101 protein-coding genes (1 of these 101 cut by a window edge) are annotated in these 113019 nt (G+C 62.2%); 49 read left to right on the plus strand and 52 right to left on the minus strand.

Annotation, left to right across the window (positions count from 1 at the left end):
• The first annotated feature begins 300 nt into the window (after positions 1–300).
• The 10 genes from ILFOPFJJ_RS18665 to ILFOPFJJ_RS18710 all read left to right on the plus strand — a co-directional run bounded on the left by ILFOPFJJ_RS18665 (position 301) and on the right by ILFOPFJJ_RS18710 (position 11721).
• Entirely contained in the window at positions 301–1347 is a 1047-nt protein-coding gene (locus ILFOPFJJ_RS18665) for an aldo/keto reductase (protein WP_173512044.1), read from the plus strand.
• A 517-nt stretch (positions 1348–1864) separates the two neighbouring features.
• Positions 1865–2101 (plus strand): DUF1127 domain-containing protein, encoded by a 237-nt coding sequence (locus tag ILFOPFJJ_RS18670; protein ID WP_173512499.1) that lies wholly within the window; start codon positions 1865–1867, stop codon positions 2099–2101.
• Between the two features lie 296 nt (positions 2102–2397).
• Positions 2398–3786 carry a c-type cytochrome gene (locus tag ILFOPFJJ_RS18675; RefSeq protein WP_173512045.1) on the plus strand — a complete coding sequence of 463 codons (1389 nt, stop codon included), beginning with the start codon at positions 2398–2400 and terminating at the stop codon, positions 3784–3786.
• Entirely contained in the window at positions 3786–4286 is a 501-nt protein-coding gene (locus ILFOPFJJ_RS18680; RefSeq protein ID WP_173512046.1) for a (2Fe-2S)-binding protein, read from the plus strand. The genes ILFOPFJJ_RS18675 and ILFOPFJJ_RS18680 overlap by 1 nt, the downstream gene beginning before the upstream one ends.
• Positions 4286–6538: a xanthine dehydrogenase family protein molybdopterin-binding subunit gene (locus ILFOPFJJ_RS18685; RefSeq protein ID WP_173512047.1), complete on the plus strand. Its 2253-nt coding sequence runs from the start codon at positions 4286–4288 to the stop codon at positions 6536–6538. The genes ILFOPFJJ_RS18680 and ILFOPFJJ_RS18685 overlap by 1 nt, the downstream gene beginning before the upstream one ends.
• 445 nt (positions 6539–6983) lie before the next feature.
• Positions 6984–7541, plus strand: a complete 558-nt coding sequence (gene msuE, locus ILFOPFJJ_RS18690) for an FMN reductase (protein WP_173512048.1) — start codon at positions 6984–6986, stop codon at positions 7539–7541.
• Between the two features lie 67 nt (positions 7542–7608).
• Positions 7609–8958 (plus strand): LLM class flavin-dependent oxidoreductase, encoded by a 1350-nt coding sequence (locus ILFOPFJJ_RS18695; protein WP_173512049.1) that lies wholly within the window; start codon positions 7609–7611, stop codon positions 8956–8958.
• Between the two features lie 24 nt (positions 8959–8982).
• The gene (locus ILFOPFJJ_RS18700; RefSeq protein ID WP_173512050.1) at positions 8983–9822 is read left to right on the plus strand and encodes an ABC transporter permease; all 840 of its coding nucleotides are present in this window, start codon (positions 8983–8985) and stop codon (positions 9820–9822) included.
• A 129-nt stretch (positions 9823–9951) separates the two neighbouring features.
• Entirely contained in the window at positions 9952–10941 is a 990-nt protein-coding gene (locus tag ILFOPFJJ_RS18705) for an ABC transporter substrate-binding protein (protein ID WP_173512051.1), read from the plus strand.
• 9 nt (positions 10942–10950) lie between these two features.
• Positions 10951–11721 carry an ABC transporter ATP-binding protein gene (locus tag ILFOPFJJ_RS18710; RefSeq protein ID WP_173512052.1) on the plus strand — a complete coding sequence of 257 codons (771 nt, stop codon included), beginning with the start codon at positions 10951–10953 and terminating at the stop codon, positions 11719–11721.
• A gap of 88 nt (positions 11722–11809) precedes the next feature.
• On the opposite strand, the gene ILFOPFJJ_RS18715 is transcribed toward ILFOPFJJ_RS18710, so the two are convergent.
• From ILFOPFJJ_RS18715 to ILFOPFJJ_RS18750, 8 genes are all read right to left on the minus strand, one after another.
• The gene (locus ILFOPFJJ_RS18715) at positions 11810–12721 is read right to left on the minus strand and encodes an SMP-30/gluconolactonase/LRE family protein (protein ID WP_173512053.1); all 912 of its coding nucleotides are present in this window, start codon (positions 12719–12721) and stop codon (positions 11810–11812) included.
• Between the two features lie 121 nt (positions 12722–12842).
• Positions 12843–13307, minus strand: coding sequence for an Rrf2 family transcriptional regulator (locus ILFOPFJJ_RS18720; protein WP_173512054.1), 465 nt, complete (start codon positions 13305–13307; stop codon positions 12843–12845).
• 224 nt (positions 13308–13531) lie between these two features.
• The gene (gene hmpA / locus ILFOPFJJ_RS18725; protein ID WP_173512055.1) at positions 13532–14740 is read right to left on the minus strand and encodes an NO-inducible flavohemoprotein; all 1209 of its coding nucleotides are present in this window, start codon (positions 14738–14740) and stop codon (positions 13532–13534) included.
• Between the two features lie 165 nt (positions 14741–14905).
• Complete coding sequence (locus ILFOPFJJ_RS18730) at positions 14906–15754, minus strand: phytanoyl-CoA dioxygenase family protein (RefSeq protein WP_173512056.1); 849 nt, start codon at positions 15752–15754, stop codon at positions 14906–14908.
• A 64-nt stretch (positions 15755–15818) separates the two neighbouring features.
• Positions 15819–16811, minus strand: coding sequence for an ABC transporter permease (locus tag ILFOPFJJ_RS18735; RefSeq protein WP_173512057.1), 993 nt, complete (start codon positions 16809–16811; stop codon positions 15819–15821).
• Between the two features lie 29 nt (positions 16812–16840).
• Positions 16841–17845, minus strand: coding sequence for an ABC transporter permease (locus tag ILFOPFJJ_RS18740; protein WP_173512058.1), 1005 nt, complete (start codon positions 17843–17845; stop codon positions 16841–16843).
• 1 nt (position 17846) lies between these two features.
• Entirely contained in the window at positions 17847–19340 is a 1494-nt protein-coding gene (locus tag ILFOPFJJ_RS18745) for a sugar ABC transporter ATP-binding protein (RefSeq protein ID WP_173512059.1), read from the minus strand.
• 175 nt (positions 19341–19515) lie between these two features.
• Entirely contained in the window at positions 19516–20499 is a 984-nt protein-coding gene (locus tag ILFOPFJJ_RS18750; protein ID WP_173512060.1) for an ABC transporter substrate-binding protein, read from the minus strand.
• 160 nt (positions 20500–20659) lie between these two features.
• On the opposite strand from ILFOPFJJ_RS18750, the gene ILFOPFJJ_RS18755 reads away from it, so the two are divergent.
• A complete protein-coding gene (locus ILFOPFJJ_RS18755) occupies positions 20660–21760 on the plus strand; it encodes a LacI family DNA-binding transcriptional regulator (RefSeq protein WP_173512061.1) in 1101 nt (366 codons plus the stop codon).
• A gap of 75 nt (positions 21761–21835) precedes the next feature.
• Here ILFOPFJJ_RS18755 and ILFOPFJJ_RS18760 read toward each other — a convergent pair whose 3' ends face one another.
• On the minus strand, positions 21836–22912 hold the full coding sequence (locus tag ILFOPFJJ_RS18760) for a DUF445 domain-containing protein (protein ID WP_173512062.1): 1077 nt from the start codon (positions 22910–22912) through the stop codon (positions 21836–21838).
• A gap of 538 nt (positions 22913–23450) precedes the next feature.
• Between ILFOPFJJ_RS18760 and ILFOPFJJ_RS18765 the strand changes: the two genes are divergently transcribed.
• From ILFOPFJJ_RS18765 to nuoG, 15 genes are all read left to right on the plus strand, one after another.
• Positions 23451–23654 carry a hypothetical protein gene (locus ILFOPFJJ_RS18765; RefSeq protein WP_173512063.1) on the plus strand — a complete coding sequence of 68 codons (204 nt, stop codon included), beginning with the start codon at positions 23451–23453 and terminating at the stop codon, positions 23652–23654.
• 104 nt (positions 23655–23758) lie between these two features.
• On the plus strand, positions 23759–24259 hold the full coding sequence (locus tag ILFOPFJJ_RS18770; protein ID WP_173512064.1) for an NADH-quinone oxidoreductase subunit J family protein: 501 nt from the start codon (positions 23759–23761) through the stop codon (positions 24257–24259).
• Positions 24259–24561 carry an NADH-quinone oxidoreductase subunit NuoK gene (nuoK, locus tag ILFOPFJJ_RS18775; RefSeq protein WP_173512065.1) on the plus strand — a complete coding sequence of 101 codons (303 nt, stop codon included), beginning with the start codon at positions 24259–24261 and terminating at the stop codon, positions 24559–24561. The genes ILFOPFJJ_RS18770 and nuoK overlap by 1 nt, the downstream gene beginning before the upstream one ends.
• 4 nt (positions 24562–24565) lie before the next feature.
• Positions 24566–26029 carry a monovalent cation/H+ antiporter subunit D family protein gene (locus ILFOPFJJ_RS18780; RefSeq protein WP_173512066.1) on the plus strand — a complete coding sequence of 488 codons (1464 nt, stop codon included), beginning with the start codon at positions 24566–24568 and terminating at the stop codon, positions 26027–26029.
• Positions 26026–26280, plus strand: a complete 255-nt coding sequence (locus tag ILFOPFJJ_RS18785) for a hypothetical protein (RefSeq protein ID WP_173512067.1) — start codon at positions 26026–26028, stop codon at positions 26278–26280. The genes ILFOPFJJ_RS18780 and ILFOPFJJ_RS18785 overlap by 4 nt, the downstream gene beginning before the upstream one ends.
• A complete protein-coding gene (locus ILFOPFJJ_RS18790) occupies positions 26273–28048 on the plus strand; it encodes a Na(+)/H(+) antiporter subunit D (protein WP_173512068.1) in 1776 nt (591 codons plus the stop codon). The genes ILFOPFJJ_RS18785 and ILFOPFJJ_RS18790 overlap by 8 nt, the downstream gene beginning before the upstream one ends.
• Positions 28049–28056: 8 nt before the next feature.
• Positions 28057–29532, plus strand: a complete 1476-nt coding sequence (locus ILFOPFJJ_RS18795; protein ID WP_173512069.1) for an NADH-quinone oxidoreductase subunit M — start codon at positions 28057–28059, stop codon at positions 29530–29532.
• The gene (locus ILFOPFJJ_RS18800) at positions 29529–30968 is read left to right on the plus strand and encodes an NADH-quinone oxidoreductase subunit N (RefSeq protein ID WP_173512070.1); all 1440 of its coding nucleotides are present in this window, start codon (positions 29529–29531) and stop codon (positions 30966–30968) included. Before ILFOPFJJ_RS18795 ends, ILFOPFJJ_RS18800 begins: the two co-directional genes overlap by 4 nt.
• A gap of 255 nt (positions 30969–31223) precedes the next feature.
• On the plus strand, positions 31224–31589 hold the full coding sequence (locus tag ILFOPFJJ_RS18805) for an NADH-quinone oxidoreductase subunit A (protein ID WP_173512071.1): 366 nt from the start codon (positions 31224–31226) through the stop codon (positions 31587–31589).
• The gene (gene nuoB / locus ILFOPFJJ_RS18810; protein WP_173512072.1) at positions 31577–32080 is read left to right on the plus strand and encodes an NADH-quinone oxidoreductase subunit NuoB; all 504 of its coding nucleotides are present in this window, start codon (positions 31577–31579) and stop codon (positions 32078–32080) included. The genes ILFOPFJJ_RS18805 and nuoB overlap by 13 nt, the downstream gene beginning before the upstream one ends.
• Positions 32077–32613 (plus strand): NADH-quinone oxidoreductase subunit C, encoded by a 537-nt coding sequence (locus tag ILFOPFJJ_RS18815; protein WP_173512073.1) that lies wholly within the window; start codon positions 32077–32079, stop codon positions 32611–32613. Before nuoB ends, ILFOPFJJ_RS18815 begins: the two co-directional genes overlap by 4 nt.
• A gap of 89 nt (positions 32614–32702) precedes the next feature.
• Positions 32703–33917: an NADH dehydrogenase (quinone) subunit D gene (nuoD, locus tag ILFOPFJJ_RS18820; RefSeq protein WP_173512074.1), complete on the plus strand. Its 1215-nt coding sequence runs from the start codon at positions 32703–32705 to the stop codon at positions 33915–33917.
• A gap of 17 nt (positions 33918–33934) precedes the next feature.
• Positions 33935–34447: an NADH-quinone oxidoreductase subunit NuoE gene (gene nuoE, locus ILFOPFJJ_RS18825; RefSeq protein WP_173512075.1), complete on the plus strand. Its 513-nt coding sequence runs from the start codon at positions 33935–33937 to the stop codon at positions 34445–34447.
• Between the two features lie 4 nt (positions 34448–34451).
• Complete coding sequence (nuoF, locus tag ILFOPFJJ_RS18830; protein WP_173512076.1) at positions 34452–35717, plus strand: NADH-quinone oxidoreductase subunit NuoF; 1266 nt, start codon at positions 34452–34454, stop codon at positions 35715–35717.
• Positions 35718–35738: 21 nt separating this feature from the next.
• Positions 35739–38351, plus strand: a complete 2613-nt coding sequence (nuoG, locus tag ILFOPFJJ_RS18835; RefSeq protein WP_173512077.1) for an NADH-quinone oxidoreductase subunit NuoG — start codon at positions 35739–35741, stop codon at positions 38349–38351.
• 87 nt (positions 38352–38438) lie between these two features.
• Here nuoG and ILFOPFJJ_RS18840 read toward each other — a convergent pair whose 3' ends face one another.
• From ILFOPFJJ_RS18840 to ILFOPFJJ_RS18895, 13 genes are all read right to left on the minus strand, one after another.
• Complete coding sequence (locus ILFOPFJJ_RS18840) at positions 38439–38879, minus strand: CBS domain-containing protein (protein ID WP_173512078.1); 441 nt, start codon at positions 38877–38879, stop codon at positions 38439–38441.
• 44 nt (positions 38880–38923) lie between these two features.
• The gene (locus ILFOPFJJ_RS18845; RefSeq protein WP_173512079.1) at positions 38924–39490 is read right to left on the minus strand and encodes an NADH-quinone oxidoreductase subunit I; all 567 of its coding nucleotides are present in this window, start codon (positions 39488–39490) and stop codon (positions 38924–38926) included.
• A gap of 83 nt (positions 39491–39573) precedes the next feature.
• Positions 39574–40560, minus strand: coding sequence for an NADH-quinone oxidoreductase subunit NuoH (nuoH, locus tag ILFOPFJJ_RS18850; RefSeq protein WP_173512080.1), 987 nt, complete (start codon positions 40558–40560; stop codon positions 39574–39576).
• 358 nt (positions 40561–40918) lie between these two features.
• Positions 40919–41107: a hypothetical protein gene (locus ILFOPFJJ_RS35130; RefSeq protein WP_246299684.1), complete on the minus strand. Its 189-nt coding sequence runs from the start codon at positions 41105–41107 to the stop codon at positions 40919–40921.
• Positions 41108–41229: 122 nt separating this feature from the next.
• Positions 41230–41997 (minus strand): SDR family NAD(P)-dependent oxidoreductase, encoded by a 768-nt coding sequence (locus ILFOPFJJ_RS18855; RefSeq protein ID WP_173512081.1) that lies wholly within the window; start codon positions 41995–41997, stop codon positions 41230–41232.
• Positions 41998–42006: 9 nt separating this feature from the next.
• A complete protein-coding gene (locus ILFOPFJJ_RS18860; protein WP_173512082.1) occupies positions 42007–43716 on the minus strand; it encodes an SMP-30/gluconolactonase/LRE family protein in 1710 nt (569 codons plus the stop codon).
• Entirely contained in the window at positions 43695–44675 is a 981-nt protein-coding gene (locus ILFOPFJJ_RS18865; RefSeq protein WP_173512083.1) for an NAD-dependent epimerase/dehydratase family protein, read from the minus strand. Before ILFOPFJJ_RS18865 ends, ILFOPFJJ_RS18860 begins: the two co-directional genes overlap by 22 nt.
• A gap of 1 nt (position 44676) precedes the next feature.
• Positions 44677–45762 (minus strand): ABC transporter ATP-binding protein, encoded by a 1086-nt coding sequence (locus ILFOPFJJ_RS18870; protein WP_173512084.1) that lies wholly within the window; start codon positions 45760–45762, stop codon positions 44677–44679.
• A 1-nt stretch (position 45763) separates the two neighbouring features.
• On the minus strand, positions 45764–46594 hold the full coding sequence (locus ILFOPFJJ_RS18875) for a carbohydrate ABC transporter permease (protein ID WP_173512085.1): 831 nt from the start codon (positions 46592–46594) through the stop codon (positions 45764–45766).
• Positions 46595–46607: 13 nt separating this feature from the next.
• Entirely contained in the window at positions 46608–47513 is a 906-nt protein-coding gene (locus tag ILFOPFJJ_RS18880; protein ID WP_173512086.1) for a carbohydrate ABC transporter permease, read from the minus strand.
• 76 nt (positions 47514–47589) lie between these two features.
• On the minus strand, positions 47590–48855 hold the full coding sequence (locus ILFOPFJJ_RS18885; protein ID WP_173512087.1) for an ABC transporter substrate-binding protein: 1266 nt from the start codon (positions 48853–48855) through the stop codon (positions 47590–47592).
• A 33-nt stretch (positions 48856–48888) separates the two neighbouring features.
• Positions 48889–50058 (minus strand): mandelate racemase/muconate lactonizing enzyme family protein, encoded by a 1170-nt coding sequence (locus ILFOPFJJ_RS18890; protein WP_173512088.1) that lies wholly within the window; start codon positions 50056–50058, stop codon positions 48889–48891.
• Positions 50055–50978: a dihydrodipicolinate synthase family protein gene (locus ILFOPFJJ_RS18895; RefSeq protein WP_173512500.1), complete on the minus strand. Its 924-nt coding sequence runs from the start codon at positions 50976–50978 to the stop codon at positions 50055–50057. The genes ILFOPFJJ_RS18890 and ILFOPFJJ_RS18895 overlap by 4 nt, the downstream gene beginning before the upstream one ends.
• Positions 50979–51082: 104 nt before the next feature.
• On the opposite strand from ILFOPFJJ_RS18895, the gene ILFOPFJJ_RS18900 reads away from it, so the two are divergent.
• Together ILFOPFJJ_RS18900 and ILFOPFJJ_RS18905 are read left to right on the plus strand one after the other, a co-directional pair.
• Positions 51083–52057, plus strand: coding sequence for a 2-dehydro-3-deoxygalactonokinase (locus ILFOPFJJ_RS18900; protein ID WP_173512089.1), 975 nt, complete (start codon positions 51083–51085; stop codon positions 52055–52057).
• Positions 52058–52159: 102 nt separating this feature from the next.
• Positions 52160–52534: a DUF427 domain-containing protein gene (locus ILFOPFJJ_RS18905; RefSeq protein ID WP_173512090.1), complete on the plus strand. Its 375-nt coding sequence runs from the start codon at positions 52160–52162 to the stop codon at positions 52532–52534.
• A 123-nt stretch (positions 52535–52657) separates the two neighbouring features.
• Here the strand turns inward: ILFOPFJJ_RS18905 and ILFOPFJJ_RS18910 are convergent, their stop codons facing one another.
• Positions 52658–53329 (minus strand): FMN-dependent NADH-azoreductase, encoded by a 672-nt coding sequence (locus ILFOPFJJ_RS18910; protein WP_173512501.1) that lies wholly within the window; start codon positions 53327–53329, stop codon positions 52658–52660.
• 101 nt (positions 53330–53430) lie between these two features.
• Between ILFOPFJJ_RS18910 and ILFOPFJJ_RS18915 the strand changes: the two genes are divergently transcribed.
• Positions 53431–54300, plus strand: a complete 870-nt coding sequence (locus ILFOPFJJ_RS18915; RefSeq protein ID WP_173512091.1) for a LysR family transcriptional regulator — start codon at positions 53431–53433, stop codon at positions 54298–54300.
• A 60-nt stretch (positions 54301–54360) separates the two neighbouring features.
• Here the strand turns inward: ILFOPFJJ_RS18915 and ILFOPFJJ_RS18920 are convergent, their stop codons facing one another.
• A complete protein-coding gene (locus ILFOPFJJ_RS18920) occupies positions 54361–55140 on the minus strand; it encodes a helix-turn-helix transcriptional regulator (protein ID WP_173512092.1) in 780 nt (259 codons plus the stop codon).
• A 112-nt stretch (positions 55141–55252) separates the two neighbouring features.
• Here ILFOPFJJ_RS18920 and ILFOPFJJ_RS18925 point away from each other — a divergent pair, with 112 nt between their 5' ends.
• The 5 genes from ILFOPFJJ_RS18925 to ILFOPFJJ_RS18945 all read left to right on the plus strand — a co-directional run bounded on the left by ILFOPFJJ_RS18925 (position 55253) and on the right by ILFOPFJJ_RS18945 (position 61925).
• On the plus strand, positions 55253–57382 hold the full coding sequence (locus ILFOPFJJ_RS18925; RefSeq protein ID WP_173512093.1) for a hydantoinase/oxoprolinase family protein: 2130 nt from the start codon (positions 55253–55255) through the stop codon (positions 57380–57382).
• Between the two features lie 16 nt (positions 57383–57398).
• Positions 57399–59591: a hydantoinase B/oxoprolinase family protein gene (locus ILFOPFJJ_RS18930; RefSeq protein ID WP_173512094.1), complete on the plus strand. Its 2193-nt coding sequence runs from the start codon at positions 57399–57401 to the stop codon at positions 59589–59591.
• A 3-nt stretch (positions 59592–59594) separates the two neighbouring features.
• Positions 59595–60092: an acetone carboxylase subunit gamma gene (locus ILFOPFJJ_RS18935; RefSeq protein WP_173512095.1), complete on the plus strand. Its 498-nt coding sequence runs from the start codon at positions 59595–59597 to the stop codon at positions 60090–60092.
• Entirely contained in the window at positions 60089–60919 is an 831-nt protein-coding gene (locus tag ILFOPFJJ_RS18940; protein WP_173512096.1) for an SDR family NAD(P)-dependent oxidoreductase, read from the plus strand. The genes ILFOPFJJ_RS18935 and ILFOPFJJ_RS18940 overlap by 4 nt, the downstream gene beginning before the upstream one ends.
• A 67-nt stretch (positions 60920–60986) precedes the next feature.
• Entirely contained in the window at positions 60987–61925 is a 939-nt protein-coding gene (locus ILFOPFJJ_RS18945) for a choline ABC transporter substrate-binding protein (RefSeq protein WP_173512097.1), read from the plus strand.
• 159 nt (positions 61926–62084) lie between these two features.
• On the opposite strand, the gene ILFOPFJJ_RS18950 is transcribed toward ILFOPFJJ_RS18945, so the two are convergent.
• From ILFOPFJJ_RS18950 to ILFOPFJJ_RS19030, 17 genes are all read right to left on the minus strand, one after another.
• A complete protein-coding gene (locus tag ILFOPFJJ_RS18950) occupies positions 62085–62546 on the minus strand; it encodes a nuclear transport factor 2 family protein (protein ID WP_173512098.1) in 462 nt (153 codons plus the stop codon).
• Between the two features lie 134 nt (positions 62547–62680).
• Positions 62681–63820, minus strand: a complete 1140-nt coding sequence (locus ILFOPFJJ_RS18955; protein WP_173512099.1) for an FAD-binding protein — start codon at positions 63818–63820, stop codon at positions 62681–62683.
• Positions 63784–64329 carry an FAD-dependent oxidoreductase gene (locus ILFOPFJJ_RS18960; RefSeq protein WP_173512100.1) on the minus strand — a complete coding sequence of 182 codons (546 nt, stop codon included), beginning with the start codon at positions 64327–64329 and terminating at the stop codon, positions 63784–63786. Before ILFOPFJJ_RS18960 ends, ILFOPFJJ_RS18955 begins: the two co-directional genes overlap by 37 nt.
• Positions 64330–64510: 181 nt before the next feature.
• Positions 64511–65374, minus strand: coding sequence for a helix-turn-helix domain-containing protein (locus tag ILFOPFJJ_RS36235; protein ID WP_173512101.1), 864 nt, complete (start codon positions 65372–65374; stop codon positions 64511–64513).
• Positions 65375–65851: 477 nt separating this feature from the next.
• Entirely contained in the window at positions 65852–67150 is a 1299-nt protein-coding gene (locus ILFOPFJJ_RS18970; protein WP_173512102.1) for an amidohydrolase family protein, read from the minus strand.
• Positions 67151–67173: 23 nt separating this feature from the next.
• The gene (locus ILFOPFJJ_RS18975; RefSeq protein WP_173512103.1) at positions 67174–68118 is read right to left on the minus strand and encodes an ABC transporter permease; all 945 of its coding nucleotides are present in this window, start codon (positions 68116–68118) and stop codon (positions 67174–67176) included.
• Positions 68115–69164 (minus strand): ABC transporter permease, encoded by a 1050-nt coding sequence (locus tag ILFOPFJJ_RS18980; RefSeq protein WP_173512104.1) that lies wholly within the window; start codon positions 69162–69164, stop codon positions 68115–68117. Before ILFOPFJJ_RS18980 ends, ILFOPFJJ_RS18975 begins: the two co-directional genes overlap by 4 nt.
• The gene (locus ILFOPFJJ_RS18985; RefSeq protein ID WP_173512105.1) at positions 69154–70680 is read right to left on the minus strand and encodes an ABC transporter ATP-binding protein; all 1527 of its coding nucleotides are present in this window, start codon (positions 70678–70680) and stop codon (positions 69154–69156) included. Before ILFOPFJJ_RS18985 ends, ILFOPFJJ_RS18980 begins: the two co-directional genes overlap by 11 nt.
• Positions 70680–72092: an amidase gene (locus ILFOPFJJ_RS18990; protein ID WP_173512106.1), complete on the minus strand. Its 1413-nt coding sequence runs from the start codon at positions 72090–72092 to the stop codon at positions 70680–70682. The genes ILFOPFJJ_RS18985 and ILFOPFJJ_RS18990 overlap by 1 nt, the downstream gene beginning before the upstream one ends.
• Positions 72093–72103: 11 nt before the next feature.
• Positions 72104–73090, minus strand: coding sequence for a BMP family protein (locus ILFOPFJJ_RS18995; RefSeq protein ID WP_173512107.1), 987 nt, complete (start codon positions 73088–73090; stop codon positions 72104–72106).
• A gap of 159 nt (positions 73091–73249) precedes the next feature.
• Entirely contained in the window at positions 73250–73597 is a 348-nt protein-coding gene (locus ILFOPFJJ_RS19000) for a cupin domain-containing protein (protein WP_173512108.1), read from the minus strand.
• A gap of 7 nt (positions 73598–73604) precedes the next feature.
• Positions 73605–74369: a 2-dehydro-3-deoxy-D-gluconate 5-dehydrogenase KduD gene (kduD, locus tag ILFOPFJJ_RS19005; protein ID WP_173512109.1), complete on the minus strand. Its 765-nt coding sequence runs from the start codon at positions 74367–74369 to the stop codon at positions 73605–73607.
• Entirely contained in the window at positions 74366–75214 is an 849-nt protein-coding gene (gene kduI, locus ILFOPFJJ_RS19010; protein ID WP_173512110.1) for a 5-dehydro-4-deoxy-D-glucuronate isomerase, read from the minus strand. The genes kduD and kduI overlap by 4 nt, the downstream gene beginning before the upstream one ends.
• 28 nt (positions 75215–75242) lie before the next feature.
• The gene (locus ILFOPFJJ_RS19015) at positions 75243–76004 is read right to left on the minus strand and encodes a FadR/GntR family transcriptional regulator (RefSeq protein WP_173512111.1); all 762 of its coding nucleotides are present in this window, start codon (positions 76002–76004) and stop codon (positions 75243–75245) included.
• Between the two features lie 7 nt (positions 76005–76011).
• The gene (locus ILFOPFJJ_RS19020) at positions 76012–77295 is read right to left on the minus strand and encodes a TRAP transporter large permease (protein WP_173512112.1); all 1284 of its coding nucleotides are present in this window, start codon (positions 77293–77295) and stop codon (positions 76012–76014) included.
• 4 nt (positions 77296–77299) lie between these two features.
• Positions 77300–77860: a TRAP transporter small permease gene (locus tag ILFOPFJJ_RS19025; RefSeq protein ID WP_173512113.1), complete on the minus strand. Its 561-nt coding sequence runs from the start codon at positions 77858–77860 to the stop codon at positions 77300–77302.
• Positions 77861–77960: 100 nt separating this feature from the next.
• On the minus strand, positions 77961–78938 hold the full coding sequence (locus ILFOPFJJ_RS19030; protein WP_173512114.1) for a TRAP transporter substrate-binding protein: 978 nt from the start codon (positions 78936–78938) through the stop codon (positions 77961–77963).
• A gap of 501 nt (positions 78939–79439) precedes the next feature.
• Between ILFOPFJJ_RS19030 and ILFOPFJJ_RS19035 the strand changes: the two genes are divergently transcribed.
• Entirely contained in the window at positions 79440–80459 is a 1020-nt protein-coding gene (locus tag ILFOPFJJ_RS19035) for a Gfo/Idh/MocA family protein (RefSeq protein ID WP_173512115.1), read from the plus strand.
• Positions 80460–80634: 175 nt separating this feature from the next.
• Here the strand turns inward: ILFOPFJJ_RS19035 and ILFOPFJJ_RS19040 are convergent, their stop codons facing one another.
• Genes ILFOPFJJ_RS19040 through ILFOPFJJ_RS19055 form a run of 4 tightly spaced genes read right to left on the minus strand, consistent with a single transcriptional unit; the run spans position 80635 to position 86116 of the window.
• Positions 80635–82191, minus strand: a complete 1557-nt coding sequence (locus tag ILFOPFJJ_RS19040) for an adenylate/guanylate cyclase domain-containing protein (RefSeq protein ID WP_173512116.1) — start codon at positions 82189–82191, stop codon at positions 80635–80637.
• A 12-nt stretch (positions 82192–82203) separates the two neighbouring features.
• Positions 82204–82575 carry a response regulator gene (locus tag ILFOPFJJ_RS19045; RefSeq protein WP_173512117.1) on the minus strand — a complete coding sequence of 124 codons (372 nt, stop codon included), beginning with the start codon at positions 82573–82575 and terminating at the stop codon, positions 82204–82206.
• Positions 82576–82601: 26 nt separating this feature from the next.
• Positions 82602–85361: an ATP-binding response regulator gene (locus ILFOPFJJ_RS19050; RefSeq protein ID WP_173512118.1), complete on the minus strand. Its 2760-nt coding sequence runs from the start codon at positions 85359–85361 to the stop codon at positions 82602–82604.
• The gene (locus tag ILFOPFJJ_RS19055; RefSeq protein WP_173512119.1) at positions 85358–86116 is read right to left on the minus strand and encodes a Tll0287-like domain-containing protein; all 759 of its coding nucleotides are present in this window, start codon (positions 86114–86116) and stop codon (positions 85358–85360) included. The genes ILFOPFJJ_RS19050 and ILFOPFJJ_RS19055 overlap by 4 nt, the downstream gene beginning before the upstream one ends.
• Positions 86117–86519: 403 nt before the next feature.
• Here ILFOPFJJ_RS19055 and ILFOPFJJ_RS19060 point away from each other — a divergent pair, with 403 nt between their 5' ends.
• The 11 genes from ILFOPFJJ_RS19060 (at position 86520) to ILFOPFJJ_RS19110 (ending at position 98770) form a co-directional block, all read left to right on the plus strand.
• Positions 86520–87263, plus strand: coding sequence for a FadR/GntR family transcriptional regulator (locus ILFOPFJJ_RS19060; protein WP_173512120.1), 744 nt, complete (start codon positions 86520–86522; stop codon positions 87261–87263).
• A gap of 39 nt (positions 87264–87302) precedes the next feature.
• A complete protein-coding gene (locus tag ILFOPFJJ_RS19065; RefSeq protein WP_173512121.1) occupies positions 87303–88277 on the plus strand; it encodes a sialic acid TRAP transporter substrate-binding protein SiaP in 975 nt (324 codons plus the stop codon).
• Between the two features lie 218 nt (positions 88278–88495).
• Entirely contained in the window at positions 88496–89068 is a 573-nt protein-coding gene (locus ILFOPFJJ_RS19070) for a TRAP transporter small permease (RefSeq protein WP_173512122.1), read from the plus strand.
• A gap of 3 nt (positions 89069–89071) precedes the next feature.
• Complete coding sequence (locus ILFOPFJJ_RS19075; protein ID WP_173512123.1) at positions 89072–90478, plus strand: TRAP transporter large permease; 1407 nt, start codon at positions 89072–89074, stop codon at positions 90476–90478.
• A 14-nt stretch (positions 90479–90492) separates the two neighbouring features.
• The gene (locus ILFOPFJJ_RS19080; RefSeq protein ID WP_246299685.1) at positions 90493–91536 is read left to right on the plus strand and encodes an L-idonate 5-dehydrogenase; all 1044 of its coding nucleotides are present in this window, start codon (positions 90493–90495) and stop codon (positions 91534–91536) included.
• 11 nt (positions 91537–91547) lie between these two features.
• A complete protein-coding gene (uxuA, locus tag ILFOPFJJ_RS19085; protein WP_173512125.1) occupies positions 91548–92759 on the plus strand; it encodes a mannonate dehydratase in 1212 nt (403 codons plus the stop codon).
• Positions 92760–93349: 590 nt separating this feature from the next.
• The gene (locus ILFOPFJJ_RS19090) at positions 93350–94927 is read left to right on the plus strand and encodes a nickel ABC transporter substrate-binding protein (RefSeq protein ID WP_173512126.1); all 1578 of its coding nucleotides are present in this window, start codon (positions 93350–93352) and stop codon (positions 94925–94927) included.
• A gap of 13 nt (positions 94928–94940) precedes the next feature.
• The gene (locus ILFOPFJJ_RS19095) at positions 94941–95876 is read left to right on the plus strand and encodes an ABC transporter permease (protein WP_173512127.1); all 936 of its coding nucleotides are present in this window, start codon (positions 94941–94943) and stop codon (positions 95874–95876) included.
• A complete protein-coding gene (locus ILFOPFJJ_RS19100; RefSeq protein ID WP_173512128.1) occupies positions 95867–96775 on the plus strand; it encodes an ABC transporter permease in 909 nt (302 codons plus the stop codon). The genes ILFOPFJJ_RS19095 and ILFOPFJJ_RS19100 overlap by 10 nt, the downstream gene beginning before the upstream one ends.
• Positions 96768–97763: an ABC transporter ATP-binding protein gene (locus tag ILFOPFJJ_RS19105; protein ID WP_173512129.1), complete on the plus strand. Its 996-nt coding sequence runs from the start codon at positions 96768–96770 to the stop codon at positions 97761–97763. Before ILFOPFJJ_RS19100 ends, ILFOPFJJ_RS19105 begins: the two co-directional genes overlap by 8 nt.
• Positions 97760–98770: an ABC transporter ATP-binding protein gene (locus ILFOPFJJ_RS19110; RefSeq protein WP_173512130.1), complete on the plus strand. Its 1011-nt coding sequence runs from the start codon at positions 97760–97762 to the stop codon at positions 98768–98770. The genes ILFOPFJJ_RS19105 and ILFOPFJJ_RS19110 overlap by 4 nt, the downstream gene beginning before the upstream one ends.
• Before the next feature lie 73 nt (positions 98771–98843).
• Here the strand turns inward: ILFOPFJJ_RS19110 and ILFOPFJJ_RS19115 are convergent, their stop codons facing one another.
• From ILFOPFJJ_RS19115 to ILFOPFJJ_RS19125, 3 genes are read right to left on the minus strand one after another with little or no spacing between them, the layout of a single operon-like run.
• Positions 98844–100091, minus strand: coding sequence for an adenylate/guanylate cyclase domain-containing protein (locus ILFOPFJJ_RS19115; protein WP_173512131.1), 1248 nt, complete (start codon positions 100089–100091; stop codon positions 98844–98846).
• Positions 100088–100477, minus strand: coding sequence for a response regulator (locus ILFOPFJJ_RS19120; protein ID WP_173512132.1), 390 nt, complete (start codon positions 100475–100477; stop codon positions 100088–100090). The genes ILFOPFJJ_RS19115 and ILFOPFJJ_RS19120 overlap by 4 nt, the downstream gene beginning before the upstream one ends.
• The gene (locus tag ILFOPFJJ_RS19125; RefSeq protein WP_173512133.1) at positions 100474–103524 is read right to left on the minus strand and encodes a GAF domain-containing protein; all 3051 of its coding nucleotides are present in this window, start codon (positions 103522–103524) and stop codon (positions 100474–100476) included. Before ILFOPFJJ_RS19125 ends, ILFOPFJJ_RS19120 begins: the two co-directional genes overlap by 4 nt.
• A gap of 341 nt (positions 103525–103865) precedes the next feature.
• On the opposite strand from ILFOPFJJ_RS19125, the gene ILFOPFJJ_RS19130 reads away from it, so the two are divergent.
• Positions 103866–104639 (plus strand): DUF1236 domain-containing protein, encoded by a 774-nt coding sequence (locus tag ILFOPFJJ_RS19130; protein WP_173512134.1) that lies wholly within the window; start codon positions 103866–103868, stop codon positions 104637–104639.
• A 103-nt stretch (positions 104640–104742) separates the two neighbouring features.
• Here the strand turns inward: ILFOPFJJ_RS19130 and ILFOPFJJ_RS19135 are convergent, their stop codons facing one another.
• From ILFOPFJJ_RS19135 to ILFOPFJJ_RS19145, 3 genes are all read right to left on the minus strand, one after another.
• The gene (locus tag ILFOPFJJ_RS19135; RefSeq protein WP_173512135.1) at positions 104743–106959 is read right to left on the minus strand and encodes a xanthine dehydrogenase family protein molybdopterin-binding subunit; all 2217 of its coding nucleotides are present in this window, start codon (positions 106957–106959) and stop codon (positions 104743–104745) included.
• A 3-nt stretch (positions 106960–106962) separates the two neighbouring features.
• On the minus strand, positions 106963–107421 hold the full coding sequence (locus tag ILFOPFJJ_RS19140; protein WP_173512136.1) for a (2Fe-2S)-binding protein: 459 nt from the start codon (positions 107419–107421) through the stop codon (positions 106963–106965).
• Between the two features lie 229 nt (positions 107422–107650).
• Positions 107651–108607 carry an AraC family transcriptional regulator gene (locus ILFOPFJJ_RS19145; protein WP_173512137.1) on the minus strand — a complete coding sequence of 319 codons (957 nt, stop codon included), beginning with the start codon at positions 108605–108607 and terminating at the stop codon, positions 107651–107653.
• A gap of 777 nt (positions 108608–109384) precedes the next feature.
• Here ILFOPFJJ_RS19145 and ILFOPFJJ_RS19150 point away from each other — a divergent pair.
• Positions 109385–110851, plus strand: coding sequence for an FAD/NAD(P)-binding protein (locus ILFOPFJJ_RS19150; protein WP_376741428.1), 1467 nt, complete (start codon positions 109385–109387; stop codon positions 110849–110851).
• 85 nt (positions 110852–110936) lie between these two features.
• Here the strand turns inward: ILFOPFJJ_RS19150 and ILFOPFJJ_RS19155 are convergent, their stop codons facing one another.
• Positions 110937–112109: a Gfo/Idh/MocA family protein gene (locus ILFOPFJJ_RS19155; RefSeq protein WP_173512138.1), complete on the minus strand. Its 1173-nt coding sequence runs from the start codon at positions 112107–112109 to the stop codon at positions 110937–110939.
• A 397-nt stretch (positions 112110–112506) separates the two neighbouring features.
• Here ILFOPFJJ_RS19155 and ILFOPFJJ_RS19160 point away from each other — a divergent pair, with 397 nt between their 5' ends.
• Positions 112507–113019: the 5' end (the start) of an NfeD family protein gene (locus tag ILFOPFJJ_RS19160; RefSeq protein ID WP_173512139.1), read on the plus strand. It continues 855 nt past the right edge of the window; only the first 513 of its 1368 coding nucleotides appear in the window; it begins with the start codon at positions 112507–112509; its stop codon lies beyond the right edge, outside the window.

Consider the following 113019-nt stretch of genomic DNA (forward strand, 5'->3'; position numbering starts at 1 on the left):
ACCGGTATAAGCACCTCTCATGCGGCCGGCGCTGAGTCGCCGGCCCTAACACCCGCGCCGGTGGTGAATGGCTCCAAGCGGAACCATATCCCCTCTGACTGGCGGACGGGCGCCCGCTGCCGTCAACGGCGCGGCGGCAAACTTGCGACCCCGCCCCCTCACGCCGAATACCAAGTTTCGCGCCGCGCTATGGAGATCGGTTTTTCATTGTTGAAAAACCCCCTGCGGAATCGAAGCTTCTGATCGCCGCGCACGCGGTGGCATAGTTCGCTGGCATCACCATAAATGGAAAGGAATGCCATGCTTGCCAGCGACATCTCTGCGATCAACCGTAGGCCATTGGGACGCTCTGGCCTCGCGGTCGCACCTATCGGTTTAGGCTGCTGGGCGATTGGAGGTTATTTCACACTCGACGGAAAACCGGACGGCTGGGGAGAGGTCGACGACGAACAGTCGATCCGTGCCATTCATCTCGGGCTTGAGATGGGGGCTTCGCTGATCGACACGGCTGATGCTTATGGAACCGGGCACAGCGAGGAGGTGATTGGCCGGGCACTGGGCGGACGAAGAGCTGATGCAATCATCGCAACCAAGTTCGGATACACCCATGATCGCGCCGCCCGTGCCCTCGTCAGCACCGATGTCAGTCCCGCCTACATCGAACAGGCCTGCGCGGCATCGCGTGAGCGCTTGGGCACCGACTATATCGACCTCTATCAAATCCATGTCGGAGAGCTTTCGGCCGATCTGGCGGACGCGGCCGGCGAGACGCTCGAGAAGCTGGCGGAGAAAGGCGCCATCCGTTTCTGGGGCTGGAGCACGGACAACGCCGCAGCGGCGAGACGAATGGTGAAATTCCCGCATTTCGTCGCGGTGCAGCAGGAATTGAACGTCTTTACGGATGGGCCGGCCATGCTGGCGATGTGTGAGGACAACAATCTCGCCAGTCTCAATCGATCACCCTTGGCGATGGGGTTCCTCAGCGGCAAGTTCAGTCCCGAGACGCGTCTGCCGCCAAGCGACGTGCGCGCAGCCGGTCATAGCTGGGTGCGGTTCTTCGCGGACGGGCGGCCTCGCGCCGATTATCTCCACCGCCTTGCAGAGGTACGAGAGCTCCTCCAGACCGGCGGCAGGACCTTGGCGCAAGGGGCACTCGGGTGGATTCTGGCTCGCTCGCCCAACACCTTTCCCATCCCCGGCTTCAAGACGGAGGCGCAGGTGCGCGAAAATCTGGCCGCGCTGGAGAAAGGTCCGTTACCGTCCGCGACCATGGCGGAGATCGATGCGCTTCTTGGAACGAGGCCGATCAAAGGTGATCAGTCTGCTGGGAACGGCACCCGGCAATGAGAATCCACGGAGCGGCTGATGCCCAGGCCGCTTCCTTCGCCTGACGGCCTCCCGTCGTCTCTTGCTTGTCCCGCGAGCCGCCACGCTTGGAACAAGCAAGTGGCGCTTCAGCTCGCCGTCGCCGGTACAAAGCGTCACTGAAAGTGTTGCATTCCTGCAACGGATTTGGCGTGATTTCTGCAATCCCGAATTGTGCCTTTGCAGATTGGTCGGTCTCGTGTAAAGTCACCACACTCGCAATTCAAATCAGAGGAGGCGTGAAATGATATCTGTTCTCGGGACTATGCGCTTCTCTGGCGGGACGGCTGGCAGCACGACGATGTATCGCACATCTTGCTCGAGCCGATTTTGCTTCCAGGGTCTCTAAGCCCCGGATTTCTGCCGATTGGCGCTTTCCCATTTGACCTGACGTGACCGGCTGACGGAGCGATTGTTCGCATTTCCGCGTCCGCATCCGCGCGTCTTTTTTGATCTTCGAGAGGACCTGGCCGCGTTGTCGCGCCGGGACGGAAAAATCATGCGTGAAGCACAACTTTTAGTTGTTGATACCCTTGCCGCAACGGTCGATGACCTGTGCCGGAAATTCGGCATCTGGAAGACCGCGGGTGCGTTGATCCGGGCCGCCTGGAGACGTCGTCAAACGACGAACCGGACCGCCCATCTGTCAAACCGCATGCGCCGCGATATCGGTCTTCCGGAGAGCGGGGACACGCTCCTGGAAGCCAGATTTCCCCTTTGGGATGTCCGGCTTTAAGGTGCCTCGCTATGCAGGACGGCAAACCGTCGGAAGCAGAGGAAGGACGTCAGTGACGTCCTTCCTCTCGTTTCGTTGCTCGACTCGCGTCTGGGGCGGTCACGAGATCAGGCCGCTCGCGAACCCTTTGCGGCTGCAACGGTCCGGCGTCGTCGATCGTCCCCGATATTCAGCGGGCCGACCAACCTCCTGCCCAAGAACAGGTTCACGGGATTTCCGCACTCACGCACACGTCATTTCGCCGCTCGGAACAGATCGGGAAGTGCGGCGTTTCTTCCGATCGGCGGAGATCTGCGATGTGGGCCTTGAGGGCGGCGATCGTTTTCGTAGCGGCCATAGTTGTGGCTGCAGGTGTGTTCTTCCTGTTGGCGTGGCGTTCCGAGATCCCCGAGGACGCCGCTGCTGCGGAGGCGAGTTTCGCCCCGGATCTCGTCGCGAAGGGCGCGCAATTGGCGGCACTCGGCAATTGCATCGCGTGCCACACCGTTCCCGGCAAACCCGCATTTTCGGGCGGCCTCGCCGTGCCGACCCCTTTTGGCACGATTTACTCCACCAACATCACCCCCGATCGTGAAACGGGCATCGGCGGCTGGAGCGAGGCGGCCTTCCAGCGCGCCATGAACGAGGGCGTCGACCGGAACGGCAGCCACCTCTATCCAGCATTCCCCTACGACCATTTCACGCGCGTCTCGGAAGAGGACAATCGCGCTCTCTATGCCTTCCTGATGACGCGTGCCGCGGTAAAGGCTGAAGCTCCTGAGAACGATCTCCAGTTCCCGCTGACGTTCCGCCCCCTCCTTGCCGGCTGGAAGCTGCTCTTCTTCGACAGGGGCGAACTGGAACCGGACAGCGGTCAGAGCGAGGCGTGGACGCGCGGGCGCTATCTTGCCGAAGGGCTTGGCCACTGTGGCGCTTGCCACACGCCACGCAACGCCTTCGGCGCTGAAGATCGCGACCGGAACTTCGGCGGCGGCGAGGCGGAGGGCTGGCAGGCTTACGCGATCAACAAGGATTCCAAGGCTCCTATCCCGTGGGACGAGCAAAGCCTCGCCTTTTACCTGCGCAACGGCTGGCATGAATTCCACGGCGTTTCACGCGGACCGATGGCCGAGGTAACGGGCAACCTCTCGGCCCTTCCGGATAGCGATATCATGGCGATCGCCACCTATGTCACGTCGATCATGGGCGATCCGACGCCCGAACGCGGGCAAAAGGCTGCGCAATTGCGCGAGCAGTTCGAAGGGGATCGCCTGGAGCAGACCGCCGATAGCCAGAGTTCGCTCGTGAGTGCTTCCGGGACCGGTTCGGGCGAAGCGATCTATATTGCCGCCTGTGCAAGTTGCCATGAAGGCCGCCAGCGCCAGCCCTTCGGCGGCCTGAACTTCGAACTCAGCACCGCCGTCAATGCGCCGAACCCGCAAAACATCGTCAACATCGTCCTGTTCGGCCTTCCGCCGGCGGACGGTGAGGCCAGCGCGGTGATGCCGGCCTTCCGACATCTGCTCAATGACCAACAGGTGGCCGACGTTCTCGCTTACATGCGCGAGCGCTTCTCCGAGGAGCCGGCGTGGGCGGGCCTCGTGGAACTGGTCGCCAATACCCGTTCCGGCGCGCACAAGGTGACCGTCCGGCCGTCGGACGGCATTGAAAGGGCGCCACACAATGTCGGTGCCGAGGAGGGATGATGAGCATATCGCTGACAGTAAACGGCAGCCCGCATCAGGTCGACGCCGATCCGTCGACGCCTCTGCTCTACGTCCTTCGCGACGACCTGGCCTTGAACGGTGCCAAATACGGCTGCGGGCTCGGCCAGTGCGGCTCCTGCACCGTGGTGGTGGATGGCGAGGCGGTGCTTTCCTGCATGGTGCCGATCATGCTGCTGGAGGGACGGGAAATCACGACCATCGAAGGTTTAGGCACGATCGACGAGCCGGGGCCGCTGCAACAGGCGTTCATCGAGCTGCAGGCGGCGCAATGCGGTTACTGCATTCCGGGCATGATGATGAGTGCGCACGCGCTCTTGCGCCGGAATGCGCAGCCAAGCGACGAGGACATCCGCGAGGCGCTGGCGACGAACCTCTGTCGTTGCGGCACGCATATGCGGATTCTCGCCGCGATCAGACGGGCAGGCGAATTGATGAAGGCCGCCTCCTTGCCCGAGTCCGATGAAGGGAGGGCAGGCTGATGAGCATCCTCCAGGGCCAAATCACTCGCCGCAGCGTGATCGTCGGCACCGGCTGTCTCGTTGTCAGCTTTTCGCTTGGCCGCGCGTTTGCCCAAGCGCCTGCGGCGCCGGCACCGCCGACGACGCCACCGGCACCACCCGCGTCCCTGCCGGGCAGCCTTGACGACGACCGCTTCCTCGATTCCTGGATCCGGATTGATCCCGACAATTCGATTACCGTCTTCACCGGCAAGGCAGAGCTCGGCCAAGGCATCCGCACCGCCCTTCTGCAGGTTGCTGCCGAAGAGCTGGAGGTGGACCCCGTGGACATCGAGTTCATCACGGCCGACACCGGCCGCACGCCGAACGAAGGCTTCACGGCCGGCAGCCAGTCGATGCAAAACAGCGGTACCGCAATCAGGAACGCGGCAGCACAGGTGCGCGCGCTGCTTTTGGCGGAAGCCGCCAAGCGCTTCGGCATAGCGCCGACGGAGCTCAAGGCCGAAAACAAATCCGTGCTGGCAAAAGACGGGAGAAGCGTCACCTATGGCGAACTTGTTTCCGGCGAGATGCTGCACGTGGAAGCGCAGCCGCAGTCGGCCTTGAAGCAGCCCGGTACCTTCCGCGTGATGGGCAAACCGCTTCCTCGCGTCGATATCCCGGCGAAGGTGACGGGCCAGCCCGCCTATGTGCACGACCTGCGTCTGGATGGCATGCTGCATGCGCGTGTCGTGCGTCCCCCGAGCTCGGCAGCTACGTTGACGGAAATCGATCAAGGCGCGGCCGAGGCGATGCCGGGCGTCGTCTCCGTCGTGCGCGACGGCAACTTCCTTGCCGTCGTTGCCGAGAAGGAATTTCAGGCGGTAAATGCCATGCGGACGTTGGCAGAGGCCGCGCGGTGGGAGGAAAGGGAGACGCTCCCCGATCAGACCGACCTGCCGGCGGAACTGCAAAGGCTCGAGCGCGAGGTGGGAACCGTTGCCGAGGCGGGCGTGCTCTCATCCGACGGCAAGGTGTTCGAGGCGACCTACACGCGGCCCTATCAGATCCATGGCTCGATCGGCCCCTCCTGCGCCGTCGCGCAGATGAAGGCGGACGGGACATTGGACGTCTGGTCGCACACGCAAGGGGTCTTTCCCGATCGTGCGGCGATCGCCGAGATGCTCGCCATGCCGGAAGAAAAGGTCCATGTCATCCATATGGAAGGGTCGGGATGCTACGGCCACAATGGTGCCGACGACGCAGCTGCCGATGCCGCGCTCATCGCCACCAAGGTTTCCGGAAAACCGGTTCGGGTTCAGTGGATGCGCGAGCAGGAGCACAGCTGGGAGCCTTATGGCCCGGCGATGCTCATGAAAGTCAGCGCGACACTCGACGATCAAGGCAGGATCGCGAGCTGGGCTTATGATCTCTGGAGCAATACCCACTCCACGCGTCCTGGCGGTGCCGGTGCGCTGCTCGCAGCGCGCCACAAGGCTCAAGCCTTCCAGCCGGAGCCGGCCGAGCTCAGAATCAGTCCCTCCGGCAACGGCGACCGAAACGCCAATCCGCTCTACACCATTCCGAACAAGCGTGTGCTTTGGCACTTCCTGCCCGACATGCCGCTGCGCGTCTCGGCGCTCCGGGCGCTGGGCGGCTATGCCAATGTCTTCGCGATCGAAAGCACGATCGACGAACTGGCACTGATGGCCGGATCCGACCCGGTCGAATTCCGGTTGCGGCACATGGAGGATCCGCGTGCGCGTGCCGTCATCGAACTGGCTGCAGAGCGCTTCGGCTGGGACAAGGCCCAGATGCCGAGGAATCGCGGACGCGGCTTCGGCTTCGCGCGCTACAAGAACCTGGCTGCTTACCTGGCGGTGGCGATGGAAGCGGAAGTCGAGCCGGAGACCGGGCGCGTTCGCGTGATACGCGCCGTGTCCGCCATCGACAGCGGCGAGATCGTCAATCCGGACGGCATCCGCAATCAGACAGAAGGCGGGATCCTGCAATCCATCAGCTGGACGCTCTACGAGGCCGTGGCATTCGACAGGACGAGGATTACCAGCACCGACTGGTCGAGCTATCCGATCCTTCGTTTTGCGAGTGTCCCGGACAGCGTCGAGGTGCATATTGTCGAGCGCCCCGGGGAACCGTTCCTCGGTACCGGCGAGGCAGCCCAGGGACCTGCGGCCGCGGCTGTCGCCAATGCGATCAGGAACGCCACCGGCAAGCGTCTCTATGATTTGCCATTTACGAGAGAGCGACTACGAAACGCGGTCGGACGCGCTTGATCTACTGCCGTTTCCTTAAATCGTAGCCGATTGGCGTCCTTTGCGCGTCGAATAAGACGCGGGGCGCTGTAGGGGCCAGACCGAGCGGACTGCCCCAATCGCGTCCGCGTGCCGCCGCTTTGAACAATGATCTCGAACAACTGGTCGTTCAACCCGCCTGTGCGGAAACCTCGCGGCGCGGGTCGTCCAGCGGGCCGATGCCGTCTGTACCGGCCCCGACGGAGATAGGTCCTCTCCGAGCCGGCGCTTCTTGCCTTTCCAGAACACGATGACGGGCAGGCAAATACGGGCGGAAAGACTGGTTGCGCCAAGGTCGCTGCAGTCAGGGCCTGCATCATGGGAAACTCTTCTCCTCTAACGGCGCGGAATAGAACTTCGTTCCTATAAATCACAAAAATTATAGATTTAGATGATGACATCTGAAGCGGCGCCGACGGAGGTCAAGATGCCGGATAAAAGAGTAGCCGGAATCTCGGGAAACATCACACGCCCGTCCAAAACCCGGGGGTTCGTCGATCATATCGTTCATCGGCTCGCGCTGAGCATCGGGGCTTCCGCACAGACATTCGACATCGAGGACTTCGGTCCCTCGCTTCCCAATGCGAGGCGGTTGGACGATCTCGCCCCAGAAGCACGATACCTTGTCAGCCAGGTGATCGAGGCTGATGTGCTGGTCGTCGGCTCACCGACTTTCAAAGGCAGCTACACCGGGCTCTTCAAGCACTGCTTCGACCTCTTCGATCCGACGTCGTTGCGCGGCAAGCCGATCATCATCGCGGCGACGGGCGGTGGCGAACGTCATTCGCTGATCGTGGAGCATCAGCTACGCCCTCTGTTCGGCTTCTTTGAAGCCCTTGCGATGCCGACGGCAATCTATGCGTCGGACAAGGACTTTGCGGACGGCGTCCTGTTCTCCGAAGCGATCCATGCGCGGGTAGGACAGGCGGTCGACGAAGCGACGCGGGCTGTGGCGCGCTCCGATTGGCGGAGCATCGCTGCCTAGAGCCAGAACAGACATCGTGAAGCAACCATCAACTCGTGGCCGATCGGCCAAATTCTCGGAGGGTTCAATGACCAGAAAGATCAAGCTCGGCGCCTTTCTGCCCGGTGGCGGCCAGCATGTCGCCGCCTGGAGACACCCGGAGGCTCCGGCAGACGGCGCCACAAGTTTCGAATTCCACAAGAGGCTTGCACAGACAGCGGAGCGCGGCCTGTTCGACGCCTACTTCCTGGCGGACAATCTCTCCGTAGGACTAGGAGGGCGTGAAGGCGGGAACGCCAAGATCGCGGGGTTCGAACCCGTTACGCTCTTTGCTGCACTCGCGCCGCTCACGACGCATCTCGGCTTCATCGCGACCGCGTCAACCACCTACGAGGAGCCCTATACGCTCGCTCGCAAATTCGCTTCGCTCGACCTTCTTTCCGGCGGCCGGGCAGGGTGGAACGTGGTGACATCGGCGGGAGATGACACGGCTCGCAATTTCAACAGGGAAACGCAGCCAAGCCATGCCGAGCGCTATGAGCGGGCGCACGAGCATGTCGAAACGGTCAAGGCGCTCTGGGACAGCTGGGAGGACGACGCCTTCATCCGCGACAAGGCGACCGGCCGCTTTTTCGACGCCGGACGCGTTCACGACATCAATCATCGGGGCAAGCATTTTTCGGTGAAAGGGCCGCTGAACGTGCCGCGCCCGATACAGGGCCATCCGGTTGTCGTCCAGGCGGGACAATCGGAGGACGGACGCAGGCTTGCCGCCGCGACAGCGGAAGTGATCTTCACCGCGCACCAGAATCTGAGTTCCGCCCAGGAGTTCTACCGGGACATCAAGGCGCGCGTCCAACGGGCGGGACGTAACCCCGAGCACGTGCTCATCATGCCGGGGGTCGCGCCCTTTGTCGGCCGAACCGAAGAAGAAGCGCGCAGCAAGTACGATCGGCTCAATGCGCTGATCGTGCCTGAAGACGGCGTCGCCCTGCTCAACGGATTGACCGGCGGAACGCTCGATCTCACGGGATATCCGCTCGACGGTCCGCTTCCCGTCAGCCAGGAGACGGAAGGCATGAAGAGCCGCCAGGCGTTGATCCGCAAGATCGCCGACGAGCACGGCTTCACGATCCGGCAGCTCTACCAGTGGATCGCGACGGCGAGAGGACATTACACCGTCGTCGGCAGCGTCGAGCAGGTCGCCGACCAGCTCGAGGAGTGGTTCCGCAACGAAGCCGCGGACGGGTTCAACATTCTGCCGCCGTGGCTTCCCGGCGCGCTCGACGATTTTGTCGATCTGGTGATCCCCGAACTGCAGCGTCGCGGGCTGTTCCGAACCGCATACGAAGGCCGCACGCTTCGCGAAAACCTCGGCCTCCCCAGACCGGCAAACCCGTGGACGCAATCGCGCGAGACCGTTCAGGCCGCCGAATGAAACGCCAAAGAGGAGGGCTCGCAGATGAGCTTGCAGGATGTCGATAGATCAATCCTCGGCGCCGCCGATGGCGCGAAGGCCGAAGAGTATTTTCAGCGGGCAGGCATAAAACTTCGCCACTGGCTGTCGCGCTACGGGGTTCTGCTCGCCTTCCTCGTCTTGTGGCAAGCTGCCAGCAGCAACGGTTGGCTCAATCCCGCCGTTTTCCCGCCGATCGACGCGATCCTTTCTGCCATGTGGACAGGTGTCTTCGGCGGAGCCCTGCTCGACGATATCGCCATCAGCCTTCAACGATCCGGTCTGGCGTTCGTCGCGGCCGTGGTTGTGGCGATACCGCTCGGGCTCTTCATGGGACAGGTACGCCCAATCGAGAACGCACTCGACCCGATCCTTCAGCTGTTCAGGCAGACATCGGCGCTCGCGCTCTATCCGGTGTTCATCCTGCTCCTCGGGCTTGGTGAGGCATCCAAGGTTTTCGTCATCTTCTGGGCGACATTGTTTCCGCTGCTTTTGAACACGATCAGCGGGGTCAAGGAAGTGGATTCGAAGCTGATCGAGATGGCGCGTGTCTACGGGGCGTCTCGGTCGACCGTGTTCCGGCGTGTCGTCCTGCCCGGAGCCATTCCCTCCATCTTCGTCGGCCTGCGATTGAGCGCCACGACCGCACTCCTGTTGCTGATCGCCTCCGAGATGATCGGCGCGAACAAGGGGGTCGGCTTCCAGGTCATGAACGCCCAGTACAACTTCCAGATACCCCTCATGTTCGCGGCGATCTTCATCCTCGCGGGGCTTGGGCTCATCGCCAACTACGCTCTTGTGTTCGCGCAGCGCCGCCTGTGCCGCTGGAGTGATGTTTCGATCTAATGCATGTCGCCGGAAAGTGTGCAGCGGTTTCGGGACAACGACATGCACGCAAACAAAGACCTAAAGCGCGTGCGACGCGCTTTAGCACTGCGCTTCGAGTTCACCTCTTCAACAAGGAAAGACGAATATATGGCCATCTCCATACGCTCCCTCGGTCTTGGCACCGTGCTTGCCATCGGCCTCTCCGGATATGCGGCGGCGCAGTCGCCCGATCAGGTGACCCTGCGCTACCTGGCGAGCCATGGCAGCCTATCGGCGCACGAGCTCGCGTCCGAGCTTGGCTATTTCGACGGCACGGGTATCAAGCTCGAGAACGTCGGCTATGCGAGCGGCGGCCCGGAGTCGCTCTTCGGGCTCGCATCCGGTAGCGTCGACATAGGGTCTGCAGCGACGTCGGCTGTCATCAACTCGATCGCCAGCGGCAACGATTTTGTCGCCGCCTATCCGACCAACGGCATCAACGAGCAGGTCAAGAGCATCTTCTACGTGCTCGAGGACAGCCCGATCAAATCCATCGAGGATATTGCCGGCAAGACCATTGCGGTGAATACGCTCGGCGCCCATCTCGACTATGCGATACGGGAAGCGCTGCACAGCAAGGGCTTGCCGCAGAATGCCGCCAACCTCGTCACCGTGCCAGGTCCGCAGCTGGAGCAGACGTTGCGCTCGAAGCAGGTCGACATCGCGGCTGTCGGATATTGGCAGGCAACGTTCAACGGCCAGATCGTAGCCAATGGCGGCGTACGCGCGGTCTTCGATGATACCGACGTGCTTGGTGAGATTGCCGGCGGCTTTGCCGTTCTTCGCCGCGACTTTGTCGAGGAACACCCGGACGCGGCCAGGAATTTCGTCGAACAGTCCGCCCGCGCGGCCGACTGGTCGAGAGAGAACCCGGAAGAAGCACGGGCGCTGCTTGCAAAAATTCTCGAGAAACGCGGCGAGAACGGCGCACTGGCCAAGCACTGGACCGGCTTCGGGTTGCGGCCGGGCGCGCGCGCGACCGAAAGAGATCTCGATTTCTGGATCGGCGTTCTCGAGCGCGAGGGCAGCCTGCCCCAGGGCAAGTACAAGGCATCCGATCTTCTGCTCCAGACCAGCGCCAGCGCCGCGGCAAACTGAGGTCCACTCATGGAATATGTGCAGACTTCGCGAAAGGGAGAGATTGCACTCCGCGATCTCTCGAAATCCTTCCAGATCAGCGGGCGCTCGCTCAGAGTTCTGAGAAACGTCAATCTGGATATCCGTTCCGGCGAATGCCTCGCAATCGTCGGGGCCAGCGGATCGGGCAAGACGACCTTGCTGCGCATTCTCGCGGGTCTCGAAGCCGCAGATGCCGGCAAGGTGCTCATCGACAACGAGCCGATCACGGGCGTTGGGAACGAACGCGCCGTCATCTTCCAGGAGCCACGCCTGCTTCCCTGGCTGACGGTCCTCGAGAACGTCGCGTTCGGGTTGGAGGTCAGAGGGGGCGATGCCCGTCACGCCAAGGAACGAGCGCGCCATTACATCTCCCTGGTCGGATTGACTGAATTCGCCGATGCCTACCCCAAGCAACTCTCCGGCGGCATGGCGCAAAGGGTCGGCATCGCGCGGGCGCTGACGGTCCAGCCGGAAATCCTGCTGCTCGATGAGCCATTCGGCGCGCTCGATGCGATGACCAAGCTGACGATGCAGGAGGAACTGGAGCGAATATGGCGGGATGAGAACGTAACGATGGTTCTCGTCACGCACGACCTCGAAGAGGCGATCTACCTCGCGGATCGTGTCCTGGTTCTTCCCAAAAACAAGGACGGCCACCCGAAGACCATAGAGATCGATCTCGCCCGGCCACGCGATCGAAGCGAGACGCGCTTCGTCCAGTATCGCAAGGATTTGTTTCGTGAATTCGGCCTGCACTGAGTGCGGGCTTCGCGCTGCCTATCGCCGGCTTATTGACGGAGACGAACAAAAGCGGACCTCAACGGCGCCATCGTGAAAGCGATGATGACTACGGATATTGCACGCCGTTCGTCGTCGTGTAGATCGAATAGAGCGACTGGGTTGCGGTGATGAAAAGGCGGTTCTTCTTCGGACCACCGAATGTGAGGTTTGATACCGTCTGCGGCACGAGGATCTTGCCAAGCAACTTGCCATCCGGTGCGAAGCAATGAACCCCGTCGGCCGCGCTGCACCACAGGTTTCCGTCGACGTCGAAGCGAAAGCCATCCGGGTTGCCGTTGTCGATGGAGCAGAAATAACGGCTGTTTATCAGTGTGCCATCATCGGCCACATCGAAAACGCGGATATGGCTTGGGACTTCATGGCTAGCCGATCCCGAGTCGGCGATATAGAGCTGCTTTTGGTCCGGGGAGAAGGCGAGGCCGTTCGGCTGGATGAAATCGGTGACTACGGCTTCGATGGCGCCGGACAGAGGGTCTATGCGATAGACGTTACGCGTCGCCTGTTCCGGCTCTGCCTTGTGGCCCTCATAGTCCGACATGATCCCGTAGGTCGGATCGGTGAACCAGATCGAACCGTCGGACCGCACCACGACATCATTTGGCGAGTTCAGCCGCTTGCCCTGATAGCTGTCGGCGAGCACGGTAATGCGGCCGTCATATTCGGTACGCGTCACGCGCCGGCCGCCGTGTTCGCAGGAGATCAGCCGGCCCTGGCGATCGCGGGTATTGCCGTTGACATAATTCGAGGGCGAGCGGAAGACGGAAGCGCCTCCCTCCGGTGTCCATCGCAGCATGCGTTCGTTCGGAATATCGCTCCAGATCAGGCAGTTGAGATCGGAAAACCAGACCGGTCCTTCCGCCCAGCGGCAACCGCGATAAAGTTCTTCGAGCGCCGCGCTGCCGACGGTCAGGGTGCGGAAACGTTCGTCGCGGATGTCGTAAAGCGGATTGTCTGCCAAGGCCCTGTTCCTCCCGTGTGCTGCCTTCCCACTGCACGGATAAGAACATGCAGCAATTCAAATGGCTACAGCGACCTTTGCGCGTACTGCAAGATGCGCGACCCGCCGTCGGGACGTAGACTCACGCGCCAGCTGGCTCCGGCTTTGGTCCTTCGATCCCGAGCAATTGCCGAAGCGGAACGGAAGGACGAAGCAGATCGGCCAAGGTGTAGCCGTCAAGGACGTCGAGGAACGCCGCGGCGGCCGCGGCAAGGGCGCGCTTCAGCACGCAGGCGGGCTGAACGGCACAAACGATACCGGCACCCGCTTCGAGGCAGGGGACGACCGCAAAGTCGGGTTCGCAGGCCCTGACGATATCGCCGACGCTGATCTCGGAAGAGGCGCGGCCAAGCTGCATGCCGCCGTGGCGTCCACGCACCGTGCGGACGAGGCCCTTCTGGCCGAGCTCGTGTGTAATCTTCATGAGGTGGGCGCGAGAGATGTCGTAGGCTTCCGCGATCTCCGCGATCGTCGAAAGGCGGCCGTCGTTCAGCCCGAGATACATCATCAGGCGAAGCGCATAGTCAGAATAGACTGTTAGCCGCATATTGGGGGTCCAAGTTCGAAGAGCGATTACGGTCTAAAGATATCTCGTTCATCCATTATTTAAATGCAAATCTCGAAGAACGAGGAAGATTCCCCGGTCACCGAGGGAATAGCCGGAGCGCGATCGATGCGCTCCGGAAAACCGCCGGCGACTGAAAACGCTACAGCGGCCTTTGTGCGTCTGAAACGCATCGTTGCAGCAGACGGGTTGGCGGGAGAAAGCGCCTATGCGGCCAGCTCGTCGGCCGGCCCGAAGAACTCGTAATGAATTCTGTCGTTCGGCACGCCGGATTTCGCAAGACCGTTGACGAAGGTTGCCAGAAACGGCTTCGGACCGCAGATGTAGTAGTCCGCTTCTTTGATCGGCGTGTTGGCGGCAAGCCAGTCCAGGGTGATGAAGCCGTCATGATCGTAGTGCACGCCCTTTTGGTCCCCTGTCCGAGGCGACTGATAAAAGACCGCCGACGTGATGTGCGGTTGCTTTGCCGTTAGGGCACGAATGTGCTTGGCCATGGCGTGCACGCGTCCATCCTGCGCGCCGTGGATATAATGGACCGGCCGTCGGTTGCCGTGCGCGGCGATAGCCTCGAGCATGGCCACCATGGGCGTCAACCCGACCCCGCCCGAGAGCAGAACGACCGGTCTTTCCTGTTCCTCGGCAAGGCAGAAATCACCTGTCGGCGGAGCGACGTCCAGGACGGATCCGACCTGCAAGTCGTCGTGCAGGAGGTTGGAGATCAGGCCGTGGGGCTCGCGTTTTACGGAAATACGGTAGCTCTCGCCATTTGGCGCGGATGAGATGCTGTAGTTGCGGCGCTGCAACGGCAGGCCCCCAACGGCGACACGAAAGGTCAGATACTGACCCGGCCGGTGACGGATGACCGGGCCACCGTCTACCGGACGCAGGATGAATGAGGTGATGATATCGCTTTCGGGGACCTTGGCGTCGATACGAAAGCGGCGCCATCCGGTCCAGCCGCCAACCGAAGAATGAAGATCGCCATAGATCTGTTCCTCGCGACCGATGAGAATGTGGGCGAGAAACCAGAAGGCTTCGCCCCAGGCCGTCAGCACGTCATCGGTTGCGGCGTCCGCGAGGACTTCCTTGATCGCACCGAGCAGCGCGGTTGCGACATGCGGATAGTGGTCCGGCCGAATGTTCAACCCGACATGCTTCTGGGCGATGCGCTCGACTGCCCCGGCAAGCACGTCAAGATTGTCGATATTCTGCGCGTAGGCAAGGATCGCATGCGCCAATGCCTTGGTCTGCCGTCCTTCTTCGCCCTGATTGGACTGGTTGAAGAGTTCCCGCACTTCGGGATCCTGAAAGAGGCATTTGTACATTGCCGCCGTTATCGCCGTGCCATGGGCCGCAAGCGCAGGCACTGTCGCGCGGATAATTGCCTTGGTGGTTTCGCTCAAGGGCTTCGACATCATGTCTCCATTCTTTGTGCGATGGTCGATGTCGAAGCGATTAGGCGATTAAAGATTCATACGCAATATATCTTTTAGCATGTGATAAAACCTGCGCGGTTCTGTCACGGGCTGCGGCCATCAGGTGCTGCGGCCCGGCGTCGGGCGCAGCAAGCCGCCGGCATGTCAGGTCGGCGTCGAACCCATCACCAAACCTTCGATGTCGTGTTTCTGGGTGACCGGGATCAGCTCGTCGACGACCCTGCAGACCAGATGTTTCTTCACCATCTCCGGCAGGGCGTCGTAATAATCCCTCGTCACCATCATGTCGTGCAATTCGGCGTGGCCCGCGCCGGGCGCGTCGGCGCCGAGAACCAGGACGGGGCGGGCGATCGGCGAGCCGTGTTCCGTCCCCCGATGGATTGTGAGCGCGGAACGGCATGAAATATCGCCGAGCTTCGGATACTTGCGGGTCGCCAGCTTTTGAAACTCCGGCCATACCTCCTTGGGCGGAAACATTTCATGCTTCCATTCCCGACCGTCGAGCCATTGGGTTCCAGGTGCGATCTCGAACGGCCCCATGTCCTCGGTGACGTCCACGCCCGTCAGGTTGAAGGCAAGCGAGGTGATGCGGCGCCCGACATAGGTCTCCGGCGGGGAGGGGAAGTCGCGATGCCACGGTTGGTATTTGGCGCCCTGAAAAGGCACGTCGAAACCGATTTCGACGATCTGGTAATCGGGTCCGAGGGCCGCCTCGCACATGTCTACGACCCAGGGATGGGTGACGAGATCGACGAAGCCGGAAAGGTCCTGCGGATGGATCTCTACATACCAGCGGCGAGGCCCTCGGCCGACGGCGCCGCCCGGTCGCTGAATGGCTGACCAGAAAGCGGTCATCATATCCTCGCGCATGGCCTCCGCCCATTCGCGCGAGAAGGCGCCCTTCAGTCCGGTAATACCGTCCCGTTGCAAAGCTTCGACGCAAGCGGCGAGATCATAGTCCAGTCGGGCTTCGCGTGTTGCGGTCGTATTCATCCTATCTCCTCTTGGTTTTCGTGCTGCTTGGGACGCGTCACCCAGCTGATGCCGGTGCCGCCGCTCAAACGCTCTCCTCACCCGTGCGACGCGACATCAGCCGCGCCTGAAGGACGACGACGATGAGCAGGAAGCCGCCCCGGATGACTGACTGCCAATAGGCGGAGAGCGAAATCCACCCGAGACCGTTCTCGAAATTCAGGATGTTGAACACCATCGCGAGCAGCAAGGCACCCGCCAACGTCGCCCCGACGGAGCCGGAGCCGCCGGTCAGAAGCGTGCCGCCGACCACCACGGAGGCGATCGCGAAGAGTTCCCAGCCGACGCCTTCGGTGGGTTGCCCGGCGCCGAACTGCGAGGCAAGGATCACGCCTGCGAGCCCCGCGAGCGCGCCGGAGCCGACATAGACGGCGGCAAGCGTTCGCCTGACTTTGAGGCCCATCAGCGCGGCTGTCGCTTCGCCGTCGCCGATCGCAAGCACGTGGCGGCCGATGGGCAGACGCTCCAGCACCAGCCAGCCCGCGATATAAGCGAGAAGGGCGATCCAGGCCGGAATGGGAAAGCCGAGGAAATCGTCCTGGCCGATCGCCGTGAAGCCGCTGTCGTAGGAAACCGAGACCGACTGGTTTCCGGCAAGCAGCAAGCCGGTGCCGTAGGCTCCGAGCATGGTTGCGAGCGTCGCGATAAAGGGCTGGATGCGCATGACCGTAACGATGAAGCCGTTCAACGCGCCGACCGCGAGGCCGGCTGCAATACCGCCGAAGAGACCTGCCACCCAGTGATAGGGCGACAGAAGCGCGGCGATGACGCTCGCCATGGCCGCCGTGCCGCCGACGGAGAGATCGATGCCGCCAGTCATGATGACGAAGGCCATGCCGAGCGCGATTAGGGCAAACATCGAATTGTAACGCAGGAAGCTCAATATGTTGTATTGAGACAGGAAATTGTCGTAGCGCAGCGCTCCGAACAGGATCAGTCCGAACAGCGCCAGGATGACGCCGAGACGGGCCATGTCGCCGGAGGATCTGGGCGCTAGAGCCTTGAGGAATGCGTCCATCGACATTTCTCCTTCAGGACCTGCCTCCTTCATGACTTGCCGGCGCGCTGCTGGATGAACACCGCGAGCACGATCAGGGCCGCTTTGACGATCAGCGCGGCGGCGTCCGGCACGCCGTTGGCAAGCAGGGTGTAGCGCACCAGCTGGATCACCAGGGCGCCGACCACCGTACCGATGACATTCGCTCGGCCGCCGGTCAGCAGAGTGCCACCGACCGCAACCGCGGCGATCGCGTCGAGTTCCATGCCGAGGCCGACGAGGTTCGCGTCACTCGCGGAATTGCGTGCGACGACGATCAGCCCGGCCACCCCGGCAAGCGCGCCGCTGATCATGTAGACGATGAGCTTGACGCGCGGGACGGGCATGCCGGTCAGGCGGGCTGCCTTCTCGTTGCCGCCGACCGCGATGATCTGCCGCCCGAAAACCGTATAGCGGATCGCGGCCCAGGCGATCGCCGCGATCGCCGCCATCAGGATCACTTGCGCAGGAATGCCGGCGACGCGTCCCATCGCGATGAACTGGAAGCCTTCGTTCCTGAAAACCTGCAGGTTGCCGTTGGTCATCACCTGGGCGATGCCGCGGCCGGCGATAAAGAGCACGAGGGTCGCGATGATCGGCTGGATTGCGAAGCGGGTCACCAGGAAACCGTTGAAGAGACCAAGCAGCCCCGCGACGACGACCGGCAGAACCAGCGCGAGCGCCACGGCGACCGGCATGTTCGATATCGGAAAGAGCGTTCCCATGAAAATCATCGGCGCGAGCGCGCCGGCGATTGCCATCAGGGAGCCGACGGAAAGGTCGATGCCGCCGGTGGCGATCACCAATGTCATGCCGGTGGCGACGATCACGATGGTCGCAACCTGGGTGAGATTGACGTTGAGCGTCTGCAGCGACAGGAAGTTCGGAGTGAAAACGACGTTGAAAAGGATTAGCGCCAGGAAGGCGGCGAATGTGCCGTAACGTCCGGCGAGGGTGAAGAAACGTTTGCCGGAAGGAACCGTGTCTGCGGCAGCCTGTGTCTCGATTGTCGTCATGCTATTCCACCTGGTGCGCCATGGCGGCAAAGAGCGCTGCCTCGCTTAGGTCCTTGCGCGGCAGTACGGCGACCGATGTCCCGTCGCTGAGAACGGTGACCTGGTCGGCCGCGGCCAGCAGTTCCTCGAGTTCGGAGGAAATCATCAGCACGCCGAGGCCTTCGTCGGCGAGCCGGCGCAAGAGGCGGAGGATTTCCGATTTCGCGCCGATGTCGATGCCGCGGGTCGGTTCGTCGACGATCAGCAGCTTCGGGTCGGTGCAGAGCCATCGGCCAAGCAGGACCTTCTGCTGGTTGCCTCCAGAGAGCTCCTTGATCGGCTGGTCCGGCGAGGCGCACTTGATCCCGAGCGCAGTGATGTAGCGTTCTACGATTTCATCCTGGCGCGCACGATCGATGATGCCGGCACGGCTCAGCTTCGGCAAAAGCGCGAGCGTCATGTTTTCGCGGATGCTCATGTCGGGGATGATGCCGTCGACCTTCCGATCCTCGGCGACGAACCCGATGCCGTCGGCGATGGCGTCCGCGGGCTGGCGATAGGAGCGCGTTTGGCCGTTGTAGCGGATTTCGCCGCGTTCCAGGCGGTCGGCGCCGAAGATCAGATTGGCGGTTTCGGTGCGGCCGGAGCCGAGCAGGCCGGCAAGCCCCGAGATCTCGCCTTCGCGAACCGAAAGACTGACGTCCCGGACACGGACGCCGGAACCTGCATTCTGCACCGACAGCCGCACCGGCCTCCGGGTGCCTTCGTCTGCATCCTTGGCGATCGCTTCGAAGGCTGCAAGTTCTTTTCCCAGCATATGCCGCACCAGTGCCAGCTTGGGCATGTCCGCCATCGCGCTCGTGGCGACGGTCTTGCCGTCCCGCATGATCGTGACCCGGTCGCAAATCCGGTAGAGCTCGTCGAGGCGATGGCCGATGAAGATGACCGAGACGCCGCCCCGTTTCAGCGTTCGGATCGTATCAAAGAGAATGGCCACTTCGCGTTCATCGAGAGACGAGGTCGGCTCGTCCATGATCACCAGCCGCGCCCTTTGTGTGACGGCGCGCGCGATGGCCACCATTTGCCGGGTGGCTGCGCTGAAGCGCGCGACGGGTGCGTCGACATCGATCTCCAGATTGAAGTTCCGCAGCACCGCAGCGGCACCCTCGCGCATCGCGCGGCGATCGATCAAGCCGAAGCGCCGCGGCTCGCGCGACAGATAGATATTCTCTGCAACGGATCGCTGCGGGGCGAGATTGATCTCCTGGTAAATCGTCGCGATGCCCCGGGCCTGGCTTTCCGCTGGCATGGAGAAGGCGACCTCATCTCCGGCAAAGACGATCGTCCCCTCATCGCGCCGGTAGGCGCCGGTGAGAATCTTGATCAGTGTCGACTTGCCTGCGCCGTTCTGCCCGACAAGCGCCATCACCTCGGCTTCGCCCACCTCAAGAGAGGCCGAGCGCAGCGCGGGAATGCCGTTGAACGACCTGGAAATGCCCTGCATGGACAGAAGCATAAGTCCCTCCGGATGCCGATCTGTCTTCTGCCGCGGACCGCCGATGATTGCGCCTGGGCATCGCTGATTGTACCACGCCTAGAGCGCCGCGCGCCCGAATAGACTCGCAAAGGTCGCTGCAGCAGCTCGCCACCGGCCGGAGCGGCGTTGCCGCGCCGGCCTGGGAAGGCGGATGTCAGTAAGCGTTGGCGAGTTCGGCAGCCGCGTTGGACGAGTCGTAGAACTTGTCCTCGTTTATGACCCAGGGATCGATCTTCTCACCCTTGGCATAGCGCAGCATCGTCTCGAAGGCCTTGGGCCCGAAGCGCGGATTGCACTCGACGACCGCAGCGATCTTCCCATCGATGACAGCCTGAACCGCTTCCTTGCCGCCGTCGATCGACAAGACCAGCACGTCCTTGCCCGGGACCTTGCCCGCCGCTTCGATTGCCGCGATCGCACCTATCGCCATTTCGTCGTTGTGCGCATAGACGATGTCGGCATCCGGATGTGCCTGCAGCAGGGCTTCGGCGACCTGCCTGCCCTTGTCGCGTGCGAAATCGCCCGTCTGCGAGGCAACGATCTCGAAGCCGCCTGCCGCCTTGATCGCTTCATCGAAGCCTTTCTTGCGGTCATTGGCAGGCGACGAGCCGGTCGTGCCTTCAAGCTCGATGATCTTCGACTTGCCGTTGGCATTCTTCACCAGCCACTCGGCGACGCGCTTGCCTTCCTCGATGAAATCCGAGCCGATGAAGGTGACGTAATCCTCGCCGGCCTTGGCAAGCGACGGGTCGACGCTGCGGTCGAGAAGAATGACGGGAATGCCAGCCTTCTTGGCGGCCATGACCGCCGGGATCAACGGCTTTTCTTCGCGCGGCGCCAGGAAGATCAGGTCGACGCCCTGGGCGATCATCGAGTTGACGTCGGCGACCTGCTTGGCGGCGGATCCGGCGGCATCGGTGTAGACGAGCTGATGGCCGAGCTTCTCAGCCTCGGCTTTCATGCTGTTGGTCTGGGCGATGCGCCAGGGATTGTTGGACTCCGTTTGTGCGAAGCCGACCTTGTAGGTTTCCTTCTGTGCGAGTTTGGGCAGCTCAGCGAAGGCGACCGTGCCGGCGACGGCGATTGCGCCAACCGCCGTGGCGGCAAGCATGAAGGCGCGACGTGAGATCCTGTTCATCGTGTTCTCTCCTCCCGGTTTGCCGGTACTCCTCTACCGGATGCGAGCACTTTGTGCTTCACATGGGCAAACCTTGCGCTAATAATATTAGCAGTCAAGGCTAAAGTTATTAGCACTTGCAAAAATCAATGCGGCGCTGCAGCGCCGACAGGGGGCCGAAATGGCGAAGGGCAACGGACGCAACGCGTCGCCGAAAGAAACGAGCGGCGGGCGGCCGACGATGACGGACGTGGCGCGCATCGCTGGCGTGTCGCAATCGAGCGTGTCCCTCGTGCTCAACGAAATGTCCGGTGCCCGCATCTCGGCAGAAACGAGGACCCGCGTGCGCGAAGCCGCGCAGAAGATCGGCTACCGGCTGCCGAACACACGTCAGGACTTCGCTCGGGCACCGGCGATCGAGAAGGACACGATCGCCTTCATTGTCGACGAGATATCGACCAGCCCGCATCCGGTCGTCAGCCTCGACGGCATTCGCGACTACGCCTTCGAGCAGGGGCTGCTCGTCTCCGCCCATGCGACCCGCTCCAATCCCGACCTTGAAAGCGCGGTGCTGCGCGCCGTCTTGCGAGATCCGGCAATCGCCGGCGTCATCTACGCGACCATCTTCACTCGCCGGGTGAGCGTCCCGCGCGAGCTGGCGGATATTCCGACAGTGCTGTTGAATTGTTATGCCGAGCCGCGCCAGCATATGGCGATCGTGCCGGGAGAGGTCGCCGGCGGCTTCGCCGCAACCGCGCATCTGACCTCCCTCGGACATCGACGCATCGGCTTTATCAACGGTGAACCATGGATGGACGCGGCGATCGACCGCCTCAAAGGCTACAAGCAGGCGCTCGCCACCGCCGACATCGCCTTCGACGAGTCATTGGTGCGCGACGGCGACTGGCTGCCATTGCGCGGCTACGAGGCAGGCCTCGACCTGCTTGCGATGGATAATCCGCCAACCGCGATCTTCTGCGGCAACGACCTGATGGCGATCGGGGTGCTCGAAGCAGCCTCGGAGCGCGGGCTGCGCGTGCCGGAGGACCTGTCGGTGATGGGCTATGACGATCAGGAACTCGCGCGCTACACCCATCCGCCGCTTTCGACACTGGTGCTGCCGAACTACGAGATGGGCCAGAAGGCGGCTGAGATCCTGATCGACATGGCGATCCACGGTAAGAGGCCGCGTCCTATGACGATCAAGGTCGACGGGCCGTTGGTCCAGCGGGGAACGACCGCGACGATCTCCGGCGTGGCTGCGCTGCGTCGGTCACGATGATGGCTGTCGGTGGCCGTTCCTCAATTGACTACAGTGAGCGCTGGTGCTTTTCCGCGCGGGCATCCCCGCATGCCGTCAACCGATCAACTGGGAGCCGAGGAAGATGAGGCAGCCAGCCAGGGCGCCCACGATCGTACCGTTCATGCGGATGTACTGGAGATCGCTGCCGACGACGAGTTCCAGGCGCTCGACGAGCGTTGGGCTGTCCCAGCTTCTGACCACCTCTGCCACGAACGTGCCAATCTCGTGACGCCAGGAAACCAGATAGACGGCAAGTTCCTCCAGAAACGCATCGATATGTCTCAGCATCGCCTTGTCGTTCGCAAGGGTCCTGCCGATGAGCATGCAGATTTTCTCAACGGCTGCGCGTGCTTTTGAGTTTGGCTGCGACAGATCCTCAAGCGTCACCCGTGAGGTCTCGCGCCACACCGCCGCAACCCATGCCTGAACATCCGGATGCTCGAGGATACGATTCTTGGAAGCGTTGATTTGCTTGCGCTGCTCCGAGGAGTTGAGGAGCTCATCGATCAACCCGGCGAGTGCCTGGCGAAATTTCAGCCGGACCTCGCTCTCCGGCTCCCGCAAATCGTTGAGGAGATCGGCACAACCGGTGATGATTGCGTCGGCAATTTTTCGGTTTATGGTCCGCGGTATCCACCAGCGACTGCGTTGTTGAACGAGGGAATAGATCTGGTCGCGGTTCTCTTCCAACCATCGGGCGGCAACACCAAGGGTGCGCTCGAACAGGACATCCGCCTCGCCGCTTTCGGTAATCATGTGAATCGCGCGTCCTATCACCGGCGCGATGTCGGCTTGCCGAATTTGCTTGCCCAGGGTTCGGCGGACGAACTCGCGCAGATCGTGGCTGTCCAGTGAGCGAACGAGATAGGGCATCGCGGCGACGACAGCATTGGCGATGACCGGTGCAGTCGCCGGGGCCGAGAGCCAGGTCGCGAAACGCTGCGCGGCGTGAGCGTTGCGCAACTTCTTTATCAGCACCTCCTGGGTAAAGAAGTGACGTTCGATGAAACGGCCCAGGGTCTGTCCGATGCGATCCTTGCTCTTAGGCACAATAGCCGTGTGCGGAATGGGGAGGCCCAGCGGGTGCCGAAAGAGCGCGGTCACTGCGAACCAATCGGCAAGACCGCCCACGATTCCGGCCTCGCTCGTCGCCCGCAGCAGTCCGATCGAGAAGCCGGGATCGGCGATGAAGTGTGTTCCAATGAAGACGGCGCCCATGCCGATGAGAAGGGATGTCGCCAGGGCGCGATTGCGTTTCAGCCGACGTCGCAGGGCATCTTCGGCACGGAGCGGCGGAATAGTGCCGGGAGAGGAGGATGGGGTTGGGGTGTCAAGTGATCGAATACGATCAGGGGCCATGGCTCAACCTCTTTTGCATCGACGCGTCTTTTGGGTCGTCGCGGGGAAAATCTTTCAACGCTCGACAACCGCCCAATCAACAAGCATGGCAAGAGCTGCTATGATGCATGTTGTTCGGGCGGGCGCTGCCGCCCGGCCAAGCGTGAGTATCCGACGATACTCCGATCCGTCCGTCTTGGTCACCCTACAGCGCCGCGCGTCCTTTCAGACGCGCAAAGGTCGCTCCTGCGGAGCCCTATGCTGGCTTCGACTCTGGCCGGGATCGGTGTCCTGCAACTCCTGAGGACGCGTTCTTGGATCCGCCTCGGCTTTGGTCTTCTATGCGTTGGTGATCCAGTATCTGGCCAATGCGGCCGACACCGACCGCCCACACCAACTAATACTGTTCGAGTCGATCAGGCATGACAGGCGAGTTCGGCGCGCTTCATGCCTGATCGTCGCCGAGGAACGCAGCGACGCCGCGGCAACGTCGGTGTCGCTGATCAGGCGGACCGTCGATACCGCCGATGAATAATCTTGTGGAACATCCGATACTAGGGCACAATTTGTGGGTGCGGCGCTATCCAAGATCCGGCCGTCTCGCGCCGGGCGACAGTTCGCGTCGGAGGGTCGGCGTCGATGGACCAGGGGTTCTTTCTTCTGTTCGCTGCGGTGTCCGTGATCACGGCACTGACTGTGGTTCTCGCGCGCAATCCGGTCCACAGCGCGTTGGCACTGATGACCTGTTTCCTGCAAATCTCGGCGCTCTTCGTCCTGCTCGGGGCGCCGTTGCTCGCCGTCATCCAGATTTTCGTCTATGTCGGCGCGATCATGGTCCTGTTCCTGTTCGTGATCATGATGATCGACGTGCGCGAAGCGGTGCTGCAGAGGTTTTTGCCGGGCGGAAACCTGCCGGCTCTAGTGCTGCTCGTCCTGCTCGGGATAGAAATGCTCGTGCTGGTGCTCTGGAGCGACCGCTTTTCGGCCACCGAGCCCGTTGCCGCGCGGGGCGGCGATCAGATCAGAGAACTCAGCACGACACTCTTCGCCGACTATCTCCTGCCGTTTGAAGTCGCCTCCATCATCCTTCTGGCGGCGCTCGTCGGCGCCATCATGCTGGCGCGGAAGGAGTCGGGGTGATGGTTCCGCTCTGGTGGTATGTTTTGCTCGGAGTGGTCCTGTTCGTGATCGGAGCGGCCGGCGTGCTGGTCAGGCGTAATATCCTGATCGTGCTGATGTCGCTGGAGCTGCTGCTCAACTCGGTCAATATCAATTTCATCGCTTTCGGGCGCTACTACGCCGATTTCCGTGGGCAGATATTTGCGATCTTCGTCATCGCAACCACTGCAGCGGAGGTTGCCGTCGCCCTCGGCATCCTGGTCGCCCTCGTGAGGAACAAATCCACCCTCAAGGTCGACGACGTGACCGTGATGAAAGGATAGCGGCTTGGACCCGGTGATATCAATCCGGCCGCTGGCTGCCGTCACCGTCGCAGGTCTGGCGGCCCTTGCAGTTCTCCTTTTGAACAAGCGCGAAAAACTCCGGGATCTGGTCTCGCCACTGGCCGCGATCGTCATGTTCGCAATTGTCGCCTCGATGGCGCCGACGGTGCTCGCAGGCGGAACGGTCGATTTGCGCCTGTTCGAGATTCTGCCGGGGATCGACTTCGCCTTCCGGGTCGATGCGCTCGGCATGGTGTTTGCCACCGTCTCGTCGCTGCTGTGGATCGTGGCGGCGATCTATTCGATCGGCTACATGCGGCACCTGAACGAGCACGCGCAGACCCGATTTTTCGCCTGTTTCGCCACGAGCCTCGCGGCGGCCGTCGGCGGCGCTTTCTCCGCCAATCTGTTCACGCTGGTGATCTTCTACGAGGTCTTAAGCCTCGTGACCTACCCGCTCGTCTACCATCACGAGGACGAAGAGGGGTGGAAGGGCAGCCGCAAATACCTCGTCTACCTGATGGGCGCATCGAAAAGCGCGCTGCTTGCCGCGCTGGCGCTGACTTACCATGTCGCGGGTTCACTCGACTTCGTGGCGGGGGGGCTGCTGGCGGGGGCCGATGCGTCGGGCCCGCTGCTGACGGTCGTCTATTTCTGCTATCTGTTCGGTTTCGCCAAGGCCGCTGTGATGCCGATGCACGCCTGGCTGCCTGCCGCGATGGTGGCGCCGACACCGGTTAGCGCGCTCCTGCATGCGGTCGCCGTGGTCAAGATGGGCGTGTTCTGCGTGCTGCGGGTGGTGTTCCATGTCTTCGGCGTGGGGCTCGTTGGCGGGTTGGGACTGGGCATCGCCACGGCCTATCTGGTCTCGTTCACCATCCTGATGGCGTCCGTCTACGCGCTGACGCGGGACGACCTGAAGGCGCGGCTCGCCTATTCGACGGTGAGCCAGCTCTCCTACGTGGTGCTGGGCGCGGTGCTCCTCTCGCCCGTCGCGATGGTCGGCGGAATCATCCACATCGCGGCGCACGCGTTTTCCAAGATCACTCTCTTTTTTTGCGCCGGGTCGATCTATTGCGCGTCCGGCAAGCGAAACATCAGCGACATGGCCGGTATCGGCCGGAGGCTGCCCTGGACCATGGGGGCGTTCTTCGTCGCCTCGCTCAGCATGATAGGCGTGCCGCCGACCGCAGGCTTCGTCAGTAAGTGGTATCTGACGCTGGGCTCGGTCGAGGCGGGGGAGGTGGCGTTCCTGATCGTGCTGCTGGCGAGTTCGGTCCTGAACGCCGCCTATTTCCTACCGGTCAGCTACGTCGCCTTTTTCGGGGCGGAGGCGCCGGAGAGCCCGGCGACGGTCCGCGAAATTCCGTTGGTGACGGTCCCTCTGGTTGCGACGGCCGTCCTGTCGGTGTTGATGGGCATCTTCCCCGGCTATTTCCTTGCTTTGGCGGAAGGAGTGGTCGGATGATCGAGCGCATCGTCGGTTTCTTTGGCGACGAGACCCATGCGACACGGCGGCGCCGGCTGTTCTATCTGGTGCTCGTCCTGATCGTCGTCGCCGACTTTCTCGTCCCCCGCGAACATGCGGAATACCTGTGGGAGGGCCTGCCTGGCTGGTCGGCCGTCTACGGCTTCGGCTCCTGCGTGCTGCTGATTTTCGTTTCCAAGTTCCTCGGCCATCAGGGCGGCCTCATGCGGCGCGAGGACTATTATGATTGACTTTGTCCATCCCGCCCTGCTGTTCATTCTTGGCGCCGTGCCGATCCCCTTCCTGAAGGGGACGCTCCGCAAGGCCTATCTGGTGCTGATCCCGGTGCTAGCTATCCTTGCAGTGCTCACTGTCCAGCCCGGCAGCTATGGCGCGGCGCAGTTCATCGGGCAGGAAATCCTCGTTGCGAAGATCGACAGGCTGACGATCGTCTTTGCCACCGTTTTCACCATCATGGCGCTGATCGGCATGGTCTATGCGCTGCACCTGACGCGCCCCGGCCAGCACGTGGCGGCGTTCGTCTATGTCGGCAGTGCGCTCGGCGTGGTGTTTGCCGGCGACTACCTGACCCTTTACCTGTTCTGGGAGGGCATGGCGTTTGCCTCTGCCTATCTGGTTTTCGCCCAGGGAGGCGAGCGCGCGACCCGCGCCGCGTTCCGCTACCTCATGGTCCATATCACCGGCGGAGTCGCCCTGCTGGGCGGCATCGTTCTCCACGGGCTCGCCACCGGCTCGCTACTCTTCGGTCCAATAGAAGGAGGCCCAATCGGGGGAGGAATGGGCGCTGGCGCCTATCTGATTCTTGCCGGGTTCCTGCTCAATGCAGCCGTGCCGCCGCTCAACGCCTGGCTCACCGACGCCTATCCGGAGGCGACCGTCACCGGGGCGGTGTTCATGAGCGCCTTCACCACCAAGACCGCCGTCTATGTGCTGGCGCGAGCGTTTCCCGGCACCGAACTGCTGGTCTGGCTCGGCACCGCGATGGCGCTATACGGCGTCGTCTACGCGGTGCTCGAAAACGACAGCCGGCGGCTTCTCGCCTATCACATCGTCAGCCAGGTGGGCTACATGGTGGCGGGCGTCGGCATCGGGACCGAAATGGCGGTGAACGGTGCCACCAGTCATGCTTTCGCGCATATCCTCTACAAGGGGCTCCTGTTCATGGGGGCCGGCGCGGTGATCCACGTCACCGGGCGGCGCAAGCTCACCGAGCTCGGCGGGCTCTACAGAAGCATGCCGCTGACGGTGGCGCTGTACATGGTCGGCGCCTTTGCCATCTCGGCATTTCCGTTCTTCTCGGGCTTCGTCACCAAGTCGATGGTGGTGGCCGCTGCCGGGCAGGATCACCGCGCGCTGGTGTTGCTGGCGTTGACGATGGCGTCGTCCGGGACGTTCCTGCACACGGGGCTCAAGCTCCCATACTACATGTTCTTCGGCACGGACCGGAAGCTGGAGGCGCGGGAGCCGCCCGGCAACATGCTGGTTGCGATGGGCATGGCGGCGGCGCTCTGTATTGCAATCGGGGTTTTCCCTCAGCCGCTTTACGCGCTTCTTCCCTACCCGGTCGACTTCGAACCCTATACCGGCGTTCATATCACCGAGAGCCTCGGCGTGCTGATGTTCACCGCACTGGGTTTCGTGCTGTTCCTCAGGGCGCTCGATCCGGAGAACACGATCAGCATCGATACCGACTGGTTCTACCGCAAGGGCGCGCGAACCTTCATGTGGCTCGCCGAAAAACCGCTGGCCCGCTACGAGAAGGCGGTCAGCAACGTGTCCGAGACCGCGGCGCTGCCCTTCCTGCATGGGACCGCGCGGGCGGGGCTGCGGGTCGATCTCAACGCCGTGGATGCCGTGGTGAATGGCGTCGCCCGCGCGATCCTCAATGGCGGCGGGACGTTGCGGCGCCTCCAGACCGGCGTCGTGACCCATTACGCGCTGGCGATGATCGCCGGTGTGATCGCGGCTACGGCCATATTCGCCGTTGCGTGGCAATAGGGGGTGCGATGACGGTCCCACTGCTCAGCCTCATCGTCTTCATGCCGGCCGCCGGGGCGGCGCTCCTGATGTTTCTGCGCAACGACGATGCGGTCCGGTGGACGGCGCTCGGTTTCACCGTTCTCGATTTCGCTCTCTCGATCGTGATGCTTGCCGGCTTCGACACCACGACGCATGAGATGCAGTTCACCGAGAGGCGCCCGTGGGTGCCCGCCCTCGGCATCACCTATGCGCTCGGCGTCGACGGGATCAGCGCGCTTTTCGTGTTCCTGACCGCGCTGTTGGGCTGGATCTGCGTGCTTGCCTCATGGGTAGCGATCGACCGCAAGGTGAAGGAGTTCATGATCAGTCTGCTCGCCATGCAGGCGCTGGTGCTGGGGGTATTCTGCGCGCTCGATCTTTTCCTGTTCTATGTCTTCTGGGAGGCGATGCTGATCCCGATGTACCTGATCATCGGTGTCTGGGGCGGCGACGGTCGGGTCTATGCGGCGTTCAAGTTCTTCCTTTACACGCTGGCGGGTAGCCTCCTGTTCCTGGTCGGCGTCATTGTTCTCTATTTCCAGGGCGGCGAGACCTTCGACATCCTCGCTCTGACAGCGCAGGATCTGCCGTTCCAGGTTCAGTCCTGGCTGTTCTTCGCCTTCCTCATCGCTTTTGCGGTCAAGGTACCCATGGTTCCGGTCCATACCTGGCTGCCGGACGCCCATGTGCAGGCGCCGACGGCGGGCAGCATCATTCTTGCCGGCGTGCTCCTGAAGATGGGCGCCTACGGGTTCCTGCGGTTCTCGCTGCCGATGCTACCGGAGGCGTCGGTGTATTATTCGACGCTGATGCTGGCGCTTTCGGCGCTGGCGATCGTTTATGGCGGGTTTCTCGCGCTGGCGCAGGACGACCTGAAGAAACTGGTGGCCTATTCGAGCATCAGCCACATGGGCTTCGTCACCATGGGCATCTTTGCGCTGAACCTCCGCGGGCTCGAAGGCGGCATCCTGCAGATGTTCAATCACGGCGTGACGACCGGCGCCCTTTTCCTGTTCGTCGGCCTGATCTACGAACGGACCCATACCCGCAGCATCGCCGACTATGGCGGGCTGATGAAGGTGGCGCCGGTCTATACCGCGTTCCTCGCGCTGTTCACGCTGTCGTCGATGGCGTTACCGGGAACGAATTCGTTCGTGGGCGAGTTGCTCGTGCTGTCGGGCGGGTTTGCGGCAAACTTCGCCGTCGGCGCTGCCGCCGTCCTGGGCGCATTGCTGGGCGCGGCCTACCTGCTTGGCATGTACAGGAAGGTCGCGCTTGGTCCGGTCAGCGCCCGCGCCCAGTTCAAGATACACGACGTAAACGGTCGCGAGATCACTGCGATCCTGCCGCTGGCCGTCTTCGTGCTTTGGGTCGGGCTCTATCCAAAGCCATTTCTCGACGTCATGGACGCCTCGGTGAAACATCTGCTGACGCAGGTGCATGACAGGGAGAGCGGCCAATGACCGCCGCTGAGCTTTTCCAGTCGGTTCTGGCAAGCCTGCCCGAGATCGTCGTGGTCACCGGGGCCTGCATCCTGCTGATCGTGGGACAGCTTGTGCCGAAGGGGCAGGAACATTTCCTTGTCTGGGCTTCCGTGGCGGTGGTGCTGATTGCCGCCTTGCTGACACTCATGCTGGCGGGCGAAGTGCGGCCAGCCTACACGGGCATGTTCATCGCCGACCGCTTCGCGGTCTTCTTCAAGTTCGTGTTCTACCTTGCGACCGTCCTCACATTCCTGCTTTCGCGAAAATATGCCGACATAGAAGGGATCGGGAGCAGCGAATATTATGTCCTGCTGCTCTTCGCACTTTCGGGCATGATGATCCTGGCCTCGGCGACCGATCTCCTGTCGATCTATGTGGGCCTCGAACTGATGGTACTGTGCACCTATGTGCTGACCGGCTTTCTGCGGGGAGAGCGGCGGTCCAACGAAGCGGCGCTGAAATACGTCATCCTTGGCGCGGCCTCGACCGGGATCTTTCTTTACGGCGTTTCGCTGGTCTATGGCCTTACCGGCACCACACAATTGGACGCGATGGCCGCGGCGGTGAGCGGCAATCCCCTCGATCCGGGACTGTTGCTGGCGGTGGTCTTCATCGTTGCCGGGCTGGTCTTCAAGGTCGGCGCGGTGCCGTTCCATATGTGGGTGCCAGACGTCTATGAAGGCGCGCCGACGACGATCACCGCCTTCATGTCGGTCGGCCCCAAGGCGGCGGGCTTTGCGGTGATCCTGCGCGTGTTCCTCAACCCTCTGGTCGCAGCCTCGGACGTTTGGATCATCGTCGCGGTGATTGCGGTGGTGACAATGGCGCTCGGCAGTTTCGTGGCGCTGGTGCAGGATAATTTCAAGCGCGTCCTCGCCTATTCGAGCATCGCCCATGCCGGCTTCGCCATCCTCGGCGTGGTGGCCGGCGGTCAGGACGGCATCGCCAGCGTGATGTTCTATCTTCTGATCTACGCTTTCATGAACCTCGGCATCTTCGGCACCGTCATCATGATGCGGAACGGCGATTTCTCGGGCGAGGTCATCGAAGATTACGCGGGTTTCGCCAAGTCGTATCCCGGTCTGGCATTTCTGATGCTGCTCTTTCTGTTCTCGCTGGCCGGTATTCCGCCGACGGCCGGATTCTTTGCCAAGTTCTACGTGCTGGTAGCACTTGTCGAGCAAGGTTTTGTCATGCTGGCGGTGATTGCCGTGCTGCTGAGTGCCGTCGCCGCCTACTTTTACATCCGCATTGTCATGGTGATCTACATGCGCGAGCCGGAGAGAACGTTCGAACCGGCGTTGACGCCCCTGGTCCGCGCCACGCTCGCCTTCACCGCCGCCGGCACCATCGGCATCGGCCTGTTTCCGGCGTGGTTTCTGGGGCTTGCTCAGCGCTCGGTCTTCGGCGGCTAATCGATTGGATTTGCAATGATCCGCCCGGCGGAATAGACTGACTGGTCAAGAAAGGATTGCCCAAGTCGGCTTTCCGGGCGACCGCATCACCGGTCCCGAACTGGATCGGTCTCGGCGCGAGCAAAGCCCTACTGCATGTATCCTTAAACCCTAGCCGGTTTAAGAGTAAAAACATGCAGCATTCAAAGTGCTACAGCGTCCTTTGCGCGTCCGAGAAGACGCGCGGCGCCGCAGGTGGGTGACGGGGACGGAATTATGACCCCAATGGAATTCCTGCCGGTTCTTTTCATGGTCGCCGGAATTGTTCTGGTGGCGCTGGCGACGCTTTTTGTCTCTTCGCTGCTGCGCCCGTCCAATCCCTATCCCGCGAAGAACATGCCCTATGAATGCGGCATGGACCCGGCTGGCGAGGCCGCCAGCGGCCGCCTGAGGGTGCAGTTCTTCATTCTTGCGATCCTGCTGGTGGTCTTCGATGTCGAGGCGATGTTCCTCTTTCCCTGGGCTGTCGTCCTGAAAGAGATCGGGCTGGTAGGCTATGTCGAGATGTTCGTCTTCATGTTGCTGCTTATCGTGGGCTTCGCCTACGCCTGGCTGAAAGGGGCGCTGGAATGGGAGGCGTAAACAACGCGATCCGCGACAGCGTTCTGTTCACCACGGCCGACAGCATCATCAACTGGGGCCGAAGATCGGCGCTGTGGCCGGAGACCTTCGGAATTGCCTGCTGCGCCATCGAGATGATCTCCGCGGGGTGCGCCCGCTACGATCTCGACCGGTTCGGCGTGGTGTTCCGGCCGTCGCCGCGTCAATCGGATGTGATGATCATCGCCGGCACCATAACGCGGAAGTTCGCGCCAGTGGTGCGCCGGCTCTACGACCAGATGCCGGAGCCGCGCTGGGTCATCGCCATGGGCACCTGCGCCATCTCGGGTGGGGTCTACAACACTTATGCCGTGGTACAGGGCGCGGAAACCTTCGTGCCGGTGGACGTGCATGTGCCCGGCTGTCCGCCGCGGCCCGAGGCGCTTATGCACGGCTTCCTTCTGCTTCAGGAGAAGATCAAGAAGTCCAGGGCGCTCGCCGGGACGCCGCTGGAGAGGATCGCCCTGCCATGAGCGCGGAGACGTCTCTCATCCGCACCTTGATCACGGAACGTTTCGGAGGGGCAATCGAAGAGCTCGGCTTCTCGCACGGGGTTCACGCTTTTGCCTCTCCGCCCGACAAGCTCGTCGAGCTTTGTCGTTTCCTGAAGGAACACCCGGCACTGCGGTTCGATTTCCTGTCCGACATCTGCGGGGTCGATCACCACCCCGAGGCACCGCGATATGAGGCGGTTTACCACCTCTATTCGCTGCCGAACAAATGGCGCGTTCGGATCAAGTGCCGCCTCGGCGATCCGCCGCGGGTACCCTCGGTGACGGGGGTCTGGCGCACCGCCAACTGGCATGAGCGCGAGGCCTGGGACATGTACGGGATCAGGTTCGAAGGCCATCCCGACCTGCGCCGGATCTACATGTGGGAAGGGTTCGAGGGCTTCCCGCAGCGCAAGGATTTTCCGCTCCGGGGCTACAAGGACGAGCTGAACCCGTTCGGCGCCGAAGGCGCACCGCCGACCCAGCCAGACCTTGCCACCAAGGACATCCCTTAGAGCGGGATGAGGAAAAGTGTGTGCGGTTTTCCGCCCGCATCCCGCATCAACTGATTTAACGGAGGCCGCTCGACACCGGGAAATGTGAGATGACCGAAGTCACTGAGCTCATGAGGCCGCAAGGCGAGGCACTCGACACCAAGGAGGTGCTTCTCAATCTCGGCCCGCAACATCCCAGCACGCATGGGGTGCTGCGGCTCGTCCTCGAGCTGGACGGCGAGTATGTCTCCCGCGTCGACCCGCATATCGGTTATCTGCACCGCGGCACCGAGAAACTGGCCGAGAGCTTCACCTACACCCAGATATTCCCGCTCACCGACAGGCTCGACTATGTCTGCCCGCCCTCGAACAACCTGGCCTTCGCGCTGGCAGTCGAGAAGCTCCTGGGCATCGAAGCGCCGATCCGCGCGCAGTATATACGCGTGCTCATGGCGGAACTGGCGCGGATCTCCGGCCATCTGCTGATCACCGGCGCGCTGCCGATGGATCTCGGCGCCATGACCGCGCTGCTTTATGCCATGCGCGAGCGCGAAATGATCATGGACCTGTTGGAGATGGTCAGCGGGGCGCGGATGCATACCTCCTTCTGCCGGGTCGGCGGTGTGCGCGAGGATCTTCCGGACGGCTTCTTCCCGAAGATCAGAGAGTTCTGCGACATCTTCCCGAACCGGATCCGCGACTACGAACGGCTGCTCGAGAACAACCGCGTGTTCCTGAAGCGCACCGAGGGGATCGGGGTGATCTCCGCCGAGGACGGCATTGACCTTGGCCTGAGCGGCCCGAACCTGCGCGCCTCGGGCGTAGACTGGGATATCCGGCGCGACGAGCCCTACGAAATCTACGATCGGCTCGACTTCAAGGTCATTACCCGGAACGAGGGCGATTGTTACGCGCGCTGGCAATGCCGGGTCGAGGAGATGCGCGAAAGCGTCCGGATCATCGAGCAATGTCTCGACCAGATGCCCGAAGGGCCATTCCAAATCGACATGCCGACCATCGCCTTCCCGGTGGACAAGGAGCGGGTGCATTGCTCGATGGAGGCGCTGATCCAGCATTTCGACCTGTCGGCCTATGGCTTCAATGTGCCGAAGGGCGAGGTCTATTCGGCGATCGAGGCGCCAAAGGGCGAACTCGGCTTCTACATCATCAGCGACGGGTCGCCGAAACCGTTCCGCATGAAGGTGCGGGCACCCTCGTTCGTCAACCTTCAGGCACTCTTCGGGGTCACCAACGCCCACTATCTGGCGGACATGATCGCCGTGCTCGGCAGCCTCGATCCTGTCATGGCGGAGGTGGACAAGTAGCAGGAGATTTAAACGCGATGACCATGCGCGAAGAGATCGAACAGGCGGCGGCGCGGTATCCCGACCAGCGCTCGGCGATCATGCCCGCGCTCCTGATCGCGCAGAAGGAACATGGCCATCTGCCCGGCCCGGTGCTGGAAGAGGTCGCCGACATCCTCGGCGTCGAGCGGATCTGGGTCTACGAACTGGCGACCTTCTACACCCTCTTCCATACCGAGCCGGTGGGCATGTTCCATCTGCAGCTCTGCGACAATGTCTCCTGCATGCTGTGCGGCTGCGAGAACCTGCTGAGGCATCTAGAGGATGTCCTCGGGATCAAGAAGGGCGGCACGACCACGGACGGGCTGTTCACGCTTTCGACCGTCGAATGCCTCGGCGCTTGCGAGATGGCCCCGGTGATGCAGGTCGGCGACGACTATCACGGCGACCTCGACATTGCCCGGGTCGACGCGCTTTTGGACAGGCTGCGCGCGACGGTGCGGCAAGCGACTGGCGCCGATCTCGCCGCCGCAGGGTTGCCGGGAGAATAGCGCCATGTTCGAGCCGGTACTTCTCAAGAATATCGACATGCCGGACGGTCATTTGCTGTCGACCTATGAGGCTGGCGGCGGCTACCAGGCGCTGGCGAAGGCGCTCAACGAGTACACGCCCGACGAGGTCGTGGAGCTCGTCAAGCAGTCCAACCTGCGCGGTCGCGGCGGTGCCGGATTTCCGACCGGCATGAAATGGAGTTTCGTGCCGAAAGGGGCCGACAAGCCGAAGTACCTGTGCTGCAACGCGGACGAAGGAGAGCCCGGCACCTTCAAGGACCGGATCATAATGGAGCGCGATCCGCACCAGCTCATCGAGGGGCTGGCGGTCAGCGCCTACGCGATCGGCGCCGAAACCGCCTATGTCTACATCCGCGGGGAATATGTGACCGCGATCCGTCGCCTGGAGCAGGCGATCGCCGAGGCTCATGAAAGGGGCTATCTGGGATCGAGTATTCTGGGATCGGATTTCAATTTCGCCGTGCACATTCACTGCGGCGCCGGCGCATATATCTGCGGCGAGGAGACGGCGATGCTCGAGTCGCTGGAGGGCAAACGGGCGCAGCCGCGATTGAAACCGCCGTTCCCGGCCGTGGCCGGGCTCTACGCCAGCCCCACGGTCATCAACAATGTCGAGACGCTCGCTTGCGTGCCGCATATCGTAATGCACGGGCCGGAATGGTTCCGGGACATCGGTCCGAACAAGAGCCCCGGTCCGAAGCTCTATTGCGTGAGCGGGCAGGTGCGCAAACCCGGTCTCTACGAATTGCCGATGGGCATACCGCTGCGCGAGCTCGTCGAGAACCACGCCGGCGGTCCGCTGCCGGGACGCAGGATCAAGGCGGTGATTCCGGGCGGCGTCTCGGCACCGGTCATCCCGGAGTCCGGGCTGGAAGTGGGGATGGATTTCGACTCGCTGGCCGCCGCCGGATCGATGCTCGGCTCGGCCGGCGTGATCGTGGTCGACGACTCCACCTGCATGGTCAAGGTCGCCACCCGGATCATCGAGTTCTTCCACCACGAGTCCTGCGGCAAGTGCACGCCGTGCCGGGAGGGATTGAACTGGGTCGTGAAAGTCCTGCGCCGGATTGAGGCGGGCGAGGGCGAGCCGGGCGATCTGGAGCAACTGGAGATGCTCTGCAAGGGCATTTTCGGCAACACGTTCTGTGCCTTGGGCGACGGCGCGGCAATGGGCTTGCGGGCCGCCCTTAAGCATTTCCGCGACGAATTCGTCACCCATATCGAGGAGCGGAGGTGCCCGTTCCACTGAAGGATGGGGCTGGGAGGAAATATGGTTAGCATCACGATCGACGGACAAACGCTGGAAGTGGAGGCTGGCTCCACGGTGCTGCAGGCTGCCGAACGCTTGGGCATCGACATCCCGACCTTCTGCTATTGGAAACGGCTGCCGGCGCTGGCCTCGTGCCGGATGTGCCTGGTGGAGATCGAGGGGCTGCGGCGATTGCAACCGTCCTGCGCCACCGTGATCACCGACGGAATGGTGGTGCGGACGAACACGCCTCAGATCGACGAAACGCGTTCTTCCATGCTCGACATGCTGCTCGCCAATCATCCGCTCGACTGCCCGATCTGCGACAAGGGCGGCGAGTGCGAGCTTCAGGACATGGTGATGGCATACGGGCCGCGCAAAAGCGAGTTCCACGATCCCAAGCGTGTGTTCCACTCGAAGGACATCCGTCTGAGCCCGGTCATCATCATGAACGTCAACCGCTGCATCCAGTGCCAGCGCTGTGTGCGGATGTGCGAGGAAGTCGTCGGCGCGGTCGCCCTGGGCACCGTCGAAAAAGGGATGGATACCGCCGTCACCGGCTTCGAGGGCAGCCTCGCGAGCTGCGACCAGTGCGGCAACTGCGTCGAGGTCTGCCCGGTCGGCGCGCTGATGAGCTTCCCCTATCGCTACAAGGCGCGGCCTTGGGATCTGGCCGAGACCGACACGGTCTGCCCGCATTGCGGCACCGGGTGCCAGCTGACCGTCGGCGCGCGCAAGGGCGAGTTCATGCGAGTCCGCTCGGACTGGGAGCACGGGGTCAATCGCGAAACGCTCTGCGCGCGCGGGCGCTTCGGCCTCGACTTCATTGAGAGCCGGGATCGGATCAAGCGGCCGATGATCCGCCGCGATGGCGCCCTCGTTCCGGTTTCCTGGGACGAAGCGGGGGATTATCTGCGCCGGCGACTGTCGGCCGTCGAGGACAAGGCTGCCGGCGGGCTGGCCTCGCCACGCCTTCCGAACGAGGCGCTCTACCAGTTCCAGAAGCTGATGCGGACGGTGTTCCGCACGAACAACATCGACTGTTCGACGCGCTGGTCCACGCCTTTCGATGCGGTCGGGCCATTGGTTGCCGGTTTCCATACCCGCGCACCGCTGGACGAGGTCATCGGCAGCGACTGCGTGCTCGTCGTCGGCGGCAACGTGACCGAGGAGAATCCGGTCACGGAATACCTGCTGCGCGACGCCGCGCGGCGGCGGCAAACCGGCTTGCTCATGCTCTCGGCGCGGCCATCCCGTCTGGATGCCGATGCCCGGGAGGTGGTTCGCGTCTCTCCGGGCGGAGAAGCGGCGAGCCTTGCGGCCGTGGTCGCCGCGCTCGTGTCAACGGCTGGTCAGAGCTTGCCGGCGAACGTTCTTGCGGACATTGGTGCGGCAATCGGCGGTCCGGCGGCGATCACCGGCCATGACGGACCGGATCGTCTGGCGACGGCGCTTAAGGAAGGCCGCAGCGTCACCGTGCTTGTCAGCGTCGATCTCCTGAGATCACCCGAAGCGCGTGCGACACTGCAACAGCTCAACAATCTGCTCCAGGTTCTTCGCCTGCTCGGCAAGGACGTGGCGATGCAGTTCCTCTTCGACCGTGCCAATCAGATGGGTGCCTGGGACATGGGAGTCCTGCCGGCGGCTCTGCCGGGACTGCGGGCGGTCTCCGATGACGCGGCGCGCACAGCGCTCGCCCGGAGTTGGGGCGCCGAAATCCCGTCCGAACCTGGCGCGGATCTCGACGCCATGCTGGAGCTCTGCGTCGGCGGCCGGATGGGCGCGCTCTACATCGCCGGAACCGACCCCCTGATCAGCTATCCCGACAGGGATTTCGTGACACGGGCGCTTGGCGCCGCCGATCTCCTGATCGTGCAGGACAGCTTTCTCACGGAAACGGCGGGTCTGGCCGACGTCGTACTGCCCGCGGCGGGTTACGGCGAGGAATCCGGCACGTTTACCAACAACGAGGGCCGGACGCAGAAGATCAGCAAATTCCGCGAGCCCGCCTTCGACGCGCGGGGCAACCTGGCGGTCTTCGACTTCGTCGCGGCGCTCCGCAATCAAGCGCTGCGACCGTCGACGCAGGGTGAGGTTTTCGACGAGATCGCCCAGCTCGTTCCGGCCTATCAGGGGTTGACGCAGGATGGGCTTGGCGCAGACGGCGCCTTCACAAAAGCGGCCCCGACGCCGCCGGCTCATGAGTTCTTCGCAGCACCGCCCGCCTCGGAAGCAACCAACCAGCTCATGCTGGTCACCGGCAACGGCCTGTTTCACAATGGATATCTTTCCGAACGCTCGGAGATCCTGAATACGATCGCAGACGATCCCTATGTCGAGATGAGCGCTCAGGATGCCGCTGAGCTTGGCCTTTCCGATCAGGATCAGGTGCTCGTGCGGTCCGCTCATGGCGAACTGACGGCGAAGCTCAAGGTCAACCGGCGCTTTCCGAGGGGCCTCGTGTTTGTTCCCGAAAACTACAGGGATTTGCGCCTCAACAGCTTGATGCGGCGGGGAGAATATCCATGTCCGGTGGAGGTTCACGAAGCAAGGGCATCTTCGGGATCATCCCTCCCACCCGACGCGGCGCGCGCTGAAGATGTCGACCAAGGCATGGCCGGTGGCTTGCCCTGACCCTGCATCGCACACCGAGCGCATCCTCTCTTGAATCGGGAGCGCGACCCTTGTGCGTCTCAACAGGCGCGCGGCGCTGCAGTCTTGTCAGTGATAGTTGACCCCGCAAATGTAATCGTGCAGCTCCTGCTCCGTGCGCAATGCTTCATCGAGCCTGTGCTTGACCACGTCGCCGATGCTGACCACGCCGACAACGACGTCGCCATCCGTGACCAGCACATGGCGCGTACGCCGCTGGGTCATGATCGCCATCGCAAAGGGCAGCAGGTCCTGTGTCGAACAGGTCGCCACGCTGCGGTTCATTATGTCGCCGACCCGCATCATCGTTGCCTCGGGCCCGTATTCCGCCACGGCATTGCAGCAATCGCGTTCGGAAAGCGTGCCCATGTATTCCCCGGGTAAGGGACTGACGACCACAAAGCCTATATTGTTGTCGCGAAATAGCCGCAGAACTTCCACCATCGTCTGATCGGGACCGACCGCGATGACTCCGACCCCCTTGTTCTTCACGATTTCGCCGACAAACATCTGAGCCTCCTATCCGAGCGCCCGGTTTGACAGCTGGCAGGCGTTCACGTTCGCCGGATATTCCGCCACCAGTTGTAACCCTGTGGCTCGTTTGCCTCCACCAGCACATCCTTCTTCGTGTTCAGGCGCGCAACGACCACGCCGCCGCCGGTCGCAGCCTTGCCTGGTTTGGTGAGCAGGTCGTCGCGCCCGATCACCAAATCTCTCGAGGAAAAACTTGAGAATTCATATTGTTGGCCAAGCGCGATTGCATCCGCCGGGCAGGCGTCCTCGCATAGCCCGCAGAACAGGCAGCGGGCCGTGTCGATTTCGAACTTGGCCGGGCGCCGGTTGCCCTTCTCGTCCTCGTAGGGGACGACTTCGATGCAGTAGCAGGGGCAGATCCGCGCGCAGAGCTCGCAGGCCACGCACTTGATCTCGCCCTCTTCGTCGCGCTTCAGGAAGTGATGCCCGCGATAACGCGAATAGGGCAGCCATTTCTCCTTGTCCGGATACTGCATGGTCACGGATCTGGAGAACATATAGCCGAAAGTCAGCGCCAGGCCGTTCGCTAGGTCAGCAAAAAACGCCCAACCGATCCATGTTCCAATTGTGTTCCGTGCGCGCGACATCGCCGCCTCGCTCTCAGCATCATGCGCCTATTCGGACGCACAGGCGCCGCTGCAGCCTTTGAATTGCTGAGCCGCTGCGGCCCCTAAGAGAATGCAATACCGGTTATAATTATGTTCGCCATCGACAAAGGAAGCAAGACTTTCCATCCGATCGCCATCAGCTGGTCGTAGCGGTAGCGGGGGAGGGTGAAGCGAAGCCACATGAACAGATAGACGAAGAACGCCACCTTGAGCACGAACCAGACGAGCGGCGGCAATGGCAGCAGCACGCCGTTCCAGCCGCCGAAGAATAGGATCACAACCAGGACCGACACCAAGAGCATGATGGCGTATTCGCTGGCCATGAAGAACGCGAAGCGGATGCCACTGTATTCGGTATGGAATCCGGCCCCGAGATCGCCTTCCGCTTCCGCCAGATCAAAGGGAATGCGCTGGGCTTCGGCCAGCCCGGCGACAAAGAAGACAAAGAAACCGACCGGTTGATAGACGACGTTCCAGACATCGGCCTGGGCCCGCACGATGTCCAGAAGGCTCATGGACTGCGCCATCATTACCACGCCGATGACCGCGAACCCCATCGGGATCTCGTAGCTGATCATCTGCGCGCAGGTCCTGAGACTGCCGAGGACCGCGTATTTGCTGTTCGCGGCCCAGCCGCCGAAGATGATGCCGTAGACCTCCAGGCCGATCACGGCGAAGACGAAAAGGAGCGCCACGTTCAGGTTGGAGACGTAGAGCGTGATCTCGTTGCCGAGGACCGAGACGGTTTCGCCGAAAGGGACCGCGACGAACACCACGAAGGGCGGGGCGAGCGCCAGGATTGGAGCCAGTTTGAACAGGAAGCGGTCGGCATCGGCCGGGATGTGGTCCTCTTTGGTCAAGAGCTTGATGCCATCCGCCACCGGCTGCAGCAGCCCGTGCCATCCGACGCGCATCGGTCCCATCCGCTGCTGGATGTGCCCGGCGATCTTGCGTTCCACCCATGTTAGCGGCAAGGGCAGCAGCAGCAGGATCGCAATCAGCAACGCCACTTTGAAGATGATCAGGCCAAGGGCGACGATTAGTTCCATGATCCGCGGCTACTTGTCCAACGGTTGAAACGCGCCGGACCTGCTCCGGCTATGAGCACTGTGCGCACCTGTCTGGATGCACGGTACAACGGCCACGCACTACATACAATGCCATCACGGTTCCGCCGTCACCGGCGGCGATGTCAGCAAGGACGGGAAGGGTTCTCTCGAAGAGGTTTAGACTTTCATGCGGCCTTAGATCATTCCAGGGGCGCTAGTCGGGATGGGAGGAATGACTGGCGGCTTGGGCGTCACTCACTGACGACGCCAGATGTGACGGGCGGCCGATTGTGCACGACGGCGTTCTCCCAGGGCACAGAGAGACGGGGCACAGGGATGTGCCTGCCCGCGCGGAACGTCACCGTTGATCCGGGCTGTCCAGTCGCAACGAAAGCTGCACCCCGCCGCGTTTCAGCGCAGGCAGCGGACCGCTTAATTGAATTCGCCCGAATATCTGTTTCCGTCGCTCTTGATGGCGTTCTCGCTGACGTCGCGCTGCGGCGACGGCAGCCATAGCTCGCTCGATTACTTCCTCCGCACGGGTCATGGCGGCCTCCGGTTTGTTCACTATATGTTCTCATTCGCTGATGAGAATGTCAACCGATATCGGGGTGTCGCTTCAACACTGTCGGGCTTGAGTCTGCGGCTGCAGACATGGTTGGCTGTTGCCTAGTAGCCACCCGACACGAAGACGGCCTCGCCAGTCATGAAGCTGCAGGCGTCCGAGGCAAGGAAGAGCGCGGCGCCCACCATTTCATCGGGGGTGCCGGCGCGCCCCATCCAGTTGAGTGTGCGGACATAATTCGCCCAGCCCTCAGGGTCGCTGTCGCGACGGGCGGCATTGCGATCGGTGTCGACGAGACCGGGGGCGAGCGTGTTGAGCAATACGCCGCGAGCCGCGTAGTCGCGGGCAAGACTCTGGATCAGATTGTGCTGAGCGGCTTTCGTCGCCGCGTAAATCGAGACGATCGATTTCGGCCGCAGCTGGTTGATGCTGCCGATGTTGACGACGCGACCCCAGCGACGCTCGGCCATGCCCGGCAGGACGGCCTGCAGCATCTCGACCGTCGAGCGCAGATTGACGTCGATCTGTGTTGCGAAATCCTCAATCGTGACGTCTTTGAATGTCCCATTGATTTGCGCAGACGCATTGACGACCAGTATGTCCAAGGGACCGGCGGCTGCGACCGCCGCGGCGACAATTTCCCGGCCGGCGCCCGGCGGCGATAATTCCCCGTGGATCGAAACAGCATTGCCTCCGGCGGAGAGGATCGCCTGCTCGACATCGTCTGTCGCGCCAGGTCTTTGGCCGTGCAGAACCACCCGCGCCCCATAGGCGGCAAACCCATGCGCGATTGACGCGCCGATGCCGCGGCTCGATCCTGTGACGAGAGCGGTCCGGTCCTTCAGCGAGAAGATGTCCAAATATTTCGTCACGAGACCTCCTCATCCGGCGAACAGATTGGTGGGCAGGCCGCGCTCGCCGGGTTCGCAGGCGAAAATTCCACCCGAAAGGGGGGCTTCCGCCAGGGTCGAGGCGGGCAGTCGCGTGCGGGCGCTGGTGATGAACAGTGTCGTGAGATCGGCACCGCCGAAAGCCACGCTGGTCGGTCGCGGGATGGGCAGGTCGATGGCGCGGTCGAGCCGGCCATCCGGCAAGTAGCGGTTCACGCGCCAACCGTCCCAGATGGCACACCAGACGCCGCCGTCCGCATCGACGGCAAGCCCGTCCGGACGACCTTCGGACTCGGGCACGGTCACGAAGACGCGCCGGTTGGAGATAAGCCCTTCTTGCGCGTCGAAGTCATAGGCGTAGACGATGCCCGGGACGGTATCGACAAAATAGAATGTGCCGCCGTCGGGACTCCAGGCGAGCCCGTTGGCGACGGTGAAGCCGCTATCGGCGCGGACAACCTCGCCCGCGCCTGTGAGGCAGTAGAGACTGCCGCTGGGGCGGCTCACGTCTAGACGCATCGAGCCGACCCAGAGCCGGCCGCTCGGATCGACCTTGGCATCGTTCAGGCGGTTTTCCGGCAGACCGGGCTCCGGCTCTGCGAAGGAGGTAAAGAGACCGCGATCGAAATCGAAGCGCTCGATGCCGTCCTGCGATGCCACGAGCAGTCCGCCATCACGCGTCGGAAGGACGGCGCTGACAAGCTTGGAGACGTTACAGCTCTCGTTCTTGCCGGAAATCGGGTCGAAGCGATGGATGGCCGGATGCAGGATATCGACCCAATAGAGCCGCCTTTCGCTCTCGACCCATGCGGGCGCCTCGCCGAGTTGCGCGCCCCAGGGCAGCACGCAATGCACGCCGCTGAAGCCGCCGGACCGCGCGCGGGGCCGCGGACCGGAGCTGATCGCCACAGCGCCGACCGAGCCGGTGATGCGCCGCGCGGCCGCCATCAGCTCGCGGCCGACCGGATGGATGGCGGAATTGTCAAGGCGGGACGCTGGTCCGAGTACCACGAGCACACCGAGCGGGACTCCGTCGCGTCCGGCGATCGGCGCGGCGACCGAATTGACGCCAGCCAGGTGCTCCTCGTAGGAAACGGCATAGCCACGGGCGCGTGTCAGGAGCAGATCGGCCTCCAGCGCATGCGGGTCGGTGATTGTTTGCGGCGTAAAGCGATCGTAGACGATCTGGCCGGTCAATGCGCGGGCGAAGGAAGGTTCCTGAAAGGCGAGCAGAGCCTTGCCGGCGGCGGTGCAATGTATCGGCACGCGGCGGCCGACATCGATCAGCACGCCGAGCCCGTCGCTCGACCGCTCTTCCAGATAGACGACACGTTGACCGTCCAGCCGGCAAAGGGCCACCGTCTCGCCGAGTTCGACCGAGAGGCGCTCGAGTTCCGGAATGGCAGCGCTCACGAGATCGAATTTGTCCCAGACCCGATGTGAAAGCTCGAGAAAGCGATGGCCGAGCAGATAGGCGCCGCTTGTTTCGTCCTGGCGGATCAGGCGGTAGACCATCAGCGTCTTGAGCATGCGCGCCAGCGTCGGCTTCGGTACGCCGCTCAGCTTCTGCAAGTCAGCGAAGCGCAGCGGCTTCGCCGTTTCCGCGATGAGGTCGAGAAGAGCGAGGCCCTTGGCCAGCGCTGCCGCGCCGGCCGGGGCTCCACGATCTTCGAGCCCGCCTACACCTGCCTTCTCTTCCATGCCTCTACTGCCTCGTCTAGCATGCGCGTGATCGGCCATTCCGGCTCGAAGCCAAGCGTTTCGCGCATGCGATGGTTGGACGTGTGATACCACACACCGGCGCCTGGAAGATCAACGGTCACAAGCGGCAGCCCGGTCTTTTCGGCCATTACGGGCAGGACGTCTGCGAAGTCAACAGGATCGGTTGCCCCCAGATTGAAGACGCCCCCGGCCGCTTTCGGATGGGTGAGTGAGATGAGCACTCCCTTGGCCATGTCGCGGGTGTCTGTGATGTGCATGCGGAACGGCCGGCCGTTTTCGTTGCGGGTGAGAACCAGCGCCGCCTGCCCGGGATCGGCCGCTCTGAGGAGATCGGCTGCGGCCCGGTTGCCGAACGCCTCTTGCTGCTTGACTTTCGGACGCAGGAAGAAGCGCGGACCGGAGAAAAAGCTGTCCGGATCGAGCAGTTCGCTGGCGTTCTGCGTGTGCGAGAAGCGCAGGATCACCGTCTCCATCGGCGATACGCGTCCCTGGAACTTCACAAGTCCCTCGCCGATGAGCTTGGTCATGCCATAGGCCGAGAGCGGCTTCGTCGGGTGGTCCTCGGTGATCGGTTGGAACTCCGGCTTGTTCTCGGGGTAGACCTCGCCCGAACTTGCAAAGACGAAGCGCCCGACCTTCGCGTCGGCTGCCGTTTCGAGCACGATCCGCGTGCCCTCGACATTGGCGCGGAAGAGCTTGTCGCGGTCAGCCGGAAGCCACGACATGAAGGCGCCGAGATGGAGAACGGCGTCGACGCCCTCGCAGGCACGGCGTGCCGTCTCGCGGTCGTCAAAGGCGCCGACGACCTGCTCGAAGGCTGCGTCTTCTACACCGGCCGAGCGCAGGTCGAAGCCCCGCACCTGGTGTCCTGAGGCGAGCAGTTGCCGCGCGACAAAGGAGCCGACCCTGCCGGCGGAGCCGGTTACAAGGACTTTCATGTCAGTTCATTGCCTTTTCTGTCTTTGTGTCGAAAAGGTGGATCTCGGAGGCATTGAAGGAGAGCGTGAGCTCTTCGCCCTCACGGATGGGGCCGGCATGAGCGATGCGGGCGATCAAACCTTTGCCGCGCTCTTCGTCGCGCGAAGCCGCATAGGCATGTGCGCCGGGCTCGAAGTAGACATATTTCTCCGAGCCAAGGCTTTCGACCAGCACCGGCTTTACGGTGAATGTGACGTTGCCCTGACCGAGCGCAAGGTGTTCGGGCCGGATGCCGACGATGACCTCGCCGGCACCAACGCCCGCAGGGGCGTCGAAGGTCTGGCCGAAGAGAGTAAGCCTGCCGCCTTCCACCGTGGCACGCAGGAAGTTCATGCCCGGCGAGCCGATGAAACCGGCGACAAAGAGGTTGGCTGGTCTCGCAAACAACGTATCGGGATCGGCGATCTGCTGAATGACGCCGTCGCGCATGATGACGACGCGGTCGGCCATGGTCATCGCCTCGATCTGGTCATGCGTGACGTAGACCGTGGTGACGCCGATGCGCTTGTGCAGCGCGCTGATCTCCGCGCGGGTATGGACACGCAGCTTGGCATCGAGATTGGAAAGCGGCTCATCCATCAGGAAGGCGCGCGGTTCGCGCACGATGGCGCGCCCGAGTGCGACGCGCTGGCGCTGCCCGCCCGACAGCGCCTTCGGGCGGCGCTCAAGCAAATGGTCGACAGCGAGGATTTTTGCCACCTCGCGAACGCGCTTGTCGATCTCCGCCTTCGGAGTACCGCGCATCTTCAGGCCGAAACCGATGTTCTGCCCGACGGTCAGGTGCGGATAAAGCGCGTAGTTCTGGAAGACCATGGCAATGTCGCGGTCACCCGGCGCGAGGTCGGTAACGTCCCTGTCGCCGATCAGGATCTTGCCACCACTTGCCGGTTCAAGCCCGGCGAGGATTTTCAGCATCGTCGACTTGCCGCAGCCCGAGGGACCGACGAGGACCACGAACTCACCGTCTGCGATATCGAGCGAGAATTCCTTGAGGACGTTCAGCGCGCCGTAATTTTTGTAGACGTTTTGAATGCTTATGCCGGCCATTTCACTTCTCCGCGCCGGCTGTGAGGCCGCCGACCAAATAGCGTTCCAGGAACAGGTAGATGACGAGGATCGGCAGCGCGATGAACACGGCAGCAGCGGAGATCTCGTTCCAGTCGGTTACATATTCGCCTTTCATCGTGGTGATGCCGAGATTGGCCGTCCAACTGCCCTGTGCGTTGGTGAGGAAGGTGCGGGCATAGGCATAGTCCGCCCAGGAGAGCACGAAGGCATAGAGAGCCGTCGCTGCGAGCCCCGGGGTGGCGACCGGCAGCACGACCCGGAACATGGCGCCGAGCGGAGAACAGCCATCGACCATCGCGGCCTGCTCGAGTTCGCGCGGGATCGTGTCGAAATAGCCCTTCAGCATCCAGGTGGTGAAGGGGATGATCAGCGTCGCGTGAGCCAGGACGAGCGACCAGAGGCTGCCGATCAGCCCGATCGAGCGGAAGATGCCGAAGAGCGGGATCACCAGCAGCGTTGCCGGCAGCATCTTCGCTGTCAGGATGAACAGGCCGAGCGATCGCCCGCCTCTGAGGCTGAAGCGAGAGAGGCTGTAGCCGGCGAAGACCGAAACGACCATCGACAGGCCGACTGAGCCGATCGCAGCAAGCGTCGAGTTCCACAGCCACAGCAGGATCGGCCGCTCGGAAGCGACCTTGGTAAAGGTGCTCCACTGCGGCTCGGCCGGCCAGAAGGACGGCGGGAGCTGGCGGATCTCGGCGAGCGTCGAGAGTGCGGTGACAAACAGCCAGTAGATTGGGAAGAGCAGGATGCCGCAGACGACCGCGAGGCCCGCATAGAGCGCGAAGGATTGAAAGCCAGTACGTTCCATCGTTTTGAGCCTCCTAGTACATCGCCTGGGACTTGCGGCCGAGCATCAGAAGGCTGGCGATAACGCACAGGACGAGCGTCACGATGCCGATCGCAGAGGCGTAGCCCATGTTGAAGAAGCCGAAGGCCTGATCGTAGGTCATGATGGATAGTGTCTGGGTCGCCTTCAGCGGTCCGCCGTCGGTCAGCACCTTGATGATCGAAAAATCGCGGAACACCCAAAGCATGACGAGCACCAACGTCACCCCGAGCACGGGCATCAGCACGGGGATCGTGATGTACCGGAAGCGCTGCAACGCACTGGCGCCATCGACCTTGGCGGCATTGTAGAAGTCCTCCGGGATAGATTGCAGGCCCGCAAGCGTCATGATCGAAACAAAGGGATAGCCCTTCCAGATCATGGTTATTGCCACCACCCAGAAGGCGGCGGTCGGCTCGGAGAACCAGTTGATCATCTGGCTCGTAACCCCGAGCTTAATGAAGAGCCAGTTCATGAGGCCGAAGGAAGAATCGAATATCCAGGCAAAGATGACGACGGCAATCACTTCCGGAACTGCCCAGGGCAGGGCGACGAAGAGCCGTGCGAGTGTCCGCCCCTTGAAGCGATTGTTAACCAGAAGGGCCGTGCCGAGACCGACCGCAAAGCAGGCGGCGCTGACGACCACCACGAGTTTGATCGTCACCCAGCAGGCGTTCCAGAAATCCGGCGACGTGAAAAGCTTGCTGTAGTTCTCCAGGGTGAAGGGCTTGCGCGGCGCTTTGAGCGTGGCCATGCCGATCTTCTGAAACGACAGGTCAAGCGACACGAAGAGCGGATAGGCGATGATCAGAGCCACCAGTGCGACGGCCGGCAGCAGCAGCAGGTAGCCCAGCCAGTGCTGTCGGCTTGGGCGTGCCAGATCGAGGAAGCGTAGGCTCATGTCTCTGCCTTCAGGATTTAAAGGACGGGCGCTCCCATGTGAGCGCCCGGGACTCTTCATTGGTTGGCAAAGCGTCCTATTGAAGCGCCTCTGCCTTTTCGTGCATCGTCTTGGCGACGGTCGCCGGATCGAGGTCCTCGATGATCATCCGCTGCGCCTCCTCCTGGATCATTTTCGAGAATTCGTTGAACTGAACCTCAAGGCCGATCGGAATACGGTCGATCTTGTTCTCTGCCGCGGCCTGCTGCGATTCCACCATGAGATCGAAATGCGGGATTTTCGCCTTGGCATCGGCCAGATCCGCGCGCGGACTCGGAGGCGTGGACGCGGCGAGCGTCGCAAAGCTGGTCTGGAATTTGTCCGAGGCGGCGATGGCGATGAAGTCCCAGACCAGTTGCTTCTTCTCGTCCGAAATCTCGCTCGGCATCGCGAGCACGTTCGACGAGCCGCCGAGCGGCGGGTCGAAGGGTACGCTTGCGAGCTTCAGTTTGTCCTTGGCCGCCCCCTGCTGCATGATCGAATAGATCCACGGACCGTCGACCTTCAGCGCGATCTTGCCATCGGCGAAGAGTTTGCGCACCTCGCCCGCCGAAAGGTCGCGCGGCGTGAGGTTTTCACTGACGATCGTCTTCCAGCGCGTCAGGCCTTCGACCATCTCGGGTGTGTCGATCGTTACCTCGCCTTCAGCATTGGTGAAGCGTGCACCGGCATCGAACAGATAGCTCGCCATTTCCGCGATATATTGGCCGCCGCCGCCCTTGGTCTCGTGGCCCGTGCCGAATTGGTCGACGATGCCGTCGCCGTTCAGATCCTTAGTCGTCGCCTTGGCGGCTGCGAGGAACTCCGCATAGGTCTTGGGAACGGCGACACCTGCTTGCTTCAGGATCTCTTCGTTGTAGCCGAAGATCGTCCCGTAATAGAGCATCATGATGCAGACGGTCGTCTCCTGGAACCTGCAGATGTCCTGGCCGCTCCAGCCGTTGAGATCGAGTCCTGCCTTTTCGATCCAGGGACCAAGATCTTCCAGCCAGCCATTGTTGGCGAAGGCCTGGAACTCGAACGAGGCCAGGTGGACGATGTCGGGCGGCGTGCCTCCTGCGAACAGCGTCGTCATGGTGTCGGCATAGGCGCTGCGTTCGACCTTGGTCCATTCGATGGTGCTGCCGGGATGCTTTGCTTCCCACTCCTTGATCACCGAGGCCCACCAGTCGCCGACCCCCTTCTCGTCCTTCTGCCAGGAGACGAATTTGAGCACTTCCGCACCGGCCGAGGTGGGCAGGGCGGCGCCGACGAGCATCGCTGCAACCGCAGACGCGGCGATCCGTTTTCCTATGGTTTTCATGTTCTCCTCCACTCCTCCGCAAACTATCCATGTTCAGTGCTTCTTGAGCAGCCCGAGAGCCTCCCTGGACGGCTCGACGCCGAGGCCGGGTCCTGTCGGCAGGACGTACTCGCCCGCGGCGCAATCCATGTCGCCGTCGAGAAGCCGGCGGTTGGGTTCGAAAATCGAATGCTGGAACTCGTGGCAGTCGACATTGGCGAGCGCCGCACTCGCTTGCAGGCTTGCAGCCAGGAAAATGCCGGAGCCGATCGTTGCATGCGGGATGATCTTGATGTGGTGCGCCTGGGCATATTCCCCGATGCGCATGAATTGCGTGATGCCCTTGTGTCCCATTTCCGGCTGCACGATCGCTACCGCACCGCGCGCGAGGCGCGGCACCATGTCGTAGACCGTGCGCCACTCCTCCCCGACTGCAATCGCGGTCGACACGCCGGCCGCCACCCGCGCCAAGCCGTCGAGATCCTCGGTGCGCACAGGCGCCTCGGCGAACCACAGCCCGTGCGGCTCCATCGCCTTGATGAGCGCGATCGCCTCGCTTGCGGTTTGCGCCCAATGCATGTCGCAGGCGATGCGTGCTTCGGGACCCAGCCTTTCGCGCAGCGTTTCGATCTCCCTCGCGACGCCGTCGTCGGCAACAGGAGAGGCGAATTTGAAGGATGAAAAGCCTTTAGCTTGCCAGTGCGCGGCGAGCTCGGCGCGCTTGGCGCGCGTATCTTCCGGCAAGCCGGAGACGTAGGCGGCTATCCGATCGCGGCGCTGCCCGCCAAGCAGCTTGCAGATGGGCAGACCGGCGAGCTTGCCGGCGAGGTCCCACAATGCGATGTCGATCGCAGCCAAGGCGTCGACATAGAAACCGCCGGTGTAGCCGCGCACGCGCATCAGGTCGTAGAGATCGTCGTGTATCGCCGAGGCATCGAACGGGTCGCGGCCGATGGTGAAATCGGCCAGAAGATCGTCGATTATCTCCATGGTGGCCGCGGGAGCAGCCAGTCCGTAGGTCTCGCCCCAGCCAACTGCGCCGTTTGCCGTCTCGATCCGGACGAGCACGCTACGATCGAAGGTCGGATAGACCGTGCGATTGCCCTTGCGCACCAGATAACCGCGCTGGTTGGGATCCTCGCCGGGGCGGGGCTTTCCGAGATAGGGCCTGTCGCGCGGCAGGGTGAGCGTAAACGTCTCGATTTTCCGGACAGGGTCACTCATGCGCCAATTCCCTTCCGCTCGGGTGCCAATACCCCCGATTGTAGCCCACATTCGGCGAAGCAGCTTTCGATGTCCTGCATGGCGAACGGGTCGAGCTCCGGGGTAGGTGCGCGCACGGTGCGATCGTCCAAAACGCCGCGGAGCCTGAGCACATGCTTGGTGAGACGCATACGGTAGACGGCCTGCAATACCAACAAAGGCAACGATTTAACGTAGAGCGCCCTCGCTTCGCTTCTACGTCCGGCGCGGTAATCCCGGTCGAGGGCAACATGCAAATCGGCTATCTCGAGCGCCGGCATCGCAGCACAAGCGCCACGATCGTACTCGTCCAGGATGTAGCGGGCGCCGCCGCCTCCGATGACACCCAACAGATGCTCGGGCGCCTCGGCGAGGATCGCCGTGATTGCCGGACCCGCCGGCAGCGTCTCCTCCTTCACGTAGCGGACGGCGGCGACCCGGCGGACGACCTGCAAGACCGCCTGAGGCGAGAGGTCGGAGCCGCGCGGTGCCGGCGCATTTTGAAGAATGATTTCGGCGCCCGGCAACTGCGCCGCCACGGCCGAGAGAAAGGATGCCACCGCGTCGGCACCGGCACCGATCGATTTCGGCGGTTGAATCATCAGCCGCTTGATCCCCAGTGCAAGCGCCTGGCTGCCGTATTTGGCGACTTCATCGACCGTCGGCGCGCTGGCGCCCGCCACGATCGGCACTCGACCGTCCACTTCGGTGGCGACGAGTTGAAGAAGCGCTGCGCGCTCGTCGACGGTCAGTGTTTCCACTTCGCTGGCAAATCCCGGAAATACGACTCCGTCGACCCCGGCTCGCAGCGCGAAGCGGACGACGCGGCGCATCGCTTCGAAATCGACGCCAGCATCGGCAAAGGGCGTCGGGAGCACCGGAAGTATTCCTGTCAGACGCATAATCACGAGAGGTCCATATAATGAGACTATCTTTTTACATTGTGGACCATAAGTGAAAATGGTAGGGGGTGTCAATCGTGATCCGCGATTGAAGGAGACCTGTCTTGTCCATCGATCCGACTGATTCAGTCACAGTGGTGCTCGACTGGGGAACCACGGGCTTCCGTGCCGCGGCGGTGGATCGGGAAGGCCTGATCGTCGATGTGATGGAAAGCCGGCAAGGCGTTCAGGCCGTTGCGAAGGGCGAGCATGCGGGCGTGCTTTCCGATGCGCTCGCGCCCTGGCGCAGCAAACACGGTTCTCTTCGCGTCGTGGCGGCAGGAATGATCGGCAGCCGCAATGGCTGGCTCGAGATGCCCTATGTGCCGACGCCGGCGACGGCCGCGGATTTCGCTGCGGCCAGCCGCACCATCGAACTTCCCGAAGGAGACCGGCTCATGTTCCTTCCGGGGCTGACCGATCCGTCCGCCTTTCCGTTTCCCGACGTCATGCGTGGCGAGGAGACCCAGCTTGTGGGCTTCGGGCTGGAACAGGACATCGTCGTCGTTCTTCCCGGCACCCATTCCAAATGGGCCGAGATCCGCCACGGCCGCATCGAGCGATTCCGCACTTTCGTTACTGGCGAGATCTTCAACACGCTCGCGAACCATTCCTTTCTGTCGAAGGTCGCGACGGCGGAGGCGGACCACGCCAGCGCGGCTTTTGCCGAAGGCCTTGCGCTTGCCCGCGACGAAAGCGGAAGGGCCGGCGGCCTGTTGACCCGCCTCTTTGCCGTGCGCACCGGCTGGCTCGCTGGCAAGATCACGCCGGAGGAGATGAAAAGCCGGCTGTCCGGTCTGATCGTCGGGTGGGAATTCGCCGAGGCGCGTGCCGGGGGCTGGTTCAAAGAGGGCGACACGATCGCGATTGTTGGCGATGACGACCTGGCCGAGGTTTACGAGGCCGTGTCTAAGGCCTTTGGCGTGAATCTTGCGCCGGCCCCTGCCGACGCAGCGATCCGCGGCGCGCTCGCCATCTCGGAATACGATCTTCGCTCGCGCGGCCAAGAAAGTTCTGGCAGATCGTACCAGCGCGCCTGAGCGTGCCGTTCATAAAACCACATCGACGACTACCGCCGCCCTTGGGAAGCGAGAGCCATGATCCTATCTAAGACTGGTCCCAATCTTCGAAGGCGATCGCTCATGTCAGACAAGTCGATCAGAATTCCCGGGCCCGATCATCCTATCACTATCGATCACAATCCAGCGCGCGTCGTCGTCAAGCTTGACGGTCGCGTCGTCGCCGACACGCGCGATGCGCTGACATTGCGCGAGGCGTCCTACCCGGCGGTGCAGTATATCCCCCGCAAGGACGTCGACATGTCGCTGCTTGCACGTACCGATCATTCGACGCACTGCCCCTACAAGGGCGATGCTTCCTATTACAGCATCACGCCCGGTGGCGAGCGCTCGAAAAACGCCGTCTGGACCTATGAAGATCCCCATGCGGCGGTACGGGAAATCAAGGACCACGTGGCGTTCTATCCGGATCGGGTGGATTCGATCGAGGAACTGTAGGCGCCGCTTGGATCGCATGTTGTCCCGTCCGGACCTCCGGGATCGGGCAGCCGGAGAAGGCTGGCCCGCGACGAGCGTCCCGCCCGAAGCCCAATCGGGAGAGCAACCTCGTTGAGCCCGGTGTCATTCGGCCGCTGCCGCTGGGGCGGTTATGGCCTGCACCACCGCTGCGGCCAAACGCTTGGACGAGGCGATGGCATCACTCATGGATTGCTTGTGCCGGGTATCGCCGAATTCCTGGTACTCGACGCGGACGACATGCATATCCGAAACACCGAGATAGTGTTTCACTGTTCTCAGGTGCGGGATGAGCTGATCCATATCGCCCCGAACGCCTGCCGGGTCGAACCCAAACTCACCTGAAGAACTCAGCACTACCATCTGCTTCCCGGACATGATCGGCCGGAGCGGGAAGTCGCCGCGACCGAGGTCGAAGGAGAAGGTCCGGCCGATGCGGACCACATTGTCGACCCAGGCCTTCAGGGCGGAGGGCATGCCGTAGTTGTACATCGGAACGTTGACGACCAGAACGTCGGCCGCGGCGAGCTCGTCGATAAGGTCATCGGAGGCGGCAAGGATCTGATGCTGCTCCGGCGTGCGCGCCTCGACCGGGGCAAAGGCAGCGGCGATCCACGGCTCCGTGATATGGGCTGGCGGTTGTTCGGCCAGATCGCGAATGATCCACACATCGTCGGGACGATGCATTCTCCATTCCCGTTCGAATGTATCGCCCAGGGTGCGGGTGAGAGACCGAGAGCGACGGGCGCTTGCATCGAGGCGCAGAAGGGTTTTCATCGAGTTATTCCCTTGGTGAATTTTTCTCGTGCAATATGCGGCTTCCAAGGCAATGTTTAAAACGAGAAATCCACCCATTCGAATGAAGGAAACTCATCTCAGTGCGAGCTTCTCTCTCTGCAATTCGGGTCTTCGAGGCCGCAGCCCGGCTTGGCAGTTTCAAGGACGCTGCGGGCGAGCTTGGCTTGACATCCACTGCCGTGTCTCACCGGGTTCGCGGCCTTGAGGGTGATCTGGGCGTCGACCTGTTCCGGCGCTCGCACAGGAAAGTCGAGCTGACGCAGGCAGGCGCGGAACTTCTGGAAGCCGCCCGCGCCGCCGTATCGCTGCTCGAAAACGCGATTGACCGGATCAGCAGCGAAACGCGCAGCGTGACATTGACGACAACGCCAGCCTTTGCAGCTCTGTGGTTAGCGCCCCGGATTTCCGAGTTTCAGGCGCAGTTTCCAAACCTGTCGCTGCGGACCGAGGCCAGCCACACGTCAATCGATCTTGAGCGAACGCGAGGCATAGATGCGGCCGTAAGGTATTCGCTCAGCACTTCTAGTGAAGGCCAACTCCTGGTGCGCGAGGGGTTCAAGGCCTTCGCGTCGCCCGGAACCTTTGCGCGCCAGGCCGAGACCCGGAGCGTGGCAGTCCTCTCGTATCGCTGGCGATCTCGCGGTCTGGAGAACCTTGCGCTCGATCCATGGGAAACGGCTCTGGGGCAACACGGATCCCTCAAGGTCATTTCCTATGACGACGAGCATCATGCAGCCCTCGCCGCTGTCTCGGGCAAGGGGATCGTCGTCCTCAGCGACGTGCTTGCGCAGCACCTGGTCTCTAGTGCGCTCCTTGAAGACGTCCTGCCTGACGTCTCGATTCCCGGCCATTGCTACCGTATCATGGTGCCAAACCGGACACGGGCTGACCGCGACACACGACAAGTTCTCGAGTGGTTGCAGGATGAAATGCGCAGCTTGAGAACATGATGCATGAGCAATCGGCTTTTGGCAGAGGCACGCGAAAATGCGGTGACGTCCGGCCGCTCGTCACGGAATGTGATACTGCTGGAACACCTGGAGGAAAAGCTCGCGTTCGGTTGTGATGTCGAGCTTCTCGTAGATCCTGGCGCGATGGTTCTTCACCGTGCCCGCCGCAATGCCGAGCTTGGTGGCGATAGTCGCGTTCGGGTGGCCTTTGAGGATCAAGTCGACGAGTTCACGCTCGCGTGTGGAAAGCTCCGGCCACAGGGCGGCTGACGCCTGCGAGGCATTGACCGGTGCTGCCCCCGGCACGGCGGGCACATCGGTGCGCCGGAAATCGGGCGCCTGTGCGCGCGTGTCGAGTTCATGCAGCGCGGCGAAGACCGCAAAGCGGTTGCGAAGCGTCTCGATCTCGTCGTCGCGATACATTTTCGTCGAGCGGTCGAGGAAGATGCCAAGGCACCAGTCCTCGCCGTCCTCGAGCAGGACGCCAACCTCGTCGCAGATTTCCGATTGCGCCAGGAACTCCGCGATATAGCGGCCGCGTTTGGCGTCGTCGTCCGCAAGGCTATTCAGCGGGACGATCCCAGGTCGCCGCTCACGCCGCCAATAAGCATAAAACGGGTCAAAGACGTAATAGGTGTCGAGATAGCGGCCGGCCATTTCGTCTGAATAGCGGCGATGTTTGATAAATTCTGGCTTGCGGGTGACGGAGTAGCGCACGACCGTCACCAAATCCTGCGGCACGGACGATCCGATCATGTCGATCAATCGATCGACGTGGCTGTCTGTGCCCGTCGCAGCGATCGCATCGGCCAAGGTTTTCCAGAATCCATTGCTGTTCATGTCGTCGTCTAGCACCCTTCCCCCTGCCGGTCATTGTGCCTTTTGGCCTATTTCCTGCCTCCCAAACCGCCAATAGGCTGCCTCCATCATCAGAGCCATGGAGGGTGAAGCCTTGGAAAACCCAATCGTGATCGGCATTGACGCGGGCGGCACGATGACCGACACCATCCTTGTCGATCAGCACGGACACTTCAAGATCGGCAAGGCCGCCACCACCCCGAGAAACGAGGCTGAAGGCTTCATCGCCTCCTCCCAGGACGCAGCGGATGCTTGGGGCATCTCGCTTGAAAGCCTGTTTTCGGGCCTCGACGTGGTGCTTTATTCGGGCACCGGCATGCTCAACACGCTTCTGTCGCGCACCGGCCGCAAGCTCGGCCTCATCACTACAAAGGGCATGGAGGACATGGTGCTGATGGGCCGCGGCCTGCAGGCCTGGGCCGACTATTCCTATGCCGACAGGCTGCATGCCGTCACCCATGCCCATCCTGATCCACTCGTGCCGCGCCGCCGCACTCATGGCGTGACCGAGCGCATCGACCATTTCGGGGATATCATCCTGCCGCTTTACGAGCAGGAGGTGATCGCGGCGGCCCGTGCACTGATCCGCGACAAGGTCGACGCGATCTGCATCATGACGATCTTCTCCCACGTCAATCCGGTGCATGAGAAGCGCATCGCCGAAATCTGCCGCGAGGTGATCGAGGCCGCCGGCGTCGAGATCGGCGTCTATACCAGCCATGAGGTGCGTCCTGTGATCCGGGAACAATCGAGGCTGAACTCTGTGCTGATCGAGGCCTATGCGACCTCACGGGGGCGCCGGCAGCTCAAGGGCATCGAGGAGGCTTCTCAAAAATACGGCTTCAAATATGGCGTGCAGACACTGCTCTCCTTCGGCGGGCTCACCTCGATCAACCATCCGCGCCTGCACGAGACGATGATCTCCGGCCCGATCGGCGGCATTCTCGGCGCGGCCTATGTCGGCAAGCTGATCGGCAACGACTCGCTCATCTGCTCGGACATGGGCGGCACGTCCTTCGACATGGGCGTCATTTCGCGCGGCCAGACCCGCATCGAAAACGAGCCGCTGATGGACCGCTTCAAGCTGAACGTGCCGACGCTCCATCTCGACACGATCGGCGCGGGCGCGGGGATGATCCTGAAGGTCGATCCGCTGACGAAGAAGGTTTCGCTCGGGCCGGAAAGCGCCGGTTCCGATCCCGGTCCGATCTGCTTTGCCAAGGGCGGCACCGAGCCGACAATCGCCGATTGCGATGCGATTCTCGGCCGGCTGAACCCTCATTACTTCCTCGGCGGCAAGGTGGTGCTTCAGGTCGAGAAGGCGCGTGCGGCGTTCAAGGAAAAATGCGCCGACGTGCTCGGCGTCGGCGTCGAGGAAGCGGCCGAGGGCATGATCGACATGCTGGAGCAGGACGCCAACAACGCGCTGCGTCGCGTCATCTCGGGCCAGGGCATCCACCCGTCGGAATTCACCCTGCTTTCCTATGGCGGTTCGGGGCCGCTGCATCTTGCCGGCTGCTCGCGGGGCATCGGCTTCAAGGATATCATCACGTTCCAGTTCGCTGCCGCCTTCTCCGCCTTCGGCTGTACGACGGCCGACTATATGCGCCGCCATTCGGTCTCGACTCAGATCGATATCGGCGCCCGTGCCTCCGAGGGTCAGCTGGTTGCTGCCGGCGCGCAGGTGACGGGGGTGTGGCGTGACCTCGAAAAGGCCGCGGTCGACGAAATGCTCGTCGACGGCCACGCGCGGGAGAAGATCAGGACTGTTCCCTTCTTCATGGCCCGCTATACCGGTCAATTGGAGGACGTAGAGGTTATCGCGCCGCTGTCGTCCATCGAGACGGCCGACGACATGCGGACCGTGCTGGCGCAGTTCGAAGAAGTCTACGCCAAAGCCAATCATCGCGTATCGCGATATGGCGAGGCGGGCTTTTCGTTGATGGAACTAGGCGTCATTGCCACGGCCGACAAGATCAAGCCGGTGCTCGTCAAGCGGCCGCTCGGAACCTCCAATCCGCAATCGGCTCACAAGGGCGTTCGCGAGGCCTATATCGGCGGCCGCTGGCACAAGGCCAACCTCTACGAGATGGATCTGCTTCAGCCCGGACACGAGGTGATCGGCCCGGCGATCATCGAGCACCCGGCAACGACCCTCGTCGTGCATCCCGACGATCGCGTCTTCGTCGATGAATGGACGCTGCTTCACTACAACCACGCCTGAGCTGGAGGTTATGACTATGCTGGACAGAACGGCAAATTCCCTGCAGCAGCGGCTGCTCGAGTCGGAGCGGCTGATGGACGAGACCGGCTGCTATGACGGCATTACCGAACTTCGGCTGCGCAAAGAGGACCCGCTGAAGTTCGAGACGCTGCACACCAAGCTGCGCGCCTATTGCGTCTCTGCTCGTGAAATGGCCCGGCGCATCTCCGCCTCGCCGGGCGTCCGCGAGGTGGGCGAAATGGTGGTGGCGATCTACACGCCCGAAGGCGACGCGATCGCACTTTCGAACGGCATCATGGTGCATGTGCATACGATGAGCCGTTTCATCAAATGGATGATCAGGAACGGGTACGAGCAGAATCCCGGCATCCGCGACGGCGACATCTTCGCCAACAACGATGCCTTCATCGGCACCGTGCAGGTGCCCGACGTCATGGATGTCGTGCCGATCTTCTTCGAGGGCACGCTGGTCGGCTGGGCGGGTGCGGTCTGCCATGAGCTAGAGGCCGGCGGCATCACGCCCGGCGGCGATGTTTGCCTTGCGCAGGAACGCTTCACCGAAGGCTTGTTCGTGTGTGCCGAAAAGATCGGCGAGAACGACGAGATCCGCCGCGATTACGTCATCCGCTGCGAGCGCAACTTGCGCATGCCGATCTATTGGGTCCTGGACGAGAAGGCCAAGGTCGCGGCCTGCATCGACATGCGCGAGAGCGTAAAGCAGCTCATCGGCGAGATTGGTCTCGGCTATTGGCAGCAGCTTTCCAAGGAATATATCGAGGAGGGCCGGAGAGCCCAGCTTGCCCGCACACGGCAGCTCACCGTGCCTGGCATCTACCGCGGCCACACGTTCTACGGCCATGTCACTGAAGGCAAGCCCGGCTTCCAGCCGCTCGCCGATCCGAACTGGCTCTACAACATCCCGATCGAGATGGAGATCACCAGCGAGGGCAAGATCCGGCTGGATTTCGACGGTACTCAGCCATGGGGTTATCACTCGATGAACTGCACGCCGGCCGGCATGGACGGCGGCATGTTCGTGACGCTCACCCAGCACATGAATTTCGAGGGGCTGGTCAATGACGGCGCCTGGATGGCAACCGAAATCAACATCCCGCACGGCACGTGGACCAATCCGGACAACGAAATGGCGGCGACCGCCACTTCCTGGGCATTGCTGCTGCCGGCCTACGGCGTTTTCCAGCGACTGCTGTCGCGCGGCTTCATCGCCCGGGGCTTCGTCGAGGAAGCCTTTGTCGGTCAGGTCAACTCGCCGATGATCGAGATGGGTGGCACCAGCCAATATGGCACCGGATTCGGCATGGCGCATTTCGAATGCGCCGCCGCTGGCTCAGGAGCGCTGGCGATCAAGGACGGTCTCGACACGGCCTATGTCGGCTGGAATCCGGAGTCCGACATGGGCAATATCGAGATCTGGGAACAGAATATGCCGATGGTCTATATCGGCCGGTCGATCGTGCCGAACTCCGGCGGGGCCGGCAAATATCGCGGCGGTTGTGCCTTCATCTCAACCTGGCTCATCAACAAGACCGATCACCTTCGTCTCGTGACGTCGGAGCATTCCTCGCGCGTGTTCGACAATGGCGGCATGTGCGGCGGCTATCCGGCGCCGACCTGCGAGAAGCATCATGCTGTCAGGAACTCGGACATCTTCGAGCGAGCCGAACGCCGCGAGCCGCTCGCGCATGCGCCCGGTACCGATCCGCTGGTCTCTGATTTCGAGCGCACCTACAAAGGCGAGCAGGTGTGGGAGGAGGGGCCCTATATCACCCGTCCGCACAAGGCCGGCGACATCTTCAGCCATGCCTATAATGGCGGCGGCGGTTTCGGCGATGTGCTCGAGCGAGATCCGATCAAGACCGCATGGGACGTCGAAAACGGCTTCCTCACGCGCGAAGCAGCCGAGAAGGTGTTCGGCATCATCCTCAAGGACGACGCGGATGGCTATCCGCAGGCCGATATCGACGCGACCGTCGCTCGCCGCGCCGAAATGCGCGAGGAGCGGCTGAAAGGAGCCGTTCCGGTCTCCGAGTGGATCGCCAAGGAAAGCGAGCGCGTCAGGACGTCCGATTTCGCAGCCGAAGTCGCAAAGATGTACCGCGGCGCGATGAAGCTCTCGCCGCGCTTTGCCAAGGATTTCAAAGAATTCTGGGGCCTCGCCTCCGATTTCGCCATTGCTGGGGAGAAATGAGCCATGACCGGATATTCGAAGGAAGTCATCAACGACCTCGTCAACGGCACACTACCCTGGCCGCAGACGCGGCGGATCATGAGCGCCTATAAGGACGACGATCGTTTTTTCAAGTATCTCGCAGTGTTGCAGGATCGCGTTTCGTGGAGCGATCCGATCCTGCTGCCGGTCAGCGACCACCTCTTCATCTGCGATAGCGCCGAGGGCCGGATCACCCGCTGCGAATGCGGGCATTCCTTCGGAGATTACCGCAAGAACTGGAAGCTCAAGGCGCTGATCAACGTCCGCAACACCGAGGAAAGCCTGCGCGAAATCTACCCGAACAGCGATATTCCCGATCCGAGCTGGATGGAGATCCGCGAATTCTTCTGCCCGAACTGCGCGCATCTGCACGAGGTGGAAGCGGCAGCACCGGGCTATCCGATCGTGCATGATTTCGAACCGGATCTCGAAGGCTTCTATCGAGACTGGCTCGGCAAGCCGTTGAAGGAGGTGGCATGACAGGCAAGCTCAAGGGCCGCAGCGCGGTCATTACCGGCGGGTTGACGGGCCAGGGGCTGGCGATCGCGCAAGCGCTCGCCGCCGAGGGTGCCAATGTCGCTGTTGGCTCGTTTGTCCACGAAGCGGCCGGCCGACAGGGCGACGCGGCGGCTTATCCTGATCCGCAGGAGATCGTCGAGGTCCGGGAGCGGCTCGCCGCTTCCGGAACGGCAGTTTACGCAGGCCATCTCGATGTCCGCGACAGCGGCGCGATCGACGATTTCGTGCGTGCGGCGGAAGAGGTCTGCGGTCCCGCCGACATTCTCGTCAACGCCGCCGGCACGACGGCCGAGCAGCCGGTCTCAGGCCATTCGGACGAACTCTGGCTGAAGATCATCGACACCAACCTCAACGGCGCGTTTCGCATGATGCGAAAGCTGCTGCCGCAGATGATCGAGCGCAAGTGGGGTCGGATCATCAACATAGGCTCGACGGCTGCGACCGTTGGCTGGAAGGATAATCCCGCCTATTGCGCCTCGAAATCGGGGCTTCTCGGCCTCACGCGCTGCGTGGCGCTCGAAGGAGCACCGCACGGGGTCACCTGCGTGATGATCAGTCCGACCTGGGTGGAAACGGAACTGATGCGCCGCAACGTGCAACAGGTCGTCGAACGAGAGGGCAAAGGGCGGACGATGGAGGAGGCGATGGCGGACATTGCCGCGCAAAATCCGCAAAACCGCATCATCCAGCCCGACGAGATCGCCGCCCTTGCCGCCTTTCTGTGTGGCGAGGGAGCACGGGGCATCACCATGGAGAACATTCAAGTCACGGGCGGCGCACTTTGGTGAGCCGCCTTTTCGGTCTTTTGACGTGAGTTTCGCAGTGCACACAAACCTAAAAACAGGGAACAGGACAATGCTGAAACATATTGCTGCAATGACCACAGGACTGCTTTTGACGATGGGCGCCGCTTTCGCTGGCGAGCCCGATAGCTGCAAGGCCGTACGTTTCTCCGATGTCGGCTGGACGGACATCACCGCGACGACCGCCGCCGCCTCGGCAATTCTCGAAGCGCTCGGTTATCAGCCGGAGAGCAAGCTCTTGTCGATACCTGTCACCTACACCAGCATGAAGAACAGGGATATCGACGTCTATCTCGGCGACTGGCAACCGAGCATGGAAGCCGATCGCAAGCCGTTCCTCGAGGACAAATCGATCGAGGTCATCGGCCCGAACCTCACAGGTGCCAAATACACCTTCGCCGTGCCGAAATACGTCGCCGACGCAGGCGTCAAGGATTTTTCAGATCTCCAGAAATTCGCCCACAGGTTCGGCCACAAGATCTATGGCATCGAGCCCGGTAACAACGGTAACCGAATGATCCTCGACATGATCAACAAGGGTGATTTCGGCCTCAAGGACTGGGAACTCGTCGAGTCATCCGAGCAAGGCATGCTTGCCGAGGTCGAAAGGGCGATCAAGGCCAACCAGTGGGTCGTCTTTCTCGGATGGGCGCCGCATCCGATGAACACGCGGTACAAGATCGATTATCTTGCGGGCGGCGATGCCTATTTCGGACCGAACTACGGCGGCGCCGAGGTCTATACCAACATTCGCGCGGGTTACGCCGCCGAGTGCCCGAACGTTGCGAAATTCGTCACCAATCTTCGCTTCACATTGGATATGGAAAACGAGATCATGAACGGCATCCTGAACGACGGCAAGGATCCGAAGGCGGCCGCAACCGACTGGCTGAAGGCCAATCCAAGCGTGATCGAACCGTGGCTGGAAGGCGTGACGACGTTGGATGGCAAGCCGGCGCTCGACGCGATCAACAGCGCATTCAAGGGTTGAAAATCTGCGCGAGCTCGCAACTTTCTCCGCAGCTGTTTCGCCGCGGCGCGTCCGGTTTTGCTGGCGGTAACCAACACAGAACCCTCGGTTGCGCCGTGAGCACCCGATCGCAGTCCCGAATGATACTGCCCTCTTCGGCAGGCGAGGGCAGGAAGCAGGCTATTTTTCCAGCCACGGATAGCGGGCGGTGTCCTTGCCGGCGTAGTCGGGGTCGAGATAGATGAAGCAGCGCTGTATCTTCCAGTCGCGGATCTCGAACACGTCGCACCACCGCCCGGCCTGCCATTCCGGAACGCCGGCGCGCCATGAGCCGTCGCGGTGCTCGCCATGACTTGTGCCCTCGCAGACCACGAGATCGGAGCCGGAGAAGATCCAGTTGAAGTGCGAGTAGTGGTGGACGATCGACTTGAGCGTCGCGCCGACATCGCCGAACAGGTTGCCGATCTGCTCTTTGCCGTTCGCCAAGCCCCATTTCGGGAAGTATACCTGCGCGTCGTCGGCGAAGAGTTCGAGGATCGAGCCGCCGGTAGACGTGACCCCGCCGTTATCGAAGGCCTTCAGATATTCGAGCGCGACCGATTTTCGCTGCTCGTCCGTCATCGTCTGCGTCGTTACTGCCATCTTATTCCTCCCTGAATGAACTGCGAAACGATCAGCGTCTACAGCGCCGCGCGTCTTTTGAGGCGCGCAAAGGTCGCTGTAGCACTTTGAATTGCTGTATGATTTCCTCCTTAAATCGGTTCCGATCTAAGGAATCATGCAGAAGGCTCAGTGTCGGCGGCCTTGGCCGCGAGATAGGCGAAGGCGAGGATGGGACCCAGCGTCGCTCCGCCGGCCCAGTAGGCGCGAGCCGAGGCCGAGGCCACACAGTTGCCGACACCGTAGAGGCCGGGGATCGGCCTACCCGTATGGTCGAGGACCTGGCCATCGGGGTTGGTAATCGGTCCACCCTTGGTATCGAGACTGCCTCCGGTCAGCAGCGCGGCGTAGTAGGGACCGCCATCGCTGATGGGATACATTGTCGGGTTCGGCATGGCCGGGCTTTTGGCCGCCGGCCCGTTGAACAGAAGCTCCACCTGCCGCTCGCCGCGGTTGAAATCGAGATCCTTGCCTTCCATGGCAAACTTGTTGAAGCGTCGGACTGTCGAGTTCAGCGTCTCTTCGAAGTCATCGGCGATTGTCATATTGCCAATGCGGTTCGCATATTTTTTGAAGCGCGCGCGGATGTTGTTCGTCAGCTCGGCGAGCGTGTCGCCCTTGATGACGTGACCATCGTCCCTGCCCTCGGGCACGATGAAGCGGCCGTACTCGTCGCTTGCCGAATATTGCTGACTGCGCGAATCCCAGATTGCGATCAGCACAAGGTTTGGGTACTCGGATTTCGTCGGATCCCAGGTGAAGAAGGCCTGTGCGGATTCGTTGTAAGCAAGCTTCTCGTTGGTGACGCGGCGACCGTTCCGGTCGACGTAGATCATGGAGTCGCCGGATGGAGAGAAGGTGCCGATCAACGACGGATCGTCGTTCAGCGCCTTCTCGAGCACGATCGGGCACATCCAGGCGTAGTTCATATTGCGGAGCTCGGCACCGGCAGCCGCGCCGATATTGACGAAGTCGCCCTCGTTGGTACGCGCGGCGCAGCCACCGAAAACCGGCACGCTCAGGAAATTCTTGCGCATGGCGACGTCATGGGTGAAGCCGCCGGAGGCGAAGATCACGGCCTTGCGCGCTTTAAACGCGACGGTCTCGCCGAGCGCCGTATCGGCCTCGACGCCGATTATCGCGCCGTTCTCGTCGACATTCGTGCGCTGCACGCGATGCCCGGTGCGGATATCGACCCCGTCGGCACGCGCTTTGGCGCTCATGGTGCGGATCGCCACCTCGCCGCCGTTCGACATGGATTCGCGGGCATCCTTTGGCAACAGCACGCGGCCTTGCGGCGCCTTGTCCTCCGGCAGCTCCGCCCAGTAGTCGGGCACGAAATCGCAGTGCCGGTATCGAGCGCGCCTTTCTCGGCGAGCAGCTCGGTTGCCGGCGAGGCGTTGTCGTAGATGGCAGCGAAGGAATCATATTCCCACCGCGACATGCCGAACGTCGGGTGGTCGGGATCGTAGGCTTCCGGGCGCGCCAGGCGCGCCATGTAGCGGATGCAGTCCTCCTTCCTGTCCTCGATGCCGATCTCCTGCATGTGCCTGTTGTTCGGCACCCAGTACCAGAAGGCGGCCTTCCTGGTCGTGCCGCCGAGCTCGTCGGCCTTCTCGAGCAGCACGACCTCGTTTCCCTGCCAGCGGGCAAACAGCGCGGAAGCAAGACCCGCCGCGCCGCCGCCCACAACCACGATATCGGCCTGCACATCGAAGGCGGACCGCTTGACCGGCAGAGCTGATTTTCTGAGAATTGTCGACATGAGCTCCTCCTCTTGATGCCAACATTCGGGCACGGTTGATCCCGTTCATGCCGACGCTGCCAATTCGCGGCGCGCACGTCTTTCAGGTCTTTGCGCTTTACAAATTCCTGTAGGGTGATCGGCGCCGTATCGGCGCGGCGGGAGGGACGTCCCGGCTTGCGTTCAGGCAGGCCGTAAGAGGTCACCCGAGACCTTTGGAGCGAACCTGACCGGGGGTACAACCCAGCTTTCGGTTCAAGACCGATGTCATGTGTTGCTGCGATGAGAAACCGCAGCGGAAAGCGACTTCGGCGATCGAAAGGTCAGATTGGGAGAGAAGCTTCTGCGCTTGCTCGACCCGCCGTTTCAGGACGAACTGGTACGGCGGCAGCCCCGTACGCGCCTTTATGCCCTCGAATACCACGCGCAACGGCAACTCGACGATCCGGCTCAGGCGGGCGCAGCTAATGTCGCTCTCAAGTTCAGCATCAATGAAGGCAGTGAGGCGGTCGAACTCGGCATCCGAAAGCGCGGCGGCACGCGCGGGCTTGACGGAATGAAGGCCGCACATCGTCTCGAGATAGACCAGGCCGCCGAGATAGTTAATCTCCAACGGATCGAGCGGCCGGTTGAAGCGGAGGCGCTCGCGGGCATAGTTGGCAAGATGACGGATCGATCTCAGCCGAATATTGTTGGTGCTTCCGGCGCTTCGCGCTCCATCGAGGCTGCGGTCGCTTATGGATGCCTGGAACGCATTGGAGTAGGAGAATGCAATGAAGCCGTGATGAACGGTGCTTGTCGCGACGCGGACGTTGCCTTTGCGGGGGTGAAAGGCGGCGGTTTCGCCGTGGAATAGCAGCGCTTCCTCACTGTCATCCTCGAACTTGGCTTTCGAAAAGATGTCTCCGAGGAGCAGGCATATGACGTCGACCTCATTGGCGAACTCAAGCGTATAGGGTTTCGCGCTCGCAATGCAGTAGTCGATGCCGCCGTAGCTGCCGCGTGCCGGAAATTGCTCCAGTCCACCGTAGCGAAGCTCTCTCGCGCGCCCAATAGTCGCCGTCACTTGGTCATCCTCCCCAGTCTGACCTCATTCGCTTTCATTTCCCAGCATGACCGGCCGCTTGAATACCCTTCCGCAGGCCGGGGTTGTTCTTGCCATTCGCACACATGAACACAAGGATCGCATGTTGGGGTGCAGCGCCGTGAGCGTTCATCTCGCGGTCGGGCTCTTCTGCTTTGAAGGAACAAAATTGTAACCGGTCGGCGGCAGACGAGTTCTCCTCGTAAAGCGTCTGCGGCGTTGCAGTCGTCCTTTCCTCCCAAGATGACGAACGCAAGGGAGTGTAACAGACGGGACGTATCCGTTAATCATTTCCGCGCGAGGCAATATAACGGATTGTTATGAAGCGCGACGAGCGCCCCCTCATCCAACTTGTGGCCGTGCGAAGATCTGACTCTTTGAGATGACCCAATTCCGGACGGAACACCGCTCCACGCTTTTCCTGGAATCGCGCCAAGGGCGGAAGCGCGCCGATCCTGCTCAGCGCCCGCGCGCTGAGGGCACGTAATCGCGTCCTATGTCGATCGACGCCGGGCGCCCGCCAAGGAAAAGCTCGCTGATGCGGGGCGCGGTCCTGCTGATGATTTTGCCGGACTTGATAACGAACAGGCGGTTCGCCTTCAATCTCAGCGCCTCTATGACGTCGGCCGCCTGCAGCACGATGAGATCCGCCTTGCAGCCGACTTCGAGGCCGTAACCTTCGAGCCCCATGGTCTTTGCCGAATTGACGGTAATCGCGTCGAAGATCTTGTGCTTGTCCTCGACGCCGGCCATCTGCGCCACATGGATTGCCATGTGGGCCACCTCCAGCATATCGCCCGAGCCCATTGAGTACCAGGGGTCCATGACGCAGTCATGCCCGAAGGAGACGTTGAGGCCGGCCGCCATCAGCTCCCGCACCCGTGTCATGCCGCGCCGCTTCGGGTAGGTGTCGTGACGGCCCTGCAGCATGATGTTGATCAACGGATTGGGGATCACGTTGATCTCCGCCTCGGCCATGAGAGGGATGAGCTTGGAAACATAATAGTTGTCCATGGAGTGCATCGAGGTGAGATGTGAACCGGCGACGCGTCCCTGGAGGCCGAAACGCACCGTTTGGGCCGCCAGCGTTTCGATGTGGCGCGACAACGGATCGTCGGTCTCGTCACAATGCATGTCGACCGGCAGCCCACGGTCGGCGGCAACGCGGCACAGCGACTCGACCGAGCGGGCGCCGTCTTCCATCGTCCTTTCGAAATGCGGAATGCCGCCGACGATATCGACGCCCATGTCGAGTGCACGCTCAAGCGAGGTCACGCCGTCCGGGGCGCGGTAGTAGCCGTCCTGCGGGAAGGCGACGAGTTGCAGCTCAATATAGGGAGCGACCTTTTCCTTGACCTCCAGCAGCGCTTCGGCTGTCACAAGGCGCGGATCGGAAGTGTCCACATGGCTGCGAATATAGAGAAGGCCCTGGCTGACGGCGAGGTCGCAATAGCGTAGCGCCCGCTCGACCAGCGCTTCCTTCGTCAAGAGCGGGCGCAGTTCGCCCCACAGCCCGATACCCTCCAGCAGGGTCCCGGAGACGTTCATTCGCGGCATGCCGAGCGACAGCGTCGCATCCATATGAAAATGCGGATCGCAGAACGGCGGGCTGACGAGGCGACCGCTCGCGTCGACCTCCTCACCGGCGGTCGCGGCAATCGATTTCTCTATGGCGGCGATCCTGCCGCCTGCAAGGCCGATATCGAAACCCTGGCGGCCGTCCGGAAGGTTGGCGTTGCGGATGATCAGGTCGAACATGGGTCAGTTCTCCGGGTGTTCGCTCAGCGCTCGCCGCGCCGGTAAGGTTGCATCAGAGCCTGGGGGACGCGGGCGCGCCGGGCCATCAGCGCCAGCGCCGCGATCGACAGCAGATAGGGGATCATCAGGAAGATCTGGTAGGGGACGCCGCCGCCCAGCACCGCCTGCAACCGGAGCTGGAAGCTGTCGAATAGCGCAAACAGCAAAGCGCCGATGAGCGCGCGGCCCGGACGCCAGGAGGCGAAAACGACGAGCGCGATGCAGATCCAGCCGCGTCCCTGCACCATGGTCGGGAAGAAGCTGTTGAAGGCCGAGAGTGTCAGGAAGGCCCCGCCGACACCCATCAGCGCGCTGCCGAAGATGACGGCGCCGTAGCGCATCACCATCGGGTTGATACCCTGTGCCTCGGCGGCGTGCGGATTTTCGCCTGTCATGCGGATGGCAAGCCCGAGCGGCGTGCGGAAGAGCACGTAGCCGAGTACCAGCGCCAACGCGATCGCCCCGTAGGTCGGCAGCGTCTGCGTGAAGAGTGCCGGACCAATGAAGGGGAGGGATGAGAGCGCCGGCAGGTCTATCGGCTGGAACGGCTCGATTGTCGGCGGTGTGCCTGCCACCGGCACCAACAGCCGGAAGACGTAGTAGCTGAAGCTCGAGGCGAAAAGCGTCACGCCGAGACCGGAGACATGCTGCGACAGGCCGAGCGTCACCGTCAGTGCCGCGTGCAGCAGGCCGAAGACCCCGCCGGCGAGGGCCGCAACCAGCAGGCCGGCCCAGAGATTGGCGCCGTTATAAACTGCCAGCCAGCCAATCATCGCGCCGAACGTCATGATGCCCTCTATGCCGAGGTTCAGGACGCCGGAGCGCTCGCACAGGAGCGCCCCGAGCGTGCCAAGGATCAGCGGCGTCGCAATGCGCAGGACGGCCGCCCAGAGGCCCGCCGAAGCGAAAATGTCGATCACGGCATTCATCGGCGAATCCTGTACTGGGTGAAGAAGACGCCGACCAGCATACTGATCAGCGACAGGGCCACCGTCACATCGGCAATATATGTGGGAATGCCCATGCTGCGGCTCATCCCGTCGGCGCCGACGAACATGACGGCCGTGAACAGGGCGGCCAGCACCACGCCCAAAGGATTGAGATTGGCGAGCATGGCCACGACAATGCCGGAATAGCCGTAACCCGGCGACAGGTCCGTCGTCACGTAGCCCTGTACGCCCATGACTTCGATGGCCCCCGCGAGGCCGGCGAGTCCGCCTGAGATGCAAGCCACCTTCACCAGCGTGCGGCCGAGTGGCACGCCGGCGAATACTGCCCCGGCGGGATTGAGGCCGGCCGCGCGCGACTGCATGCCGAACGCCGTGCGCGACTGCACGAGATGGACGGCGACGGCGAGCATGAGCCCGATCCCCAGGCCGATATGGAGGCGGGATCGGGCGAGAAGTTTAGGCAGGACCGCGTCGTCGGCGACCGGTTGGGATTGTGGCCAGCCGAAGGCCATCGGGTCCTTCAGAACGCCATCGATCAGCATGGAGACGAAGAGCAGGGCGACGAAATTGAGGAGAAGTGTGGTCACGACTTCGTCGACGGAAAAGGACAGCCTCAGCCACAGCGGCACGAGCAGCAGCACGATGCCGGCCGCTGCACCGACGACGAGAAGCAACGGGATCTGCACCGCCGAGGGCAGGCCGGCGAGGAGCTGCGAACTCGCGGCGGCAACCGAGATCGCGCCGAGATAAAACTGGCCCTCGCCGCCGATATTCCAGAGTCGCGCCCGGAACGCGACGGCTGCGGCGAGGCCCGTCAGAATGAGCGGGCTTGCGCGGGTCAGGGTCTCTGTCGCTGAAAGCCGCGAACCGAAGGCGCCGACGAGAATGCGCCAATAGGCCTCCATGACGGGCGCACCGGCAATGGCAATGAGTATTCCCGCCAGCGCCAACGCGCAGAGGGCGGCAAGCACAGGCGTTGTGATCACCAGTGCGACCGAACGATGTTCGCGTCGTTCAAAGCGCATCGGAAATCTCGTGCTCCTCGTTCCATTCGCCGGCCATCATCAGGCCGAGTTTTGTGGCATCGGCCTCTTGCGCTGCAACAGGAGGCGAAAGCCGTCCGTTGACGATGGCCTGAATGCGGTCGGCAAGGGCCATGACTTCATCCAGGTCTTCCGAGATCAACAGCACTGCCGTCCCTTCGCGCCTTGCCTGAAGCAGGCGTTCGTGCACGGCGGCGACCGCACCCTCGTCAAGCCCGCGCGCCGGCTGCGCCGCAATCAGGATGCGCGGTCGCTCGATCAGATTGCGCCCGAGGATGAGTTTCTGCATGTTGCCGCCCGAAAGCAGGCGAGTCCGTGTCGTCGGCTTGCCTCCGCGCACGTCGAAAGCATCGATGATCTTGCGGGCGAATGCCTGGCCTGCCGACCGGTCGACGAGGCCGTGGCGCGAAAATCGTGGCAGGCGCTCGAGAATCGCGTTCTCCCATATGGCCATCTCGCCGATCGCGCCTTCGTTGTTGCGGTCTTCCGGGACGCGGCCGATTCCCGCCAGCACAGCGCCTTCCACCGACAGGTCGCCGATCGGCTCACCGAACAGCACGATGCTGCCCTTGTCACGCCTGACCGTGCCGGACAGTAGATGCGCCAGCGTCGTCTGGCCATTGCCGGACACGCCGATGATGCCAAGAACCTCGCCGGCGCGCAGGGTGAAATCGATTGATTTCAACCGCTCCACCCCGTCGATGCTGACGCTGACGCCGGCGACCTCCAGCACTACTTCGCCGGGCGTCGACGGCTCGCGCACGGGACGGGCGACCTTGCGGCCGACCATCAGTTCGGCAAGCTCCGCCTTGTTCGTCTGGCTCGCCAGACGCTCCGCCACCTTGCGGCCGCCGCGCAGCACGACGATCCTGTCGGCCGCGGCCATGACCTCGTCCAGTTTGTGCGAAATGAAGATCAGCGAAAGCCCCTCGCGCGCCATGTATTTCAGCGTCGAGAATAGCCGCTCAGACTCCAGATTGGTCAGCACCGCAGTCGGCTCGTCAAGGACCAGGATGCGCGCGTCGTTGTAGAGCGCCTTCAGGATCTCGACGCGCTGCTGTTCGCCGACCGAGAGGTCACCGAGGCGCGCGTCCGGGTCCACCGTCAGGCCGAACCGCGAGCAAATGCCCTGAAGCTTTTGCCGCGCCGCATCCGTGCCGGATCGAAGCCGCCAAAGGCTCTCAGTGCCGGCCATCACGTTTTCCAGCACCGTCAGGTTGGGAGCGAGCGAGAAATGCTGGTGCACCATGCCGATGCCGGCGCGGATCGCCGCGCGCGGCTTGCCCGGTGGTAATTCCTGTCCTTCGATCAGCACCTTGCCGCTGTCCGGCACGTAGTGGCCAAAGAGGATGTTCATCAGCGTCGTCTTGCCAGCGCCGTTTTCGCCGAGGAGGGCGACGATCTCGCCCTTTCCAAGGCTCAGCGAGATATCGTCATTGGCCAGGTTATCGCCGAAGCGCTTGCTGATGCCGGAAATGTCGAGAGCGGCGATGGTCATTATGTAAGTCCCGCGACTGCAAAGCGATGCTGCCAGCGTCCCTGCCGCTCGAGGCGTGCGGCAAGGCTGAAGAGGAGGCGGTCGCATCCCATCGGAGCCAAGATCTGCACCGGCAGCGGCAAACCATCGCCGTCGGCCCCGAAGGGAAGCGTGAGCGCTGGGAAGCCGGTCACATTGGCAAGCGCGGCGAGGGGCGCAAACGCCGTCATGCGATGGATCTGCAGGTCGATGTCGTCGTGGTCGAAGGGGAAGGCACCGATCGGCAGGGGCGCCGACGCGAGCATCGGCGTCAGGATGCAGTCCACCCGGTCGAAAAGCGACCAGATCGCGCGGCTCGCGTGGACGGCGGCGTCAAGCGTGGCCCAGAGCGTGGTTGCCTCGAGCCGTGATCCATGGCTGATGAACGCCTGCGTCAGCCGTTCCGCACGTGAGGCATCAAGTCCGGTGGACCTGACGAAATTGCCAAGATTGACGGCGATGATGTCGCGTAGCGCCCGGCCGCTTGCGGCGACGCCTGCGGCGAAGGCTTCCCAATGCATGGCAACGATGCTGTGGCCTTCCGCCTCAAGGACGCGGGCGGCCGCTTCGACGGCCTCGCTGCGTTTCGGTTCGGTCGGGTAGTCTTCGCCGGTCTCGACCAGAAGGCCGATGCGCAATGAGCCTGCCGGGGGAGGTGCGAGGGACGGATCGGCAAACGGTCCCCTGGCGTTTCCGGCCGCCGCGCCGAAGATCGCTGCAAGGTCGCGGACCGAGCGGCAAAGCGCCAGTTCGCTGGCAATGCCGCCGAGATGATTGCCAAAGGACGGCCCTGCCGGCATGACGCCGCGGGTCGCCTTCAGACCGAAGAGGCCGCAACAGGCCGCCGGCACCCGGATCGATCCGCCGGCATCGGTCGCATGGGCGATCGCCACGATGCCCGCCGCAACGGCCGCCGCCGCCCCGCCGGAGGAGCCGCCCGGCGTCCGACCAGGATCGAGGGGATTGCGGCAGACTGGCCCTGTCGCCGGCTCGCTCGCAAGCGACAGGCCCATTTCCGGCACCGTAGTCAGTCCGAAGAAACAAAGGCCGGCCGCGCGAAGCCGGGCCGCCAGATCGCTGTCGTCTGCCATGTCAGCACCGCGGTCGACCAGGTTTGAACCGGCCGCAACCGGAAGGCCGGTGAAGGGGCCGCCCAGATCCTTGGCAAGACTCGGGACGCCGAGAAGCGGCGCGGGCTGCCCGCCGTTCGGCGCCCGGCTCAGGCGGGCGTCGGCATTTTTCGCTGCAGCTCTTCCGAGCGTCGCGTCGAGGTGGACGATCGCGCCTATTTCAGCCCATCGGCTGGCGGCCGCCAGGGACGCTTCCATGGCTTCGGAAGCGGTGAGGCGCCCCATCCGAAGCGCCTCTGCCAGAGACGTTGCATCGCCGGCCATCGAGAAGCCGGCTACTTCGGCTCGTCCGTGATGCGCGGAACTTCGAAGGCACCGGATTTGATCTCGGAGCGCTTGGCTTCCATGGCCGCTTCGGCATCCGCGGGGGCGACGCCTTTCACATAGGCGACGTCACTGCCGCCCTCCTTGAGCAGGCCGAATGGGGTGTAATCCTTACCGACCGGCTTGCCGGCGGTCGCGTCGGCAATCGCGGCGTTGAGGATGGGGCGGAAGCCCCACAGGGCGTTGGCGAAGACCGTCTCGGGATAGCGCGGGGTGTAGTCAATCAGCGAACCCACGGACCTGATTCCGCGTTCCTTCGCCGCGTCGGCCGTTCCGATGCGCTCGCCGAAGAGGATGTCGGCGCCGGCGTCGATCTGGGCGAGGCCCGCTTCGCGCGCCTTCGGCGGATCGAAGAAGGTGCCGATGAAGGTTACGAGGTGCTTGGCGTCCGGATTGACGGCCTTCACCCCTGCGGCGAAGGCGTTGATCAGCATGTTGACTTCCGGGATCGGCATGGCGCCGACGGAGCCGACGACGTTCGACTTCGTCATCTTGCCGGCAAGCATGCCTGCCAGATAGGCGCCGTCATGGTTCCAGGTGCCGAAAACGCCGAAGTTATCGCCGGATTCCTTGCCGCTCGAGCCGAGGACGAAGGCGGTTTCGGGGTATTCGGACGCCACTTCGCGAGCCTGCTTTTCGACGGCGTATGCTTCGCCAATGATGAGTTTTGCGCCCTGTTCGGCGTATTCGCGCATCGCACGAGGATAGTCCGTGCCCGAAACGCCTTCCGAGAAAACATATTCGATCACACCTTCAGCAGCCGCATCCTGCAGCGCCTTGTGGAGGACCGAGTTCCAGGCGTTCTCGACAGGGGACGCGTGGATGCCGGCGACCTTTATAGGCGTGCTGGCGCGAACTGTCGGCACGAAAGCGCTCACGCCGAGCGCCAAGCCCGACGCAAGCACGCTGCGCCGGCTCATCATCAGATCTCTTGTCATGGATGGCGTCCCCTCTTTACCAACTGGTAGAATTTTTAGGGCGTGCCCAAAATTGTGTCAAGCAGCGCGAATGAGCAAGAAAGCGGCAGCGGCCTAGGCGCCTGTGGAACCCTAGGACGGCAAAGTAGCGAAGCCGCCACGCGCACATATTACCGCAGATTAGCTTCCTGTTTTCAGGAAATCGGCGCGATGCGGCGTGAAGCTGTCAATGAGCCGGCCTGCCTCCAGCGCTATGACGCCATGGACCACGCCCGACGGTGCGATGAAGCTGTCGCCTGCGGAAAGAACCGTGCTATGCCCGCCGACCGTGACTTCGAACTTGCCTTGCGCGACATAGCTCGCCTGAACGTGCGGGTGCGAGTGCGGCGCGCCGATACCGCCTTTTTCGAAGGCGAATTCTACCATCATCAGCTCGTCCGTGTGCAGGATGACCCGGCGTCGGTTGCCCTGTCCGAGATCGACCCATTCACCTTCGTCGCCGCGGGCGAAAAGTTTCGTTTCCATCATCGTCTCCTCATCTCGCGAGCCAGCCGCCGTCGACCGGGATAACGGCGCCATGCATGTAGTCCGAGGCCGGGGCGAGCAGGAACACCGTCGCGTCGCCGATGTCATCCGGCGTGCCCCAACGCCCCGCAGGAATGCGCTCCAGAATTGCGGCACTGCGCTTGGCGTCGGCGCGGAGCGCCTCGGTGTTGTTGGTAATGATATAGCCGGGCGCCACCGCGTTGACATTGATGCCCTTGGCAGCCCATTCGCAAGCAAGAATCCTGGTGATGCCCAGCGCGCCATGCTTGGACGCGGTATAGGAAGCCACGCGTATGCCGCCCTGGAAGGAAAGCAGCGAAGCAATATTGACGATCTTGCCCCGTCTTTGCTCGGCGAGAAGGCGGCGACCGTAAGCCTGGCTCAGGAAGAACAGCGATCCGAGATTGATGTCGATCACGTCGTCCCAATCGGCCTCGGTGAAATCCACCGCGTCGGCGCGGCGGATGATCCCGGCATTGTTGACCAGGCCGTCCAGAGGACCATGCTCGTTCCACAATCCGTCGATCAGCGAGCGGGTCGCTTCCCGGTCCGAAAGATCGGCGTTGGCGGGAATGAAGCTTCCGCCGGCTTCGGCGACCTTTTCCGCGGTCTCGTCCATGGTGGAGCGGCCCACGCCGATCACCGTGCCGCCGGCGCGGCCGATCGCGACCGCAATTCCCTGGCCGATGCCGGTATTGGCACCGGTGACGATGATGCGGCGTCCGGCAAGGCTGAAAGCAGATGGCACGCTCATCTGAGAGCCTCCATGGGTACCATGTCGACATCGGTGTAGTCGACATTGTCGCCTGCCATGGCCCAGATGAAGGCGTAGCTCGACGTTCCGCAGCCGGAATGAATGGACCAGGGCGGCGAAAGCACCGCCTCCTCCTTCGCCATCACGATGTGGCGGGTTTCTGCCGGCTCGCCCATCAGATGCAGGACGCGCGCGCCGTCAGCAAGATCGAAATAGAGATAGGCTTCCATGCGCCGGTCGTGCACGTGGCAGGGCATGGTGTTCCAGACCGATCCTGGAGCAAGCTGCGTCATTCCGACAACGAGCTGGCAGGTCTTCACGCCTTCCGGGTGGATGAACTGGAAGATCGAGCGCTCGTTCGAGGTGGCGGCGCTGCCGAGATCGAGCCGCTTGGCATCGCCGATGCGGATATGGCGGCTCGGCAGCGCCTGATGAGCTGGCGCGCTAAGCAGGTAGAATTTGGCAGGTGCCGTCGGATCTTCGGACGAAAAGGTGACGTCTTCGCCCAAACCCGCATAAACCATATCGCGCGGCTCGAGCCGGAAGCTCTCTCCGCGCAATTCGATGCGGCCGGCGCCGCCAATGTTGACGGCAATGAGTTCGCGCCGGTCGAGGAAGCGAGACGTGCCGGTAGGACGGATGGTCTCGAGCGCCAGAGGCCTATCCACCGGCATCGCGCCGCCGACGACCATGCGGTCGTAGTGGGTATAGGTGAGCGATATTCGGCCCTGGCGGAAGAGATCGCCAATGTGGAAATTCGCACGCAGTGCATCGGTATCCATGCGTGCGGCGGTGGCCGGGTCGATGGCGTAACGGATGGTGTAGTCGATATGGCTTGCGGTCATCGGCTCGCTCTCGGTTGGGGAAAGGAAATCAGACCCGGCGTTTGGCGGCGCCCCACTCGGCCTGCTGACCGCTCAGCCGGACGCGATACCGCTCCTGGCTGGCGGTCAGATGGGCGCGCATGGCGGCGCGGGCGGCTTCCGGGTCACTGGCGGAAATGGCTTTCAGGATTGCCAGATGCTCACGCTGCAGGCTTTCCTGATATTCACGCGACAGAACGCTGTCGGTACCCCAGGGCGAGGCGACGTCGCAGGGGATGGCCCGCATGCCGAGTGCGTCGAGCACCTCGACATAATAGGGATTGTTGGTGGCGGCCGCGATCGCCCGGTGGAAGGCGAAGTCGCTCTTGCCCGTAGCCTCGCCGCGCTCGAGCAGGCGGTCGAATTCGAAGAAGGCCTCCTGGATCTGCGCCTCCTGGGCGGCGTTGCGTCGAAGCGCTGCAAGACCCGCGCTTTCGATCTCAAGCCCCATCCGCACCTCGATCACATTCAGCGCATGGGAGATCTTGTTGCCGACGTCGAGGCTGATCGAACCGAAGGCAAGCGTCGGGTGATCCTTGACGAAGACTCCGGCGCCCTGCCGCGGCTCGACAAGGCCATCGGCCGCAAGGGTCGCAATCGCCTCGCGAACCACGGTGCGGCTGACGCCGAAAATGTCGCTCATCCGGCTTTCCGTCGGCAGCTTCTGGCCTGGCGGGATTTCGCCTTTCAGCACCTGCTGCCGGAGCGCGCTCGCGACGCGTTCGGAAAGTTTCGGTTTGCGCTCGATCTTGAATTCGGCCAGGTGGCCCATGATGCTATTACCCTTTGAATACGCTCGGCAACCAGAGCGAAAGGGCCGGAACATAGGTGACGAGCCCGAGGACGATCAACCCCGCCAGATAGAAGGGCCAGATGCTACGCATGGCCTCCCAGACGGAGATTCTTCCGACCGCGCAGGCCACGAACTGCACAGCGCCAACGGGCGGCGTGTTGAGGCCGATGCCGAAGTTCAGGATCATGATCACCCCGAAATGAACCGGATCGACGCCATAGGCCATCGCCACCGGCAGGAAGATCGGCGTGCAGATGATGATGGTCGGCCCCATGTCCATGAAGGTGCCGAGGAACAGCATCAGGACGTTGATCAAGAGGAGCACGATGATCGGATTGTCCGAGATCGTGTTCATCCAGTCGATCAGCGCGGCGGGCACTCTCAGGAACGCCATCAGCCAGGAGAAAGCGGCTGCCATGCCGATGATGAGCAGGACCATGGCGGTCGTGCGCACGGCGCCGAAGGTGGCGTGGACGAAATCCTGCCAGGTCATCTGCCGATAGACAAAGACGGTTACCGCGAGCGCATAGAGAACGGCGATGCAAGAACTCTCGGTTGCCGTGAATATGCCCGAGCGGACGCCGCCGAAGATGATGCCGATGAGCAACAAGCCGGGAACCGAGACCAGCAGATATCGGCCGACCCTGCCAAACCCCGGAAAGGTCTCGGTGGGGTAGCCGCGCCGGCGCGCCACGAAATAGGCGGTGACCATCAGGGCAGCCGCATAGAGGAGGCCGGGAAGGATACCGGCGGTGAAGAGATCTGCGATCGAGATCTTTCCGCCCGCCGAGATCGAATAGATGATCATGTTGTGCGACGGAGGCAACATCAGCGCAATCAGTGCCGCCATGGAGGTGACGTTGACGGCATAGTCAGCGCCGTAGCCGCGCTCCTTCATCTGCGGGATCATGAGCCCGCCAACGGCCGCGGCTTCCGCGACTGCGGAGCCGGAAATCCCCCCGAACAGGGTGGCCGTGACGATGTTCACTTGCCCCAGCCCGCCGCGGATGTGCCCGACCAGCGAGGCGGCAAAGGTGACGATTTTCTGGGCGATGCCGCCGCGCACCATCAGGTCGCCGGCATAGATAAAGAATGGGATGGCGAGCAGGGAAAACACGCTCATGCCCGAATTCAGCCGCTGAAAGATCACCAGCGGCGGCAGCCCTAAATAAAGGACGGTTGCAAAAGACGCGACGCCAAGGCAGAAGGCGATCGGCGTTCCGATCAGCATCAGGAGCGTGAATACGCCGAAGAGGATCATCATATCCATATGATCACGCCTTTACGTTCGCGGTGTCGAGTTCGGCGGCGACCTCCGCCGGCGGCATTTCGTCGAGAAGGTCGTCGATGGGTTCGCCGGCAAGACGCAGAACAATGCGCTCCAGGGCAAACAGGCTGATGAGGACACCGCCGGCAACCAGCGGCACGTAGCTCCAGCCGCCCGAGATCTGGAGCGAGGGCAGGGTGGTGTTCCAGGTGAGTGCGACGAGCTGACCCCCGTACCAGACCATCCCGGCGCCGAAGGCGAGGGCGACGAGATCCGAGATCATGCGCAGCCATTTCTTGCCGCTTTTCGGGACGACGTAGAGCAGCACGTCGAATCCGAGATGATAGTTTTCGCGAACGCCGACCGCGGCACCAAGAAAGATGAACCAGCTCATCAGCATGACTGCGCCAGGCTCGGTCCAGTTCGGCGAGTCGTTCAGCACATAGCGGCAGAACACCTGCCACGCCACGATGGCCGTCATCACGACGAGGCCGACGCCGGCCGACCAGAGCGAGAGCGTGCCCAGCCAGGACAGCGCGCCGCCTATTTTTGTCAATCCATTGGACAAGGTTTCATTCCCTCGAAGGGATGGGCAGGCTCCTGCATCTCTCCAGTGAGCGTTGCGCGTCTAATGACGCGCAACGCTGTAGGCCCGCCCATCGGACTCGTCATTGCACCGCCTGCACGTCTTCGACCATCTTCTTCAGGACCGGGTCGGCGGCGTGCTTTTCGTAGACCGGCTTCATGGCGTCGATGAAACCTTGCTTGTCGGGCGTGGTGATCGTCGCACCGGCCGCTTCGATCTTGGCACGCGACTCCTTGACCTTGGCGGCCCAGAGCTCACGCTGCTTGGCGACGCTGTCCTTGGCAGCCTGTTTGAATATTTCCTGGTCTTCCGGAGCAAGCTTGTCGAAGGCGGCCTTGTTCATCACGAACACTTCCGGAAGGATGGTGTGTTCGTCGAGCGAGAAGTTCTTGGCCACTTCGAAATGCTTGGCGGTGTCGTAGCTCGGGAAATTGTTCTCCGCGCCGTCGATGACACCGGTTTCGATCGCCGAATAGACTTCGCCATAGGGCATCGGCGTGGCATTGGCCCCAAGCGCGGCCACCATGTCCACGAAGATGTCGGACTGGATGACGCGGAACTTGAGTCCCTTCATGTCGGCGACGGAATTGATCGGCTTCTGCTTGTTATAGAAGGAGCGCGCGCCGGCATCGTAGTAAGCAAGGACCACCAGTCCGGCGCTTTCGAACGCGGTCTTGATCTGGTCGCCAACTGCGCCGTCCATGACCTTGTGCATGTGCTCTTCAGAACGGAAAAGGTAAGGCAGCGCCGGAACGATCGTTTCCTTCACCGTGCCGTTGAAGGGCGCCATCGAAACGCGGTTCAGCTCGATGACGCCGGAACGCACCTGCTCGATCGTGTCCTTTTCCTCGCCGAGCTGGGCGGAATGGTAGACCTCGACGGCGTAGCGGCCGGCTGTGCGTTCCTTGACCAGTTCACCGAAATATTCGACCGCCTCGACCGTCGGATAGCCGTCCGGATGCGTGTCGGATGAACGCAGCACCGTCTCGGCACTGGCCGCGCTGGCGATGAATGAAGCGGCAGCCAACAGACCTGCCGCAAATTTGGCTAAGATTTTCATGCTTTCCTCCCGTTTTGCATGATTTGATGTCTCGAAGCCCCTACCCGTCTTTGGGGGGCCGTACGCAAGCTCCTATGCGCCTCCCTGAGGCGGTGTCGCGCGATGCGCAGTCCACCCATCCAGCGCGCAATATCGCGGCGCGCGAGGGTGAACGGAAACGCCCTTGATGCCGTCTTCCAACTTCACACCCTGACTGAACAGCATGTGGAACACACCGTGGTCCGGCACGACGAGGCGTTGCGCAGGACCGGGAAAGGGCGCGCGCTTCTCCCGGAAACAGAAGATCTGGATCGATCAGCCCCTTCATTTTGACCCGCTCCTCCAACAGGTTTTCTATGGCTAGAGCTTGTAAGGTATAATGTCAACATACGAAATTCATCAAGTTGTATGATGAATTTCTTGCGTCGGGACGATCTCTCGTCGTAGACAGAGCGGAGGAGAAAACGCGTTTGGGAGGGATCATGCGCGCGCTGGGAACGCTTGGCTGACGGAGAGACCGAAATGGCAAAGCTGCGCATTGGTGTGATCGGGCTTGGCATGGCGGCGGCGCCGCATGCGAAGAGCCTGCTGGACCTCAAAGACAGAGTTGAGGTCGCTGCCGCCTTCAGCCCGACGCCTGCGAGGCGGAAGTCATTTTCCGAGACCTATGGTTTCGCGACCTGTGACGTCGCCGAAACGATATTCCGTGATCCGTCGATTGCCGCGGTCATGGTGCTGACGCCGCCCAATACGCATCTCGAGCTCGTGCGGCGGGCCGCCGAAGCGGGCAAGCATGTGCTTCTCGAAAAACCGCTGGAGATCACACAGGAGCGAGCGGAGGTCCTGGTCGAAACGGCGGAGCGCGCAAGGATAAAGCTCGGCATCGTGCTCCAGCACCGCTTCCGCCCTGTCAGTGAGGCGCTTGCGGAGCTGATCAACGAGGGGCGCCTTGGCGAGATCGTCAGTGCCTCGGCGCGTCTCCACAATTGGCGGCCACAGAGCTATTACGATCAGCCAGGGCGCGGCACGCTGGCTCGCGATGGCGGCGGCGTGCTTCTCACCCAGGCCATCCACACTCTCGACCTTCTGGTCTCGCTCGCTGGCGTTCCGGAGGAGGTCAGGGCCTATGCGGCGACCAGCAAGGTGCACCGCATGGAAACCGAGGACTTGGCAATGGCGGCCATCCGTTTCGCAAACGGAGCGATCGGCACGGTGAGCGCCACCACCTGCGCCTATCCCGGCCATCCGGACGAGATCGACATCATCGGCACGCGTGGCATGGCCCGTCTCGGCGGGCGAAGCCTTACCGCTTCCTTCCACGATGGATCGGAATCGTCGCTCGAAGACGACGCGGCCGGCGGTGCCGGCGCCGATCCCATGGCGTTCCCGCACCACCATCATCGCGCGGTGCTTGCCGATTTCCTCGATGCCATCGCCGGCGGGCGAGAGCCGCGCGTGAACGGGCGCGAAGCGCTGAAGGTTCATCGTTTCATTGCCTCCATTCTCAGTGCCGCCGAAAGCGGCCGGACGCAGCATCTCTAAACACTTCCCCGAGCCCAAGGATGCCGAAAATTCTCGCCAGTCGGTAATAGGTCCGGACGGCGTCGTCCGTTCGTGCGATGGCGTCGTGGTTCGAACCGTTGAGGCGAGGACAGGTCCACAACAGGATTGAGGAGGACGATGAGCCGGTGAGTGTCGGCCTGCCGCCGCGCACGCTCTATTCCACGAGGTAAGTCTCGGTGGGACCGATGCCCCGCAGATCCAGTACGCAACGTGGCTCGAGCGCCCACTGACCGTGAAGGGCGCGCCTCGTCGCTTCCGAGATCTGAACGCGATCGGCAACGCCCTGCGATTCCAGGCGGCTTGCGATGTTCACAGTTTCTCCCCACACGTCGTAGACAAAACGGAGCCGGCCGATCAGACCGGCGACGACCGGTCCGGAATGGATCCCGATGCGGACTCGAAAGCGGTCGCTGTCCGGGGGCATATCGCCCAACGCTTTCTGCATTGACTTCCCGAGAGCCACAATCCTGTCGGCGTGATCCGCTGTAGGCTCTGGAATGCCGCAGGCGGCCATATAGGCATCTCCGATGGTCTTGATCTTTTCCACACGATGCTGCTCAGCCAAGAAATCGAATGTCCTGAACATCCCATCCAGCCGCCTGACTAGATCGGAGGGTGGCAGCCTTGCCGCAATGGGCGAGAAACCGACGATATCCGCGAACAGAATGGAAACCTCTTCGAAACGGTCGGCGATAACCTCCTCGCCGCCCTGCAATCGGGCAACGATCTGGTCGGGCAGGATCGCGTGGATCAGCGAATCAGCACGCCGCTTCTCCATTTCGATACGCTGCAGATAGCGGTGCTCGCGATCAAGCCAGCGCTTCTTCTCGAGAGCGGAGTTGATGCGCGCCCGCAGCAGTATCGGATTGAAGGGCTTTGTAAGATAATCATCGGCTCCCGCCTCGATACAGCGGGCTACCGCCGCAACTTCACTTAAGCCCGATATCATGATCACCGGGACATGCCGCCATCGGTTTTCACCCTTCAGCCGCGAGAGAATCTCGATGCCGTTCATGTCCGGCATCAATATGTCGAGCAGGATAAGATCGAATTCATCTTCGTCCAGTCTCTTGAGCGCGGACAGACCGGAATCAGCAGTGGCAACGCGATGACCTTCACGCCGCAGGCGGCGGGAGAGAAGATCACGATTGCTGGCGACGTCGTCGACGACCAGAATCCTGCCGGCCTGCTCGGGCCATGCGCCACGATCGGCCTTGAAGAGCAGCCGTTCAAGTTCCGCCGCGTCGATCCTGGCTTGATCCCCTGGGTGAAGGGTCTCGATTGCTTCTCCGCGCGAAAGACCAGCGATGGCGTCGACCTGCTTCAAAAGCTCGGCCGCCGCCGCCAATATCACACCGAGATCCTCTCTCAGCGTGAGCTCTCGCAGATCGCCGGCATCCTCAAGGATCATTTCCGAATAGCCAATGATGGCGTTGAGAGGCGTGCGCAGATCATGGCGGAGCCTAGCCTCCGTCTCTCCACCCTTCCGAGAGCCGGTGTTGCCGTCAATTAGGCGATCGATGAGGTCGTTCAGTTGCCGTGCCGCGGCGCCGATCCGCTCCAGGTCCGCCTGCATATGGGGCAAGCCGAGCTCCCGCGCCTGCTCGAGCAGCAGCTCTTGAAAGCCCATGATCGCCCGCGCTGGCCCGGCCAGCCGCTGCTCCACGTGGGCGGCGATGGCTTGGCGCTGGAATTGGTTGCCGATACTCATGGCAATGGCCGCTCAATGAGGTGTCGCGAGCAGTTGCTCGATCTTCCGGACAAGCTGCGAAAGGTCGACTGGCTTGCTGTCATAATCGTCGCAGCCGGCCTCAAGAGCCATGTCCCGATCGCTCGCCATTGCGTGGGCAGTCAGTGCGATGACGGGAATCCTGGACGTCACCGGATTGGCCTTGATCAGCCTGGTCGCTTCCCAGCCGTCCATCACCGGCAGGCTCATGTCCATCAGGATCAGATCCGGCTTTTCCAAAGCGGCAAGCTCGACGCCGGCCTTTCCGTTCTCTGCAATCAGCACATCGAAGCCGCGACGAGACAACCGCCGCGAAAGCATGTCGCGGTTCATTTCATTGTCTTCCACCAGAAGGATTTTCGTCATTTCCGGATCTCCTCCTGTCTTGCGCTTCAGCCGCGGGTAATGGCCTCACCAGCCGTTTCGCGTGATCCTATCTGGCGCTCGAGAGCCTCGACCAGTTGGGACCTGCTGTTTGCGCCTTTGTTCACGACAGCGACCGCCCGGTCGCGCAGCCAACTCAACTCGTTTGCAGAAAGGTCCTTCGAAGTGACCACGACCACCGGAATATTCTGGAGTTCCGGAATCCTCTGCATCTCGTTGAGTGTCTGGAATCCATCCATTTCCGGCATGAGAAGATCGAGCAGGACCAGGCGCGGCGTAAGCCGCTTCATCAGTTCGAGGCCGCGGACGCCGTCGGCTGCCTCGTGCACCGTCCAATCCCGCTTCACCAGAATGCGGCGGAGGAATTCGCGGGAAGCCTGATCGTCGTCGATGACCAGGACGTCGCGGTTGCCGCCGCCGTAAGCCTCGATGGTCCGGATGAGCTTTTCCGTGTCGATGGGCTTGGTCATATATTCGACCGCGCCGAGCGAGAGGCCGAGTTCGCGATCCGCCAGGATCGTCGCAAGGATCACAGGAATCGTGCACAGTTCGGGATCGCTCTTCAACGTGCGCAGCACCGACCAGCCGTCCTGATGCGGCATGATGATGTCGAGAATGATTGCGGCGGGACGATGCTCCCGTGCGGCGGCTATTCCTTCCGCTCCGCTTGCCGCCTCTATCGAAGCAAGCCCCGCTTCTGCAAGCGCTTTCGCGATTAGGTCGCGGGCAGCCGGTTCGTCGTCGATGATGAGTGCGGTGCGACCCGGCTGAACGATCGGCGGCGGCTCTGCTGTCCGAGGTTCGTCAGCTTCCTGCCTGCATTGCGCCGGCACTTCCATGGTGAAGACCGAGCCTTTTCCGACCTGGCTTTCGACTTTGACGACGCCACCTATCATGCGGCAGAAGCTGCGGGTGATACTCAAGCCCAAACCTGTACCGCCGTAATTCCGGGTCGTGGAAGCATCGGCCTGGGTAAAGGCATTGAAAAGCCGTTGCTGCTGTTCCGGGGTCATGCCGATCCCAGTATCGGACACTTTGAACACGAGCCAATCGCGATCTGTTCGCCTTTCGCGTCGAACTGAGAGCGTTACCCGGCCGCCATTGGTGAATTTGGCTGCGTTGCTGAGCAGGTTGAAGAGATTCTGGCGCAGCTTGGTCTGGTCGGAGTGCATCTCGCCAAGGTCGTCGTGGACGTCCTCAATGAACTCGTTCCGGTTCTTCGCCATTAGCGGCGCGACGGTAGCGCTTACGTCGCGGAGCAAGTCCGCGACGTCGAAAGTTTCCAGAAAGATTTCCATCTTGTTGGCCTCGATCTTCGAAAGGTCGAGGATGTCGTTGATAAGCGACAGCAGATGCCGGCCGGCAGACGCTATTTTGTCAAGGTCCGGGACGAGTTCGTCGTCGTTGTGGTCGCGCGCCTCCTCTATCAGCATCTCGCTGTAGCCGATGATCGCGTTCAGTGGCGTACGCAATTCGTGGCTCATGGAAGCGAGAAAACGACTTTTCGCCTCGCTTGCCGATTCTGCGTTGCTCTTGGCCCGCTCGAGCTCGACTTGCCTCTGCTTGAGTTCGGTGATGTCCGTGTAGACTGCGACCGTCCCGCCATCGGGAATCTTGCGTTTGGTAATGCGGACCCACTTGTCGCCGAACCGCTTCTCGTCGACGAGGCCCGCAGGATCCCTGTGAAGGCGCAGGCGATCCTCAATCCATTCCTCCGGCGATTTGCCTTCGAGGTCCACTTGCCCTCTTGCCAGGTTCTGCTCGAGGATTTCGCGGAAGCTCTTGCCGCGAAGCTCGTTCGGCTTGTGATTGGGGAAAATTTCGCAATATTTGCTGTTGGCGACCAGGATCCTGTCGTCCGGATCATAGAGAACGAACCCATCGGAAATCGCCTCGAGCGCCGCGGCGATCGTCCGCCTCTGCCGCTCTGCCTCGTCTTCGAGCCTTTTCTTTTCGATCGCGCTTTGCTGGAAGAGCGAAAGCGTCTTCGCCATTGCTCCGAATTCATCGCCGCTCTCCTCAGGGATCTCGACGTCGTAGCGTCCTTCCGTCAGATCTCCGATCACGCGATTGAGCCGCCTAAGCGGTCCGACGATCGAGCGCAGGACAAGAAGCGTGAGGAAAGAGCCGATCAGGACTAGGACACCCACCAGGATGGCGGCGGCCGTGGCGGTCCGCTCAGTTTGCGCGACGACCTCGTTGCGGGCCGCCTCCGCATCCGCCTTTACCTGCTCGACGAGTTTGTTGAGATCCGCATCGACCTTGCCGCTGTGGGTGCGTGCCTTTGCCAGAAGAGCGTTGCCGACGATGCGGTTGTCTTGCGTATAGCTGTCCGTTGCCTGCAGCGCCGTTTCGACATAGGCATCGACCTGCGCGCGGATTTCCTCGACCGCTTCGGGCGAGTGCTTCGCAAGCCGCTCTAACTGGACCTGCAGGCGTTCTCGGGCCTCATCGGCATTGCGCTGCGAATTCATCAGCAGGCTGACCGAGAGATCGGTCAGCCAATACCGTAGATCGCCGAAGGCGACATGCGCCGTGGCCGCTGATGCTGCGCGGTCGAATAGTTCTCTGGTTTCGGCCATGCGCTCGGCGCTGCGATAGAGCGCCTGTGTGAGAAAGACCGATGACAGGATAAGGCTGATCAGGCCGGCTGCAGTCAGTGTAGCGACGCGGGCGAAGATCGGCAGGTTGGCGAGCCGGCTGGCGCGCTTCTTGGCCGATGCCGGGGGTGCCTCGAACGCCCGCTCCTGTTGCTCGAGCGCGCTCATTTGAACAAGACGATGCTGATCGCACCGCCCAGATCGCCCGCTTTGCCGCCTTCTTTGGGATAGCCGGTGATGTCGATCTCGCCCTTCGGTTCACCGTGACAGGAAAGACAGGAGTCCGTGTAGTATTCCGGCAGCAGCATCCGGAAAGCAGGGCGACCGTTGACCTGAGCCGCTTCCGTATAGGCATCACCCTTCGGCCTCTTTGGGTCCGAGAAGACTTCATTGATGACGCGTGTCTCCCAAGTATCCGGCAGTGACTTGCGGTTGCGGACGAGGACCTCCGGCGCAGTCACGCGGACCAGCGCCTCGTTTCCCACTTTGGTGGCGAATTTCTCGTTCATCAGGCGCGCGAAAACCGCCGGGACGAAACCCTTAAAGCCGATGCCGGGGCGGTTCATGTCGTCCTGCTGCTGGTCGACGACTTCACGCATAGCCTCGATCTGTGCCTGGAGCAGTTTTTGATCGCGCGCCTCGAGATCACCGGAGATCAAGTCAACACCGGTACGCTTGCCATAGAGGGCAATCGCCTCCGCCGTGAAACGCTCGCCATCGAGATGCTTGTCTCCGATGGCTGGATCGTTAATCAGCGACTGATAATTCGAAAGGACGCTTCGGGCGGCTCTGAGCAATTCCGCAAGCCGCGTCCCGGTCGCTACATCAGCGGCCTCTTCAGCCGCCGCCGGAGGCAAGAGGAGGATGCAACCGGTTAAAAATGCGAAAATACAGTTTCGCGCCAAGGCGGTAAGAGCTTCCATTTTGGTGTCCCTCCGGGAGGAAGCGCAATCCGGAAACATACCACAGGAAGGGCACTGGAAGAACCATCTCTGGCAAGCTGAGCCACAGTTTGGCCCGCGAGCGGCAAGTTTAAAACTGTGCGGCGGGTCATTGTCGTGCGGTAGTGGTCAGGCGAAGCCTGGTTTTCGTCAGAGGCGTCTTAAAAAGGCACGTCGCGGCGATAGCGGTGCTGCGTGCATCGGCCGGCCTCCGGTTGGGTAAGCCCCTCAAGCCTGCCGAAAAGAGATAGAGCCGCGATAGCTGTGTCGGCTTCGTGGTCTCGGACACAGTTGACTCGCTCGCCCGGGTTGGTACTATCGTGATTGGTATGACCACTTGGCCACTTGGCCGCCGGTAACCGCAAGGCTGTATTCGAGGGACACGATGTTCTCTGCCGTGGAATCGCGCCGCCTGTATCGTCAGGTCGCGGACCAGATGCGCGCCCTGATCGAGCGTGGCGAGTTGGCGCCCGGCTCGCGGCTTCCGGCTGAGCGGGAACTCGCACAGAAGCTGGGGGTTTCCCGCCCCACCATCCGCGAGGCGTTGATTGTGCTCGAGGTCGAGGGCTTTATCGACATCCGCATGGGCTCGGGCATCTATGTTACGGCGCGCAAGGATGCAGCATCGGATACGCCGCCAGAGGATTTCGAAGGTCCCTTCGAATTGCTGAGGGCGCGGGCGGTGGTCGAGTGCGCGATCGCCGAGGAGGCTGCTCGGCTGGCCCGGCCCGAGCATATAACCGTCATGGACGACAATCTGGCGCGGATGGCTGCGGCGCTCGAAGACCGGCGCCAGGCGCTTGCGCTCGATCGCGAGTTCCATGTCATCGTCTCGAGCATCATCGCCAATCAGACGCTGAACCGTTTCGTCGGCAGCATCCACGACATGCGCATGACGCCGTATTTCGAGAAGCTCGCCAGCTATTTCGAAAACACCGAGACCTGGCGCGCCGCGATGGAGGAACATCGCGCGATCCGCGACGCGATCGCTGCCGGCGATCCGCCCGCCGCACGCGCCGCGATGCGTGCGCATCTCGACCAATCTCAACTTCGCCTGTCGGCGAGCTTCGGGGAGGAGCCGTCCGACAGCACGATACCGGCCGCATGGAGGCGTGTCGGGGGCAAATAGCGCTCTATTTCAATCACTTCGCTTGGGAGGAGGAAGAAGATGAAATTCAAACTGTTAACGCTACTGGGTGCGACTGCGACTATTCTGGCTTCGGCGCTGGCCGCGCAGGCTCAGACGGCGCTTAAATGGGCGCATGTCTACGAGACCTCGGAGCCGTTCCACACAGAATCCGTCTGGGCCGCTGAAGAGATCGGCAAACGCACCGAGGGGCGTTACAAGATCGATGTCTTCCCGGCCTCGCAGCTCGGCAAGGAGGCCGATATCAACCAGGGCCTGAAGCTCGGCACCGTCGATATCATCATTTCGGGTTCGAGCTTCGCCGCGCGCGAATATGCGCCGATCGGCGTCACCTACTTTCCCTATATCTTCCGCGACCCGGCCCATCTGATCGCCTACACCAAGACCGATGTCTTCAAGCGATTGGCTCAAGGATACGAGGAGGCCTCGGGCAACCACATCACCGCCGTCACCTATTATGGCACCCGTCACACGACGTCGAACCGGCCGATTGCCAAATGTGCCGACATGCAGGGGCTGAAGATGCGCGTGCCGGACGTTCCGGCCTATCTCGCCATGCCGCGGGCCTGCGGCGCCAACACGACGCCGATCGCCTTTGCCGAGGTCTATCTCGCGCTCCAGAACGGCACGGTTGAGGCCCAGGAAAACCCGCTGACGACGATCGAGGCGAAGAAGTTCTACGAGGTGCAGAAGCACATCGTGCTGACCGGCCACATCGTCGATCATCTGAACACGGTCGTTTCGAAGAACCTGTGGTCGCAGCTTTCCGATGCCGACAAGCAGATCTTCACCGAAGTGATGCAGGAGGCCGCGGAGCGCGCCACCAAGATCATTGAGGAGCGTGAGAACAAACTCGTCGAGACCTTCAAGGAACGCGGCATCGAAGTGACCGAAGTCGACAAGGCCGATTTCGAGTCGACCGTGATGGACAAGGTCAAGCTTGAGGACTTCGGCTACACCAAGGAAGACTGGGAGGCTGTCCGCGCCGTCAAGTGATCGCACGAAGACTTGGGTTCGTACCGGCCCAAATCATGCGTGACCGCTACGCGCAGATCAGAACGGGACGCGGGAGAGCCGCGCATGCTTCTCCTGATCCCGTTCTGCGGTCAAAGACTTTGCAGCGACTGAGCGCATTCATGAATGCGCGGTGCTGCAATGCCAGCCGCTCGGCAGAGCGGCCGGCGTTCCGCCCACCATTCACCGGATGATTGCCCATGTCACAGGAAGTCCATTTGCAGACGACGCCGGAGGAAATCGCTCATTCCTTCGATGAGGCTCCGCCGGCTGCGGATATTTCGAACTATGCCTTCGAGGATTGGGTAACGCTTGCCATTTTCTGGGTGATGACGGCATGCGTGTTCCTGCAGTTCTTCACGCGCTATGTCCTCAATGATTCCTACGCCTGGACGGAGGAGATCGCCACAAACTGCCTGATTGGCGTCGTGTTCCTCGGCTCCGTCATGTGCGTTCGGGTTTCGCGGCACATCCAGGTCGATGTGCTTTATCACTATCTGCCGCGGACGATCGCGCGCGCCATGGCGATCTTCGTCGATCTCGTGCGGATCGGCTTCTTCGCCTATGCCTGCTGGTTGATGTGGCGCTACGTAGCGATCGTCGCCAACGAGCGCATGGTGACCGTCAATCTGCCCCGCAACATCGTCTTCTACAGCGTGATGGCCGGGTTCGTACTGATGCTCGTCCGCTCGATCCAGGTCTTTATCGCCAATCAGCGCCGCGGCTATTCGGTTCTCGAAAAGCCCGAGGAATTCCATAAGGTTGAGGGCTGATCCATGCTGCTGCTCGTTGGTTCGTTTCTCCTGCTGATGCTGGTCGGGGTGCCTGTCGCCATCTCGATGGCCGCTGCATCGGTCCTCTATCTGGTCTTCTACAATGTCGCGCCCGACATTATCGCGGCGCAGCGGATGATCGCGGGTGTCGAGAGTTTCCCGCTGCTTGCAGTGCCGTTTTTCATTCTCGCCGGCAACCTGATGAACTCCGCCGGTGTCACCGGCCGCATCTATTCCTTCGCCGTCGCTCTTGTCGGCTGGATGAAGGGCGGCCTCGCACAGGTCAACATCATCGGTTCGGTGATCTTCTCCGGCATGTCGGGCACGGCGCTTGCCGATGCCGCCGGCATCGGCACGATCGAAATCAAGGCGATGAAGGATCACGGCTACCCGGTTGAGGCCGCCGTCGGCGTGACGGCCGCGTCGGCAACGCTCGGTCCGATCTTTCCGCCGTCGCTGCCCTTCGTCATCTACGGAATGATGGCGAATGTCTCGATCGGCGCGTTGTTCATGGCCGGTATCGTCCCTGGCGTGGTGATGACGGTTCTGATGATGCTGACGGTCGCCATCTTCGCTTACAAGCGCGGCTGGGGTTCGGACACGCCTTTCGAAGTGACGCGGTTGCTGTCGGCTTCGCTCGAGGTCGTCGTCGTGCTCGCGGTGCCGATCTTCATCTATCTCCTGATGTCGGCGGGCCTGTCGATAAACGTCGCCGCCGGCATCGCGCTCCTAATCCTTCTCGCCCTCGACTGGTATTTCGATTTCTCCGCCGTCATGGCGCTGATGACCCCGGTGATACTGATCGGCGGCATGACGATGGGCTGGTTCACGCCAACGGAAGCCGCCGTTGCTGCCGTTCTCTGGTCGCTGTTCCTGGGCTTGGTGCGCTACCGGACGATGACCATGTCGACGCTGACGCGGGCGACCTTCGATACGATCGAGACCACTGCCTCGGTGCTCTTCATCGTCACGGCGGCGTCAATCTTCGCGTGGCTCCTGACGGTAAGCCAAGCCGCCCAGATGCTTTCCGGCGCGATCCTGACGATCACCGAAAACAAATGGGTCTTCCTGATCCTCGTGAACCTTTTGATGCTGTTCGTCGGCTGCTTTCTCGACACGATCGCCGCGATCACCATCCTGGTGCCGATCCTCTTACCTTTGTCGGCTCAATTCGATATCGATCCCGTGCATTTCGGCCTGATCATGACCCTCAATCTGATGATCGGCCTGCTCCACCCGCCGCTTGGCATGGTGCTCTTCGTTCTGTCGCGCGTCGCCAAGCTCTCGGTCGAGCGGACGACCATGGCGATCCTGCCTTGGCTCCTGCCGCTCTTCATCGCGCTGATCCTGATCACCTTCGTTCCGGCGATCACGCTGTGGCTGCCGAGCGCGGTCGGGCTGATCCGCTGATGGCAGGAGTATCGATGCGCACGCGTCTTGCCCGACTTTATGGCCAACGGGACCTCCGGCTCGAAGTTGCCGAGGTCTCCGCGCCAGGTGAAGGCGAGGTCCTCTTGAAGATGGCGGCCGGTGGCATTTGCGGCTCCGATCTCCATTATTACCAGGATGGGGGCTTCGGTCCCATCCGGGTGCGCGAGCCCATTATTCCTGGTCATGAGGCGTCCGGCCATGTCGCCGCACTCGGCGCCGGCGTGTCCGGGCTTGCGATTGGCGATCTGGTGGCGGTCAATCCGAGCCAACCCTGCGGAACCTGCCGATTTTGCGGGGAGGGGCTTCCCATTCATTGCCTGAACATGCAGTTCCTGGGCAGTGCCATGCGCTTTCCCCATACCCAGGGCATGTTCCGCGACTGGCTGGTGGTTCCGGCGAACCAGTGTTTCCCGGCGGGTACGTTGGTCAGCGCTGGCGAGGCCGCCTGCGCCGAACCGCTCGCCGTCTGCCTTCATGCGGTCGGGCAGGCCGGCGATCTCAAGGCCAAGCATGTGCTGGTCACCGGCGCGGGGCCGATCGGCGCCCTCGTGGTCGCGGCTGCGCGCCACGCGGGCGCTGAGACAATCGTCGTCACGGATCTTGCCGATGCGGCACTCGATCGGGCGATGGCAATGGGCGCGACGCGGGTGGTCAACGTCCGCCATGATCCCGCGGGCCTTGCCGCCTATGAGGCTGACAAAGGCCAATTCGACGTCGTTTTCGAGTGCTCGGCCGCCGAACCGGCGCTTCGGAGCGCGATCGCAGCGGTCAGACCGCGCGGCCTGATCGTGCAGGTTGGTGTGACGGGCGATATCATCCTTCCGCTCAATGCTCTGGTAGGCAAGGAATTGCGGCTGATCGGATCACAGCGGTTTGACGGCGAGTTTGCCCTGGCCGTCCAACTCATCGCCGAGCGACGGATCGATATACGCCCGATCATTTCGCACGCCTTCCCGGTTGATCGGGCCGTCGAGGCTTTCGAGCAGGCCGGAGACCGCTCGGCTGCGTGCAAGGTGCAACTGACATTTCTGCCCTGAGGGAGTCCTAGATGAGACATACTTGGCGTTGGTTCGGACCAGTGGATCGCGTGAGCGTGCGGGATGCGGCGCAAGCCGGTGCGCGCGGCATCGTCAGCGCGCTCCATCACATTCCGACAGGGGACGTATGGCCGGTTGCGGAGATCGAAAAGCGGCAACAGGAGGTCCGCGCGGGTGGTCTGGAATGGGAGGTCGTGGAAAGCGTCCCGGTGTCCGAAAGCATCAAAACGCAAACAGGCCCCTGGCGCGAGCATGTTGCCAATTGGCAGGAGACGCTGCGCCGCCTTTCTTCCGCCGGCATACGCACGGTTTGCTACAATTTCATGCCGATTCTCGATTGGACCCGCACGGACCTGCGCTGGACCGCCCGGCATGGGGCGAAAGCCATGCGCTTCGACCGGATCGACTTTGCCGCCTTCGATCTCCATCTGCTAGAGCGTCCTGGCGCGATCGACGATTATGATGAGGAGACCGCCGAGCAGGCCGAGCGGCGCTTTCGCGAAATGACGGAAGAGCGCCGGCTTGCGCTCTCGCGCAACATCGGTGCGGGTCTGCCGGGCTCCGCCGACGGATACAGCCTGCCGCAACTGCGCCAACATCTACAAACCTATGCCGGCATCGGCCGTGAAAAGCTCAAGCGTCACCTGGTCGATTTCCTTGCCGAGGTGACGCCGGTTGCGGAACGGGTCGGCATCAATGTCTGCGCCCATCCGGACGATCCGCCATGGGCGCTGCTGGGATTGCCGCGTATCCTGTCGACCGCGGAGGACTACTCCTTCATGCTGCGGGAGGTCGACAGTCCGGCCAATGGGGTCACATTCTGCACCGGCTCGCTCGGCGCGCTTGCGGCCAACGATCTGCCGGCGATGGTTCGCCAGTTCGCGCCGCGCATCCATTTCGTCCACCTGCGCAATGTCCGCCGCGAGGAGGAGCGGACCCCGTGCTCGTTCTACGAGGACGAGCATCTGGAGGGCGACACCGACATGGTGGCGGTGATCGCCGAGCTGCTCAAGGAAGAGCAACGGCGGCGCGCCGTCGGGCGAGCGGACCACCAGATTCCGATGCGGCCGGATCACGGCCAGGAAATCCTCGACGATCTCTCACGCGGCGCCCAGCCCGGTTATCCGGCAATCGGCCGGCTGAAGGGGCTTGCGGAACTGCGCGGGATCGAACGAGCCCTCTCGCACGCGACCTACGGGACTGCCGGCCTTGGCGCGAGGTAGAGTGTCGCTGCGCTGATTTCGATACAGTTTCCGTTTTGCTGCAACTCCGACATGAGGTGATGCTTTTCGGCGTTCCGTCAGGTTCGCCCGGAAAGCGGAAGCCCCGAGGACAGGCGCAAGCCGTTAGGCTCTCTGTGCCGAACGCACCGGGTTCCGGGAAGCTGGCGGTCGCCCTCCCGCGCCTGTGGAGCAGCTTGTCGACTACTCCACCAACTTCCCGACCCAGCGCCTGATTGGTTCAGTAGCCTGCGGATGCCATCTGCAACGGCAGTTTCGGCGGATCTTGGCTACACATTGTACACAATAGTCATAGGTTTGGATGTGACGTCGTGAGTAAACCTCGCGCGGCGTAGACGCACAATCTTGCGAAGAGTCCCAGACTGCCCGCATTCCATCGGCCGATCCTGCCGACAAGGCGCCATTTCTCTTTGGTTCAGTTCTTTACCATCCGGTAAATTTCGCAAACCTGATGAATACAATGTTGACTATGGTTTGTGTACATGAGACGATCATTTTGCCTATACAAAAATAACGCCCAAAACGCAGTGGCCGCGATGGGCTCAGGGAACACCAAAAAGGAGGAACAACACATGTCATTGACGAGGCGTACCTTCCTGCACGGGGCATCCGGCGCCCTTGGGCTGGTCTTGGCGCAAAGCGCGCTGTCGAAACTTGCATATGCACAGGGTGCAAACGGCACCTTACGCGTTGCCATCGCTAAGCCCGCCGGCAATCTCGACCCGCAAAGCCATTACGCGATCTGGGCCATCCAGGACCTGATGTTCGAGCCGCTTGTGAAGTACGGCAAGGGCGGCCGGATCGAACCTTGCCTGGCGAGTGATTGGTCAATCGAGGACGGCGGCAAGACGCTTCATCTCACCCTGCGCAAAGGTGTTACGTTTCAGGACGGGACAATCTTCGACGCAGCGGCATGTAAGTGGAATCTCGAACGCTGGATGGGGCATGACCAGTTTAGCTGGATGAACTGCTCCAAGCTGTTCGAGTCGTTGGAAGTCATCGATGATTACCACGTCACGCTCCATTTCAGGGAACCTGTCCTGGCTCTTATGCAGGAGCTTTCCTGCACCCGGCCACCGCGGTTCCTCAGCCCCAAGTCGGTCGGCGCCGACGGCAAGTTCAAGGAGCCAGTTGGAACAGGACCCTGGGTTCAGATCAGCGCGGACGACACCCAGAGCGTCTTCGAGCACTACGACGGCTATTGGGGCGACAAGCCGACCTATGAGCGCCTCGAGGCCAAGGTCATCCCCGATGCGCGTTCACGGGTTGCGGCGTTGCGTGCCGGCGAAATCGACATGGTCGGGGGGTTCTGGATCGCGCCCCTGACCCCGGAAGAGGGCAAACAGCTCGAAGCGGCCGGTTTCAACGTCGTCGTCGATCCGGGCAACGTCACGCTGGTGATGGCGTTCAATCCCGACCGCGCCGAGGCACTTAAGGATTCTCAGGTCCGCAAGGCTGTCAGCATCGGCATCGATCGCGCGGCTATCTCCAAGGTGCTCTATCACGGCTACGCGAAGCCCGCCGGCAACCTGTTCTCGGACGCTTTGCCCTACGCCGGGACGCAACATGATGCACCCGTCCGCGATGCTGTCGCCGCATCGGCGCTGCTCGAAAAGGCCGGCTGGACGGGAAGTCCCATCCGATCCAAGAACGGCAAGCCACTGACGCTCGAATTGGTCGTCAGCCCGGACGCCGTGCCGGGATCACGCGTGATTGCCGAAGTCATCCAATCCGAGATGAAGGAGATCGGCATCGATCTGGTGATCCGCTCGGTCGACCATGCCTCCAAGCACACCGACATGCTGGAACAGAAGTACGACCTCGGCTTCTTCCTGACCTACGGCGCGCCTTATGATCCGTTTGGCTCGATCGTGGGGCTGTGTCTCTCGACCTTCCACAACGACGTCGAGGGCAAGCTGGTCACTGATCCGGCCAATCTGGATCCGCTGATCAATGCGGCGACCGCGGCAACCGGAGACCAGATCCAACCGACCATTCAGAAGGTCTACGACTGGCTGCGGGACAACGATGCGATCGCGCCGCTGGTCTACGTGCCGAGCATCTGGGCGCATTCCAAGCGGGTCCAGGGCTTCACGAGTCCGGTCACCGAATACGACATGCCGTACGAAAACATCGTGTTGGCCGAGTAGGGAGGAGCGCGCCTTGTTGCACTTCATCAGCAAGCGGCTGAAGCACTCCCTGATCCTGCTTTTCTTGGCATCCTTGGTGTGCTTCACCCTCGTCGTGTCGGCTCCGGGGAATGTTGCGGTCCTGATTGCCGAACTTCGAGGAGCCGTCGCGACACCGGGTTATGTCGAGCAGGTTGCCGAAGAGATAGGACTGAACAAGCCATTGCTGATGCGCTATGTGGATTGGCTCGGCGATGCGGTCGGCGGCGACTTCGGCATCTCCTACAGGACGGGCCAGGCTGTTAGTGCGGACCTCGCCGCCCGCATGCTCATCACCGGAACACTGATTGCCGGCGGGGCCGCCATAGCGACCTTGATGAGCCTGGCGCTCGGCGTCGTGGGCGCACTGTGGCCATACAAACTGCCAGACCGCGTTTCCCGCGGTCTGGCGTTGCTCGGCGCGTCGACACCGACATTCTTCGTTGGCGCGTTGATGATTTACGGCTTCTCGGTCACCTTCCAGCTCCTGCCATCCTTCGGCTTCGACGGTCCGCAAAGCTGGATCCTGCCGTGGCTCACTGTCAGTGTCCTGCCCGCTGCGGTCCTCAGTCGCGTCGTGCGAGTAGGGCTGGAAGAGGCGATGGCGAGCCCCTTTGTTCTAACCGCGAAGAGCAAGGGGCTCAGTCGCACCGCGATCCTGTTCCGCGATGCGTTGCCGAACATCACGCCCATCTTCATCAACGCACTTGGCACTCAAGTTGGGCTGATGACTGCCACCGCGATCATTGTCGAGCCGCTCTTCGCATGGCAGGGCCTCGGCGATTACTTCCTCGCCGGCGTGCGCTTTCGCGACTTCATGGTGGTGCAGGCATGCCTGCTCATCTTTCTCACCTTCTTCATACTCGTGAACCTGGTCGTCGACGTTGCGGTGCTTTTGACCGACCCTCGCATCAGGCGCCAATGGAGCTGATCATGAAGAGACTGAACCCTATCCTGGCCAGGGTGAACAAGATGCCCAGAGCGGCATTGATCACCATCGGCCTGTTTATCGCCCTCGGTACATTCGCTCCCTGGCTGGCGCCCCAGGATCCCAGCGCCCAGAACCTGCTGGAGGCTGGCGGTGGGCCAAGTGCTGCCCACTGGCTCGGTACAGACCATCTTGGGCGCGACACGTTCAGCAGGCTGATCATCGCTGCGAACACGTCGCTGGTGAGCGTCGGTTCCGTCCTCGGCATAGCCATGACGATTGGCATCGCTATGGGCACGATCGCCGGCTATCACCGAGGTTGGGTGGACGATCTTTTGATGCGTGTAGTCGATGTCGGTCTGTCCATACCGAGTCTGATCATCGCACTGGCAGTGATCGGCATCGTTGGCCCGGGATACTGGACGATGGTGTTGGCGCTGGCGCTTGCCTGGTGGCCGATGAGTGGCCGTATCAGCCGCGCCGTTGCCGTCAGCATCATGAGCAATCCTCATATCGAGGCGTTGCGTGTGCTGGGCGCCAGCCCTTGGCGCATCTACTTCAATCATCTCCTTCCCGGCACGATCGGTGCCGTGATGGTCTATGCGACCGCCGACGCGGGCGTGGCAGCGCTCGCTGTCGCAACGCTCAGCTTCCTGGGCTTGGGCATCCAGCCGCCCACGCCCGAGTGGGGCCAGATGCTGGTCGACGCGCTGCCCTATCTCGAGTCCGACCCGCGCCAGGTTCTCCTGCCGGGGCTGGCGCTGACGGCTGCGGTCATCGGTTTCAACACACTCGGAGAATCGATTGCGCTCAACCGCATCCCCAAACCACTCACCCGACGCATGCTTGCTGCACGTCGGATCGAGGTTGCCGGCTGGGCAAGGGAGAATGTCGATGCATGACGAACCACTATTGTCCGTCAACAATCTGACGGTTGATCTGCTGACTGCCAAGTCGGCGGTGCGCCCGGTCGACGGCGTCAGCTACTCGGTCCGGCAAGGCGAATGTCTTGCGATCGTCGGCGAAAGTGGCAGCGGCAAGACAGTGATGAACTTTGCTCCGCTTGGGCTGATGCCGACGGGTGTGACGACGAACCTTTCCGGCTCAGTGCGGTTTGACGGTCAGGAGTTGATCGGCCTCGCCGAACCCGAGATCCGCAAATTCCGCGGAAAATCCATCGGCTTCATCTTCCAGGACCCGATGAGTGCGCTCAATCCTGTGCGCCGTATCGGGCGACAGATCGCTGAAATGGCGGAACTGCACCTCAACATGAGTCCGCGCTCAGCAGAAGCGAGAGCACTCGATCTCGTCAAGCTTGTCGGGATATCAGATCCCGCCGCACGGCTCAGGCAGTTCCCGCATGAACTGTCGGGCGGCTTGAGGCAGCGCATCGTCATCGCCATTGCACTTGCCGGCGAGCCGAAGCTCCTCATTGCGGACGAGCCGACAACGGCCCTCGACGTGACGGTCCAAGCGCAGATACTTCGATTGCTCAAAGATCTCCAGCAGCGCCTCAACATGGCCATGGTGTTGATCACCCACGACATGGGCGTGGTCGCCGGGGCTGCCGACGACATCGTCGTCATGTACGCGGCACGCGCCGCCGAATGCGGTCCGGTGGACAAGGTCCTGGTCAATCCTCGTCACCCCTACACCAAGGGTTTGATCAATGCGATTCCTCGGCGGGACGACCCGATTGGTTCCGAGTTCCGGGGTCTGCCCGGCGTGCCGCCGATGCTTGGTGCGCCGATCAAGGGCTGCGCTTTCGCACCGCGCTGCGAGCTTGCGGTTGCTGCATGCACGCGCATCCGGCCGTCAATGGTTCCAATCTCGGACAGAAAGGTTTCCGTGGCCTGCTCGGTCGTCAATCAAGGAAAGGCTGCCGCATGACACACGCGCCCGTACTTAAAGTCGAGAACCTGCAGACGCGCTTCAAAAGCGTCCAGCGGGGCAAATATGTGCATGCAGTCGATGACGTCTCGCTCGAGCTTTACCCGGGCGAGATCGTCGGACTGGTGGGCGAATCCGGTTGTGGAAAGTCGACGCTCGGGCGAACCATCGTGGGGCTCGAGAAGGCGAGCGGCGGGCGGGTGTTGCTCGATGGAGTAGACCTCAGCGGACTTTCAGGAGCCGCATTGCGCAACAGTCGGCGGGCGCTCCAATACGTCTTCCAGGATCCATATTCATCTCTGAACGAGCGACAAACGGTTGGCGAGGCTCTCGATGAAGCGTTGCTCATCGGTGGCCTCAGGTCGCAGCACGAGCGAAATCGCCGGACCAAGGAACTGCTGGATCAGGTCGGCTTGACGCACGCGATCAAGGACCGTCACACCCGTGAGCTTTCGGGCGGCCAGCGCCAGCGCGTTGCCATTGCCCGATCGCTTGCGGTGAACCCGAGGGTGCTGATCTGCGACGAGCCGGTAAGCGCTCTCGATCTTTCCATCCGAGCGCAGGTGATGAACCTCTTCCTACGACTGCAGAGGGAGCTGGGCGTGGCATGCTTGTTTATCGCCCACGATCTTTCGCTGGTAAGGCAGGCGGCGTCACGCGTCTACGTGATGTATCTCGGCAAGATCGTGGAGCATGGGCCGTCCCAGGAGCTTTACGACCGTCCCAGCCATCCTTACTCGCAGATGCTGTTGGCGTCAGTTCCCGTGGTCGATCCACGAGTTGAAAAACTCCGTAGCGCACCATTGATGGTGGGAGAAGTACCCAGTCCGACGAGCCCCCCTTCCGGCTGCAGGTTCAGAACCCGCTGTCCCCTCGCTTTCGACGAGTGCGCCCGAAGCACGCCGCCGTCATACGGTCTCTCGCCAGATCACAATGCTGCATGCGTTTTTGCCGCCGATCTTTACGGGGGCAAACGCTCGGCTCTCGTTCGCCAGGGCGCCGGATAATGCATCACTTTAGAACGTCGTCCCTATGCGCCAATCTAGCGGCGTACGATCTGCCGCCAATGTAGCTGGTCATTCAAAGCGTAATTATCGTCGTCGTTTCGCCGTTCAGCAGACGCTTGAGGTGAAAGCTCGCAAGCCGGTCCTCCGCATTGCGACCAACCAGTGCGGCAAACGAAGCGAGTGCACCGGGGTCGCGGGCCTCGAGCTTTCCGAAGGCCTCCATGTAGGCCTGTGTTTCTGCGCTCGCATAAACTGCGGCGTCAAGGGGCTCGAAAGCGCGGATCGGTTCGGCCCTGCCTCTGAGGAGGAGGTCGCCTACCGGCCGGCCGCGGAAATCCTGCGCCTTGGTGGCGAGGCTGCCGCTCACGCAAATGCGGGTGCCTAGCGTTTTGTTGGCCACTTCCAGGCGCGCGGCGACGTTGATCGTGTCGCCATAGGCGCTGTAGTCAAAAAACCGTCCTCCGCCGAAATTCCCGACAACAGCCGTGCCGGCGTGCGCGCCGATCCGGGTGTCGCCAAGGATTATCCCTTTTCTACTCCAGTCTTCGCGGAAGGACCGCGCGAAGGCGTCGAGGGCGAGCGAACAGGCGACGGCGCGACCGGCATGATCCGGCTGGTCGGCAGGAGCCCCGAACAGCACGTGGAGCGCGTCGCCGATGATCTTTGCGACAGTACCGTCATGGGCGAACACGATGTCGGTCATGCCGACGATGTAATCATTGACGAGTGGTCCGAGCACGCTTGGCTCGATCGTCTCGACGAGCGTGGTGAAACCCGTCAGATCGGTAAAAAGTGAGGCAACCTCCCGGCGCGTGCCGCCAAGATCAAGGGTCTCGGCGCTGCTTGCCAGACGCTCGGCGAGATTAGGCGAGAAATAGCGGGAAAGCGACGCACGGGCCTGCTCGGCCGCCGACTGCCGGCGCTGTGCCTCACGCAGCGCTTCCACGTGGTGGATCGTCTTGACGATCGTCGCCTCCAGATCCGGAAAATCGATCGGCTTCGTCACGAAATCATAAGCGCCGCGGTTCATCGCGGTTCGGATATTCGCCATATCGCTGTAGGCGGAGACGATGATCGTGGACAACTCCGCGTCCCTCTCCTGAAGTTTCGCGAGCAGCGACAAGCCATCCATCCGCGGCATGTTGATATCGCTCAGCACCATGTCCACGTCCTGGTTTGCAGCCAGTACGGCCAAGGCCTCGACTCCGTCGCGGGCAAACAGAAAACGCAGCGTGCTGTCGCGGATCTGCCTCCGGAATTTTTGGACAAGCAGGCGCTCCAGGTCCGGCTCGTCGTCAACAACGAGTATGCTGGTGCTCATGCGGCGCGCCCAATTCGCATGTCGATTTCTTCCCGTAGTGCGACGAAGTCGATCGGCTTGGTCAAAAGCGCTTCCGCGCCGCTTTCGAGAGCTCTCCGCTTCGTGTCCGCATCGCCGTAAGCGGTGATCATGATCACCGGCACGTCAGGCCGTAAATTCCGTGCCTTCGGCAGCAGTTCGAGCCCGCTCATCCCCGGCATGTTGACGTCGGACAGTATGAGAATAAGCGTGACGTCGACGGCATCGGCGATCCGCTCAAGCGCGGTTGGCGCCGACTGTGCAAACTCCATTGCGAAGCGGCCGGCGCGCAGGTCCCGGCGGAATTGCTGCCTGAAAAGCAACTCGATGTCAGGCTCGTCGTCGACCACCAGGATAAGGAGGCTCATGATCTGCCCTCCGATTTTATGATCGCAGCGGCAATCCGCGGCAGCCGGATGCGAAACTCGGTATGGTGACCCGGTTCCGTGTCCACCTCGATTGAACCGGCATGCTGCTTGACGATGATGTCGTGGCTGAGCGAAAGGCCGAGCCCCGTGCCCTCGCCAGCAGGCTTGGTCGTGAAGAAGGGATTGAAGATCTTCTCTTTCACTTCCGGTGGAATGCCGAGCCCATTGTCGCGGATGATGATTTCAACACTGTCTCCGAGGTTTCTGGTCACCGCGGCCAACTTCGGCTCGTACCCGTCGGCAGATTCGGAAGCCGCGCGTTTGCTGGTGGCATAGAAGCCATTGGAGATGAGATTGAGAAGCACACGTGTGATCTCTTGCGGGTAGAGGTCAATCTCGCCGGCTGCCGGATCGAAGGATTTCTCGAGCGTGATGTTGAAGCCCTGCTCCCCGGCACGGGCACCGTGATAAGCGAGATTGAGGCTCTCCTCGAGGATTGCATTGATATCGGCCGGCCTGTGCTCGCCCGCCCCTTGGCGTGAGTGCAGGAGCATGTTCTTGACGATCGAGTCGGCGCGCTTGCCGTGCTGGACGATCTTCTCAAGGTTGCCCCTGAGCATGGCAGTGAGTTCGTCGATCTCGGAGCGAGCGGCGCTGTCACCTACGGCGCCATCGAGCACTTGCTGCAACTCTTCGATCAATTCGACGGACAGCGCCGAGAAATTGTTGACGAAGTTCAACGGGTTTTTGATCTCGTGCGCAATTCCGGCGGTCAGCTGCCCGAGCGACGCGAGTTTCTCGGTCTGGATCAACCGGTCTTGGGCGGCCTTGAGCTCCTCCAGCGACCGTGACAGTTCCTCGGTTCTCGACTGCACCTCCTGGAATAGGCGGACGTTTTCGATGGCGATCACGGCCTGGTCGGCGAAGGTCGACGCCAAGTCGACCTGTTTTTCGGTGAAGGGGCGCACGATCGAGCGGGTCAATGCGAGCACTCCGATCGGGCTGCCTTCGCGCAACAGCGGCACGCCGAGCACAGTGCGAAATCCCGCGAGCCTCTGTCCCTCGTGCAGCGCGTACTCGCGATCATCGAGGACGTCCGCGACCTGGACCGGCCGAACCTCAAGCAAGGTCCGCCCCACGATGGTGCCGCGTCCCGGCTCCAGCGGAAGAGCCCGAAGATATTGGCCGAATTCCTGCGAGAGGCCGTAGCTGGCGACCGGATAGTGCGCGTCACCCATCGGCCGCGTCATCGTTGCCATGTCGGCTTCGCAAAGACGGGCAGCGGACGTCACAAGAGTGTCGAGGACCGCCTGCAGGTCGAATGCGGAGCGGCTGATGACTTTCAGCACCTCAGCCGTCGCAGTCTGCTGCTCCAGCGCCTCGGTCAGTTCAGCGGTTCGCGCCGTCACTTCGTCGAACAGCCGCACATTCTCGATCGCGATTACGGCCTGGTCTGCAAAGGTCTGGACGAGCTCGATCTGCTTTTCTGTGAACGGCCTGACTTCTGTCCGGCGGATGACGAGCCCCCCGATCGCCTCCCGCTGCCGCATCAAAGGCACCGCCAAAATTGTGCGGTGGCCCATGCGTGCGGCCATCATGTGGCCGTCCGGAAACTCGTCGGGAGTGGCGCTCAGATCAGGCACATGGATGGGCCTTCGGTCCACCACGGCCCGGCCCGTGACCCAGTTCCGTGATATCGGCCAGCCTGGGAAATCGATTGGAATCGGCCCATGATGCGCCCTGACATAAAGAGTATCCCCGTCCTTCAGGAATATTGCCGAGTCGTAAGCGTCGCAGAGTTGCGCTGCGGACTCGACCAAGGTGTCGAGCACGGCCTGAAGGTCGAACGGCGACCGGTTGATTACCTTGAGCACATCCGCTGTCGCAGTCTGCTGCTGTAGCGAGTCCTTCAGCTCAAGGTTTCTTTTTTCCAGATCGGTAAACAGCCGAACATTCTCGATCGCTATCGCCGCCTGATCGGCAAAGGTCTGCAGGAGTTCGACTTGCCGATCAGGAAACACTCCGGGCTGGGTTCGCGCGACGACGATGGTTCCGATCGGCCTGCCGTCGCGCATGATCGGTACCGCGACCAGGCTTCGGTAGTTCACGGACTGGACGCCAAGGGCGGTGTGGGCCTGATACTCAGGATCGGCGAGCCGGTCCGGTATCTGCTCCACCGATCGGCTGAGGATCGAACGCCCCGCGGCACTGCCTCGATCAGGCGGGGCCGGAAACATCGCGCGCACCGCCTCGACGCCCTCCGGCTCCAGCCGGTGATACGCCACGAAGTGCAGAAGTTCGCCATCGTAACGGAACACGTGGCAGAACTGCGCTCCGCAAAGTCTGGCGGCACGCAACGCTATGGTGTCGAACACCGGCTGTATGTTGGTGGGCGAGGTCGAGATGACGCGCAGGATTTCGCTTGTCGCGGTCTGCTGTTCGAGCGCTTCTTTGATCTCTCGATTGCGCGTCTGCGCCTCCTCGAAAAGGCGGACGTTCTCTATGGCGATCACCGCCTGATCGGCGAAGGTTTGCAGTAACTCGACCTGCCGCTCTGGAAAGAATCCGACAGCGCGTCGAGTGACGGCGAGTGATCCGATCGGACGTCCTTTCCGCACCAGCGGCACGCCGATGGCGCTGCGGTAGGACACGATTTTCGCCAGCGAGAGCATCCGGTAATCAGCGTCGGCAAAAACATCGGGAACTTGCTCGATGGCGCCGCTGATGAAGGCCCGTCCTGTGACATTGCCTGTATTTGGTTGCTGCGGAAAATTGGCACGTACCGCTTCGATGCCTTCGCCCGAAATGCCGTGATAGGCAACAGGGTGCAGGAGGTCTCCGTCGAACCGGAAAACGAAGCAGAACTCTGCGCCGCACAGCCTCGCGGCGTTTTGCGCTATCGCATCGAACACCGGCTGTATGTCGGTGGGCGAGGTCGAGATGACGCGCAGGATTTCGCTTGTCGCGGTCTGCTGTTCGAGCGCTTCGCCAAGCTCCCGCTCCAGCAATTCCATCTGACGTCCGATGCTGAGGCTCGACTCCTCCACCTTGCGCCCCCCTTTTGCGCTCTGCAGGCGACCGGCTCGGTGACGAGCCCCTACAGTCCGCCCTCCGGGCCCCACACCCCACGCCTTAGCCGGTGACGGCAGACCGAAGAGAATACCCCATCTGACCGGCTGTGACGAGGATTAGCTCCTGCTGCAACACGGTATATCAGTTATGTCTAACAGATTCGCATTCTCGGCGTTTAGGGCAAGAAAACGCCCTTTATGCCTGGTCTTTCCTTCGAAAGTTCGGCCGATGGCGCAACCGACGAGCCATTGCCACGGAACAAACCTGCCGATAAGCGGTTGGCTGTCGGAAGGGACAATCAATTGGAGAACTTCCGATGACGAGTATTCTCATCAAGAGTGCAGTTGCCTTGGGCCTCGGCGTCGCGTGCAGTCCAGCCTTCGCGCAAACGGAGCAGCCGGCGCAGGGCCAATCCAGCGATTGCCCCGCCGGAACGGAATGCCCGCAGGGCGGGGCACAACAGGGTCAACAGCCTGATGCTCAAGGAGGAACAGGCCAACCGGATCCTGGGCAGGCGGGTGAGGGCCAGCAGCAACAGACGCCTGATCAACAGCAGCCGACCGACCAAGGGGGCGCCGGCCAGCAACAACCGGACCAGCAGCAGGACCAGCAGGGCGAGACTGGCACGACCCCGCAGCCGGATCAGGGCGGCTCGCAAACCGAGCAGCAGGGCACCGATCAGCAGCAGGGCACCGATCAGCAGCAGGGCACAGACCAGCAGCAGCCCGCACAGGGTGAACAGCAGCCGTCGCAAGGGGAATCGGAACAACCCGCCCAAGGCGAAACCCAGCCGTCACAGCAGCAGGGTCAGACATCCGGTTCATCCGGCGACGTTAACGTGACGGTGGAGCAGAAGACCGAAATCACCCAGGTCATAAAGGAAGAAAACGTCGAACCCATCGACGTTGATTTCGACGTGTCCGTGGGGGTAGCGGTTCCCGAGACCGTCAAGGTCAAGCTGAAACCGGTTCCGACGCGCATCGTGAAGATCGTACCGGAGTACGAAGGCTACCTGTTCTTCGTGCTGGCAGACGGCCGGATTGCCATCGTGGACCCGTCGTCGCTGGAGATCGTGATCATCATCGCGTAGCACCTTGCCAGGAGGTCCACCTGGCTTACCGGGTGGACCATCCAACTTCTCCAAGGATACCCGGCCCCGGCGGTCGGTCACCCGGCCGCCGGGTGTGCAGGGATCAGGCATTGAGCGATTTTGCAAACGGCATGACGCGGATCCGCTTGCCGAGCGCCTTGTAAGCTGCGTTTGCAACGGCTGGGCCGATCGGCGGAACGCCGGGCTCGCCGATGCCCGAGGGCGGATTTGCGGAGGGCACGATGTGAACCTCGACCTTCGGCATCGCATCGATCCTCAGCGGCGTGTACATGTCGAAATTGCCCTGGTCGACCTTGCCATCCGTCAGCGTGATTTCCTCACCCAGTATGGCGCCCAGCCCGAAACCAATGCCGCCCTCGACCTGCGCCCGGACCTGGTCGGGATTGATTGCCAGTCCGCAGTCCACGGCAGCGACGACGCGCTCGACCTTGATGCCGCCATTCCCATCGCTCGAAACCTCGGCGATCTCGGCCACGACGGAGCCGAAGCTTTCGGCGATAGCGACGCCGCGGAAGCGGCCTTCGGCGAGTGGCTTCTCCCATTCCGCCTTTTCGGCCGCGAGCTTGAGGACCTTCGCGTGACGCGAGTCCGGTTCGAGCATGGAGAGGCGGAACTCGACCGGATCACTTCCCGCCGCCTCGGCCACCTCGTCGAGGAAAGTTTCTGCCGCGAAGGCGGTGTGGGTCGAGCCGACGGAGCGCCACCACAGGACCGGAACGCCGACGTCGGTCGTCGTAAGCCCGACCGTCTGGTTCGGAATGGCGTAGGGCAGGTTGTGGGCGCCTTCGACCGAAGTCGGGTCGACGCCATTCTGGATCATGCCCTGGAAGGCGGTCTTCGCCACGATAGACTGGCCGACGATATGATCGTCCCAAGCCACGAGCTTTCCGTTCTCGTCTAGCCCGGCCTTGAGGCTGTGCACATAGGCGGGCCGATAGCGGCCGGCGTGCATGTCGTCCTCGCGGGTCCATTGCACCTTTACAGGCGCGCGGAACCCGATGGCCTTGGCCGCATAGACGGACTCAACGACGACATCGCCGTCGAACACCGCCCGCCGGCCGAAGCTGCCGCCGGACTTCATGACATTGAGGCGCACTTTTTCCGGAGCAATGCCAGCAATCTCGGCGGAAAGGCGCTGATAGACGTCCGGGAACTGATGCCCGCCCCAGACCTCGAGCGTGCCGTCCTCGTTCATGCGCGCGACCGCGTTCAAGGGCTCCATCGCCGCATGAGCGAGATAGGGGAATTCGAAGCTTCCCTCGATGACCTTTGCGGCGCTCGCGAAGGCGGCTTCGGCGTCGCCGTCCTTGCGGGCGACCGCCGCCGGCGGTTTCTTGGCCAGGTCGCGGTACATGGACATGAGCTCATCCGTGCCGCGTTTTTCCGCCGCCGTTTCGTCCCATTCGACGGTGACGGCGTCACGGCCCTTGATCGCCACCCACATGTGCTCGCCGATCACGGCGATGCCGCGCGGCGTTTCGACGACGTCGACCACGCCCTTGAGAGCCTTTGCGGCCGAAGCATCGAAGGACTTCACCTTCGCTCCGAAAAACGGCGGATGGATCATCACCGCCGTCAGCATGCCGGGAAGCTTGACGTCGATCGTGTACTGCTCCGTGCCGTTGGCCTTACGGGCGCTGTCGAAGCGTTTCAGCCCGGCATTGCCGATAAGTTTCCAATCCGACGGTTGCTTGAGCGGTACATCGGCCGGTACCGGCATGGTTGCCGCCTTGGCGACGAAGACGCCGAAACCGCCGCTCTTGCCGGACGGGTGTGACAGGACGCCGTTTTCGACAGTGATCTCCGCTGCGCCGACGCCCCATTCGGAGGCGGCGGCGGCGACCAGCATGGCGCGGGCCGCAGCCCCCGCCTTGCGATAACGTTCCCAGGACGAAGCCATGGAAGTGGAGCCGCCGGTGCCCTGGAGGGCGCCACCAAAGGCGATATTGCCGTAGACCTTCACATTGCCGGCGGCACCGATCACGTCGATCGTAGACCAGTCGGCGTCGAGTTCCTCGGCGACGAGCGTGGCAATACCGTTGTAGGAGCCCTGACCCATTTCGAACTGGGAGGAGAGCACAGTCACCTTTCCATCCCCATCGATCGTCAGGTAGGGCGAAAAGGAATGCGCCTCGCCCGTGCTCGTCGTTTCGGCGGCGGCCGCTGGCGATGCTGCCAGCAGGCGATAGCCGACGGCGATTCCGGTACCGGCCGCGAGCGCGCCGAGCAGGAACTGCCGCCGCGACGCCTCGATCCGGGCGGTGGGAAGGGCAACCGATTGCATCAGTTTCGGGATCATGGCTCAGGCCTCCAGACGCTTTGCGGCTTCGTGAATGCCGGCACGGATTCGATGATAGGTGGCGCAACGACAGAGATTGCCCGACATGGCCGCGTCGATGTCCGCGTCGGTGGGTTTCTGATTGGTCGTCAGGAGGTCCGTTGCAGACATGATCTGGCCCGACTGACAGTAGCCGCACTGGGGAACGTCGAGATCGGCCCAGACCGCCTGCACCGTTTCGGCAACCTTCCCCTTCAGCCCCTCGATTGTCGTCACCTTGGCCCCTTCGATGTCACCGATGAAGGTTTGACAGGACCGTACCGGCGAGCCGTCCACATAGACCGTGCAGGCTCCGCATTGCGCCATGCCGCAGCCGAATTTCGTTCCGGTCAGCCCGACAAGGTCGCGGATAACCCAGAGAAGCGGCATATCCGCTTCGGCGTCGAACGTATGTTCGACACCGTTGATCGTAACATTCACCATGGTGTTCTCCTTGCGTTATGCCGTGGTCGCGGGCCGCGCAACGCGGCAGGGCGCTTCGCACCCGGCGCCCACCAGACCGCCGCAGCAGCTTAGGAGACCATCCTTGAGGCCGGAAGATTCAATCCTGTCGAATTGTTGCCCATTCCTGCCGACTTGACGCAATTGTGATCATAGGGCGAGGCGCTGCATGCTTGCCGGATAGTGGCGTCCTGTTCCGGCGGTGCCGGTGCTACCCGACTGGATTGCGCTTTGTCGAATCGTTGGAGTTCAGGATCGCCTTGATGTCACGCAACGGCGGATGCCCGAATGCTCGACGATATTCCCGGCTGAACTGCGTCGGGCTCTCGTAGCCAACCCGCAACGCGGCTGTTGCAGCATCGACCGACTGAGCAAGCATCAGCTCCCGTGCGTGATGGAGCCGCAGATGTTTCTGGAACTGCAAGGGGCTCATCGCTGTCATCGCGCGGAAATGATGGTGCAACGTCGAGACGCCCATGTTGGCGATCTCCGCCAGCTCTTCGACCCGCAATGGACTGGTATAGTTCTCCTTCAGCCATGCTACCGCCTTTGCCACCCGGTTGCTGTTCGTGCCCGCAAGCGCGAAGCGGCGCAGCCGCGCCCCCTGCTCGCCGGTAAGCAGCCGGTAGAGGATTTCGTTTTGGATATGATTGGCGAGGAACGGTATGTCCTTCGGCGAATTCGCAAGTGAAATCAGGCGAAGCAAGGCGTCGAAGAGTTCCGGCGTGGCGGTGCCGACGGCGACGCCGAGGTCGCGCTCGGGCATACCTGTCGGGTGTATGTCGTAGTCGGCTATGATGCGCCGCAGCTTCTCCAAATCAAGCCGCAGCGAGGCCGCGACATAGGGTTGGGCCTCGCTTGCCGCACAAATCTGGGCGGTCACGGGCAGGCCGATGGCGGTCAAGAAGAAGCAGGATTCATCGTAGATGAGCGTTTCGTTGCCCACATGGACATTCTTGCTTCCCTTGATGATCAGGGAGACGCTGGGCTCGTAGACACCGGAAAACGGTCCGGCCGGCTCGACGACACGATAGAGCGAAAGTCCGGGAATCGCGTGCTTGAAGGAGATCCCATCCCAGGGCAGTTGCAAAAGCTTGTCGAGAATTTGCGCGCGAAGCGGCGCGGTTTCCTCGCGCAGGTCCCGCTTCTGGAACATGGTCTTGCTCATTGTCACTCCTGGGCCCTGACCGTTCTCTCTATCGCAACCCGGTTCGCATTTCTTATCACATTATTTTGATTTCGAGAGAATCAGGCAAGAATGTGCCACAATCGAGCATGCAGGATCTCAGCTGGCCTGCCCGAGCGGCGGCGCCCTCGGCGGCAAATGCAGATGGCACAGATGCATCCTGCGCTCACCAAGATGAGGCCGATTGAGCGCGGCGGACTTCAGTAAGAAATTCGAATGCTACCCGTGTCGGTCGCGGTGAACTCAGGCTCAGGGTAGGCGCCCTGCCATTGAGCATAGGTTGTGTTGATATCGCCAGAACCGGTGCTTGCGCATGCCGAAAGTGCCAGAAGCGCTACCGCAGCAATCAGAAATCTAAGAGGCATGGTTTTCTCCAATCACGGGAGATTGCCCAGGCCTCGAGGGCCAGTGTCAAATTCTCCCTCAAATCATCTTCAATGGCAAGCGGGCTTCGCACGTTCAGGCAGTTACGCCAATAGCGTTTCAGCTTTTCCGTGCGGTAAGGAAGCAACGGCGATGCCGCTGCCGCAGAGCCGCTGGCGCCCACCATTGACAAATACCGGACATGGGGCGAGCCTCCGCAGGACGTGGCGAAAAAAGATCGCAGAAGTTCGTGCCGAAGCGCTTCGCGCGACCGCCGAGGCGGGCCTAAAAGGCGGCGGACAACCTTATTCGGTATGTCGATAACGAAACCATCACTGCGGCACAGAAGGTCTTCGAGAGAATGGATTCCGTCGGCCAGAGCAAGGTCTCGCAATCGTGATCGAACGGCGTCCCTCGGTCGTTATCATCGGCGGCGGCTTTACCGGGGCCGTCGTCGCGGCAAGTCTCGCCCGCGACAGTAGCATGGAAGGATGGCAGATCGCCGTCTTCGAGCCGCGCGAACGTCTCGGCTGCGGCCTTGCCTACGACACCGAAGATCCGGCGCATCGGGTCAATGTGCCGGCAGGGCGCATGAGCCTCGATCCGGACGATGCCGACCAGTTCGTCCGCTGGATGCAGCTTCGGGGAGAACCGCGTGACGACGCGGAGGCGCTGGCGCCGGACGGCCATCTCTATCCACGCCGCGGCCTCTTCGGCCGCTATGTCGCCCATGCCGTGGCGCCGTTCCTTGGCAACGGCCGCATCACCCACCACCGGCAGCGGGTCATCAGCGTCGAGCGGCGCGGCGCCGACTGGGAAATCCGTGGGGACGCCGGCACGACGCTTCGCGCGGACGTGCTGGTGGTCGCGACCACGCATCCCGCCCCTGCGGCGCCGGCGGGCATCGACGACGTGTTGCGGGGGCACCCGCGCTATGTGGCGGATACCACCGTGCCCGGCGCCCTTGCGGCCATTCGCCCTGACGACCATGTCCTGATCATCGGCACCGGCCTCACGGCGGCGGACGTCATCGCCTCGTTGCGCACGACGGGCCGAACAGGCCCGATCACCGCCTTTTCCCGCCGCGGCCTGCGCTCGCGTGGCCATGCGAGCCGCGCCCAGGACCCCTATGGCGATTTCACGTCGCCGCTATCGGCAACGGCGACAGATCTCCTCGTGCGGGTGCGCAGGGTTGTCGCATGTGCGGAAGCGGACGGCTTTTCCTGGCATGCGGTGTTCGATGCGCTGCGCAGCCAAGGCGGAGAGATCTGGCGCAATCTCCCGGTGGCGGAACAGCGGCGGCTGCTACGTCATCTGCGCCCCTTCTGGGACGTTCACCGCTTTCGCGTCGCGCCGCAAATCGACGCGATCGTCAGAGCCGGATTGCAGTCGGGCGACATTCGCATTCTGGCGGGTTCGATCGATCGGCTCGAGCGAAACGGCGACGAGATCGCTGCCACGTTCCGGCGGCGGCATGGGGCAGGGATCGAGCAGTGGAATCTCGATGCCGTGGTCATCACAACCGGCCCGGCACACAAATCCGTGTTGAAGAGCCAGATCTGGCTCGAAACACTTTCGGCGGATGGCCATCTGCAGCCGGACGCGGTCGGGCTCGGCCTTGCCTGCAGCGAGTCGAGCCGGGCGCTCGACAGGCAAGGGCGGGAAACGGAGACCCTTTTCATCGCCGGACCGCTCGCCCGCGGAACCTTCGGTGAGCTGATGGGGCTGCCGCAGGTCAACGATCACGCGATCTTCGTGGCGGCGCAGGTGGCTGCGCTCGCGCGGGGGCAAGGAGCGACGAACGTCGCTCTGTCGCGAGACGACGGATCGGAGACATTACGGGCTGCAACGACTATCAGTTGACCGCCCGCGCAGAAGCCAAATGAATTGCGACAAGTCGAGGCGACTGCTGTCTGCCCCGGTTCGTAATGGACGCGGCAGCCGCGTCTCACTCGGCGTGCGATACCTTCGTCGCTGCACCGGTGTCCGCGGCCAATTGGATTGCGTCGAGAATCTGGGCGGCGCGCAGGCCGTCGAGGGTCGATCCGTTCCGCATCGGGCGGTTCTCGGCGATCGCTTCGAGAAACTCGTGGATCATGAACCCGAACACTTCTGCATAACCGATCGCGACGCCGTCGTGGGGAACGGGAAGCAGGCCGGCATAGGGCAGGGCCGGATTGTTCGCGACGAGCGCAAAGGGGGATTGCCCGCTCCCGTCGAAACGCGCGATCTCATAATGGGATGGCATGCGAGAATTGTAGCGCAGCGCGCCCCTGGTGCCGGTGATCGACAAGGACAGCGTGTTGCCCATGCCGACCGCGACCCGGCTTGCCATGAACATGCCTTGGCAGCCGCTTTCGAAGCGAAGCAGGGCGGATGTGACATCGTCGTTGTCGACCGGTCTGCTTTCGGTGCTGAGTGCAACCTTGTCGTGACCGATGCTGGCGGACGCCGGCAGAAACCGCTCCTTGACGGAAATCGTGGCGATGGCGCCGACGACGTCTGACACTTCTCCGCAGAGAAAGCGGGCCGTATCGATCGCATGGGTTCCGAGATCGAGCAGCGCGCCGGGGCCGGCGCGGCTCCGCTCATAACGCCAGCTGTGCGGCAGATTGGGATCGGCCGCGTATTCGCTTTCGTACTGGATCAGGGCGTTGACGAGATCGCCGATTTCTCCCGCGATGATGATGTCGCGCATCGCCGCGACGGCAGGAATGCGGCGGTAGTTGAAGACCGTCGCGGAAACGAGTGGCGATGCCGTCGCGGCGCGATGGATGCGCAGCGCCTCATCGGCATTGAGGGCGAGCGGCTTTTCACAAAGGACGTGCTTTCCGGCGGCGATCGCCGCCAGCGTCACCTCCGCATGGAGCACGTTCGGCAGGCAGATGCTGACGATGCCGACACCAGGATCGTCGAGAACCGCATGGAGGTCGGTCTCCGTCTTTTCGAAGCCCCAGGTTGCGGCAAGCCGGCTGGCCAGCGCCCCGTTGCCGTCGCAGACGGTCGCAAGGCGCAGACCGGAAATGCGGTCCCTGAAGCGCGGCAAATTTGTCCGGTAGCCGAATGCGTGCGCGGCGCCGATCATACCGGCGCCGATGACGGCGATAGCCTTGCTTTCCATTCTCTCCTCCCGAGGAGGTGTAGCAGAGCGGCGAAATCAGCGTATGAGAGCCTCCGGATAACGTCAATCAAACTCGCCTTAACGCTGCATGCCGGTGCGAACACGACCACGCACGGAATGGGAGTTTGCCGCGAATGACGGCCTCGAAGGCGCGGAACTCGCCTGGGCGACGAACTTGTCCCGGACGGCCGGTTCATGAGCAATGCTCGTCTGCGCCGCTGTTGCCGTGAGCCGCCGCATTGGCTGAGCTTTCGGCAACACTTCCACGGCAGGTTGCGAGACGCCTACCCCTTTCGGCAGTTCTGACCTATATTAAAGGGCGATCACGTTTATGCATTCGGGTCGTTCAGGCTTGAGATCACCGTGATCCGAAACGACCCTGAGGTTATGGCGGCGAATGTCCCGAATCCTCATCCTGCTCATGACATTGTTATCGGTGTTCGCGTTTCCCGACCCGCCTGCATCCGGAGCCGAGCGCCGCGCGGTGGTCTTGCACGTGAACGGCGCGATCAGCCCGGCAACGGCCGAATATGTGACGCGAGGGCTCGAGCGGGCCAAGACGCGTGGCGCATCCCTGGTCGTGTTGCAGATGGACACGCCAGGCGGCCTCGACACATCGATGCGCGACATCATTCGCGCCATCCTCGATTCTTCCGTGCCGGTCGCAAGCTTCGTAGCGCCGAGCGGGGCGAGGGCGGCGAGCGCCGGTACCTATATCCTCTACGCCAGCCACATTGCGGCGATGGCGCCGGGCACCAATCTCGGCGCCGCAACGCCGATCGCCATCGGCGGCGGTCTTTTCGGCGGCGATGAAGAAGGCGGCAAAGATGGTTCGGGCGAGGCTGACCGGCCGGGTGGCGCGAAGCAGCCAGCCAATGCTGGTGAAGCGAAAATGATAAATGATGCGGTC

Origin of the sequence: Sinorhizobium psoraleae (assembly GCF_013283645.1) — a bacterium.
Classification (GTDB): Bacteria; Pseudomonadota; Alphaproteobacteria; order Rhizobiales; family Rhizobiaceae; genus Sinorhizobium; species Sinorhizobium psoraleae.

What these genes read in the sequence shown, in the direction of transcription:
- ILFOPFJJ_RS18665 (WP_173512044.1), top strand. Translation starts at nt 301, where the DNA reads ATGCTTGCCAGCGACATCTCTGCGATCAACCGTAGGCCATTGGGACGC.
- ILFOPFJJ_RS18670 (WP_173512499.1), top strand. Translation starts at nt 1,865, where the DNA reads ATGCGTGAAGCACAACTTTTAGTTGTTGATACCCTTGCCGCAACGGTC.
- ILFOPFJJ_RS18675 (WP_173512045.1), top strand. Translation starts at nt 2,398, where the DNA reads ATGTGGGCCTTGAGGGCGGCGATCGTTTTCGTAGCGGCCATAGTTGTG.
- ILFOPFJJ_RS18680 (WP_173512046.1), top strand. Translation starts at nt 3,786, where the DNA reads ATGAGCATATCGCTGACAGTAAACGGCAGCCCGCATCAGGTCGACGCC.
- ILFOPFJJ_RS18685 (WP_173512047.1), top strand. Translation starts at nt 4,286, where the DNA reads ATGAGCATCCTCCAGGGCCAAATCACTCGCCGCAGCGTGATCGTCGGC.
- msuE (WP_173512048.1), top strand. Translation starts at nt 6,984, where the DNA reads ATGCCGGATAAAAGAGTAGCCGGAATCTCGGGAAACATCACACGCCCG.
- ILFOPFJJ_RS18695 (WP_173512049.1), top strand. Translation starts at nt 7,609, where the DNA reads ATGACCAGAAAGATCAAGCTCGGCGCCTTTCTGCCCGGTGGCGGCCAG.
- ILFOPFJJ_RS18700 (WP_173512050.1), top strand. Translation starts at nt 8,983, where the DNA reads ATGAGCTTGCAGGATGTCGATAGATCAATCCTCGGCGCCGCCGATGGC.
- ILFOPFJJ_RS18705 (WP_173512051.1), top strand. Translation starts at nt 9,952, where the DNA reads ATGGCCATCTCCATACGCTCCCTCGGTCTTGGCACCGTGCTTGCCATC.
- ILFOPFJJ_RS18710 (WP_173512052.1), top strand. Translation starts at nt 10,951, where the DNA reads ATGGAATATGTGCAGACTTCGCGAAAGGGAGAGATTGCACTCCGCGAT.
- ILFOPFJJ_RS18720 (WP_173512054.1), bottom strand. Translation starts at nt 13,307, where the DNA reads ATGCGGCTAACAGTCTATTCTGACTATGCGCTTCGCCTGATGATGTAT.
- hmpA (WP_173512055.1), bottom strand. Translation starts at nt 14,740, where the DNA reads ATGTCGAAGCCCTTGAGCGAAACCACCAAGGCAATTATCCGCGCGACA.
- ILFOPFJJ_RS18730 (WP_173512056.1), bottom strand. Translation starts at nt 15,754, where the DNA reads ATGAATACGACCGCAACACGCGAAGCCCGACTGGACTATGATCTCGCC.
- ILFOPFJJ_RS18735 (WP_173512057.1), bottom strand. Translation starts at nt 16,811, where the DNA reads ATGGACGCATTCCTCAAGGCTCTAGCGCCCAGATCCTCCGGCGACATG.
- ILFOPFJJ_RS18740 (WP_173512058.1), bottom strand. Translation starts at nt 17,845, where the DNA reads ATGACGACAATCGAGACACAGGCTGCCGCAGACACGGTTCCTTCCGGC.
- ILFOPFJJ_RS18745 (WP_173512059.1), bottom strand. Translation starts at nt 19,340, where the DNA reads ATGCTTCTGTCCATGCAGGGCATTTCCAGGTCGTTCAACGGCATTCCC.
- ILFOPFJJ_RS18750 (WP_173512060.1), bottom strand. Translation starts at nt 20,499, where the DNA reads ATGAACAGGATCTCACGTCGCGCCTTCATGCTTGCCGCCACGGCGGTT.
- ILFOPFJJ_RS18755 (WP_173512061.1), top strand. Translation starts at nt 20,660, where the DNA reads ATGGCGAAGGGCAACGGACGCAACGCGTCGCCGAAAGAAACGAGCGGC.
- ILFOPFJJ_RS18770 (WP_173512064.1), top strand. Translation starts at nt 23,759, where the DNA reads ATGGACCAGGGGTTCTTTCTTCTGTTCGCTGCGGTGTCCGTGATCACG.
- nuoK (WP_173512065.1), top strand. Translation starts at nt 24,259, where the DNA reads ATGGTTCCGCTCTGGTGGTATGTTTTGCTCGGAGTGGTCCTGTTCGTG.
- ILFOPFJJ_RS18785 (WP_173512067.1), top strand. Translation starts at nt 26,026, where the DNA reads ATGATCGAGCGCATCGTCGGTTTCTTTGGCGACGAGACCCATGCGACA.
- ILFOPFJJ_RS18790 (WP_173512068.1), top strand. Translation starts at nt 26,273, where the DNA reads ATGATTGACTTTGTCCATCCCGCCCTGCTGTTCATTCTTGGCGCCGTG.
- ILFOPFJJ_RS18795 (WP_173512069.1), top strand. Translation starts at nt 28,057, where the DNA reads ATGACGGTCCCACTGCTCAGCCTCATCGTCTTCATGCCGGCCGCCGGG.
- ILFOPFJJ_RS18800 (WP_173512070.1), top strand. Translation starts at nt 29,529, where the DNA reads ATGACCGCCGCTGAGCTTTTCCAGTCGGTTCTGGCAAGCCTGCCCGAG.
- ILFOPFJJ_RS18805 (WP_173512071.1), top strand. Translation starts at nt 31,224, where the DNA reads ATGACCCCAATGGAATTCCTGCCGGTTCTTTTCATGGTCGCCGGAATT.
- nuoB (WP_173512072.1), top strand. Translation starts at nt 31,577, where the DNA reads ATGGGAGGCGTAAACAACGCGATCCGCGACAGCGTTCTGTTCACCACG.
- ILFOPFJJ_RS18815 (WP_173512073.1), top strand. Translation starts at nt 32,077, where the DNA reads ATGAGCGCGGAGACGTCTCTCATCCGCACCTTGATCACGGAACGTTTC.
- nuoD (WP_173512074.1), top strand. Translation starts at nt 32,703, where the DNA reads ATGACCGAAGTCACTGAGCTCATGAGGCCGCAAGGCGAGGCACTCGAC.
- nuoE (WP_173512075.1), top strand. Translation starts at nt 33,935, where the DNA reads ATGACCATGCGCGAAGAGATCGAACAGGCGGCGGCGCGGTATCCCGAC.
- nuoF (WP_173512076.1), top strand. Translation starts at nt 34,452, where the DNA reads ATGTTCGAGCCGGTACTTCTCAAGAATATCGACATGCCGGACGGTCAT.
- nuoG (WP_173512077.1), top strand. Translation starts at nt 35,739, where the DNA reads ATGGTTAGCATCACGATCGACGGACAAACGCTGGAAGTGGAGGCTGGC.
- ILFOPFJJ_RS18840 (WP_173512078.1), bottom strand. Translation starts at nt 38,879, where the DNA reads ATGTTTGTCGGCGAAATCGTGAAGAACAAGGGGGTCGGAGTCATCGCG.
- ILFOPFJJ_RS18845 (WP_173512079.1), bottom strand. Translation starts at nt 39,490, where the DNA reads ATGTCGCGCGCACGGAACACAATTGGAACATGGATCGGTTGGGCGTTT.
- nuoH (WP_173512080.1), bottom strand. Translation starts at nt 40,560, where the DNA reads ATGGAACTAATCGTCGCCCTTGGCCTGATCATCTTCAAAGTGGCGTTG.
- ILFOPFJJ_RS35130 (WP_246299684.1), bottom strand. Translation starts at nt 41,107, where the DNA reads ATGACCCGTGCGGAGGAAGTAATCGAGCGAGCTATGGCTGCCGTCGCC.
- ILFOPFJJ_RS18860 (WP_173512082.1), bottom strand. Translation starts at nt 43,716, where the DNA reads ATGGAAGAGAAGGCAGGTGTAGGCGGGCTCGAAGATCGTGGAGCCCCG.
- ILFOPFJJ_RS18865 (WP_173512083.1), bottom strand. Translation starts at nt 44,675, where the DNA reads ATGAAAGTCCTTGTAACCGGCTCCGCCGGCAGGGTCGGCTCCTTTGTC.
- ILFOPFJJ_RS18870 (WP_173512084.1), bottom strand. Translation starts at nt 45,762, where the DNA reads ATGGCCGGCATAAGCATTCAAAACGTCTACAAAAATTACGGCGCGCTG.
- ILFOPFJJ_RS18875 (WP_173512085.1), bottom strand. Translation starts at nt 46,594, where the DNA reads ATGGAACGTACTGGCTTTCAATCCTTCGCGCTCTATGCGGGCCTCGCG.
- ILFOPFJJ_RS18880 (WP_173512086.1), bottom strand. Translation starts at nt 47,513, where the DNA reads ATGAGCCTACGCTTCCTCGATCTGGCACGCCCAAGCCGACAGCACTGG.
- ILFOPFJJ_RS18885 (WP_173512087.1), bottom strand. Translation starts at nt 48,855, where the DNA reads ATGAAAACCATAGGAAAACGGATCGCCGCGTCTGCGGTTGCAGCGATG.
- ILFOPFJJ_RS18890 (WP_173512088.1), bottom strand. Translation starts at nt 50,058, where the DNA reads ATGAGTGACCCTGTCCGGAAAATCGAGACGTTTACGCTCACCCTGCCG.
- ILFOPFJJ_RS18895 (WP_173512500.1), bottom strand. Translation starts at nt 50,978, where the DNA reads ATGCGTCTGACAGGAATACTTCCGGTGCTCCCGACGCCCTTTGCCGAT.
- ILFOPFJJ_RS18905 (WP_173512090.1), top strand. Translation starts at nt 52,160, where the DNA reads ATGTCAGACAAGTCGATCAGAATTCCCGGGCCCGATCATCCTATCACT.
- ILFOPFJJ_RS18910 (WP_173512501.1), bottom strand. Translation starts at nt 53,329, where the DNA reads ATGAAAACCCTTCTGCGCCTCGATGCAAGCGCCCGTCGCTCTCGGTCT.
- ILFOPFJJ_RS18920 (WP_173512092.1), bottom strand. Translation starts at nt 55,140, where the DNA reads ATGAACAGCAATGGATTCTGGAAAACCTTGGCCGATGCGATCGCTGCG.
- ILFOPFJJ_RS18930 (WP_173512094.1), top strand. Translation starts at nt 57,399, where the DNA reads ATGCTGGACAGAACGGCAAATTCCCTGCAGCAGCGGCTGCTCGAGTCG.
- ILFOPFJJ_RS18935 (WP_173512095.1), top strand. Translation starts at nt 59,595, where the DNA reads ATGACCGGATATTCGAAGGAAGTCATCAACGACCTCGTCAACGGCACA.
- ILFOPFJJ_RS18940 (WP_173512096.1), top strand. Translation starts at nt 60,089, where the DNA reads ATGACAGGCAAGCTCAAGGGCCGCAGCGCGGTCATTACCGGCGGGTTG.
- ILFOPFJJ_RS18945 (WP_173512097.1), top strand. Translation starts at nt 60,987, where the DNA reads ATGCTGAAACATATTGCTGCAATGACCACAGGACTGCTTTTGACGATG.
- ILFOPFJJ_RS18950 (WP_173512098.1), bottom strand. Translation starts at nt 62,546, where the DNA reads ATGGCAGTAACGACGCAGACGATGACGGACGAGCAGCGAAAATCGGTC.
- ILFOPFJJ_RS18955 (WP_173512099.1), bottom strand. Translation starts at nt 63,820, where the DNA reads ATGTCGAACGGCGGCGAGGTGGCGATCCGCACCATGAGCGCCAAAGCG.
- ILFOPFJJ_RS18960 (WP_173512100.1), bottom strand. Translation starts at nt 64,329, where the DNA reads ATGTCGACAATTCTCAGAAAATCAGCTCTGCCGGTCAAGCGGTCCGCC.
- ILFOPFJJ_RS18970 (WP_173512102.1), bottom strand. Translation starts at nt 67,150, where the DNA reads ATGTTCGACCTGATCATCCGCAACGCCAACCTTCCGGACGGCCGCCAG.
- ILFOPFJJ_RS18975 (WP_173512103.1), bottom strand. Translation starts at nt 68,118, where the DNA reads ATGAATGCCGTGATCGACATTTTCGCTTCGGCGGGCCTCTGGGCGGCC.
- ILFOPFJJ_RS18980 (WP_173512104.1), bottom strand. Translation starts at nt 69,164, where the DNA reads ATGCGCTTTGAACGACGCGAACATCGTTCGGTCGCACTGGTGATCACA.
- ILFOPFJJ_RS18985 (WP_173512105.1), bottom strand. Translation starts at nt 70,680, where the DNA reads ATGACCATCGCCGCTCTCGACATTTCCGGCATCAGCAAGCGCTTCGGC.
- ILFOPFJJ_RS18990 (WP_173512106.1), bottom strand. Translation starts at nt 72,092, where the DNA reads ATGGCCGGCGATGCAACGTCTCTGGCAGAGGCGCTTCGGATGGGGCGC.
- ILFOPFJJ_RS18995 (WP_173512107.1), bottom strand. Translation starts at nt 73,090, where the DNA reads ATGACAAGAGATCTGATGATGAGCCGGCGCAGCGTGCTTGCGTCGGGC.
- ILFOPFJJ_RS19000 (WP_173512108.1), bottom strand. Translation starts at nt 73,597, where the DNA reads ATGATGGAAACGAAACTTTTCGCCCGCGGCGACGAAGGTGAATGGGTC.
- kduD (WP_173512109.1), bottom strand. Translation starts at nt 74,369, where the DNA reads ATGAGCGTGCCATCTGCTTTCAGCCTTGCCGGACGCCGCATCATCGTC.
- kduI (WP_173512110.1), bottom strand. Translation starts at nt 75,214, where the DNA reads ATGACCGCAAGCCATATCGACTACACCATCCGTTACGCCATCGACCCG.
- ILFOPFJJ_RS19015 (WP_173512111.1), bottom strand. Translation starts at nt 76,004, where the DNA reads ATGGGCCACCTGGCCGAATTCAAGATCGAGCGCAAACCGAAACTTTCC.
- ILFOPFJJ_RS19020 (WP_173512112.1), bottom strand. Translation starts at nt 77,295, where the DNA reads ATGGATATGATGATCCTCTTCGGCGTATTCACGCTCCTGATGCTGATC.
- ILFOPFJJ_RS19030 (WP_173512114.1), bottom strand. Translation starts at nt 78,938, where the DNA reads ATGAAAATCTTAGCCAAATTTGCGGCAGGTCTGTTGGCTGCCGCTTCA.
- ILFOPFJJ_RS19035 (WP_173512115.1), top strand. Translation starts at nt 79,440, where the DNA reads ATGGCAAAGCTGCGCATTGGTGTGATCGGGCTTGGCATGGCGGCGGCG.
- ILFOPFJJ_RS19040 (WP_173512116.1), bottom strand. Translation starts at nt 82,191, where the DNA reads ATGAGTATCGGCAACCAATTCCAGCGCCAAGCCATCGCCGCCCACGTG.
- ILFOPFJJ_RS19045 (WP_173512117.1), bottom strand. Translation starts at nt 82,575, where the DNA reads ATGACGAAAATCCTTCTGGTGGAAGACAATGAAATGAACCGCGACATG.
- ILFOPFJJ_RS19050 (WP_173512118.1), bottom strand. Translation starts at nt 85,361, where the DNA reads ATGAGCGCGCTCGAGCAACAGGAGCGGGCGTTCGAGGCACCCCCGGCA.
- ILFOPFJJ_RS19055 (WP_173512119.1), bottom strand. Translation starts at nt 86,116, where the DNA reads ATGGAAGCTCTTACCGCCTTGGCGCGAAACTGTATTTTCGCATTTTTA.
- ILFOPFJJ_RS19060 (WP_173512120.1), top strand. Translation starts at nt 86,520, where the DNA reads ATGTTCTCTGCCGTGGAATCGCGCCGCCTGTATCGTCAGGTCGCGGAC.
- ILFOPFJJ_RS19065 (WP_173512121.1), top strand. Translation starts at nt 87,303, where the DNA reads ATGAAATTCAAACTGTTAACGCTACTGGGTGCGACTGCGACTATTCTG.
- ILFOPFJJ_RS19070 (WP_173512122.1), top strand. Translation starts at nt 88,496, where the DNA reads ATGTCACAGGAAGTCCATTTGCAGACGACGCCGGAGGAAATCGCTCAT.
- ILFOPFJJ_RS19075 (WP_173512123.1), top strand. Translation starts at nt 89,072, where the DNA reads ATGCTGCTGCTCGTTGGTTCGTTTCTCCTGCTGATGCTGGTCGGGGTG.
- ILFOPFJJ_RS19080 (WP_246299685.1), top strand. Translation starts at nt 90,493, where the DNA reads ATGCGCACGCGTCTTGCCCGACTTTATGGCCAACGGGACCTCCGGCTC.
- uxuA (WP_173512125.1), top strand. Translation starts at nt 91,548, where the DNA reads ATGAGACATACTTGGCGTTGGTTCGGACCAGTGGATCGCGTGAGCGTG.
- ILFOPFJJ_RS19090 (WP_173512126.1), top strand. Translation starts at nt 93,350, where the DNA reads ATGTCATTGACGAGGCGTACCTTCCTGCACGGGGCATCCGGCGCCCTT.
- ILFOPFJJ_RS19100 (WP_173512128.1), top strand. Translation starts at nt 95,867, where the DNA reads ATGGAGCTGATCATGAAGAGACTGAACCCTATCCTGGCCAGGGTGAAC.
- ILFOPFJJ_RS19105 (WP_173512129.1), top strand. Translation starts at nt 96,768, where the DNA reads ATGCATGACGAACCACTATTGTCCGTCAACAATCTGACGGTTGATCTG.
- ILFOPFJJ_RS19110 (WP_173512130.1), top strand. Translation starts at nt 97,760, where the DNA reads ATGACACACGCGCCCGTACTTAAAGTCGAGAACCTGCAGACGCGCTTC.
- ILFOPFJJ_RS19115 (WP_173512131.1), bottom strand. Translation starts at nt 100,091, where the DNA reads ATGAGCACCAGCATACTCGTTGTTGACGACGAGCCGGACCTGGAGCGC.
- ILFOPFJJ_RS19120 (WP_173512132.1), bottom strand. Translation starts at nt 100,477, where the DNA reads ATGAGCCTCCTTATCCTGGTGGTCGACGACGAGCCTGACATCGAGTTG.
- ILFOPFJJ_RS19130 (WP_173512134.1), top strand. Translation starts at nt 103,866, where the DNA reads ATGACGAGTATTCTCATCAAGAGTGCAGTTGCCTTGGGCCTCGGCGTC.
- ILFOPFJJ_RS19135 (WP_173512135.1), bottom strand. Translation starts at nt 106,959, where the DNA reads ATGATCCCGAAACTGATGCAATCGGTTGCCCTTCCCACCGCCCGGATC.
- ILFOPFJJ_RS19140 (WP_173512136.1), bottom strand. Translation starts at nt 107,421, where the DNA reads ATGGTGAATGTTACGATCAACGGTGTCGAACATACGTTCGACGCCGAA.
- ILFOPFJJ_RS19145 (WP_173512137.1), bottom strand. Translation starts at nt 108,607, where the DNA reads ATGAGCAAGACCATGTTCCAGAAGCGGGACCTGCGCGAGGAAACCGCG.
- ILFOPFJJ_RS19155 (WP_173512138.1), bottom strand. Translation starts at nt 112,109, where the DNA reads ATGGAAAGCAAGGCTATCGCCGTCATCGGCGCCGGTATGATCGGCGCC.